General features: G+C 67.4%; 112 protein-coding genes and 2 tRNA genes (1 of these 114 cut by a window edge). 61 read left to right on the top strand and 53 right to left on the bottom strand.

Annotated elements, in window-relative coordinates; genetic code table 11:
• The 5 genes from ACXN5S_RS18435 to ACXN5S_RS18415 all read right to left on the bottom strand — a co-directional run.
• Positions 1–999, bottom strand: partial view of a GSCFA domain-containing protein gene (locus ACXN5S_RS18435; RefSeq protein WP_458606948.1) — the 5' portion only. It extends 9 nt beyond the left edge of the window; only the first 999 of its 1008 coding nucleotides appear in the window; the start codon lies at positions 997–999; its stop codon lies beyond the left edge, outside the window.
• A 15-nt stretch (positions 1000–1014) separates the two neighbouring features.
• Complete coding sequence (locus ACXN5S_RS18430) at positions 1015–1611, bottom strand: lytic transglycosylase domain-containing protein (protein ID WP_458606947.1); 597 nt, start codon at positions 1609–1611, stop codon at positions 1015–1017.
• 70 nt (positions 1612–1681) lie between these two features.
• Complete coding sequence (locus tag ACXN5S_RS18425) at positions 1682–2251, bottom strand: helix-turn-helix transcriptional regulator (protein WP_458606946.1); 570 nt, start codon at positions 2249–2251, stop codon at positions 1682–1684.
• Between the two features lie 2 nt (positions 2252–2253).
• Positions 2254–2793, bottom strand: coding sequence for a cytochrome b/b6 domain-containing protein (locus tag ACXN5S_RS18420; protein WP_458606945.1), 540 nt, complete (start codon positions 2791–2793; stop codon positions 2254–2256).
• A gap of 61 nt (positions 2794–2854) precedes the next feature.
• The gene (locus ACXN5S_RS18415; RefSeq protein ID WP_458606944.1) at positions 2855–3127 is read right to left on the bottom strand and encodes a PepSY domain-containing protein; all 273 of its coding nucleotides are present in this window, start codon (positions 3125–3127) and stop codon (positions 2855–2857) included.
• Positions 3128–3364: 237 nt separating this feature from the next.
• On the opposite strand from ACXN5S_RS18415, the gene ssb reads away from it, so the two are divergent.
• Complete coding sequence (gene ssb / locus ACXN5S_RS18410) at positions 3365–3859, top strand: single-stranded DNA-binding protein (protein ID WP_458606943.1); 495 nt, start codon at positions 3365–3367, stop codon at positions 3857–3859.
• Between the two features lie 269 nt (positions 3860–4128).
• Here ssb and ACXN5S_RS18405 read toward each other — a convergent pair whose 3' ends face one another.
• From ACXN5S_RS18405 to ACXN5S_RS18395, 3 genes are all read right to left on the bottom strand, one after another.
• Positions 4129–5958 (bottom strand): ABC-F family ATP-binding cassette domain-containing protein, encoded by a 1830-nt coding sequence (locus ACXN5S_RS18405; RefSeq protein WP_458606942.1) that lies wholly within the window; start codon positions 5956–5958, stop codon positions 4129–4131.
• Between the two features lie 150 nt (positions 5959–6108).
• Complete coding sequence (locus tag ACXN5S_RS18400; RefSeq protein ID WP_458606941.1) at positions 6109–6867, bottom strand: GNAT family N-acetyltransferase; 759 nt, start codon at positions 6865–6867, stop codon at positions 6109–6111.
• Positions 6868–6931: 64 nt separating this feature from the next.
• A complete protein-coding gene (locus ACXN5S_RS18395) occupies positions 6932–7369 on the bottom strand; it encodes an outer membrane protein assembly factor BamE (protein ID WP_458606940.1) in 438 nt (145 codons plus the stop codon).
• 146 nt (positions 7370–7515) lie between these two features.
• Between ACXN5S_RS18395 and ACXN5S_RS18390 the strand changes: the two genes are divergently transcribed.
• The 8 genes from ACXN5S_RS18390 (at position 7516) to ACXN5S_RS18355 (ending at position 13093) form a co-directional block, all read left to right on the top strand.
• The gene (locus ACXN5S_RS18390) at positions 7516–8091 is read left to right on the top strand and encodes a YceD family protein (protein WP_458606939.1); all 576 of its coding nucleotides are present in this window, start codon (positions 7516–7518) and stop codon (positions 8089–8091) included.
• A 184-nt stretch (positions 8092–8275) separates the two neighbouring features.
• Complete coding sequence (rpmF, locus tag ACXN5S_RS18385) at positions 8276–8482, top strand: 50S ribosomal protein L32 (RefSeq protein ID WP_458606938.1); 207 nt, start codon at positions 8276–8278, stop codon at positions 8480–8482.
• 26 nt (positions 8483–8508) lie between these two features.
• Positions 8509–9636 (top strand): phosphate acyltransferase PlsX, encoded by a 1128-nt coding sequence (gene plsX / locus ACXN5S_RS18380; RefSeq protein WP_458606937.1) that lies wholly within the window; start codon positions 8509–8511, stop codon positions 9634–9636.
• On the top strand, positions 9633–10604 hold the full coding sequence (locus ACXN5S_RS18375) for a beta-ketoacyl-ACP synthase III (RefSeq protein WP_458606936.1): 972 nt from the start codon (positions 9633–9635) through the stop codon (positions 10602–10604). The genes plsX and ACXN5S_RS18375 overlap by 4 nt, the downstream gene beginning before the upstream one ends.
• Before the next feature lie 99 nt (positions 10605–10703).
• Positions 10704–11006, top strand: a complete 303-nt coding sequence (gene ihfA, locus ACXN5S_RS18370) for an integration host factor subunit alpha (protein ID WP_458606935.1) — start codon at positions 10704–10706, stop codon at positions 11004–11006.
• Positions 11007–11024: 18 nt separating this feature from the next.
• Positions 11025–11816, top strand: coding sequence for a MerR family transcriptional regulator (locus ACXN5S_RS18365; protein ID WP_458606934.1), 792 nt, complete (start codon positions 11025–11027; stop codon positions 11814–11816).
• Between the two features lie 55 nt (positions 11817–11871).
• Positions 11872–11948 (top strand) — tRNA-Pro (locus ACXN5S_RS18360).
• Between the two features lie 71 nt (positions 11949–12019).
• Positions 12020–13093: a 2'-deoxycytidine 5'-triphosphate deaminase gene (locus ACXN5S_RS18355; protein WP_458606933.1), complete on the top strand. Its 1074-nt coding sequence runs from the start codon at positions 12020–12022 to the stop codon at positions 13091–13093.
• A gap of 52 nt (positions 13094–13145) precedes the next feature.
• Here the strand turns inward: ACXN5S_RS18355 and scpB are convergent, their stop codons facing one another.
• The 7 genes from scpB to ACXN5S_RS18320 form a co-directional block, all read right to left on the bottom strand.
• The gene (gene scpB / locus ACXN5S_RS18350; RefSeq protein WP_458606932.1) at positions 13146–13778 is read right to left on the bottom strand and encodes an SMC-Scp complex subunit ScpB; all 633 of its coding nucleotides are present in this window, start codon (positions 13776–13778) and stop codon (positions 13146–13148) included.
• A complete protein-coding gene (locus ACXN5S_RS18345) occupies positions 13775–14587 on the bottom strand; it encodes a segregation and condensation protein A (protein WP_458606931.1) in 813 nt (270 codons plus the stop codon). The genes scpB and ACXN5S_RS18345 overlap by 4 nt, the downstream gene beginning before the upstream one ends.
• Positions 14588–14618: 31 nt before the next feature.
• Complete coding sequence (locus ACXN5S_RS18340; RefSeq protein ID WP_458606930.1) at positions 14619–15605, bottom strand: glycoside hydrolase family 3 N-terminal domain-containing protein; 987 nt, start codon at positions 15603–15605, stop codon at positions 14619–14621.
• Positions 15605–16645, bottom strand: a complete 1041-nt coding sequence (locus tag ACXN5S_RS18335) for an SPOR domain-containing protein (RefSeq protein ID WP_458606929.1) — start codon at positions 16643–16645, stop codon at positions 15605–15607. The genes ACXN5S_RS18340 and ACXN5S_RS18335 overlap by 1 nt, the downstream gene beginning before the upstream one ends.
• A 100-nt stretch (positions 16646–16745) precedes the next feature.
• Positions 16746–18485, bottom strand: coding sequence for an arginine--tRNA ligase (argS, locus tag ACXN5S_RS18330; RefSeq protein WP_458606928.1), 1740 nt, complete (start codon positions 18483–18485; stop codon positions 16746–16748).
• A 108-nt stretch (positions 18486–18593) separates the two neighbouring features.
• On the bottom strand, positions 18594–20552 hold the full coding sequence (locus tag ACXN5S_RS18325) for a cation:proton antiporter (protein WP_458606927.1): 1959 nt from the start codon (positions 20550–20552) through the stop codon (positions 18594–18596).
• A gap of 22 nt (positions 20553–20574) precedes the next feature.
• Complete coding sequence (locus tag ACXN5S_RS18320) at positions 20575–21777, bottom strand: deoxyguanosinetriphosphate triphosphohydrolase (RefSeq protein ID WP_458606926.1); 1203 nt, start codon at positions 21775–21777, stop codon at positions 20575–20577.
• A 156-nt stretch (positions 21778–21933) separates the two neighbouring features.
• Between ACXN5S_RS18320 and ACXN5S_RS18315 the strand changes: the two genes are divergently transcribed.
• Both ACXN5S_RS18315 and xth read left to right on the top strand, forming a co-directional pair.
• Entirely contained in the window at positions 21934–22260 is a 327-nt protein-coding gene (locus ACXN5S_RS18315) for a HesB/IscA family protein (RefSeq protein ID WP_458607015.1), read from the top strand.
• Between the two features lie 85 nt (positions 22261–22345).
• Entirely contained in the window at positions 22346–23128 is a 783-nt protein-coding gene (gene xth, locus ACXN5S_RS18310) for an exodeoxyribonuclease III (protein ID WP_458606925.1), read from the top strand.
• 40 nt (positions 23129–23168) lie between these two features.
• Here xth and ACXN5S_RS18305 read toward each other — a convergent pair whose 3' ends face one another.
• Entirely contained in the window at positions 23169–24299 is a 1131-nt protein-coding gene (locus ACXN5S_RS18305) for an FAD-dependent monooxygenase (RefSeq protein ID WP_458607014.1), read from the bottom strand.
• 59 nt (positions 24300–24358) lie between these two features.
• Complete coding sequence (gene dksA / locus ACXN5S_RS18300; RefSeq protein ID WP_458606924.1) at positions 24359–24781, bottom strand: RNA polymerase-binding protein DksA; 423 nt, start codon at positions 24779–24781, stop codon at positions 24359–24361.
• A gap of 196 nt (positions 24782–24977) precedes the next feature.
• Between dksA and ACXN5S_RS18295 the strand changes: the two genes are divergently transcribed.
• Positions 24978–25817, top strand: coding sequence for an AAA family ATPase (locus ACXN5S_RS18295; protein ID WP_458606923.1), 840 nt, complete (start codon positions 24978–24980; stop codon positions 25815–25817).
• Here the strand turns inward: ACXN5S_RS18295 and ACXN5S_RS18290 are convergent.
• Positions 25795–26406: an SRPBCC family protein gene (locus tag ACXN5S_RS18290; protein ID WP_458606922.1), complete on the bottom strand. Its 612-nt coding sequence runs from the start codon at positions 26404–26406 to the stop codon at positions 25795–25797. The genes ACXN5S_RS18295 and ACXN5S_RS18290 overlap by 23 nt on opposite strands.
• Positions 26407–26668: 262 nt before the next feature.
• On the opposite strand from ACXN5S_RS18290, the gene ACXN5S_RS18285 reads away from it, so the two are divergent.
• From ACXN5S_RS18285 to ACXN5S_RS18265, 5 genes are read left to right on the top strand one after another with little or no spacing between them, the layout of a single operon-like run.
• Positions 26669–27121 (top strand): N-acetyltransferase family protein, encoded by a 453-nt coding sequence (locus ACXN5S_RS18285; RefSeq protein WP_458606921.1) that lies wholly within the window; start codon positions 26669–26671, stop codon positions 27119–27121.
• Positions 27121–28482 carry a DUF2927 domain-containing protein gene (locus ACXN5S_RS18280; RefSeq protein WP_458606920.1) on the top strand — a complete coding sequence of 454 codons (1362 nt, stop codon included), beginning with the start codon at positions 27121–27123 and terminating at the stop codon, positions 28480–28482. The genes ACXN5S_RS18285 and ACXN5S_RS18280 overlap by 1 nt, the downstream gene beginning before the upstream one ends.
• 4 nt (positions 28483–28486) lie before the next feature.
• Complete coding sequence (locus tag ACXN5S_RS18275) at positions 28487–28657, top strand: hypothetical protein (RefSeq protein ID WP_458606919.1); 171 nt, start codon at positions 28487–28489, stop codon at positions 28655–28657.
• A 5-nt stretch (positions 28658–28662) separates the two neighbouring features.
• Positions 28663–29859 carry a vWA domain-containing protein gene (locus ACXN5S_RS18270; RefSeq protein ID WP_458606918.1) on the top strand — a complete coding sequence of 399 codons (1197 nt, stop codon included), beginning with the start codon at positions 28663–28665 and terminating at the stop codon, positions 29857–29859.
• Between the two features lie 27 nt (positions 29860–29886).
• Positions 29887–30582, top strand: coding sequence for a M48 family metallopeptidase (locus tag ACXN5S_RS18265; RefSeq protein WP_458607013.1), 696 nt, complete (start codon positions 29887–29889; stop codon positions 30580–30582).
• Between the two features lie 263 nt (positions 30583–30845).
• On the opposite strand, the gene lipA is transcribed toward ACXN5S_RS18265, so the two are convergent.
• A complete protein-coding gene (lipA, locus tag ACXN5S_RS18260; protein ID WP_458606917.1) occupies positions 30846–31802 on the bottom strand; it encodes a lipoyl synthase in 957 nt (318 codons plus the stop codon).
• 275 nt (positions 31803–32077) lie between these two features.
• Here lipA and ACXN5S_RS18255 point away from each other — a divergent pair, with 275 nt between their 5' ends.
• Complete coding sequence (locus ACXN5S_RS18255) at positions 32078–32626, top strand: redoxin family protein (protein WP_458606916.1); 549 nt, start codon at positions 32078–32080, stop codon at positions 32624–32626.
• A gap of 43 nt (positions 32627–32669) precedes the next feature.
• On the opposite strand, the gene ACXN5S_RS18250 is transcribed toward ACXN5S_RS18255, so the two are convergent.
• From ACXN5S_RS18250 to ACXN5S_RS18240, 3 genes are all read right to left on the bottom strand, one after another.
• On the bottom strand, positions 32670–33596 hold the full coding sequence (locus tag ACXN5S_RS18250) for a cation diffusion facilitator family transporter (RefSeq protein ID WP_458606915.1): 927 nt from the start codon (positions 33594–33596) through the stop codon (positions 32670–32672).
• Between the two features lie 148 nt (positions 33597–33744).
• Positions 33745–34710: a serine hydrolase domain-containing protein gene (locus ACXN5S_RS18245; RefSeq protein WP_458606914.1), complete on the bottom strand. Its 966-nt coding sequence runs from the start codon at positions 34708–34710 to the stop codon at positions 33745–33747.
• A 21-nt stretch (positions 34711–34731) separates the two neighbouring features.
• Entirely contained in the window at positions 34732–35670 is a 939-nt protein-coding gene (locus tag ACXN5S_RS18240) for a LysR substrate-binding domain-containing protein (protein WP_458606913.1), read from the bottom strand.
• Between the two features lie 107 nt (positions 35671–35777).
• Here ACXN5S_RS18240 and ACXN5S_RS18235 point away from each other — a divergent pair, with 107 nt between their 5' ends.
• Positions 35778–37286, top strand: coding sequence for a catalase (locus tag ACXN5S_RS18235; RefSeq protein ID WP_458606912.1), 1509 nt, complete (start codon positions 35778–35780; stop codon positions 37284–37286).
• Positions 37287–37342: 56 nt separating this feature from the next.
• Here the strand turns inward: ACXN5S_RS18235 and ACXN5S_RS18230 are convergent, their stop codons facing one another.
• A complete protein-coding gene (locus ACXN5S_RS18230; RefSeq protein WP_458606911.1) occupies positions 37343–38383 on the bottom strand; it encodes a DUF6456 domain-containing protein in 1041 nt (346 codons plus the stop codon).
• 240 nt (positions 38384–38623) lie between these two features.
• On the opposite strand from ACXN5S_RS18230, the gene ACXN5S_RS18225 reads away from it, so the two are divergent.
• The gene (locus ACXN5S_RS18225; RefSeq protein WP_458606910.1) at positions 38624–38941 is read left to right on the top strand and encodes a DUF6477 family protein; all 318 of its coding nucleotides are present in this window, start codon (positions 38624–38626) and stop codon (positions 38939–38941) included.
• 21 nt (positions 38942–38962) lie between these two features.
• Here ACXN5S_RS18225 and ACXN5S_RS18220 read toward each other — a convergent pair whose 3' ends face one another.
• Together ACXN5S_RS18220 and ACXN5S_RS18215 are read right to left on the bottom strand one after the other, a co-directional pair.
• Positions 38963–40510, bottom strand: coding sequence for a trimethylamine methyltransferase family protein (locus ACXN5S_RS18220; protein WP_458606909.1), 1548 nt, complete (start codon positions 40508–40510; stop codon positions 38963–38965).
• 157 nt (positions 40511–40667) lie between these two features.
• Entirely contained in the window at positions 40668–41150 is a 483-nt protein-coding gene (locus ACXN5S_RS18215; RefSeq protein ID WP_458606908.1) for a YciE/YciF ferroxidase family protein, read from the bottom strand.
• Between the two features lie 204 nt (positions 41151–41354).
• Here ACXN5S_RS18215 and guaA point away from each other — a divergent pair, with 204 nt between their 5' ends.
• The 13 genes from guaA (at position 41355) to ACXN5S_RS18150 (ending at position 55644) form a co-directional block, all read left to right on the top strand.
• Positions 41355–42923 carry a glutamine-hydrolyzing GMP synthase gene (guaA, locus tag ACXN5S_RS18210; protein ID WP_458606907.1) on the top strand — a complete coding sequence of 523 codons (1569 nt, stop codon included), beginning with the start codon at positions 41355–41357 and terminating at the stop codon, positions 42921–42923.
• 484 nt (positions 42924–43407) lie between these two features.
• Positions 43408–44331 (top strand): DMT family transporter, encoded by a 924-nt coding sequence (locus ACXN5S_RS18205; protein ID WP_458606906.1) that lies wholly within the window; start codon positions 43408–43410, stop codon positions 44329–44331.
• A 93-nt stretch (positions 44332–44424) separates the two neighbouring features.
• On the top strand, positions 44425–45474 hold the full coding sequence (locus ACXN5S_RS18200) for an OmpP1/FadL family transporter (RefSeq protein ID WP_458606905.1): 1050 nt from the start codon (positions 44425–44427) through the stop codon (positions 45472–45474).
• A 94-nt stretch (positions 45475–45568) separates the two neighbouring features.
• Positions 45569–46483, top strand: a complete 915-nt coding sequence (locus ACXN5S_RS18195) for a DMT family transporter (protein WP_458606904.1) — start codon at positions 45569–45571, stop codon at positions 46481–46483.
• 9 nt (positions 46484–46492) lie between these two features.
• The gene (locus ACXN5S_RS18190; protein ID WP_458606903.1) at positions 46493–47362 is read left to right on the top strand and encodes an ATPase; all 870 of its coding nucleotides are present in this window, start codon (positions 46493–46495) and stop codon (positions 47360–47362) included.
• Positions 47363–47391: 29 nt separating this feature from the next.
• Complete coding sequence (metA, locus tag ACXN5S_RS18185; protein ID WP_458606902.1) at positions 47392–48315, top strand: homoserine O-acetyltransferase MetA; 924 nt, start codon at positions 47392–47394, stop codon at positions 48313–48315.
• Between the two features lie 20 nt (positions 48316–48335).
• Complete coding sequence (locus ACXN5S_RS18180; protein WP_458606901.1) at positions 48336–49271, top strand: alpha/beta fold hydrolase; 936 nt, start codon at positions 48336–48338, stop codon at positions 49269–49271.
• A 61-nt stretch (positions 49272–49332) separates the two neighbouring features.
• Positions 49333–50205 (top strand): polyphosphate kinase 2, encoded by an 873-nt coding sequence (gene ppk2, locus ACXN5S_RS18175; protein WP_458606900.1) that lies wholly within the window; start codon positions 49333–49335, stop codon positions 50203–50205.
• 24 nt (positions 50206–50229) lie between these two features.
• Positions 50230–50847: a TetR/AcrR family transcriptional regulator gene (locus ACXN5S_RS18170; RefSeq protein ID WP_458606899.1), complete on the top strand. Its 618-nt coding sequence runs from the start codon at positions 50230–50232 to the stop codon at positions 50845–50847.
• Between the two features lie 268 nt (positions 50848–51115).
• A complete protein-coding gene (locus ACXN5S_RS18165) occupies positions 51116–51982 on the top strand; it encodes an ABC transporter permease (protein WP_458606898.1) in 867 nt (288 codons plus the stop codon).
• A 3-nt stretch (positions 51983–51985) separates the two neighbouring features.
• Positions 51986–52786 carry an ABC transporter permease gene (locus ACXN5S_RS18160; protein WP_458606897.1) on the top strand — a complete coding sequence of 267 codons (801 nt, stop codon included), beginning with the start codon at positions 51986–51988 and terminating at the stop codon, positions 52784–52786.
• Complete coding sequence (locus tag ACXN5S_RS18155) at positions 52783–53889, top strand: ABC transporter ATP-binding protein (RefSeq protein WP_458606896.1); 1107 nt, start codon at positions 52783–52785, stop codon at positions 53887–53889. Before ACXN5S_RS18160 ends, ACXN5S_RS18155 begins: the two co-directional genes overlap by 4 nt.
• 465 nt (positions 53890–54354) lie before the next feature.
• Positions 54355–55644 (top strand): hypothetical protein, encoded by a 1290-nt coding sequence (locus ACXN5S_RS18150; protein ID WP_458606895.1) that lies wholly within the window; start codon positions 54355–54357, stop codon positions 55642–55644.
• Between the two features lie 145 nt (positions 55645–55789).
• Here the strand turns inward: ACXN5S_RS18150 and rpsI are convergent, their stop codons facing one another.
• From rpsI to ACXN5S_RS18135, 3 genes are all read right to left on the bottom strand, one after another.
• On the bottom strand, positions 55790–56281 hold the full coding sequence (gene rpsI / locus ACXN5S_RS18145; protein WP_458606894.1) for a 30S ribosomal protein S9: 492 nt from the start codon (positions 56279–56281) through the stop codon (positions 55790–55792).
• The gene (gene rplM / locus ACXN5S_RS18140) at positions 56281–56742 is read right to left on the bottom strand and encodes a 50S ribosomal protein L13 (protein WP_458606893.1); all 462 of its coding nucleotides are present in this window, start codon (positions 56740–56742) and stop codon (positions 56281–56283) included. Before rplM ends, rpsI begins: the two co-directional genes overlap by 1 nt.
• 154 nt (positions 56743–56896) lie before the next feature.
• Positions 56897–58291, bottom strand: coding sequence for an aminotransferase-like domain-containing protein (locus ACXN5S_RS18135; protein WP_458606892.1), 1395 nt, complete (start codon positions 58289–58291; stop codon positions 56897–56899).
• 91 nt (positions 58292–58382) lie between these two features.
• Here ACXN5S_RS18135 and ACXN5S_RS18130 point away from each other — a divergent pair, with 91 nt between their 5' ends.
• Positions 58383–58595, top strand: coding sequence for a DUF1127 domain-containing protein (locus ACXN5S_RS18130; protein ID WP_458606891.1), 213 nt, complete (start codon positions 58383–58385; stop codon positions 58593–58595).
• Positions 58596–58675: 80 nt separating this feature from the next.
• Here the strand turns inward: ACXN5S_RS18130 and ACXN5S_RS18125 are convergent, their stop codons facing one another.
• The 3 genes from ACXN5S_RS18125 to ACXN5S_RS18115 are packed head-to-tail and all read right to left on the bottom strand — an operon-like array spanning position 58676 to position 62074.
• Positions 58676–60148 (bottom strand): carboxypeptidase M32, encoded by a 1473-nt coding sequence (locus ACXN5S_RS18125; protein ID WP_458606890.1) that lies wholly within the window; start codon positions 60146–60148, stop codon positions 58676–58678.
• Between the two features lie 4 nt (positions 60149–60152).
• The gene (ctaA, locus tag ACXN5S_RS18120) at positions 60153–61292 is read right to left on the bottom strand and encodes a heme A synthase (RefSeq protein WP_458606889.1); all 1140 of its coding nucleotides are present in this window, start codon (positions 61290–61292) and stop codon (positions 60153–60155) included.
• Positions 61292–62074 carry an RNA methyltransferase gene (locus tag ACXN5S_RS18115; protein ID WP_458606888.1) on the bottom strand — a complete coding sequence of 261 codons (783 nt, stop codon included), beginning with the start codon at positions 62072–62074 and terminating at the stop codon, positions 61292–61294. Before ACXN5S_RS18115 ends, ctaA begins: the two co-directional genes overlap by 1 nt.
• 52 nt (positions 62075–62126) lie before the next feature.
• Here ACXN5S_RS18115 and ACXN5S_RS18110 point away from each other — a divergent pair, with 52 nt between their 5' ends.
• Positions 62127–62456 (top strand): TfoX/Sxy family protein, encoded by a 330-nt coding sequence (locus tag ACXN5S_RS18110; RefSeq protein ID WP_458606887.1) that lies wholly within the window; start codon positions 62127–62129, stop codon positions 62454–62456.
• A 129-nt stretch (positions 62457–62585) separates the two neighbouring features.
• Complete coding sequence (locus ACXN5S_RS18105; RefSeq protein WP_458606886.1) at positions 62586–63209, top strand: thiamine phosphate synthase; 624 nt, start codon at positions 62586–62588, stop codon at positions 63207–63209.
• Here the strand turns inward: ACXN5S_RS18105 and olsA are convergent.
• The 3 genes from olsA to ACXN5S_RS18090 all read right to left on the bottom strand — a co-directional run bounded on the left by olsA (position 63206) and on the right by ACXN5S_RS18090 (position 65213).
• Positions 63206–64024, bottom strand: coding sequence for a lyso-ornithine lipid O-acyltransferase (gene olsA / locus ACXN5S_RS18100; RefSeq protein ID WP_458606885.1), 819 nt, complete (start codon positions 64022–64024; stop codon positions 63206–63208). The genes ACXN5S_RS18105 and olsA overlap by 4 nt on opposite strands.
• Positions 64021–64776, bottom strand: a complete 756-nt coding sequence (olsB, locus tag ACXN5S_RS18095) for a l-ornithine N(alpha)-acyltransferase (protein ID WP_458606884.1) — start codon at positions 64774–64776, stop codon at positions 64021–64023. The genes olsA and olsB overlap by 4 nt, the downstream gene beginning before the upstream one ends.
• Before the next feature lie 254 nt (positions 64777–65030).
• Positions 65031–65213, bottom strand: a complete 183-nt coding sequence (locus ACXN5S_RS18090; RefSeq protein ID WP_458606883.1) for a DUF3553 domain-containing protein — start codon at positions 65211–65213, stop codon at positions 65031–65033.
• Between the two features lie 50 nt (positions 65214–65263).
• Between ACXN5S_RS18090 and ACXN5S_RS18085 the strand changes: the two genes are divergently transcribed.
• The gene (locus ACXN5S_RS18085) at positions 65264–65863 is read left to right on the top strand and encodes a histidine phosphotransferase family protein (RefSeq protein ID WP_458606882.1); all 600 of its coding nucleotides are present in this window, start codon (positions 65264–65266) and stop codon (positions 65861–65863) included.
• Here the strand turns inward: ACXN5S_RS18085 and ACXN5S_RS18080 are convergent.
• On the bottom strand, positions 65847–66791 hold the full coding sequence (locus tag ACXN5S_RS18080; protein ID WP_458606881.1) for a LysR family transcriptional regulator: 945 nt from the start codon (positions 66789–66791) through the stop codon (positions 65847–65849). The two genes, ACXN5S_RS18085 and ACXN5S_RS18080, sit on opposite strands and share 17 nt — an antisense overlap.
• 96 nt (positions 66792–66887) lie before the next feature.
• Here ACXN5S_RS18080 and ACXN5S_RS18075 point away from each other — a divergent pair, with 96 nt between their 5' ends.
• Positions 66888–67358, top strand: a complete 471-nt coding sequence (locus ACXN5S_RS18075) for a c-type cytochrome (RefSeq protein WP_458606880.1) — start codon at positions 66888–66890, stop codon at positions 67356–67358.
• A gap of 5 nt (positions 67359–67363) precedes the next feature.
• Positions 67364–68254: a c-type cytochrome gene (locus ACXN5S_RS18070; protein WP_458606879.1), complete on the top strand. Its 891-nt coding sequence runs from the start codon at positions 67364–67366 to the stop codon at positions 68252–68254.
• Here ACXN5S_RS18070 and lpxB read toward each other — a convergent pair.
• From lpxB to frr, 12 genes are all read right to left on the bottom strand, one after another.
• On the bottom strand, positions 68244–69395 hold the full coding sequence (gene lpxB / locus ACXN5S_RS18065; protein ID WP_458606878.1) for a lipid-A-disaccharide synthase: 1152 nt from the start codon (positions 69393–69395) through the stop codon (positions 68244–68246). The genes ACXN5S_RS18070 and lpxB overlap by 11 nt on opposite strands.
• Positions 69392–70153: an LpxI family protein gene (locus ACXN5S_RS18060; RefSeq protein WP_458606877.1), complete on the bottom strand. Its 762-nt coding sequence runs from the start codon at positions 70151–70153 to the stop codon at positions 69392–69394. Before ACXN5S_RS18060 ends, lpxB begins: the two co-directional genes overlap by 4 nt.
• The gene (lpxA, locus tag ACXN5S_RS18055) at positions 70153–70938 is read right to left on the bottom strand and encodes an acyl-ACP--UDP-N-acetylglucosamine O-acyltransferase (protein WP_458606876.1); all 786 of its coding nucleotides are present in this window, start codon (positions 70936–70938) and stop codon (positions 70153–70155) included. The genes ACXN5S_RS18060 and lpxA overlap by 1 nt, the downstream gene beginning before the upstream one ends.
• Positions 70935–71441, bottom strand: coding sequence for a 3-hydroxyacyl-ACP dehydratase FabZ (gene fabZ, locus ACXN5S_RS18050; protein WP_458606875.1), 507 nt, complete (start codon positions 71439–71441; stop codon positions 70935–70937). The genes lpxA and fabZ overlap by 4 nt, the downstream gene beginning before the upstream one ends.
• A 78-nt stretch (positions 71442–71519) precedes the next feature.
• Positions 71520–72179: an OmpH/Skp family outer membrane protein gene (locus ACXN5S_RS18045; protein WP_458606874.1), complete on the bottom strand. Its 660-nt coding sequence runs from the start codon at positions 72177–72179 to the stop codon at positions 71520–71522.
• 2 nt (positions 72180–72181) lie between these two features.
• Entirely contained in the window at positions 72182–74506 is a 2325-nt protein-coding gene (gene bamA, locus ACXN5S_RS18040; RefSeq protein WP_458606873.1) for an outer membrane protein assembly factor BamA, read from the bottom strand.
• A 107-nt stretch (positions 74507–74613) separates the two neighbouring features.
• Positions 74614–74772 (bottom strand): hypothetical protein, encoded by a 159-nt coding sequence (locus ACXN5S_RS18035; RefSeq protein ID WP_458606872.1) that lies wholly within the window; start codon positions 74770–74772, stop codon positions 74614–74616.
• A gap of 91 nt (positions 74773–74863) precedes the next feature.
• On the bottom strand, positions 74864–76192 hold the full coding sequence (rseP, locus tag ACXN5S_RS18030) for an RIP metalloprotease RseP (protein ID WP_458606871.1): 1329 nt from the start codon (positions 76190–76192) through the stop codon (positions 74864–74866).
• 1 nt (position 76193) lies between these two features.
• Positions 76194–77378 (bottom strand): 1-deoxy-D-xylulose-5-phosphate reductoisomerase, encoded by a 1185-nt coding sequence (dxr, locus tag ACXN5S_RS18025; RefSeq protein ID WP_458606870.1) that lies wholly within the window; start codon positions 77376–77378, stop codon positions 76194–76196.
• Positions 77378–78142 (bottom strand): phosphatidate cytidylyltransferase, encoded by a 765-nt coding sequence (locus tag ACXN5S_RS18020; protein ID WP_458606869.1) that lies wholly within the window; start codon positions 78140–78142, stop codon positions 77378–77380. Before ACXN5S_RS18020 ends, dxr begins: the two co-directional genes overlap by 1 nt.
• A 3-nt stretch (positions 78143–78145) precedes the next feature.
• On the bottom strand, positions 78146–78892 hold the full coding sequence (gene uppS, locus ACXN5S_RS18015) for a polyprenyl diphosphate synthase (RefSeq protein ID WP_458606868.1): 747 nt from the start codon (positions 78890–78892) through the stop codon (positions 78146–78148).
• Between the two features lie 10 nt (positions 78893–78902).
• On the bottom strand, positions 78903–79463 hold the full coding sequence (gene frr / locus ACXN5S_RS18010; RefSeq protein WP_458606867.1) for a ribosome recycling factor: 561 nt from the start codon (positions 79461–79463) through the stop codon (positions 78903–78905).
• A gap of 210 nt (positions 79464–79673) precedes the next feature.
• Between frr and ACXN5S_RS18005 the strand changes: the two genes are divergently transcribed.
• The gene (locus ACXN5S_RS18005; protein ID WP_458606866.1) at positions 79674–80306 is read left to right on the top strand and encodes a hypothetical protein; all 633 of its coding nucleotides are present in this window, start codon (positions 79674–79676) and stop codon (positions 80304–80306) included.
• Here the strand turns inward: ACXN5S_RS18005 and pyrH are convergent.
• Entirely contained in the window at positions 80303–81025 is a 723-nt protein-coding gene (pyrH, locus tag ACXN5S_RS18000; protein WP_458606865.1) for a UMP kinase, read from the bottom strand. The genes ACXN5S_RS18005 and pyrH overlap by 4 nt on opposite strands.
• 103 nt (positions 81026–81128) lie before the next feature.
• On the opposite strand from pyrH, the gene miaA reads away from it, so the two are divergent.
• From miaA to ACXN5S_RS17960, 8 genes are all read left to right on the top strand, one after another.
• Positions 81129–82007, top strand: a complete 879-nt coding sequence (gene miaA / locus ACXN5S_RS17995; protein ID WP_458606864.1) for a tRNA (adenosine(37)-N6)-dimethylallyltransferase MiaA — start codon at positions 81129–81131, stop codon at positions 82005–82007.
• Between the two features lie 148 nt (positions 82008–82155).
• Entirely contained in the window at positions 82156–83037 is an 882-nt protein-coding gene (locus tag ACXN5S_RS17990) for a helix-turn-helix domain-containing protein (RefSeq protein WP_458606863.1), read from the top strand.
• Positions 83038–83234: 197 nt separating this feature from the next.
• Complete coding sequence (locus ACXN5S_RS17985) at positions 83235–84896, top strand: ABC transporter substrate-binding protein (RefSeq protein WP_458606862.1); 1662 nt, start codon at positions 83235–83237, stop codon at positions 84894–84896.
• Between the two features lie 95 nt (positions 84897–84991).
• Entirely contained in the window at positions 84992–86038 is a 1047-nt protein-coding gene (locus ACXN5S_RS17980; protein ID WP_458606861.1) for an ABC transporter permease, read from the top strand.
• A gap of 10 nt (positions 86039–86048) precedes the next feature.
• The gene (locus tag ACXN5S_RS17975; protein ID WP_458606860.1) at positions 86049–87500 is read left to right on the top strand and encodes an ABC transporter permease; all 1452 of its coding nucleotides are present in this window, start codon (positions 86049–86051) and stop codon (positions 87498–87500) included.
• 2 nt (positions 87501–87502) lie between these two features.
• Complete coding sequence (locus ACXN5S_RS17970) at positions 87503–87673, top strand: hypothetical protein (protein ID WP_458606859.1); 171 nt, start codon at positions 87503–87505, stop codon at positions 87671–87673.
• A gap of 4 nt (positions 87674–87677) precedes the next feature.
• On the top strand, positions 87678–89786 hold the full coding sequence (locus ACXN5S_RS17965) for a dipeptide ABC transporter ATP-binding protein (protein ID WP_458606858.1): 2109 nt from the start codon (positions 87678–87680) through the stop codon (positions 89784–89786).
• Positions 89787–89855: 69 nt separating this feature from the next.
• Positions 89856–90488, top strand: coding sequence for a glutathione S-transferase family protein (locus ACXN5S_RS17960; protein WP_458606857.1), 633 nt, complete (start codon positions 89856–89858; stop codon positions 90486–90488).
• A 347-nt stretch (positions 90489–90835) separates the two neighbouring features.
• On the opposite strand, the gene ACXN5S_RS17955 is transcribed toward ACXN5S_RS17960, so the two are convergent.
• Entirely contained in the window at positions 90836–92158 is a 1323-nt protein-coding gene (locus ACXN5S_RS17955; RefSeq protein ID WP_458606856.1) for an ATP-binding protein, read from the bottom strand.
• Positions 92159–92197: 39 nt separating this feature from the next.
• On the opposite strand from ACXN5S_RS17955, the gene ACXN5S_RS17950 reads away from it, so the two are divergent.
• The 3 genes from ACXN5S_RS17950 to ACXN5S_RS17940 all read left to right on the top strand — a co-directional run bounded on the left by ACXN5S_RS17950 (position 92198) and on the right by ACXN5S_RS17940 (position 94609).
• Positions 92198–93094, top strand: coding sequence for an MBL fold metallo-hydrolase (locus tag ACXN5S_RS17950; RefSeq protein ID WP_458606855.1), 897 nt, complete (start codon positions 92198–92200; stop codon positions 93092–93094).
• Between the two features lie 59 nt (positions 93095–93153).
• Positions 93154–93228: transfer RNA gene (locus ACXN5S_RS17945), tRNA-Asn, on the top strand.
• 301 nt (positions 93229–93529) lie between these two features.
• Positions 93530–94609, top strand: a complete 1080-nt coding sequence (locus ACXN5S_RS17940) for a hypothetical protein (protein ID WP_458606854.1) — start codon at positions 93530–93532, stop codon at positions 94607–94609.
• A 487-nt stretch (positions 94610–95096) separates the two neighbouring features.
• Here the strand turns inward: ACXN5S_RS17940 and ACXN5S_RS17935 are convergent, their stop codons facing one another.
• Together ACXN5S_RS17935 and ACXN5S_RS17930 are read right to left on the bottom strand one after the other, a co-directional pair.
• Positions 95097–96455 carry a competence protein CoiA family protein gene (locus ACXN5S_RS17935; RefSeq protein WP_458606853.1) on the bottom strand — a complete coding sequence of 453 codons (1359 nt, stop codon included), beginning with the start codon at positions 96453–96455 and terminating at the stop codon, positions 95097–95099.
• Between the two features lie 186 nt (positions 96456–96641).
• On the bottom strand, positions 96642–97169 hold the full coding sequence (locus tag ACXN5S_RS17930) for a hypothetical protein (protein ID WP_458606852.1): 528 nt from the start codon (positions 97167–97169) through the stop codon (positions 96642–96644).
• Between the two features lie 109 nt (positions 97170–97278).
• Here ACXN5S_RS17930 and ACXN5S_RS17925 point away from each other — a divergent pair, with 109 nt between their 5' ends.
• The 5 genes from ACXN5S_RS17925 to ACXN5S_RS17905 all read left to right on the top strand — a co-directional run bounded on the left by ACXN5S_RS17925 (position 97279) and on the right by ACXN5S_RS17905 (position 102322).
• Positions 97279–97458 carry a ribbon-helix-helix protein, CopG family gene (locus ACXN5S_RS17925; RefSeq protein WP_458606851.1) on the top strand — a complete coding sequence of 60 codons (180 nt, stop codon included), beginning with the start codon at positions 97279–97281 and terminating at the stop codon, positions 97456–97458.
• Between the two features lie 737 nt (positions 97459–98195).
• Positions 98196–98777 (top strand): ANTAR domain-containing response regulator, encoded by a 582-nt coding sequence (locus tag ACXN5S_RS17920; RefSeq protein ID WP_458606850.1) that lies wholly within the window; start codon positions 98196–98198, stop codon positions 98775–98777.
• The gene (locus ACXN5S_RS17915) at positions 98774–99943 is read left to right on the top strand and encodes an ABC transporter substrate-binding protein (protein ID WP_458606849.1); all 1170 of its coding nucleotides are present in this window, start codon (positions 98774–98776) and stop codon (positions 99941–99943) included. Before ACXN5S_RS17920 ends, ACXN5S_RS17915 begins: the two co-directional genes overlap by 4 nt.
• Positions 99944–100182: 239 nt before the next feature.
• Entirely contained in the window at positions 100183–101553 is a 1371-nt protein-coding gene (gene cysG / locus ACXN5S_RS17910; RefSeq protein WP_458606848.1) for a siroheme synthase CysG, read from the top strand.
• A gap of 181 nt (positions 101554–101734) precedes the next feature.
• On the top strand, positions 101735–102322 hold the full coding sequence (locus ACXN5S_RS17905; protein WP_458606847.1) for a glutathione S-transferase family protein: 588 nt from the start codon (positions 101735–101737) through the stop codon (positions 102320–102322).
• Between the two features lie 56 nt (positions 102323–102378).
• On the opposite strand, the gene ACXN5S_RS17900 is transcribed toward ACXN5S_RS17905, so the two are convergent.
• Positions 102379–102519, bottom strand: coding sequence for a hypothetical protein (locus tag ACXN5S_RS17900; protein WP_458606846.1), 141 nt, complete (start codon positions 102517–102519; stop codon positions 102379–102381).
• Positions 102520–102843: 324 nt separating this feature from the next.
• Between ACXN5S_RS17900 and nirB the strand changes: the two genes are divergently transcribed.
• The 5 genes from nirB to cynS are packed head-to-tail and all read left to right on the top strand — an operon-like array spanning position 102844 to position 108798.
• The gene (gene nirB / locus ACXN5S_RS17895) at positions 102844–105315 is read left to right on the top strand and encodes a nitrite reductase large subunit NirB (protein WP_458606845.1); all 2472 of its coding nucleotides are present in this window, start codon (positions 102844–102846) and stop codon (positions 105313–105315) included.
• Positions 105312–105656 (top strand): nitrite reductase small subunit NirD, encoded by a 345-nt coding sequence (gene nirD / locus ACXN5S_RS17890; protein WP_458606844.1) that lies wholly within the window; start codon positions 105312–105314, stop codon positions 105654–105656. The genes nirB and nirD overlap by 4 nt, the downstream gene beginning before the upstream one ends.
• A gap of 29 nt (positions 105657–105685) precedes the next feature.
• Positions 105686–106537: a formate/nitrite transporter family protein gene (locus ACXN5S_RS17885; RefSeq protein WP_458606843.1), complete on the top strand. Its 852-nt coding sequence runs from the start codon at positions 105686–105688 to the stop codon at positions 106535–106537.
• Between the two features lie 60 nt (positions 106538–106597).
• A complete protein-coding gene (locus tag ACXN5S_RS17880) occupies positions 106598–108307 on the top strand; it encodes a bifunctional protein-serine/threonine kinase/phosphatase (protein ID WP_458606842.1) in 1710 nt (569 codons plus the stop codon).
• 23 nt (positions 108308–108330) lie between these two features.
• A complete protein-coding gene (gene cynS, locus ACXN5S_RS17875) occupies positions 108331–108798 on the top strand; it encodes a cyanase (RefSeq protein WP_458606841.1) in 468 nt (155 codons plus the stop codon).
• A gap of 145 nt (positions 108799–108943) precedes the next feature.
• Here cynS and ACXN5S_RS17870 read toward each other — a convergent pair.
• Positions 108944–109273: LysR substrate-binding domain-containing protein (locus ACXN5S_RS17870; protein WP_458606840.1), on the bottom strand; the 330-nt coding region annotated here is incomplete at its 5' end.

Genomic DNA, 109273 nt, shown 5'->3' with positions numbered 1-109273 from the left:
AGCCGTCGTCTGTGCCTGATCGGCAGGGGCGACATAATCACGCACCAGCCGCTCGATGTTCTCGCGCACGATTGCCGAGCTCGGGTGGATCAGATCGTCGCTCCATGCGAAGCCGCGATCCGAGGTCGTGACGCTCTCGTAAGAGCCGAAATAATCGACGTGGTCATGGAGCACGCGCATCTGCTCGGCCGCTACCCGCAGCAGCGCCTTCGAATAGCCGTTGGCGACGATGACATCGTCTTCGGTGAAGGTGCGCCGCAGCGGCACTGGCGAGACGGTCAGCACGACTTTCTGGTCCTCGCGCCCATTCTCCTTCAGCGCGCGGATCACACCGTCGACCGCGTCGACGCAGGCCTGCATCGGAAGCACCTGGAACATGAACCGGTCCGGGTGCGGCCGGACCATCTGCAAAGACGGCATCTCGTTGAGATGCAGCCCGGTCTCGGTATCGATCCATGTCTCGATCAGGCCGAGCGTCAGAACATGGATCCGCGCTTTCGAAATCGAGTCGGCGAAGAGACGGCGCAGGCTGGCGCGGCGCTCCAGCCCACGTTCGAACGACACGGGCACGTTGGTGTGCAGCTGCGTGTCGATCCAGCCCTTCTCACTCTCGATTAGGAATTCGCTGCCATCGGTCTGACCGAAGGCAAAGTCGATCTCCTGCCGCATCGACACCGGCGTGTACTTGTTGACCAGAGAATTGGGCCGGCCGTCGGACTTGAGCAGCTCTTCGGGCGGCACCTCGATCGAGCGCATCGGCACGTCGAACCCGCTCTCGGCGAGCCGCGCTTCGACATTGCGCGCAAAGCAAGACCCCATGGTGAACACCGTCTCGCCGGCTTCGAGCGTAAAGCCGGGCCGGCTGACGGGCTGGCACACCGGCGTCAGCCGGGCGTGGTTCGGCGGCTTGGGCCAGCGGCTATCGGCTGCCTGACGGGTGCGCTTGAACACGATCTTCGCGGGGACAGGCGCGCCGCTGTTTCTGGGGGTATCGTTCATGCGATCAGCGCTTTCTCAGGAACCGAGGATAGCCACGACGTAGCCCTGCGTCTCGGCATAGGGGGGGATGTCGCCGTAGCGTTGCACGGCTTCGGGCCCCGCGTTGTAGGCGGCGAGCGCGAGGCGCCAGCTGCCGAAGCGATTGTATTGCAGGCGCAGGTAGCGGGCGCCGCCCTCGAGGTTCTGCGCCGGGTCGGTGGCGTCGACGCCAAGGACGCGCGCGGTGTCGGGCATCAGCTGGGCCAGGCCCATGGCGCCCTTCACCGAGACGGCGCCAGCGTTCCAGCCGCTTTCCTGCTGCACGAGGCGCAGGAACAGATCCGCCGGCACGCCGTGGCGCTGGGCGGCGGCACGGGCCACCGCAAGGTAGGGGCCGCTGTAGGCGCCGATATAGCCCGGCACGCTCTCGCTGATCGCGATCTCGGGCCGTTCGGGCTGAAGGCGGTTGGAATTGCGGTACTGATCCGCCGCGCGGCCATCGAGGACGGATAGCTGGCTCGACAGCAGATCGGCCCGGGACATGGTGGAGAGGGTATCGGCCCCAGCCGAGCCCCCGGTGATGAGCGCTGCTGCCAAAAGGCCGCCGCGCAGAATGCCTGTCAGTCTCTCCATGCATCTCCTCTAGCAGGCGGGCTGCGCTCCGCCAATCGCCTTCGCGTGATCGGCGGTGCGGGGAGGCAGATCATTGCCGGGGGCTGCCTGGGGCGAGGCCGCCCTCGCCCATCAGCTCTTCCACCACCAGCGCCAGCAGCGCCGCCCGCCCCTGACGGCCGGATTTTCGGTAGATGGCGTTGAGCTGCGCCTTCACGGTGCCCTCGGCGGTGCCGCGCAGGCGGGCGATTTCGGCAAGCTCGAAGCCCTTCAGGGTGAAGCCCGCAACATCCTGTTCCGCCGGGGTCAGGCCCCATTCGGTGTACCAGCGCTCCAGAATGTCGTTGAGCGCGCCCGAGGCGAGGTCGAGCGCGCGGGAGAGATGTTGCTGGCGCAGGATCAGCCGGCGCAGCTGGCGGGCCTCCACGCCGATGGCCACGATCATCGCCAGCGCCGTCAGCGCCTCGATCGAGAAGAAGGCGCCGGCCTCGCCCGGTGTAGGGTTGCGCAGGTCGCCGACGACATCGAGCAGAAACCACAGGGCGCAGAAGGCCTGAATGGCGATCAGCAGGGCAAGGCCGGCCGTCTCGCGACGGGCCGCCCGGCTGCCGGGCCGGGCGACGGCGCCGGCGCCGGCGGCGCTCTCGTCGGCTTCATGCATGCTCACTCTCCCGGGCCGGCCCCCTCCGGCAGCGACTTGTAGCCTGTCACCATCGAGAGCGGAAGGTTGAGGCGCAGCCGCACGCTTTCGAACAGCACAGCGGCGATATGGGCCAGTGCCGAGATCTCAGCCCAGGTGACGGCGATCTCATGCACCTCTTTCACCCAGCGGATGCCGAAGAAGGTGAGCGTCGTCATGGCGTAGCCCGAGGCGACGATGACGATGAAGGTCAGGAGCAGGTTGTAGATCATCAGCGCGCCCAGCGGCGAATGACCGGCATGGGCATGCCGCCGCCCCGTCGCCATCTCCTCAACCTGGCCCCAGGCGCCGCGGGCGCTGGGCGGAAAGTCGGAAAAGCGGGCGTGGATCGGGCCGATCAGGCCCCAGATCACGCGCACGAGGATCAGCCCGCCCACGGCATAGCCGATCAGGTGGTGCGCCTCATGCTCGGGGTTGGTGACGAAGGCATTGAGCGCGAAGAGGGTGACGAGCGACCAGTGAAAGATGCGGACCAGCGGGTCCCAGATCTTGCGGCGGGTCATGGGGACCTCCGGTGTGAATGAGGGAAGGGTCGGCGCCGGGTCTCCCCGGCGCCAGGCGACGTCAGTTGGAGGCGTCTTCGTCATCGGGCGTGTCGCCGCGAGCCACGGGGTTCAGATCGGCGTCGAAATAGAGTTCGAACATCTCGCCGTCTTTCACGGCATAGGCCTCGATCATGCCGTCCTCCATCCCGATGGAGCGCACCTCGTAGCCCTGATCGGTGAGCTGGGTGGTGAGCGCCGTCACGGTTTCGGGCGCGGGCTGATCGGCGGCGAAGGCGGCGGCGCCGGTGAGCAGAAGACCGCTGGACAGGGCGAGAGCAAGAATGCGGGTCATGATGTCATCTCCGTTGATGTGCCGGCTGCGGGATGCGCCGGTCTGGGGAGGGAGATGACGCGGGCCCTGCCGCCGAGCCATTGGCCGAAAGGCAGAAGGCGGGGCGATCCGCCGCTTGGCAGAGGCTCTATACCTGCGGTTTAGGCCGGCAGGTGGCCGCCCTCCCCAGATTTGGGCCTTTCCGCCAACGGCGGTTTTTGCTGTAAGGTGGCGGTCAAACCTCGAAAGGATTGAGACATGGCCGGAAGCGTCAACAAGGTGATCCTCATTGGCAATCTCGGGCGCGATCCCGAGACCCGCTCGTTCCAGAATGGCGGCAAGGTCTGCAACCTGCGCATCGCCACCTCGGAGAACTGGAAAGACCGCAACACCGGCGAGCGCCGCGAGCGCACCGAATGGCACTCCGTCGCCATCTTCTCGGAGCCGCTGGTGCGGATCGCCGAGCAGTATCTGAAGAAGGGCTCAAAGGTGTATATCGAGGGCCAGCTGGAAACGCGCAAATGGCAGGACCAGTCGGGGGCGGATCGCTACTCGACCGAGGTCGTTCTGCGCCCGTACACGAGCACGCTGACCATGCTCGACGGTCGCGGAGATGGCGGCGGCAGCGGTGGCGGCGGTTATGACGACCGCGGCGGCGCGGGCGGCTATGGCGGTGGCTCGGGCGACAGTGGTGGCAGCGCGCGCGAGAGCGGCGGCTACGGCAATGACATGGACGACGAGATCCCGTTCTGAGGGAACTTGCGGTGGCGGCGGGCCCGTAGACCCCCGCCGCTCCTGCGCCCGCCCGATCCGCGCCGAAGGCGCCGGGCGAGCGCCTGCCCGTCCCTACGGACTGGCGCTCTTTTGAGGGCAGCACCCCGCTCGGGGCTATGCTGTACTTGGCGCGATAAAGCGCGCAGCGGCGGCGTAGTGGCGCCATCCCACGGGCAGGCGCTCGCCCGGCTCAGGTGGTGCGACATCGTAGGGCGGGCTTCAGCCCGCCACGCCTCCTACGCCTCGCCCTACCCTTCCGCCTTCTCTTCCAGCGTCAGCCATTCTTCTTCGGCCTTGGCCAGCGCCTCCTGGCGCTGGGTCAGCGCCTCCATCGCCTTCTGGAACTTCACCGGTTCGCGGGTGAAGAGCTCCGGGTCGGCCATCAGCGCTTCCAGCTTGGCAATCTCGGCGCCGAGCCGGTCGATCTCGGCCGGCAGGGCCTCCAGCCGGTGCTTTTCTGTAAACGAGAGCCCGGATTTCTTAGGGGCTGCCGTCGCAACCTGCGGCTTCTGCGCCGCCTTGGCCCGCGCGGCCGGCGCGCCCGCCTCGACCGCAGTGCCCTGCAGCGGCGCTTCGCCGCCGGCCTGCGCCGCGACATCGCTCCAGCCGCCAGCATAGAGATTGGCCTGCCCGCCTTCCAGCACCAGCGTCATGCTGGCGACGCGGTCGATGAAATCACGGTCGTGGCTGACGAGGATGACGGTGCCGGGGTAGTCGCCCAGCACCTCCTGCAGCAGATCGAGCGTTTCTATGTCGAGATCGTTGGTCGGCTCGTCGAGCACCAGCACGTTGGATTCGCGCGCCATGATCCGCGCCAGCAGCAGCCGCGCCTTCTCGCCGCCCGAGAGGGATTTGACCGGGGCGCGCGCCTGGCTGTCGTCGAAGAGGAAATCCTTGAGGTAGCTCACCACATGCCGGGGCTGGCCGCGCACCATCACCTGGTCGGAGCGGCCGGAGACATTGCCCTCGGCGGTGGTCAGGCTCTCCCACAGGCTGTCTTCGGGGTTCAGCGCCGCGCGGCCTTGATCGAAATGCGCCATTTCCAGATTGGTGCCGTAGCGCACGGTGCCGGCATCCGGGGCCTCTTCGCCCAGCAGCACGCGCAGCAGCGTCGTCTTGCCGGCGCCGTTCGGCCCTACGATAGCAAGGCAATCGCCGCGCTGAAGCGTCAGATCGAGGCCGGAGAAAAGTTGCCGGTCGCCGTAGCCCTTGGCGAGGCCCTTGGCCTCGATCACCTTCTTGCCAGAGGTCTTGCCCTCGCTCAGCTCGAAGGCGGCGGTACCCTGCCGGCGGATCATGTTGGCCCGCTCAGAGCGCAGATCGCCGAGCGCCCGCACCCGGCCCATGTTGCGCTTGCGGCGGGCCGAGATGCCCTCGACCGCCCAGCGGGCCTCTTCCTTGATCTTGCGGTCGAGCTTGTGGCGGGCGAGGTCTTCTTCCTCCCACGCCTTCTCACGCCAGGCCTCGAATTTGGCGAAGCCACTCTCCTGCCGGCGCAGCACGCCGCGGTCGAGCCAGAGCGTGGCGCGGGTCAGCGCGGTGAGGAAGGCACGGTCGTGGCTGATGAGCACGAAGGCGGCGCGGGTGCGCGACAGCTCTTCCTCCAGCCAGCGGATGGCGTTGATGTCGAGATGGTTGGTCGGCTCGTCGAGCAGCATCAGCTCGGGCTCTTCGGCCAGCAGCTTGGCCAGCGCCGCGCGCCGGCGCTCGCCGCCCGAGGCCGCCGAAACGGGGCGGGAGAGGTCGAAGGCCAGCCCTTCGGCCACCTGTTCGATGCGGTACATCTCCGCCTCGTCCAGCTCGCTGGCGGCGAACTCGCCGAGGGTGGCGAAGCCCTCCATCTGCGGGTCTTGCTCGAGATAGGCCACCGAGGTGCCGGGGCCGAGCGCGCGAGAGCCACGGTCTGGCTCGATCTTGCCGGCCATCAGCTTCATCAAAGTGGATTTGCCCGAGCCGTTGCGCCCGACCAGGGCGACACGATCGCCCTCCTGCACGACGGCAGAGAGGCCATCGAAGATCGGATCGCCGCCGAAGGTGAGAGAGATGTCAGTGAGCTGAAGAAGGGGTGCACGGGCCATGTCCGCCAGCTAGCTCGCCGGTGGGGGCGTCGCAAGGGGTGGCGGAGGGAAGCGCCTGTCGCCCCGCTCCGCCCCACGCGCGGAATCAAGGCCGTCAGCCCGCCGCGCGAGCGCCGGGCCGGCGTGCGAGGTGGTCTCGGGGTGCTTCCCCTACCCCGCCACCGCCCGCAGCGCCTTCACCCGCGCCGCGGGGATGGCGCCGATCTCCAGCCCTGTGAAGACATGCAGCGTGTTCATATCGTGATCCACCACCGCATGGTCGCTGACCCAGCCACCCATGGCGAGGTAAGTCTTCAGGAGCGGCGGCAGGCCGAGCCGGCCGCGCCGGCGGTCGGGCACGCGGCGGCGCAGGATCTCGGCGAAAGGATAGACGCTCGGCGCCTTGATGCGGGGCAGAAAGCGGCGCGGCGCCAGATGGCGCTCGCCCAGCATGGTGAAGGCATCGAGATAGGCCTCCGAATCGGTGCCGGCGAAGGAGGAGCAGCCAAAGAGCATTTCGGCGCCCTCCGTCTCGACGATGCAGGTCATGGCGCCCCAGGCGATGCGCAGAACGTCCGCCGCCTCGGCCGCGTTCAGCTCCGGGGTCAGGCAGAAGCGCCCCAGCTCCATCATCGGCCCCTCGAAGGCGGCCAAGGCGGAAAGATCATAGAACTGGGCGGAATAGCTCAGCCCGATCTCGGCGCCGCTCTGCAGCGGCAACAGCCGGAAACAGGCGACCAGCCGGCCGCCGCGCTGCTCTTCGATCATCACGTGGCGGCAGGCGGCGTCGAAATCATCGCTGTCCAGCCCGCCCGGCCGCGGCGCCCCGCCTGCCCGCTCGACGAAGCAGAGGTGCCGCAGGCGCTGGCAGGCGGCCAGATCGCCGGCGTTCGTTGCCTCGCGCGCCTGGTAGCGGCCCTTCACCCACATGACGTGATTCTCCCGCCGGTCTCGGCTGAGGATACGCCCGGCGTGCGACGGTCTGATGAGATTTCTACTCAGACCCGATGAAGTCGCTGGCCTGAATGCGCCCGATCCCGCCGACCAGCTGGGTCAGGAAGGAGACGTCGCTCAGATTGTCATCGGTGACGCGGCGGTCGAGCTCGATGACGCGGCCATCTTCCAGCGCCAGCCGCTCGATATTGCGCAGCACACCGGCGCTGTCGAAATCGAGCGCCAGCACCTCGCGATGCACCTCCTGCGGCTCCAGCAGGCCGTAATGGCGGAAGCGGGAGGAGACGTAATAATAGCTGCCGCCCCGGATCACGCCGCCGGTGGTGGGCGTGCCGATGCGCTCGGCGATGCTCTCGCGCGTGTCCTGCCCGATGGTGACGGTCGAGAAGGCCTCGGCGCTGGGGACGAAGCCGTGATCGCGGTATTGCGCCACACAGGCCGACAGAAGCATCACCGCCGCCAGCGCCGCTGCGCTCATCCAACCCCGTGCCTGCCGCATGCCCTGCCCCTGCTCTGCTTTGGCCCCTGGCCGACCCGGCCGGCGCCTTGCCGCCCCGGGGCCGATGGCCTAGGGCTTTGGGGGAGGGCCATACAACAGACGGCCCGCGTTGTACAAGAAAGCCCGTGCAGCGGCGCGGGCCCCGAAAGGAGCGCGCTCTGGCCTTTCTCGCCAAACATATCGAGCAACTCACCGGCCCCGCTGCGGGGCGCAAGCCGCGCGACATCGTGCTGGCCCCCGAGGCAGACGAGCTGAAAGCCCTGGCCGATGGCCTGGGCATTCTCGGCGTGCGCAAGCTGCGCTTCGAGGGGGTGCTGTCGCCCACCGGCGCGCAGGATTGGCAGCTCACCGGCAAGCTCGGCGCGACCGTCGTGCAGGAATGCGTCGCCACGCTGAAGCCGGTCACCACGCGGCTTGACGAAGACGTCGCCCGCCGTTTCATGGCCGATCTGCCGCCGCCCCCGCCCGGCGAAGTAGAGATGCCGCAGGACGAAACCATCGAGCCGCTCGACAACCGCATCGACGTGGCCGAGATCGTCGAGGAGGCGCTGGCGCTCGCCCTGCCCCCCTGGCCCCGCGCCGACGACGCCCCGCCCGTTGAGGTGCATTCCGGCGACGGCGAAGACCCGGGCGAGGAAAAGCGCGAGAATCCGTTTGCCGCTCTGAAAGGCTTGCGTGACCAGATGGACGGCGACAGCTAGGCCGCAATCGGGCCGGATCGCGAAATCGGGCCACCCTCCCTTGCGTCCTTGGCCCACATGCGTATGTTGCGCGCTCTTTCGGACAAGCGGCTCGACAAGGCGCCATACGGCGGTTATGAGGCGCCGTCCCGATTGAGGACACGGAATTTCACGGGCCACGGCCCGCACGCTACGAGGTTGAGACATGGCCGTCCCACAGAATAAAGTCTCCAAATCGCGCCGGAACATGCGCCGCGCGCACGATTCCCTTTCCGCCGCGAACCCCAACGAATGCCCGAGCTGCGGTGAGCTGAAGCGCCCGCATCACGTGTGCCCCTCCTGCGGTCACTATGCGGACCGCGAAGTCGTGGCCGTCGGCTCCGAGATCGACATCGACGACGACGCGGCCTGAGCCGCGCGTCCCGCGGAAGAGTCAGCATGACCTCCCAGAGCCCGGATAGCTCCAAGTCGGCGCAGCCGGGCTCTGTTGTTCTTTCGGTCGATGCCATGGGTTCGGATGCCGGACCCTCGATGGTGGTCGCCGGGCTGGCGAAGTTCCTCAAGACCGATCCCAACGTTCGCGTGCTGCTGCACGGCCCCCGCGCCGAGCTGCAGTCGCTGGTTGCCAGGCGCAAGCTGGAAGACCGCGTCTCTATCGTAGAGGCGGACGGTGTCGTTTCGATGACAGACAAGCCCAGCCAGGTCATGCGCCGTGGCAAGGGCACGTCGATGTGGTCGGCGCTCGAATCCGTGCGCGATGGCGAGGCGGCGGTCTGCGTTTCCTGCGGAAATACCGGCGCGCTGATGGCGCTGTCGATGCTGCGCCTGCGAAAGGTCGAGGGCGTGAACCGCCCTGCCATCGCCGGGCTCTGGCCCAGCCACAACCCCGCCGGTTACAACGTGCTGCTCGACGCCGGCGCCGATATCCGCGCCGATCAGGACGATCTGCTCGCCTATGCCCTCATGGGCAGTTCCTACGCCCGCAACGGCCTTGGCATCGAGCGCCCGCGCGTGGGCCTGCTCAATGTGGGCGTCGAAGAGCACAAGGGCCGGGCCGAGCTGAAGGTGGCGCAAGAGCTGATCGCCCGCGCCGCGCCGAGCGCCGATTTCGAGTTCGTCGGCTTCGTCGAAGGCTCAGAAATGGCGTCTGACCGGGTGGATGTGATCGTCACCGACGGCTTCACCGGCAACGTCGCGCTCAAGACCGGCGAAGGCACCGCGCAGCTCATGGGCGGCTTCATGCGCGAAGCCTTCATGAAGACACCGCTCAGCCGCGTCGCCTCGCTCCTCGCTTACACATCCATCAAGCGCCTGCGCAATCGGATGGACCCGCGCCGCTCGAACGGCGGCGTGTTCCTTGGACTCAATGGCACCGTGGTTAAGAGCCATGGCTCGGCCGATGCCACTGCGATGGCCGCGGCGCTCAAGCTTTCGGCCCAGCTCGCCCGCAGCGGCTTCGCCGACCGGCTGGCGGCACGGGTTGCAAGTGCGACCTCGCTGACACAGGATAACGGCGAGGCAGACACGGCCCCGGAAGAGGCCGAAACGGGCAAGGCAGACAAATGACCGTCAGGGCAGTGGTGAAGGGTGTCGGGCATTATCTGCCCGAACGGATTGTGCCCAATGCGGAATTCGAAGAGTCGCTCGACACCAGCGACGAATGGATTCGCACCCGCTCTGGTATCGAGCGCCGGCATTTCGCCGCGGAGGGCGAGACGACCTCCAGCATGGCCACGACGGCGGCTGAGCGCGCGCTCGAAAGCGCCGGGCTGGCCGCCGAGGATATCGACGCGCTGATCGTCGCGACCTCCACCGCCGATTTCACCTTCCCTTCCGCCGCCAGCATGGTGCAGTCGAACCTGGGCATGAAGGCCGGCTATGCCTTTGACGTGCAAGCGGTTTGCGCGGGCTTTGTCTATGCGCTTTCGCAGGCGAACGCGCTGATCGTATCCGGCCAGGCGCGCCGGGTGATGGTGATCGGCGCCGAGACCTTCTCGAAACTGATGGACTGGACAGACCGGTCCACCTGCGTGCTCTTCGGCGATGGCGCCGGCGCGCTGATCCTGGAATCCGAGATCGGCTATGGCCAGCCCACCGACCGGGGCATCCTCGCCACCGATCTGCACAGCGACGGCACTTACCGCGAGCTGCTCTATGTCGATGGCGGCGTCTCCACCGGCACCACCGGGCATCTGCGCATGCAGGGCCGCGAAGTCTTCCGCCATGCGGTGGAAAAGCTTGCCGCCACGGCGCATGAGGCGCTGGGCAAGGCCGGGCTGACAGCCGAGGACGTCGACTGGATCGTGCCGCACCAGGCCAACCTGCGCATTATCACCGCCACGGCGCAGAAGATGGGCCTGCCGATGAGCAAGGTCGTTGTGACGGTGCAGGATCACGGCAATACCTCCGCCGCCTCTATCCCGCTGGCCCTGTCGGTGGGTGTCGAGCGCGGACAGATCGCTGAGGGCGATGTGCTGGTGACCGAGGCGATCGGCGGCGGTCTGGCCTGGGGCTCGGTCGTGCTGCGCTGGTAGCGCGCCCCCAAATCGCCGCACGTCAGCAGCGCGCGCCAAGCCGTTGATATTGACTTTTTTTCGTGAGGCACCCACTCTCCCGTCAAAACGGGGGATGTTATGGCTAGTAAGACGTTGACGCGGATGGACCTTGCAGAGGCTGTCCATAACGAAGTTGGTCTGTCGCGCAACGACAGCGCCCAGATGGTTGAATCGGTGCTGAACCACCTGTCCGACGCTCTGGTGCGCGGCGAAAGCGTGAAAATCTCCTCGTTCGGCACCTTCTCGGTTCGGGAAAAGGCGGCTCGCGTGGGCCGCAACCCGAAGACCGGCGAAGAAGTGCCGATTCACCCGCGCCGCGTGCTCACCTTTCGCGCCTCGCATCTGATGAAGGATCGCGTGGCCGAGGGGAACCGCGAGTAACCGCGAAAAGGGAGCGGCATGGCCAAGTCGAAGGACGCCTTCCGCACCATCAGCGAAGTGGCAGACTGGCTTGAAACGCCGGCCCACGTGCTGCGGTTCTGGGAAAGCAAGTTCAACCAGGTGCGCCCGGTCAAGCGCGCCGGCGGGCGGCGCTATTACCGGCCCGACGACATGGCGCTGCTCGGCGGCATCAAGGCGCTGCTGCACAACGAAGGCATGACGATCAAGGGCGTGCAGAAGCTGCTGCGCGAGCAGGGCGTGGCCCATGTCGCCGCCCTCGCCCCGCCGCGCATAGGCGAAGAAGACGAGGGCCTGGTCGAGGCCGAGGCCCTTCCCGCGCCGAATCTTCGGCTGGTCTCGGACGAGGTGGCGGAAGAGCTGCCGGAGGTTGAGGAGGCTGAGGTCGAGGAAGCGGAGATCGTTGAGGCCGAGCTCTCGGAGGATTCTCAGGAGCCTGATGTTGAGCCGGAGCCGGTCGCGGAGCCCGAGCTCGATGCTGAAGCCGAGCACGTTGCGAAGCCAGAGGCCGTCACAGAGCCTGAAGAAACCGCCGAGCCGGAGCCCGAAACCGAACTCGTCGCCGTCAGCGAACTCGCCGAGCCGCCGCGCGCGGAAGAGGCCGAGCCGGCCGCTGCCCCCGCATCGCCGCCCCCGGCGCGCCCCGCGCCCAAGGTGGCGCGACGTCAGGTCTGGCTGCTCGGTCGCGTGGCCGCTGCCAAACCTTCGGAACTCAAGGCAAAAACTGGCGCACTCGCGCCGCTGATCCCGTTTTTGACGGCTCATCGCGATGCCCTGCGCGATGCGCGATAAACCCGCCGGTTTCGGCTTGCACGGGGCGGCAGAATTGCCCATAAGCCCTCGCAGTCGGGCTATAGCGCAGCTTGGTAGCGCGTCCGTCTGGGGGACGGAAGGTCGCAGGTTCAAGTCCTGCTAGCCCGACCAATCACACCGCATCCGCCCAGTCGGCTCCCCCAGAACCGCCGGGCAAAGCCTTTGAACGAGGGGGCTTTCGTATGAGTGGTGTCCTTCCCTGCCAGGAAATCGAGGCGATGATCGCCCGCGGCGAGATCGCCGCCGGTGCCGACTTCGTCGACGGCCAGGTGCAGCCCGCCAGCCTCGACCTGCGGCTCGGCCATAAGGCCTGGCGCCTGCGCGCCTCGTTCCTGCCCGGCGAAGGCAAGCGGGTGGAAGAGCGGCTGGATGGCCTCGCCATGCACGAGATCGATCTTGGTCCCGGCGCCGTGCTGGAGAAGGGCTGCGTTTACCTCGTGCCGCTGATGGAACGGCTCGCCCTGCCCCCGGGCCTCTCCGCCGTCGCCAATGCCAAAAGCTCCACGGGCCGGCTCGACCTGCTCACCCGCTGCATCATCGACGGCGGCGCGGAGTTCGACCGGGTGCCCGCCGGCTACGAAGGCCCGCTCTATGCCGAGATCTGCCCGCGCAGCTTCTCGGTGCTGGTGCGGCCGGGCATGCGCCTCAACCAGATTCGCTTTCGCGACGGTGAAGCGCGGCTGAGCGACGACGCGCTTCGGGCGCTCCACGAGGAGGCGCCGCTGGTCTCCGGCAGCCCCCATATCGACGAGGGGCTCGGCTTCTCCGTCGATCTCGGCGGCAAGCTGGCGGGATGGCGGGCCAAACCGCATTCCGGCGTGATCGACCTCGACCGCATCGGCCATTACACGCCCGAGGAATTCTGGGAGCCGGTGCGCGCCGAGCGCGGCGCCATGATCCTCGATCCCGGCGCCTTCTACATCCTCGTCAGCCGCGAGGCGGTTACGATCCCGCCCGATTATGCCGCCGAGATGGCGCCCTACCTCGCCATGGTCGGCGAGTTCCGGGTGCATTACGCCGGCTTCTTCGATCCGGGATTCGGCCATTCCAGCGCTGGGGGCAACGGCAGCCGTGGCGTGCTGGAGGTGCGCTGCCACGAGGCGCCCTTCGTGCTGGAGCACGGGCAGATCGTGGGGCGGCTGGTCTATGAGCGGATGGCGGCCCCGCCAGAGCGGCTCTACGGGCGCGAGATCGCGTCGAACTACCAGGGCCAGGGGCTGCGGCTGGCGAAACATTTCGCGGAACCGGCCAGCTAAGCGCCGGAAACCATATGGTTTCCGCCTGCGATTTCCATATGGAAATCGCTGCTCAACCTTCGAACATATCGCTCTGCCCGTCGTCCGCCGAGGACTCGTCCTCGGTGTCCGTCCCCGGTGGCGGTCGATTTTCCAGCAGGCCGGCAGCGCGCAATTCGCGCAGGCCCGGCAGGTCACGCGGGGTCTCCAGCCCGAAGTGATCGAGAAACTCCGGCGTCACCACGAAGGTCACCGGGCGGCCCGGCGTCATCTTGCGGCGGCCAAAGCGGATCCAGTCCAGCTCGATGAGCTGGTCGATGGTGCCCCGACTGACGGAGACGCCGCGAATCTCCTCGATCTCGGCCCGGGTGACCGGTTGGTGATAGGCGATGATGGCCAGTGTCTCGATGGCGGCGCGCGAGAGCTTGCGCGTCTCCACGACCTCTTCATGCATCAAGAAGCCCAGGTCGGGCGCCGTGCGAATGGCCCAGGCGTCGCCCACGCGCACCACCTGCACGCCGCGACCTTCGTAGCGTTTGCGCAGGTGCTGCACCGCCTCGGCGGGTTCAGAGCCATGCGGCATCCGCCCGATCATCTGCTGGATGGTCAAGGGCTCGGCCGAAGCGAAGAGCATGGCCTCGACCATACGCTCCTGCTCGCCCATGGGCGGCGCCTCGAAGAGCGACTTTTCCGGCTCGTCAGTCATTGGCGGCCTCCGGCGGGCCCTCGCCACCCCCCCCCGCCGCCGCGCTTGCCGCGCACCTCGATTGGCGCGAAGGTCTCGCCCTGGCGCAGCTCGGCCCGGCCTTCCTTCACCAGCTCCAGCATGGCGGCGAATGTGGCGGCTGTGGCAGAGCGGCGCTTCTTCGGCTCACTCTCCCAGCCCGAGGGCAGGAAGCGCGAGATATCAGACCATTGCGCCTCATAGCCGATGATGCCGCGCAGGCGCCCCAAAGCCTCTTCCATCGTGTAGATCGACTCGCGGTCGAGCACGAAGGGGCGGAACTCGCCCTTTGTCTGCAGCCGCGCATAGGCCTGCATCAGGTCGAGCAGGCTGGCTGTCCAGGCGGTGCGGCGCACCCGGGTGACATCGGCGGTGATGCCGCGAACAAAGAACTCGCGGCCCTTCTGGTCGCGCGCCATCAGATCGGCAGAGCGCTCGCGCATCGCCGCCAGCCGCTCCAGCTGAAAGGCCAGATGCGCTGCCAGTTCCTCACCCGAGGGCCCCTCCTCCGCCGGGTCGGGCGGCAGCAGCAGGCGTGATTTGAGGAAGGCCAGCCAGGCGGCCATGACCAGGTAATCTGCCGCCAGCTCGATGCGCAGGGCCTTCGCCTCTTCGACGAAGGCGAGGTATTGCTCGGCAAGCGCGAGGATGGAGATCTGCCGCAGATCGACCTTCTGGGTGCGAGACAGCATCAGCAGCACATCGAGCGGGCCCTCGTAGCCCTCGACATCGACGATCAGCGCCTCGGCGGCGCGCCGCGCCTCGATGGATGTGACGTTGCTCTCTTCCATCCCGCTCCCGCCCTGCCCTTTTCCGGGCCGGCTATCCCAGCAGCGCGGCCAGCTCGGCGCGCAGCTCATCGGCCTCCGCCGGTTCGGGCGATTGCCGCTCCATCAGGGCCACCTCGGCCCGGTCGAGCGCCATGGGGCTCATCGGCCCCGCGGCCTCCACCACCGCCTGCATCTCGCTGAGGCGACCGTTGCAGTGGAGCACGAGGTCGCAGCCCGCCGCAATGGCATTGGCGCTGCGCTCGGCCAGCGAGCCGGAGAGCGCCTCCATCGAGACGTCATCGGTCATCAGCAGGCCGGAGAAGCCGATGTCGCGGCGGATGAGGGCGATCACCTCGGGCGAGAGCGTGCCGGGGCGCACAGGGTCGATCGCCTCGTAGATGGCATGCGAGGTCATGCCCATGCGCATGTCGCGGAGCGCGTGGAACGGGGCGAAGTCGCGCGCGGCCAGAGCTTCGGCCGAGGCGGTGACGCGGGCGGGCTCGAGGTGGCTGTCCACCTGCGCGCGGCCATAGCCGGGGATGTGTTTCAGCACCGGCAGCACGCCGCCAGCGCGCAGCCCCTCTGCCGCGGCGCGGGCGGCATCGACGACCACCGGGATCTCGCTGCCATAAAGGCGGTTGCGCAGGACAGGATGCGTTTCGTCCTCGACCAGATCGGCGAGCGGGGCGCAATTCACGTCGATGCCGACGCTGCGCAGATCCTCGGCGATCAGCCGGTAGCGCAGCCATTGGGCGCGGATCGGGTCGCTCGCGCGGGCCATCTGGTCGAGCGCGGGCAGGTAATGCGGCCAGAGCGGCGGGCCGAGGCGTTCGACGCGGCCGCCCTCCTGGTCGATCAGAACGGGCGCGTTGCGGCCGACAGACTGGCGCAGCTCGCCGGTCAGCACGTTAAGCTGCTCCGGGTCTTCGACGTTGCGGGCGAAGAGGATGAAGCCCCAGGGCTGCGCGCCCGCGAAGAAGGCGCGCTCGTCCTCGCTCAGGCTCGTTCCCTCGATGCCGAGGATTGTGGCGTTCAGCACTATTCCACCAGATAGGGGATGCAGCCGGCGTCTTCCGCGGCCAGGGCCGAGCAGAAGCGCCGGGCGTCGCCGAGAGCTTCGAAGCCCTTCATGCGCAGCCGGTAAAAGGTCGACCCGCCAGCCTGGGCGGTCTGCACCACGGGTTCGCGGTCACCGATAAGCTCGCCGAAATCGCCCTGGATCATGGCCCAGGCGTCGTTGGCGAGCTCGGCGCTGGCGAAGGCGCCCAGCTGAACGAGCACGGTGCCGGCGGGCAGCGGGGCCTCTGCGACCGTCAGATTGTCGCTCGGCGCATCAGCCGCGGGCTCGCTGCTGCTGTCGGTCATCACCAGCGAGGACGGGCGCGCCGGCGGGCGCGGCGCTTGGGCGACGCCGGGAATGGACGTGTCGATGCGGGCGGTAGCCACGTCTGTTTCGGCCGGGGCCTCTTCGGCCGGCGCGGCGGCGTCCTCTTCGATGCCGGCGGTGATGTCTTCATCCTCCAGCGCCTCGAAGGCGGCGGCCGTCACCTGGGGTGTCTCGACGGGCGCAAAGGTGCCGCCATCCTCCTCGGCCATCTCGGCAATGGCATCGGCGAGGGCGATGACGCCTTCGGCATCGAGCGGGGCGCCGTCCTCTTCCCGCAGTGCGGCGGCAATCAGCGGGGTCTCTTCTTCCTCATCCATGAAATCTCCGCGTAGCTCATCGGCTTCGGCGGTCATAACATGGGCCAGATCTTCTTCGGCGAGCGACAGGGGCTGGGGTGCGAGCACCAGCGCGTCGGATTCGGCCACGGCAGACCCGACGGCGGCAACCTCGTTGACGGACAGGCCCATATGCGGGGCGACTTCGCCGCCGGGGCTGGCCGGCGCCTCGCGCATTGGGCCCGACATGGCGCGCACCACGGGCACGCCCGTCGCATCGCGCAGCATCAGCTGGTAGCCCCAGACGCCAATGCCTGCCACGAGTGCCAGCGAGAGCCCGGCCCCCGCGAGTTGCACCAGCGCGCCCGGGGCCAAGCCCCGGCGCCCCGGCAATGTGCCTTCAGGGATCGCCGCCATGTCTGCCTCACTGCCCGGCGCGCTTTGGGCGCCGCTTGCCTCGTCTCGCTCTCAAACCCGGCGATTGGCCCTTTGCGGGCTCTGAAGAGGAGGTGCACCCCTAGCGCATCTCCTCCACCGGAGTGACACCAAGGATACCCAATCCGCTCGCAATGACAATCGCAGCGGCTCGGGCAAGGCCGATCTTCGCCGCCGCTGTTGCCATATCGTCCTGCAGGAAGCGCAGCGAGGGGTCGTCATTGCCGCGATTCCACAAAGCGTGGAAGTCGCTGGCGAGGTCGTAAAGGAAGAAGGCGATGCGGTGCGGCTCATGCGTGCGGGCGGCAATCTCCACCAGACGCGGCCATTCGGCGATGGAACGGGCGAGCTTCAGCTCGGCCTCGTCGCCGAGGGCGGAGAAATCGGCCTTCGCCAGCGCGGCGGGGCTGACATCCACCCCCTGCTCCACCGCCTTGCGCAGCACCGAATGCACGCGGGCATGGGCATATTGCACGTAGAAAACAGGGTTTTCCTTGCTCTGCTCCAGCACCTTGTCGAAGTCGAAATCGAGCGGCGCGTCGTTCTTGCGGGTGAGCATGTGGAAGCGCACGGCGTCCTTCCCGACCTGATCGACGAGATCGGTGAGCAGGATGAAGTTGTTGGCCCGCTTCGACATCTTGAACGGCTCGCCGTTCTTGAAGAGCCGCACGATCTGGCAGAGCTTCACGTCGAGCGGCACAGCGCCGCCACTCAGCGCCGCGACAACCGCTTTCAGGCGTTTGACATAGCCGCCATGGTCAGCGCCCAGAACGTCGATGAGCTGGTCGTAGCCACGCTCGATCTTGTCGAAATGGTAGGCGATGTCAGGGGCGAAATACGTCCAGCTGCCATCCGATTTCGCGACAGGCCGGTCGACATCGTCGCCATGGGCAGTCGAGCGGAACAGCTTCTGCTCGCGCGGCTCCCAATCCTCGGGCACCTTGCCCTTCGGCGGCTCAAGCGTGCCGTTGTAGATCAGGCCCTTGGCGTCGAGCGCCTCCAGCGCCGCCTCGATGCGGCCGGTGCCATAGAGCGACTTCTCGGAGAAGAAGACATCCATCTCGATGCCCACGGCATCCAGATCGGAGCGGATCAGGTCCATCATCCGGTCGGTGGCGAAGGGGCGCACGAGCGGCAGCCATTCCTCTTCGGGCTGGCCGAGCAGGCTGTCGCCATATTGCTCCTTCAGCTGCTCGCCGATGGGGATGAGGTAGTCGCCGGGGTAATAGCCCTCGGCGATCTCGGGGCTCTCGCCCAGAGCCTCGCGATAGCGCTCGAAGACAGAGCGGGCGAGCACATCGACCTGCGCGCCGCCGTCGTTGATGTAGTACTCGCGGGTGACGTCATAGCCGGCGAAGCCCAAGAGCTCGGCCAGCGCATCGCCGTAGATGGCGCCGCGGGTATGGCCCACGTGGATGGGGCCGGTCGGGTTGGCCGAGACGAACTCGACGTTCACCTTCTGGCCGGCCCCCAGCGGCGAGCGGCCATAACCCTCGCCCGCCAGCGCGGCGCGGATCACATCGTGCCAGGCACCGGGCGCCAGGCGCAGGTTGAGAAAGCCGGGGCCGGCGACGTCGGCGGCGGTAATGCGGCTATCCTCGGCCAGCCGGGCGGCCAGCGCCTCGGCAATGGCGCGGGGCTTGGCACCGGCGGGCTTGGCGAGGACCATCGCGGCATTGGTGGCCATGTCGCCGTGGCCGGGGTCTCGCGGCGGCTCGACGGTGACATTCGACAGGTCGAGACCGGCGGGCAGATCGCCCGCCGCCATCATCGCCTCAAGCGCGTCCACGACGGCGAGGCGGATATCGGCGAAGAGATTCATCGGGTGCTCCTTATCGGCCAATGCCTGTGGCAGATGCGCCCTGTGGCGTCAACGCGCGGCACTGCCGCGGCGGGCGAAACCCGCAGCCTTCGCCGGCCCGCCGCGCGCTCAGGCGCGGCGGTCAGCGTCACTGGGCGTGTCGGAGAGCTCTTCCTCTTCCGCCTGGGCCAGTTCCTCATCGGCATCGGCAGCCTCTTCGGCCGCCTCTTCCTCGGCGGCCGAGCCCTCGGGCAGCGGCTCACGCTCCTCCACTTCGGATTCATCGTCATCCTCGGGCGGGGCGGCATCGGGCGGCACCAGAGCCACCAGGCGGGTCCCATCCTCCGTCTTTACCTCCTCATCCGGGCCGAGGATCTTCAGGCCGGCGGTGCCGATCACGGCGAAGACGAGCGCCTCGGGCTGGCGGGCACGCCAGTCGTCGAAGGTGAACTCCTCGGTCAGCTTGGTCACGCGCACGCGCCAGCCTTCGGCCATCATGGCCTCCAGCTCGCCGAGGCTCTTCTCGCCCAGCGGCGTGCGGCCGCCGAGGCTGGCGGGCAGCGCATGGCGCGGGCTATCTTCGCGCGCCCGGCGGAGCTGCCAGACATTCTCGCGCCCGAATTCTGGGGCAAGGTCAGTGGCGACCAGCGTGTTGTGCGCCTCGTTATCAGAGGCGGCGAGCAGCGTGTTGTAGCGGATCAGCTCGACCCGGTGGTCGGCGGCCTCGGAGAGGATGTCGCCGGACCATGTCTCAACCCCCGCCTGCCGCGCCGGGCTGAGGCGGTAATGGTTGGTGTCGGTCAGGATCACCGGCACCTCCGCCTTCGTCAGCGCCTCCGACAGCGCCAGCGTGAAGCGGTTGGCGCCAAGGATCATCAGGCCCGGCACGGCGCGCGACAGGCCAAGGGCCCGGGCCAGCGGCTTCAGCGAGAAACCGTGGATCACCACGGTCGCCGCCACCAGGATGAAGGCCAGCGGCAGGATCTCGGCCCCGTCGGCCACGCCCGCATCGGCCAGCCGCTGCCCGAAGAGGCCGGCGACCGCCATCAGCACCACGCCGCGCGGCGCCGTCAGCGCCACGAGGATGCGCTCGCGCTGCGGTATGTCAGTGCCCAGCAGCGAGAGCATCACGCTGGCGGGCCGCACCACTAGGATGACCACGACGATGAAGAGCGGCGCCCGCCAGTCGAGCATCCCCAGCGCCGAGACATCGAAGCTGGCTGCAAGCAGGATGAACACGCCCGAGACGAGCAGGACCGAGGCATGCTCCTTGAAGCGGCGCACCTCCTGCAGCGAGGCGAGGCGCGAATTGGCGAGGACGAGGCCCATGATCGTCACCGCCAGCAGGCCCGATTCATGCAGCAGCGAGTCCGACAGCGCGAAGGCGGCGAGCACGGCGACGAAGATCACCGGAACCTTCATGTATTCCGGCACCCGCGCATTGCGGAACGACCAGGCCACGCCGCGCCCGAAGGCAAAGCCCACGGCCACGGCAAGCGCGATGCCGAGCGCGAGGTCGCGGATGGCGTCGCCCGCCGTTTCCGCCGTGCGGATGACGAGCACGATCTCGAAAGCCAGCACGGCGGCGAGCGCGCCGAGCGGGTCGTTGACGATCGCCTCCCATTGCAGCAGCGCCGCCGGGCGGCGCGCCAGCCGCGCCTGTCGCAGCAGGGGCGCGATCACGGTCGGGCCCGTCACGATCATGATGCCGCCGAACACCCAGGAGCTTTCCCAGGTGAGGCCGGCCACGAAATGCAGCGCCAGCACCGACAGTAACCAGCCCAGCACGGCGCCCGGCACGATCAGCCGTCTCACCCCGTCTGCCGTATCTCGCACGGCGCGAATGTTGAGCGTGAGCCCCCCCTCGAAGAGGATGATGGCGACGGCCAGCGAGATCAGCGGCGTCAGGATCGGGCCGATCTCCTCCTCGGGGCGCAGCACCCCGAAGGCGGGGCCGAGCAGCAGGCCGGCGGCCAGCATCAGCACGATGGCCGGCAGCTGCAGCCGCCAGGCCAGCCATTGCGCGCCCACGCCGGCCACGCCGACCAGCGACAGGGCGCCAACGGCGCTGAGGGTCTCATGCTCCATGTCTATGATCCTTTTGCGCCGCTCACCGGGCGGTCATCACGCCGGGGGCGACAACGGTGGCACGGCCCGTCAGACGCTCGTGCTCTTGAATGGCGAAACGGTCTGTCATGCCGGCGATATAGTCACATACGATCCTGGCCAGCGCCGTCTCTCCCTCTGCCTCCGCCACATCCTTGCGCCATTGCTTGGGCAGGTTGTCGGGCGCCGCCATGTAGAGCGGAAAGAGCTCGTTGACCACCTGCGTGACCTGCTCGCGCATCTCGACCACGGCGGGCGCACGGTACATGCGGTGAAAGAGGAAGGTGCGGATCTGCTTGAGATCGGCCCAGAGGCTGTCGGTGAAGCGCACGACCATTTGCCCGGCATGGCGCACCTCGGCCACATCCCGCGGCTCCATCTCGCGCAGGGTGACCAGCGCGAGGTCGATGACATCCTCGACCAGGATGCCGAAGAAACGCCGCAGCGCCTCGTGCCGGCGGCGGTAATAGTTGAGATCGGGGTACTTCCGGTCGACCTCGGCGAAGCAATCGTGCAGCACCGGCAGCTCGGCCAGCTCGTCGGTCGAGAAGAGCTCGGCCCTGAGCCCGTCGTGCAGATCGTGGTGCGAATAGGCGATGTCGTCCGACAGGGCGGCGGCCTGCGCCTCGGCGCTGGCATGGGTATGCAGCTCCAGGCTCTGCTTTTTCTCGTATTCCGCCAGCGCCCACGGCAGCGGCGGCAACACCGGGCCGTTGTGCTTGGCGATGCCTTCCAGCGTCTCCCAGGTCAGGTTCAGCCCGTCCCAATCGGCGTAATGCCGTTCCAGATGCGTCACAATCCGCAGCGCCTGCGCATTGTGATCGAACCCGCCATAGGGTTGCATCAGGGCATCCAGCGCCTCTTCGCCGGTATGGCCGAAGGGCGGATGGCCGAGATCATGCGCCAGAGCCACCGCCTCTGCCAGGTCGGTGTTCAGCCCCAGCGCCGCGGCTATGGTGCGGGCGACCTGCGCGACCTCGATAGAATGGGTGAGCCTTGTGCGAAAGTAATCGCCCTCATGCTCGATGAAGACCTGCGTCTTGTGCTTGAGCCGGCGAAAGGCACTGGCGTGGATGATGCGGTCACGGTCGCGCTGGAAGGGCGAGCGATAGCGGCTCTCCTCCTCCGGATACAGCCGCCCACGGCTGGCATCGGGGTTGGTTGCATAGGGCGCGTCCCCTCGGGCTGCCGCCCGGTCGCTTGTCATCGTGGCGCTGCCTCGCCGATCTTGCTGTTATAGCCTAAGCTCTTATATGAATGGGCAGAGGCCGGCGACAAGCCGCGCCTGCGCTGGCGCCTCTCGCCAGCTCACCGGCCAAGAGCCGATGACCGCAACCGACGTATGACACGGCAGGCACACGATATGCTCACGCTACCGCCCCAAGTGACCCCCCGCGCCTATGAGCGCCTCTCCGAGATCGGCGCCGCCGCCTCTGGCAAGGCGCTGCGCGTGGCCGTCGAAGGCGGCGGCTGTTCGGGCTTTCAATACGAGATCAAGCTCGATGACCCGGCCGAGGATGACCTCGTGCTTGAAGATGCGGGCGAGAAGGTCGTGGTCGATTCGGTCTCCCTGCCCTTCCTGGCTGGCGCGAAGATCGACTTCTCCGACGAGCTGATCGGCGCGCGCTTCGTGATCGACAATCCGAACGCCAGCTCCTCCTGCGGCTGCGGAACCTCCTTCTCGATGTAAGGGCTGCGGGCCGGGCTGCACGCTTTCCGCGTGACCTCACCGGCCCCGCCGCTATCATGGGCGCAGACCAGCACGAGGACCGCCCATGCGACTTGCCAGCTACAACATCAACGGCATCCGTGCGCGGTTCGAGACGGTGAAAGCCTGGCTCGAAGAGCAGAAGCCCGACATCGCCATGCTGCAGGAGATCAAGTCGGTCGACGAGAACTTCCCCACAGAACTATTTGAAGACATGGGGTATTCCGTCGCCACGCATGGGCAGAAAAGCTTCAACGGCGTGGCGCTGCTTTCTCGCTTTCCGCTCGAAGACGTCGTCCGCGGCCTGCCCGATGGCGAGGGCGACGACCATGCCCGCTGGATCGAGGCCACGGTGGTGGGCGACGAGGCGGCGGTGCGGGTGTGTTGCCTGTACCTGCCCAATGGCAACCCCGTCCCCGGGCCGAAGTACGATTACAAGCTCGCCTGGATGGAGCGGATGCGCCGCCGCGTGGCTAACCTGATGACGCTGGAAGCGCCGCTGATCTTTGCGGGCGATTACAACGTGATACCGCAGATGGAAGACGCCGCCCGCCCCGATGCCTGGCGGGAGGATGCGCTATTCCGCCCCGAAACCCGCGCCGCCTTCCGCCGCCTGCAGAACCTCGGCCTGACAGAGGCCTTCCGCACGCTGGAGCCGCGGCCCGGCTTCTATTCCTTCTGGGATTTCCAGCGCGGCTCCTGGCAGCGCGATGATGGCATCCGCATCGACCATTTCCTGCTCTCGCCCGAGGCGGCCGATCTGATGACCGGTGCCTGGATCGAGAAAGAGGCGCGCGGCAAGGAAAAGCCGTCGGACCATGTACCGGTCTGGCTGGAGCTCGCCGCTTAAGGCAACATCTTAAGTTCGGCCCGTAACACTCTGAAATGCATCAGATTCGCGGCGCCGTTTCGTCGTGATCGTAGATCCAGCTCATGCGCGACGCCATGATGCGCGGCGCCAGACTGCCCGATAGGCGCAGGGCGCTATGGCCGATCAGCCGCTGCACGCCCTTCAGGTGATACGGCGCAGCTTGGCCCGTCGAGGCCTCCACCACCCGGGTCGCCCGCCCCTTGCGCCGGTCTTGATAGCGGCCCAACGCGGCGCTCATGTCATCATCGGCGCGGCAAACCTCATCGGCCAGCGCCCAGCCATCCTCGATCGCCATATTGGCGCCCTGCGCCAGGAACGGCACCGTCGGATGCACGGCATCGCCCACCAGCGCGGCGCGGCCCTGCTGCCAGACCGGCGCCACCACATGGCGGAACAGCCCCCATAGATGCACCTCTTCGACCTTTGAGAAGATCTCCAGCAGCTCGTCGCAGGCATCGCTGAAGGCTGCCTGCAGCACCTCGGGCGCATCGCGATGGTGCCAGCCTTCGCTCGCCCAGGCGTCCTGTTCGCGCACGGCAACAAGGTTGGTCTCGCCAGGGCCGAGTGGGTAGCACACGACATGGCGATGCGGCAGCAGCCACAGATGCGACGCGGCCGGCAGGTCCATCGGCACGATGGCGCGCCAGGCGACATTGCCAGTAAAGAACGGCGTGCCCGGGCTGTTGAGCCGCTCGCGGCTTTTCGAATGCAGCCCCTCGGCACCGACGACCAGATCGGCCTGCAGCGTCGAGCCATCCAGCATCTCGGCGCAGCCCTCGGGCGTGACCGCCCGCACGCCGGCATCGAAGCGGATCTCTGCCCCGGCAGCCAGCGCGGCATCGGCCAGCACGCGGGCAAGGCGGGCGCGCGAGATGAAGCGGTAAGGTATGTCGCCCCGGATCGGCATGTGGAAGAGCTGGCGGCCGCCGCGCCCGTCGAAGGCCCGCACGCCCTGCGAGGTGACGGAGACGTCGCGCAGGGCGGGTTCCAGCCCCAGCGCATGCAGCACCCGGGCGCCATTCGGCGTGATCTGGAAGCCGCCGCCGCCATCGCGCAGCTCAGGAGCGCGTTCGAGAACGAGCAACTCATGGCCGCGCTGCGCGAAGGCCGTGGCTGCGACCAGCCCGCCCACGCCTGCACCGGCAATCATTATCTTCACTGGTAAGCTCCGGTCGGCCGGGGCCCGCAAAGGCCCCGGCCTAACAAAGATCAATCGTCGCGATGGACCTTTTCGCGGCGCTCATGGCGCTCTTGCGCCTCAAGGCTCATCGTGGCGATGGGCCGCGCATCGAGCCGCTTCAGAGAGATCGGCTCGCCGGTGATCTCGCAATATCCGTATTCGCCCTCGTCGATCCGGCGCAGAGCGGCGTCGATCTTCGATACCAGCTTGCGCTGGCGGTCGCGGGTGCGCAGCTCCAGAGAGCGGTCGGTCTCTTCGCTGGCGCGGTCGGCGATATCCGGAATGTTGCGGGTGGAATCCTTCATGCCAGTGATGGTGTCACGGCTGTCTGAAAGGATTTCGGTCCGCCATGTCACGAGTTTCCGGCGGAAGTATTCGAGCTGGCGCTCGTTCATGAACGGTTCATCTTCGGCGGGACGATAATCGTCCGGCAGAAATGCCTCGGCCTTCATCGCAGCTCCCTTAGCAAGACCGTCGCCGGGTTCCTTGAGTTCCCCAAACATCCGGTACCCCCTTGTGATCTGGCGTTCCTTTACCCCGGCCATTGAAATAAGTCACCCCTCTTAACCCACCATAAACCTGTCGCCGGATGGACGCGCCCGCCTTGAGCCGTCACAACGCCGGCATCACCGCAGCAAGGAGGCCGGCATGCGATTCGACGGCACAGAGGCCTATGTGGCCACCCCCGACCTGATGATCGCGGTGAATGCCGCCATCACTCTGGAGCGGCCGCTGCTGGTGAAGGGCGAGCCCGGCACCGGCAAGACAGAGCTGGCCCGCCAGGTGGCCGAGGGGCTTGGGCTGAAGCTGATCGAATGGCATGTCAAAAGCACCACGCGCGCCCAGCAGGGCCTTTACGAATACGATGCCGTTAGCCGCCTGCGCGACAGCCAGCTCGGCGACGAACGCGTGCATGACGTGCGCAACTACATCCGCCCCGGCAAGCTTTGGGAGGCCTTCACGGCGCCCGAGCGCTGCGTGCTGCTGATCGACGAGATCGACAAGGCGGATATCGAGTTCCCGAACGACCTGCTGCAAGAGCTCGATCGCATGGAGTTCCATGTCTACGAGACGGGCGAGACGGTGCAGGCCGAACAGCGGCCCATCGTTATCATCACTTCTAACAACGAGAAGGATCTGCCCGACGCCTTCCTGCGGCGCTGCTTCTTCCACTTCATCCGCTTCCCCGACATCGAGACGCTGCGGCGCATCGTTGCGGTGCATCATCCAGGCGTGAAGGAAGAGCTGCTGACGGTCGCGCTCACCCGTTTCTTCGAGCTGCGCGAGACGCCGGGGCTGCGCAAGAAGCCCTCAACCTCCGAGGTGCTCGACTGGCTGAAGCTGCTGCTCGCCGAAGATCTGACCGCTGCCGATCTGCGCGCGGATGCCAAAGACACCCTGCCCCGGCTGCATGGCGCGCTTCTGAAAAACGAGCAGGACGTGGCGCTGTTCGAACGCCTCGCCTTCATGAGCCGGCGGCAGAGCTGACCGCCGCCTCAAGCAGCTTCGGGGGCGGCGCGATGTGCAAGGGCCGGTTCACCGCGGTGATCTCATCCTCCAGCCGCTGGCGGGTGGAGCGCAGCTCGGCCGCCAGAGCCATCAGCGGCATGTCGGGCGGCCCCTCCCAGTTCGGGCCGCGCCCGCCGGTATGGGCTGTCACCTCCTCCATCGTGCGAAAGGCATGAACCCAGGCGAAGGCCTGCGCGTCGATCGATGGCAAATCTGGAAAGCCCGTCTGCAGCAGGCGCAATTCGCAGGTCTCGTCGGTTTCGTGCAGCTCGACAGTAACGACAGAGCCCGCCTGCGGCTTGTCGATACTGAACGTCACCCGCTGGCGCGGCAGTATCTCGTGATACACGCCCGACACCAGCTCGCGCCCGTCCGGGCCATCGACCAGCAATTGCCAACGACCACCGCAGCGCAGATCGATCCTACAATCGGCAGCCGCGCGGCCGAAGCCGGCGCCGAACCATTCGCGCAGCAGCTCCGCGCGGGTGAACAGGGCATAGACTGAAGCGGCCGGCGCCTCGAACAGGCGGGTCATCCGAAGGGCGTTTGAGGGATTGTCCTTGCGCATCGCAAACTCCTTCACAGACCCCTGGTATTCGGGGATGCCCCGGCTCTATCGCGCGGCCCTTCACAAAGCTTTAATGCGCGGGAGCTTGCGCCTGGCGCGCCGCGCCTGCCGGCCCATCTGGCGCGCCTTTCGTGCCACGGGGCCCGCAAACCTTCGTGTGGGCGCCGTTTTTCCCCGTGCAGGCGGGCATCTGCTGCCGCATGGTTGCCAAAAGGCCCAGCCCGGCACAGAACAGGGCGGGAGAAGAGAGGCGCCTATCCCGATGAGCAGTGATCTGGTCATTCGCCCGCTAGAGGCCGACGATGCCTCGTCATGGCGCCGCCTTTGGGCGGCCTATCTCGATTTCTACGAGTCGAGCGTCACCGAAGAGGTCTATGCAAGCACCTTCACCCGGCTGGCCGACCCTGCGGTGACCGAGATGCAGGCACTGCTTGCCGTGCAGAACGGCACCCCCGTCGGGCTGGTACATTACGTCTTTCACCGCTCGACATGGGTTGTAGAGCCGGTGTGCTACCTGCAGGATCTCTTTGCCGATCCCGCGGTGCGCGGCCAGGGCGTCGGCCGGGCGCTGATCGAGGCGGTTTATGCCGCCAGCGACGCCGCCGGGGCGGGGAAGGTCTACTGGATGACACAGAATTTCAACGCCACTGCCCGGCAGCTCTATGACCGGATCGGCACGCTCAGCCCCTTCATCGTCTACGAGCGGAAGGTCTGATGCGCGCGGTCTTCGTCAGCCTCGCGATCCTGCTCGCCTCCTGCGCCCCGGTGCCGGAAACAGGCGGTGCTGCGAGCAACATGGTCATCTCGTCCTCGTCGCTGCCGCCGATGCGCAGCTTCTCGGCCCGCGCTGCCGCGCCGCCGACGCGCAGCAATGCCGAGATGGCCCGCGACTTCCTCGATCTCAGCTTCCAGCTCGAAAGCGGGCGCGATCTGCCGATCATGACCCGCTTCGAAGAGCCGATCACGCTGCAGCTCACCGGCGCGGTGCCGGCGACCCTCGCCAACGACCTGACAGTGCTGCTCAGCCGCCTGCGCAGCGAGGCCGGCATCAACATCTCCCTCACCGATCAGCCCGGAGCCTCGATCATCGTCGAGGCGGTGCCGCAATCGGAGCTCAACGCCGCCGTGCCGCGCGCCGCCTGCTTCGTGGTGCCGCGCATTCAGGGCTGGCAGGATTTCCTCGCCAACCGCCGCTCGGCCGCGCTCGACTGGGCCACGCTGACGAAGCGAGAGCATGCTTCTGTCTTCATCCCCTCCGATGCCGCGCCGCAGGAGATTCGCAACTGCCTGCATGAAGAGCTGGCGCAGGCGCTGGGGCCGCTGAACGACCTCTACCGACTGACGGATTCGATCTTCAACGATGACGACATCCACACCGTGCTGACCGGCTTCGACATGCTGATGCTGAAGGCCTATTACGCGCCGGAGCTGCCCTCTGGCACCACACGGGCGCAGGCCGCGGCCCGGCTGCCGGGGCTGCTGGCGCGCTACAATCCTGCCGGCCAATCGCGCCCCTCCAGCGGATACAGTTCGACGCCGCGCGCCTGGCAGGACCTGCTGGAAACGGCGCTCGCCTCTTCCGGTTCGCCCGGTGCCCGCCGCCGCGCCGCCGCGGATGCGGTGAACCAGGCTCAGACGCTGGGGCTGAGCGCCCCGCAGCAGGGCATCGCCTGGTACGTGCTCGGCCGGCTGGAGCTGGGGCGCGACCGCGGCCGTGCCCGCTCTGCCTTCCAGAACTCCGCCCTGCTCTTCGCGCAGGCGCCTGACACAAGCCTGCACGGCGCCCATGTGGCCCTGCAGCTCGCCGCCTTTGCCCTGGAAGACGGTGACGCCGAAGAGGTGCTGCGCCTGACGGAGCCCGCCATCGCGGTCGCGCGTCGGGCCGAGAATGCGGCCCTCCTCTCGACCTTGATGATGGTTGGTGCCCAGGGCCTGACCCTGCTCGGACGCAACGACGAGGCGCAGGCGCTGACGATGGACTCGCTCGGCTGGGCGCGATACGGCTATGGCGCCGACAGCGTCGTCCGGGCGCGGCAAAGAGAGATCGAGGGGCTCAGCCCCGGCGAAAGCGGATAACAGCATGCTCTTCTCCCTGGTGGGATTAATCATCGGCGCCGTCATCGGTGCCTGGCGGGCCTACGCCAAGTCCGGCAACGGCAAGGACATGGCGCAATGGGGCGCCGTCTGCGGCGTGATCGGCGCGATCATCGGCGTCATCGTGACGATCGTCGTGCTGCGCACCGCCGGCTAGGCGAGATGTTTCTGCCCTTCTTCGCGGCTCTGCGCGAAGCCGGGGTGCCTGTTTCCCTTCGCGAATTCCTCACCTGGCTGGCCGCCCTGCGCGCCGGGCTGGCGCTTTACGACATCGACGCCTTCTACCACCTCGCCCGCGCCGCGCTGGTGAAGAACGAGCGCCATATCGACCGGTTCGACCGCGCCTTCGCGCAGAGCTTCGGCGGGCTGGAGGCTCTTTCGGCGGAGGATGTGCTGGCCGCGCTCGATCTGCCGCCCGACTGGCTGGAGAAGCAGGCCAAGCTGCACCTCTCCCCCGAAGAGCGCGCCGAGATCGAGCGCCTCGGCGGCTTCGATGCGCTGATGGAGACGCTGCGCCAGCGCCTCGCCGAGCAGGAGGGACGCCACCAGGGTGGCAGCAAATGGGTCGGCACCGCCGGCACCTCGCCCTTCGGCGCCTATGGCGACAACCCCGAGGGCGTGCGCATCGGCCAGCACGAAAGCCGCAAGCAGAGCGCCGCCAAGGTGTGGGACCGGCGCGAGTTCCGCGATCTCGACGGCGATGTCGAGATCGGCACGCGGTCGATCCAGGTGGCCCTGCGCCGCCTGCGCCGCCTGCGCCGCTGGGCCCGCGACGGCGCGGCGGAGGAGCTGGACCTGCCGGGCACCATCGGCGCCACCGCCAAGCAGGGCTGGCTCGACGTGAAAACCCGGCCGGAGCGGCGCAATGCCGTGAAGGTGCTGCTGTTCCTCGACGTGGGCGGCTCGATGGATGCGCATGTGGCGCGGGTCTCGGAGCTATTCTCGGCCGCCCGCACCTCGTTCTCGTCGCTGGAACAGGTGTACTTCCACAATTGCCTCTATCAGGGCGTCTGGCGCGACAACCGCCGGCGCTGGCAGGAACAGACCCCAACGATAGAGCTGCTGCGCCGCTACGGGCCGGAGTGGCGGGCGATCTTCGTCGGCGATGCCTCGATGTCACCCTACGAGCTGGCCGTGCCCGGCGGGGCGAACGAGCATTGGAACGAGGAGGCCGGCGAGGTCTGGCTCCGCCGCGCCTTCGATCACTGGCCCGAGAGCCTGTGGATCAACCCGATCCGCGAGCATGTCTGGGGCTATACCCAGAGCATCGGCATGGTGCGCGCCCTGATCGGCGAGGAGCGCATGGTGCCGCTCACGCTCGACGGCCTCACGAAAGGGATGGGGGTGCTGGCGCGCTAGGCGCGAAGGCCCCATATTCCTTCCATGCTGTTGCGCTTCATGCCCCTCATCATCGCCCTCGCCTGGGGAATCGTCGTCTGGCGCTTCTCCGTCTGGCGGACGGCGAAGGATCTGAACGAGCGCTCCGTCGAGCTGGCGGACCCGGCGCTGCGGCCGGTGCTGACGCGCATGGCCAAGGCGCTCGACCTCCCGCGTGTGCGGGTGTTCCTCTACGACGTGCCGCAGGTGAACGGCCTCGCCGCGCCCGACGGCCGCATTTTCATCACCCGTGGTTTTCACGACCGCTTCCGCCAGGGCCATGTCAGCGCCGAAGAGCTGGCGAGCGTGGTGGCGCATGAGCTGGGCCATATCGCACTCGGCCACGGGCGGCGGCGGCAGATCACCTTCGCGGTGGAGAACGCGCTGCGCGCCGGTCTGGCGATGACGCTGGGGCGGTTCATCCCCCGCTTCGGCACGATGATCGCGGGGTTCCTGACGAGCCTCGTCACCTCGCGCCTCTCCCGCGGGGCGGAATTCGAGGCAGATGCCTATGCGACGGCGCTCCTGGCCAAGGCCGGCATCGGCGCCGGACCGCAGAAGAGCCTGTTCCGCAAGCTCGACCGGTTGGCGGGAGGCGGCGGGCCGCAGGGCGCCATGCCGGCCTGGATGATGAGCCATCCGAAGACGGCGGAGCGCATCAAGGCAATCGAGGCGAACGAGGCGAAATGGGGGATCGAGGGGTAGCAAAGAGCGACCAATTCTCTCGCTCCTAGGCCCCGATCTATCCGCGCCGGGAGAGCGCCTGCCCGTGGGGTGGCGCCACTACGGCGCCGCTTCTTGATCTATGCCAGAAAAGCCCCTCTTCGCGGCGGGCTATGCGCTGCCGTCACCAGAGCGCCAGCCCGCCGGGACGGGCAGGCGCTCGCCCGGCGCCTTCGGCTTGATTCCGGGCGGGGCGAGAAGTGGAACCGATAGCGTGGTGGCTTTCAGCCCGGCGCTCGTGCCCCTCAGGCAATCCCCAGCTTCGCCAGCCGGTTCTCCCGCAGCCGCGCGAAATCGTCGCCCGCGTGGTAGCTAGAGCGCGTCAGCGGCGTCGCTGAGACCATCAGAAAGCCCTTGCCGTAGGCCGCCTTCTCGTAGCTGGCGAATTCCTCCGGCGTCACGAAGCGGTCCACCCGGTGGTGCTTCGGGCTCGGCTGCAGGTACTGGCCGATGGTGAGGAAATCGATGTCGGCGGCGCGCATGTCCTCCATCACCTGAATCACGGCCTGCCGGTCTTCGCCCAGCCCCACCATGATGCCCGACTTGGTGAACATCGTCGGGTCGAGCTCCTTCACCCGCTGGAGCAGCCGCAGCGAATGGAAGTAGCGCGCGCCCGGGCGCACCTCGGGGTAGAGCCCCGGCACCGTCTCCAGGTTGTGGTTGAAGACATCGGGCTTGGCCGCCACGACCACCTCAAGCGAGCCGGGGGCCGAGCGGATGAAATCGGGCGTGAGGATCTCGATGGTCGTGCCCGGCGATTGCCGGCGAATGGCGCGGATCGTCTGGGCGAAATGCTCCGCCCCGCCGTCGTCGACGTCGTCGCGGTCGACCGAGGTGATCACCACGTGGTTCAGCCCCAGCTTCTTCACCGCGTCGGCGACGCGGCCCGGCTCAAAGACGTCGAGCGCCTCGGGCGGCTTGCCGGTGGCGATGTTGCAGAACGAGCAGGCGCGGGTGCAGACCTCGCCCATGATCATCATGGTGGCGTGGCCCTGGCTCCAGCATTCGCCCACATTGGGGCAGCCGGCCTCTTCGCAGACGGTGGAGAGGCGGTGCTCGCGCATGATCTCGCGGGTCTGCCGGTAGCCTTCGGATGTCGGCGCCTTCACGCGAATCCAGTCGGGCTTTTTTGGCTGGGGCGCCTGATCGGGGCGATGTGCCTTTTCGGGGTGACGCTGCTGAGGGATCTTGAGATCGCGCAAGGGTCGGCTCCTCCTGACCTTTGCGTCTGATCTAGACCCTCGGGCGCCAATTGTCCAAGCCGTCGCCCGCAAGCCCGCCATGCACCGCGCGACACCCTAGCGTTATCAATAGATTGCCCAAAGCGCGCGCAACCGGCGCCGGGTTGACCCTTCCTTCGCACCTGCGGCAAAAGGCCCCCGCCTTTTCGCCCGCCACCGCTTGGACAGAGCCGCGCTTTGAGACATGTCCCGGGGCAGGAGGAGACGAGATTCAACTGCAAGAGAGGACGAACCCGATGCAATCCGGCGTCAAACTTCCCGAAGTGACCTTCCGCACCCGCGTCCGCGACGAGACGATCGAGGGGCCCAACCCCTTCCGGTGGGAGGACAAGACCACTGCCGATTACTTCGCCGGCAAGCGCGTCATCCTGTTCTCGCTGCCCGGTGCCTTCACCCCCACCTGTTCCACCTACCAGCTGCCCGGCTTCGAAAAGATGGCCGGCGAATTCGCTGAAGAGGGCATCGACGCGATCTACTGCATGTCGGTCAACGATGCCTTCGTGATGAACCAATGGGCCAAGGCCCAGGGGCTGGAGAATGTCTCGGTCATCCCCGACGGCTCTGGCGCCTTCACCCGGCGCATCGGCATGTTGGTCAACAAGGACAACCTCGGCTTCGGCATGCGGTCGTGGCGCTACGCGGCTGTCGTGAATGACGGCAAGGTCGAAGCCTGGTTCGAAGAGCCCGGCCTCGTCGACAATTGCGCCGACGACCCCTACGGCGAAACCTCGCCCGAGAACGTCATGGATTGGCTGAAGGCCAACCGCCAGACCGAAGCCGCCTGAGGCTTTCCGGGGGAGGCCACCGGGCCTCTCCCACCCCCGCGCGTCACGCGCCCTGCCGCATCTCCACCGTGACGTGGCCGATGCCGAATTCCTCCTCCATCACCCGCTTGATCGCCGCCCGTGCGGCGTCTGCCTCGGCGCCCGCCGCGAGGTCGGCTTCCAGCGTCGCCATCAGCCGCTCTTCGCTGATGCACCAGGCGTGCAGGTGATCGACAGAGGTCACGCCCGGCACCGCCTCGGCCAGCCGCGCCCGCGCTGCCGCCGGGTCGAAGCCGCGCGGCGTGCCTTCCAGCAGGATATGCCCCGCCTCGCCCAGTACCCGCCAGGCGGAGCGTAGAATGAGCAGCGAGACGACGACCGAGAGGATCGGGTCGATCGGCGTCCAGCCCGTCCAGAGGATGATCAGCGCCGCCGCGATGGCGCCGACGGATCCGAGCAGATCGCCCATCACATGCAGCGCCGCCGCCCGCGTGTTCAGCCCGCCCTCGGCGCCATGCAGGATGCGAAAGGCGAGGATGTTCACCAGCAGTCCCGCGATGGCGACCCAGAGCATCAGCCCGCCAAGCACGGGCGCCGGGTCTAGGAAACGACCGATGGCCTCGAAGCTGATCCAGATGGCGATGGCGAAAAGGGCGAGGCCGTTCACGAAGGCCGCCAGCACCGACACCCGGTCGAAGCCGTAGCTGCGCCGCGCATCCGCCGGCCGCCGCGCCATGCGCACCGCGAAGAAGGCGAGCAGCAGCGAGGCGAGGTCGGTGGCCATGTGCCCGGCATCCGCCAGCAGCGCCAGCGAGCCAGAGACGAGGCCGCCGACAATCTCGGCCACCATGAAGACGCCTGTCAGCCCTGCGGCCAGCCCCAGCGCCCGCGCGCCCCCGTGCGCGTGCCCAGCGTGGCTGTGGCCATGATCGTGCCCGCCGCCATGGCTACGCCCATGCGCGTGATCGTGCCCGTGATCGTCGCCCGCCATACCTTGTCCCTTCGAACCTTCGGCACCCTACCGCCGCGCCCGCCCCCCTCAGCCCGGCCCCCCTGTCTTTGCTCCTGGAAATCCTCGGGGGGAGCCGCCACAGGCGGCGGGGGGCAGACAGCCCCCTGCCCGGCCAGACGCCGCGCTGCTACTGAAACACAGCGCCGAACAGCACCGCATCCAGCGCCTGCAACCTGGCATCGTCCATGATGCAATCGCCATGCATGACCACCACGACCCACTCGCCGCCGTAGCTGGCGAAATAGCTGCCGTCCCCCGCCCCGTTCCAGCAGAGCTGCCCGAACGACCAGTAGAACCGCCGCCCCTCCACATCGGCAGAGAGGACGCCCGCCAGCGTGCCCAGCCCACCGCCCAGCTCGGCGATATCCCAGGCGGCGGGGTCTGCGCCCACGCGGCCCTCCGGCCCGAATTCCGCCCGAACGAAGCGCGCGAAATCGGCGGCGGACATCGACCAGCCGCCCCAGGAGCCATGCGCGGCCCAGGGGCCGTCCAACACCGGCGTCTCAAGGCCAAGCGGCTGGAAGAGCGCGGCGTCGCAGGCCTCGGCATAGCTCTCGCCGGTCGCCTCCTCGATCATCGCGCCGATCAGGGCGTAGTTTTCGTTGTTGTAGGCATAGGTGCCGGGCGTTCCCTGCTGCGGGTCGCGGCCAAGGGCGACGGCGGCGACCTCCTGGATCATCGGGGTATCCGAGAAGTTCACCGCGGCATTGCCCTGCGTGCTATCGGGCCAGATGCCGGCCGTATGAGTCATCAGATCGCCAAGGCGCGCCTCGGCCGCCGGGCCGCCCGCGCCGAGCAGGTCGCCCACTTTGGTGTCTGCCGTCAGCCCCGGCACCGCGTCGGCGCAGCCGGCGGTGATGGCCTTGGTGAGGCTGGCCAGCGGCATTGCCGCATCGGGCTCGGTGCCCATCGCGTATTCGCCGACCAGCTCGCCGTTCTGCATCACTGCGAGGGTGGAGACCTCGGTGCCGCCCTCCTCTGCCCAGCCGCGCCAGGCGGCCTCCACACGCTCGGGGATGCTCTCCTGCGCGTGGGCAGGAAAGGCGGTGAGGCAGGTCGCCAGGCTGGCGGCGATGAGGGGGAGTGAGCGCATGGGCTGTCCTTCCGGTTTGGATCAGGCGGGCGGGCGCTGCTCGCGCGCGGCGCCGATAAGCTCTTGGGCTGCTTCGGAAAGTAGCACACCCAGCTCCTCCATCCACCCGGAATCGCTGGAGCTGGCGCGCCGCACCAGGGCCAGCTCGCGCGCCGGTTCCGGTGCCGCGAAGCGCATCAGCGCCAGCCCCGGCGCCGCGGCGCATTCGGTGCGCAGCGCCAGCTCCGGCAGCAGCGTCAGCCCGTAGCCCTCGGCCACCAGCCCGGCCAGGGTTGAGAGCGACGAGGCGCCCAGATCGGTCTGCCGGCGTGACGAGAGACCGCAAACCTCCAGCGCCTGATCGGCCAGGCAATGGCCCTCGTCGAGAAGCAACAGCTGGTCGGCCGTCAGCTCGCGGGGCCGCAGCGATTCTGCCCGCGGTGCCATGGCGGCCAGGCGGGCGCGGCTGCCGGCGAGCAGAAAGCGGTCGGTGGCGATGGGCCGGGCGACGAGTCCCGGCTCCGTCAGCGGCAGGGCCACGATGGCGGCGTCGAGCCGGCCACGGCGCAGCTCTTCGAGCAGGCGGTCGGTCTGCGCTTCGCGGATGCGCAGCTCCATCGTCAGGTCGCGGCTGCGGATGCGCGTGAGCGCCGTCGGCAGCAGATAGGGCGCGACCGTGGGGATGACGCCCAGGTTGAGCCGCCCCGACAGCCCGTCGCGCCAGCGCACCGCCTGGCTGAGGTCGTCGACCTCCGCCAGGATTCGCCGCGCCCGGGCCAGCACCTCCTGCCCCGCCGCCGTCAGCCGCACGTCGCGCGGCAACCGCTCCACCAGCCGGGCGCCCAGCGCCTCTTCCAGCGCGCGCACCTGCTGCGAGAGCGCCGGCTGGGTGACATGCACCAGCTCTGCGGCCCGGCTGAAGCTGCCCGCCTCGGCCAGCGCCGCGAAATATCCAAGCTGCTTGAGAGAGAACCTATCCATTAGGCGAGCTTATGCCTGAGAGCAGGAAATGCAATTTCCAATTATGGCGGCGAGGGAGCATGATGCGCCCAAACTCGGGATTCCGAGACTAGCAAGGAGGCTTCCCCATGGCTGACAAACCCCGCCTGACAACCACCGCCGGCGCGCCCGTCCCCACCAACGAAACATCGAAAACCGCGGGTGAGCGCGGCCCGATCCTGATGCAGGATTACCAGCTCATCGAGAAGCTGGCTCACCAGAACCGCGAACGCATCCCCGAGCGCGTGGTGCATGCCAAAGGCTGGGGCGCCCTCGGCACCTTCACGGTCGAGCATGACATCACCAAATACACCCGCGCCAAGCTCTTCAGCGAGGTCGGCAAGCAGACGCAGGTGCTGTCGCGCTGGTCCACCGTGGCCGGCGAACAGGGTGCCGCCGATGCCGAGCGCGACGTGCGCGGCTTCTCCCTGAAGTTCTACACCGAAGAGGGCAACTGGGACATGGTGGGCAACAACACCCCCATCTTCTTCGTGCGCGACCCCTACAAGTTCCCCGATTTCATCCGCACCCAGAAGCGCCACCCCAAGACCAACATGCGCTCACCCGAGGCCATGTTCGATTTCTGGGCCGGCCAGCCGGAATCGGTGCACCAGGTGACGATCCTGATGTCGGATCGCGGCATCCCGGTGAACCCGATGCATATGCACGGCTACGGCAGCCACACCTACAGCTTCTGGAACGATGCCGGCGAGCGCTACTGGGTGAAGTTCCATTTCCGCTGCCAGCAGGAGATCAAGAACTACACCAACGAAGAGGCGCAGGAGCTGATCGGCAAGACCCGCGAGAGCTACCAGGAGGATCTCTTCAACAGCATCGAAGAGGGCCATTTCCCGAAGTGGGAGTTCTGCATCCAGGTGATGGAAGAAGAGCAGGCGCATCAGGTGTCGTTCAACCCGTTCGACCTCACCAAGGTCTGGCCGCATGACGACTTCCCGCTCATCCCGGTCGGCACGCTGGAGATGAACCAGAACGTCGAGAACTACTTCCAGTGGGTCGAGAACGCGGCCTATTCGCCGTCGAACATCGTGCCGGGCATCAGCTTCAGCCCCGACAAGATGCTGCAGGGCCGGATCTTCGCCTATGCCGATGCGCATCGCTACCGGCTTGGCACCCATTACGAGGCCCTGCCCGCCAATGCCCCGGCGGCGGTGGCGCAGCGGGTGCATTACCACAAGGACGGCGCGATGCGCTTCTTCCAGAACGATGTGGGCAATGCCGATGCCTATTACGAGCCGAACCAGTACAGCGACGCGCCGGTGGCCGACCCCTCGGTCACCGAACCGCCGCTGAAGATCGACCCCGAGGCCTTCCGCTACACCCAGGACGTGACGGAAATCGACTTCGTGCAACCCCGCGCACTCTATGCCGAGGTGATGGACCAGGCCGAGCGTGACCGGCTGCACAGCAACATGGCCGCCGCCATGGCGCCGACGTCGGACCCGGTGCGCGAGCGCTGGCTCGCCGTGCTCGGCCGGGTGCACCCCGATTACGAGGCCGGCGTGCGCAAGGAGCTGAAGCATCCCAAGCCCGAGGTCGCCATTCCGGTGACTGATGACACGCCGGTGCACGCCAAGTAAGGCGGCACGACAGAGATCGGAAAGGGGCGCCCCGGCGGCGCCCCTTTTCATTGGCCCTAGCCGATCATCGGGGCGTATGGCCCCTCGGCGCTGTCGTAATGCCGCTGGAGCCGCTCCAGAGCGATGCGCAGCACCACCTTGCCCGACCGGGCCGACCAGCCCATGCGTCGCTCCAGCGGTTCCATGCCTTCCAGAAAGCAGCAGCACCGCAGCGCCACATCGGCGAGACCGGGGCCGAGCTCTTCCAGCGCTGTGAGCAGCCGGGCGCGCGCCGCCTCTGCCCCCGCATCGCCCGGGGCGGCGGAGGGCGGATCGAAGGGTGCCGGGCCTCCAGCCTCGACATGCGCCTCCCACGCCGGTTTCAGCGCCGCGCCGAGGCGCGACAGCTCGTAATCCTCGCGCATCCGCTCACCGGCAGCGACAAGCGGGCGCGGCAGGAAGGGGCGGCCCTCGCGGTCGCGCCGCCGCGACAGGCCGGCCAGCGGGCTTTCGGCGAGGGTCGAGCGCATGTGGCGCAGGCGGCTGTCGCTTTCCTCTTCGCCGATCTGGCGGAAGGGCGCCTGCGCCTCGGCGAAGCCCGTGGGCGCCATGGCCTTTAGCGCGGCCCGACCGGCGGCGGTGAGCACGTAGCGCATGACGCGGGCGCCCGGGTCTTGCGGCTCGATCCATTCGCGCAGGGCCAGCGTTTCGGCAAAGCCGCGCTCCACCGTCGCTTCACGGTGGAGCGCGCCGTCTTCATCCTCGACGACGACGACGCCCATCTCCATGTCGCGGGCCACCGCCAGCACGGTGCGGGGCCGCGCCAGCCGTGTGAGCAGCCGGGCGGCCTGCCGCTCGAAGCCGGGCTCTGTGGCCATCGCGGCCCTGTCCTCGGCCAAACGGCGCAGGGCACCGTCGACGAGCGGGTCGTCGCGGCGCGCCTCCATCCGCCGCACCTGGCGCAGGATGGTAGAGGCATGCACATCCGCCGCCCGCGCCAGCGCACGGATCGGGCGGCCCCCTTCGGTATGCTTGAGGTAGTGGTGCACCGCTTCGGGCACCCAATCCGGCAGGCCTGCGCCCTTGTGATCGGCAGCTCCGGCTCGTGTCATTTCCATATCAGGCACCCCCAGATGGCCAGCTCTCACCCCCCGGGGCGGACCCCGGATCATGGTTTCCGTTCCCACAACCTGAGGTTGTATTGTTACCGTTCGGTAAACAGTAAGGACCTTGGTAACGGAGGTTACCTGTCTGCGAACGCATGGGCCCGCCCGGCCGCCCTCTTCCGCCCGTTCCGGCAACGCCCCCTGCTCCCGTGCCAGAGTGCCGCCGTCACGAGTGCCGAGAGGAGACAGGCCATGCAGGATGTGTTGGGACGGATCGGGCAGCTACAGCGACCGCGCCTGCTGGTGCGGGCGGCGCGTGCGGGGGTCGAGGAGTACCGGCGCGACCACATGCTGCCCCGGCTGCTGCATTGCATCGCGCCACCCCGCTCTGGCGAGGCGGTAATGGCGCTGCTCGACATCGAGGCAGAGGAGAATGCCCGGCGGCTCGCCGGCACGGCGGATTACGCCATCCCCCACCATATCGAGCTGCTGATCGCGCTGATGGGCGAGGCCCGGCATCTGCGGGCCGCGGCACGGGGCGAGGAGGCTGAAGAACCGGCCCGCGCGTGATGGCGCAGGCCGGCAAGGGGGTCAGGAGAAGGCGTCGGGCATCGAGGCCTTCTTCTCATCGACATAAGCGCGCAGCCCGTCGGCGATGCCCTGATCCATCGGCGGGGCAACATACTGGCCCAGCAGCTTTTCAACGCGCACCGCGGCGAGCGTTTCGGTGCTGCGGGCGCCATCTTCTTCCCACGTTTCGAAGGGCTTGTAGTCCAGCACTTCAGAGCGCCAGAACGCCGTCTTGAAGTTGGCCTGGGTATGGGCGCAGCCAAGGTAGTGGCCGCCCGGGCCGACCTCGCGAATGGCATCCATCGCCTGCGCGCCTTCCGAGCTGTCGACGCCCTTGGCAAGGCTGTGGAGCACGCCGAGCTGGTCGGCATCCATCACGAATTTCTCGAAACTGGCGACAAGCCCGCCCTCAAGCCAGCCAGCCGAGTGGAGCATGAAGTTCACCCCGGCGAGGAAGCCCATGTTCAGCGAATTGGCACTCTCGTAGCCGGCCTGCGCATCGGGCAGTTTAGAGCCGCAGAAGGCCCCCGCCGAACGATACGGCAGCCCCAGCCGGCGCACGAGCTGGCCCGCGCCATAGGTGATCATCGAGGCCTCGGGCGTGCCGAAGGTGGGGGCGCCGGAGTTCATGTCGATCGAGGTGACGAAGGCGCCGGCGATGGCCGGCGCGCCGGGGCGCACGAGTTGGCTGTAAGACACACCGGCCAGGATCTCGGCCAGCACCTGCGTGAGCGTACCGGCTACGGAGACGGGCGCCATGGCGCCGCCGACGATGAAAGGCGAGATGATGGCCGCCTGGTTGTTGGCGGCATAGACCTCCAGCGCGCCCATCATGGTGGCATCGAAGGTGAGCGGCGAGTTGATGTTGACCAGCGAGGTCATCACCGTGTTCTGGTCGACGAAATCGGCGCCGAACAGGATCTTCGCCATGTCGACGCTGTCCTGCGCGCGGGAGGGCTCTGTGACCGAGCCCATGAAGGGCTTGTCGGAGAGCGTCATGTGCGCCAGCAGCATGTCGAGGTGGCGCTTGTTCACCGGAATATCGGTCGGCTCGCAGACGGTGCCGCCGGAGTGGTGCAGCCACTTCGACATGTAGGCGAGCTTCACGAACTTCTCGAAGTCGGCCATCGTCGCGTAGCGGCGACCGCCGTTCACGTCGCGCACGAAGGGCGGGCCGTAGACGGGGGCGAGGACGAGGTTGCGCCCGCCGATCTCGACATTGCGGGCCGGGTTGCGGGCATGCTGGGTGAAGGTCGAGGGCGCCGTTTTTACCAGCTCGCGGGCAAGGCCCTTGGGCAGGCGCACCCGGTCGCCCTGCACATCAGCGCCGGCCTGACGCCAGCGCTCGAGCGCGCCGGGATTGTCGGGGAAAGCGACGCCGATCTCTTCGAGCACCTGCTCGGCATTGGCCTCGATGATCTCGATGGCCTCGGCGTTCAGCACTTCCAGATTCGGAACGTTGCGCTCGATGTAGCGGGCCGTCTCGAAGCTGATGGCGGTTCGCTCGGCGCGCCGTGCCGCCCCGCCGCCGCCCGCCCTGCCGCGCCTGCGCTCTGCCACGTCGTTCATGTCTCGCCCTCCGAGATCCGGCCAGTTTCGAGCCTGATACGCGCAGAAGGTTAAGGCCGAAGCCGATTTTGCGCCCTCTGTGGGGCGAAAACGACATCAACATGCAAACGGCCCGGGCGCTTCCGCCCGGGCCGGCTGTCGAAGAAAGCGCGCGGGGTCAGGCGGCTTCCTTGTTCAGACCTTTCTCGGCAAAGCCGGAGAGCTTCTTGTCCGCCGCGTATTCCTGGTCGAGGTTGGCTTGCAGCGGTTCCAGCGCGCCATTGTGGCCCAGAGTCTTGGCCCAGGCGATCAGCGTGCCGTAGCGGGTGATCTCGTAATGCTCGACAGCCTGCGCGGCGGCGATCATGCCGGCGTCGCGGGCATCGGGCGTTTCGGTCTCCGACATGATCTCGGCGCCCTCGTCGAGGATGCCGTTGATCGCATCGCAGGTGACGCCGCGGGCCTTGAGCCCGAGGTATTCGAACACCTTCTCGAGGTTGGCGATATGGCCCTCGGTCTCTTCGAGATGCGATTCGAAGGCTTCCTTCAGCTCGGCGGCCTCGGCCTTGCGGGCCATTTTCGGCAGCGTCTTCGCGATCTTCTTCTCTGCGTAATAGATGTCGCGCAGGAAGTGGACGAACAGGTCTTGCAGATCCTTCATGGGTGCCTCCTTCGGGCTGCAGCGAAAATCGCTGCATTTGATCGCTCAACGTCCGCTCTGGCAGCGCCGTTCCGCCCCGTGCTGCGCAACAAATGTTAAACGATGGGCATGGGCGGCCCTTCGCCTGCGGCCGTATTGCGCGCCGGCCCGCTTGAGGGGTGCTGGCTCTTGCGCCGCTTCGTCCGCGCCCCTAATCGGTGGGCCATGACCAGCCCCATTGCCAAGGCGCACGACCGCCTGCTCATCATCGATTTCGGCTCTCAGGTGACGCAGCTCATCGCGCGGCGCCTGCGCGAGCTGAACGTCTATTGCGAGATCCACCCCTTCAACATGGTGACGGCGGAGTTCCTCGCCGAATTCGCCCCGAAGGCGGTGATCCTCTCCGGTGGCCCCGCCTCGGTGATCGACGAGGGCTCGCCCCGTCCGCCCGCGGAGGTCTTCGAGCTCGGCGTGCCGATCCTTGGCATCTGTTACGGCCAGCAGGTGATGATGGAGATGCTGGGCGGCAAGGTCGAACGCGGCGACGGCACGGCGGAGTTCGGCCGCGCCTACGTGACGCCCTCCCAACCGCTCGATCTGCTGAACGGCTGGTTCGACACCGGGCGCGAGCAGGTTTGGATGAGCCATGGCGACCACGTCGCGAAGATCGCCCCCGGCTTCGAGGTCTATGCCACCTCCCCCGGCGCGCCTTACGCGGTGATCGCCGATGCGGCCCGCCATTTCTACGCCGTGCAGTTCCACCCCGAGGTGCACCACACGCCCAACGGGCGGACGCTCTACAAGGCCTTCGTCGAGCTCGCCGGCTTCAAGGGCGACTGGACGATGGAGGCCTACCGCGCCGAGGCGGTGAAGAAGATCCAGGAGCAGGTGGGCGACCGCAAGGTGATCTGCGCGCTCTCGGGCGGTGTCGACAGCTCCGTCGCCGCCGTGCTGCTGCACGAGGCCATCGGCGAGAACCTCACCTGCGTCTTCGTCGACCACGGGCTCTTGCGCCTGAACGAGGCCGAAGAGGTCGTGGCCATGTTCCGCGACCACATGAACCTGCGGGTGATCCACGCGCAGGAGCAGGATCTCTTCCTCGGTGCGCTCGAGGGCGTCTCCGACCCCGAGGTGAAGCGCAAGACCATCGGCAAGCTCTTCATCGACGTCTTCCAGCGCTATGCCGGCGAGATCGAGGGCGCGGAGTTCCTCGCGCAAGGCACGCTCTATCCCGACGTGATCGAGAGCGTCAGCTTCTCCGGCGGGCCTTCGGTGACGATCAAGAGTCACCACAATGTCGGCGGCCTGCCCGAGAAGATGGGCCTGAAGCTGGTGGAGCCGCTCCGCGAGCTCTTCAAGGACGAGGTGCGCGAGCTTGGCCGCGAGCTTGGCCTGCCGCCGCATTTCATCGGCCGCCACCCCTTCCCCGGCCCGGGCCTCGCCATCCGCTGCCCCGGCGAGATCACGCGCGAGAAGCTAGACATCCTGCGCAAGGCGGATGCCGTCTATATCGACCAGATCCGCAAGCACGGGCTTTACGATGAGATCTGGCAGGCCTTCGTGGCGATCCTGCCGGTGCGCACGGTGGGCGTGATGGGCGACGGGCGGACCTACGATTTCGCCTGCGCCCTGCGCGCGGTCACCTCGGTGGATGGCATGACGGCCGATTACTACCCGTTCACCCACGAGTTTCTGGGCGAGACGGCGACCCGCATCATCAACGAAGTTCGGGGCATCAACCGTGTCACTTACGACATCACGTCGAAGCCGCCGGGCACCATCGAATGGGAGTGAGCGCGGCCTCGCGTTTTCGCTCAGCGGAATTTTTATGCGCTGCCCCTCGCGGCGTGTAGCACAGACTGGCAGCATCCGTTTTTCGGGCCAGACTGCGTTGAAAATTCACTAAAATTCTATTCTCCGTGATATTACTTTCGAGGACAAAAGTTATTACTGAGCCGTCTGCGGGGATTGCCGCGATTGTTCATTAAATTGTCCGGCTTGTTTCATTTGGAAACGGGGCGCAGGGGCCCGGGAAGCCTCAGCAACGCTCCCCATTTGGGGACTATAAAATGGCGACGAGATTGGTGAAGTGCCGCGAATGCGGCCATCGAATGCGCTTGGGCGGAAGGCACTGCGGTTATTGCGGCGCAGACAAGCCGGCCTGGGCCTGGCCCGGCACATGGGCAATCAGTGTTTCGGCGATCTGCCTGGTCGCCGCCTTCGCCCTCGCCTGACGAGGCTTTCCTTTGCCGTGGCGGCGCCCTAGCGTCGCCGCGGCATGAGCACACAGGCATCTCAGGATCAGACATCGCAGGATCAGCCGGGCAGCGTCGGGACAGCGGCGCTCTGGATGATCGGCGCTGTGGTGGCCTTTTCCACCATGGCCATTGCGGCGCGCAGCCTGGCCGGCGCCTTCGATACGTTCGAAATCATGTTCTACCGCTCGCTGGTGGGCATCGTGCTCGTCGTCAGCGTCGGCGCGGCGACGGGGCATCTGCGCGACGTGCGCACCAGCCGGCTGCCGCTGCATGCCTTGCGCAACCTGGCGCATTTTACCGGGCAGAACCTGTGGTTCTTCGCCATCCCGCTGATCCCGCTGGCGCAGGTCTTCGCGCTGGAGTTCACCTCGCCGATCTGGGTGATCCTGCTCTCGCCGCTGCTGCTGGGCGAGCGCATCACCCGCATCGGCGTTTTCGCGGCGCTGCTGGGCTTCATCGGCATCCTCGTCGTCACCCGCCCCACGCCCGAGGCGATCTCGCCGGGGCTGATCGCGGCGGCGCTGGCAGCCGTGGGCTTTGCGCTGACAGCCATCGCCACACGGCGCCTGACGCGGCACGAGAAGATCACGTCGATCCTCTTCTGGCTGGTGACGATGCAGGCCTTCTTCGGGCTGGTCTGCGCCGGCTACGATGGTGAGATCGCCCTGCCCTCGATGCACAATCTCGGCTGGCTCATCGTCGTCGGCTGCGGCGGCGTGGTCGCCCATTTCTGCCTGACGACAGCTCTGTCGCTGGCGCCCGCGCCAATTGTCATGCCGATCGACTTTGCCCGCCTGCCGCTGATCGCCATCGTGGGCGCGATCTTCTACGGCGAGCCCCTCGACATCTATGTCTTCCTCGGCGCGGCGCTGATCTTCGGCGGCAATTATCTCAACATCACGCGTGGCCAGGCCCCGCGGCGCCAAAGCAACGCCGTCAACTAGCCGATTTTGTTACGCGGGGTCTCGTCTTGACCCGCGTCAAACCGCCGCGCTTATGGATTCACAACCTGGTGATGCGTTTCTGGGAGGAGACCCATGAAGACCCTACTCTGCGGCAGCGCCGCTCTCGCCCTCTGTGCCGGTGCCGTTCAGGCCGGCGGTCTCGACCGTTCTGGACAGAGCGTTGATTTCATTTTCGAACCCGGCGGCTACGCCGAGCTGAGCTATGGCATGGTCATGCCCGATGTCAGCGGACAGATCGGCGGCGTGCTGAGCTCGGGCAACATGAACCCCGATTATGCGCAGTACAGCTTCTCGATCAAAACCGATCTGACCCCGAACCTGTCTTTCGGCGTCAGCATCGACACGCCCTTCGGCGCCAGCATCGACTATTCGAATGCCGACCCGGGCTATCCCGTCGATTCCGTCGGGCGGATCGAATCCGTGGGCCTGACCGCCCTCGCCCGCTACCGCTTCAACGAAAACATCTCCGTCCATGGCGGCGCCCGGATGATCCAGGCCGACGGCACGCTCACCTCGGGCGGCGTAACGACGGAATTCGCCAGCGATTCCGGCACCGGCTACGTCGTCGGCATGGCCTATGAGATCCCCGACATCGCGCTGCGCGCTGCGCTCACCTATTCCTCGGCCATCGAGATGAGCCATGAGACGAGCGCTCTTGGCGGCACGCTGCCGCTGGGCGACACGAACTACGAATGGCCGCAATCGGTGAACATCGATTTCCAGACCGGCATCATGGAAGACACGCTGCTGCTCGCCGGCGTGCGCTGGGCCGAATGGACGGCGACCGACATCAACGTGGGCCAGACGGGCACCGACCTGATCGACTACAACCACGATGTCTTCACCTACCGCCTCGGCATCGGCCGGCGCTTCACGCCGAACTTCGCCGCCTCGGCCACCGTCAGCTACGAGGCAGACGATGGCGAGCTGGCCTCGAACCTGTCGCCGACCGACGGGCGCATCGGCCTCTCCGTGGGCGGCACCTACACGATGGGCAATGCCGAGATCACCGCGGGCGTGAACTACACCAAGCTCGGCGATGCGACGGCGGAACTCACCGGCGCCGAATTCACCGAGAACCACGCCTTCGGCTACGGCATCTCGCTCGGCTTCCGCTTCTAAGCCTCTGCTCCCCGCCCGGGCGCCGGGCGGGGAGCCATCCTCAAAGCGCAGAAAGCGGATTGCCCCCGCCCCGGCCCATGAGCCAGATGCGCGCATGTCCCAGACTCAGAAAACACTCTCGCCCCTCGCCTGGACGCTGCTGCTGGCGCTCGCCTTCATCTGGGGCGCGACCTTCGTGGCCAACCGCTTCGCCCTGCAGATCGCGGCTCCCGCCTGGATCACCGCGACGCGGGTGACGCTGGCGGTGCCGGTGCTCTGGGCCGCGGTGTGGATCACCCGCCAGCCGGTGCCGAAGGGCTGGCGCATCTGGGGCGCGCTGCTGGTGATGGGCGCGCTCAACAACGTGCTGCCGTTCACGCTGATCGCCTGGGGCCAGGGCCATGTGCCCTCCGGCCTTGCCGCCATCCTCAACGCCACCACGGCGCTCTGGGGCATGGCGCTGGCGGCCATCGTCTTTGCCGATGAGCGGATGACGGCGCCGAAGGCGTTTGGCCTCGCGCTCGGCTTTGCCGGCGTGGTGCTGGTCATCGGGCCGACGGTGCTGAGCGAGCTGGACCTCACCGCGCTGGCGCAGCTCGCGGTGATCGGCGCGACGCTCAGCTATGCCATCGCCGGCATCTGGGCGCGCAAGATGCTCTCCGGCCTGCCGCCGCTCACCTCCGCCGCCGGGATGCTCAGCGGCTCCGCCCTGCTGGCCGTGCCGCTGGCCTTATGGATGGCGGGCCCGCCCGGCGCGCCCTCGCTGAAGGGCGGGCTGGCGCTGCTCTATCTGGCGCTCTTCGCCACGGCGCTGGCCTTCATCCTGTACTACCGCCTCATGGCGACCGCGGGCACCGGCTACACGATGCTCGCCACGCTGCTCGTCGCCCCGGTCGGCGTGGCCCTCGGCGCCATCGTCTTCGGTGAGACGCTGCCGCCCCGCGCCCTGGCCGGCTTCGGGCTGATCGCGCTGGCGCTCATCACGCTCAACAGCAAAATCCGTCTGGCGCGGTGGCGCCGCGCGGGTTAACCAGCCGCCATGCTGTATCCCGACGCAAACGCCTGGCGCGCGGCCGATGAGAAGCGCGTGCTGCTCTTCGGCATGTCCGGCCTTGGCAAGACGCATATCAGTCAGCGCCTGCGCGCTACTGGCCGCTGGTTTCACTACTCGGTCGATTACCGCATCGGCAGCCGCTACCTTGACGAGGCCATCGCCGACAACGCCAAGCGCGAGGCGATGAAGGTGCCGTTCCTGCGTGAGCTGCTGCTGACCGACAGCATCCACGTCACCGCCAACCTTACCTTCGGCAACCTCGCCGCCGTCTCCTCCTGGCTCGGCAAGCCGGGTGACCCGGCCAAAGGCGGCCTGCCGATCGCGGAGTACCAGAAGCGGCAGGCCCGCTTCCGCGCCGCCGAGATCGCCGCCCTGCGCGACACCGGCCATTTCGCCCGCCGCTCGGAAGAGCTCTACGGCTACCCCAATTTCGTCTGCGACAGCGGCGGCTCGATCTGCGAATGGGTCGAGCCGGAGAACCCAGACGACCCGCTCCTGCAGGAGCTGTCGAGCCAATGCCTGCTCGTCTGGATCGAGGGCAGCAGCGCGCATGAGGCCGAGCTGATCCGCCGCTTCGACGCAACCCCCAAGCCCATGGCCTACCAGCCGGAGTTCCTGGCCGAGACTTGGGCCGCCTATCTCGCCGAGACCGGCAAGGCCGAGGATGCCGTCGACCCCGACAGCTTCATCCGCTTCGCCTATGCCCGCGCCCTCGCCCACCGGCAGCCGCGCTATGCGGCCATGGCGAAACGGGGCGTGACGATCACGGCCGAAGAGGCGGCCGGCGTCGCGGATGAAGAGGGCTTTATCCAAGTGATCGCCGCCGCACTTGAGCGCCGGGCCGCAGGGGCATAGATAGGCGCCCTTCGCGAAGGAGTGGCGACATGCCCATCAAGCTGCACGAGAACCTGCCTGCCTATGCCGTCCTCGAGACCGAGGGTGTCATGGTCATGGGCGATCTTCGTGCCGCCCGGCAGGACATCCGCCCCCTGCGCTTCGGCCTGCTCAACCTCATGCCGAAGAAGATCCAGACCGAGACGCAATTCGCTCGGCTGATCGGCGCCACGCCCCTGCAGATCGAGCTCAGCCTGATCCGCATGACGAGTCACGAGGCCAAGAACACCGCCGCGGGCCATATGGAGGAATTCTACCGCCCCTTCGCCGAGGTCGAGGCCTCGGGCGAAAAGTTCGACGGCTTCATCATCACTGGCGCCCCCATCGAGCATCTGCCTTTCGAGGAGGTGACCTATTGGGACGAGCTGCGCCGCGTGATGGACTGGACGCAGACCCACGTGCATTCGACCTTCGGCGTCTGCTGGGGCGGCATGGCGATGGCCTGGCACTTCCACCGGGTGCCCAAGGTCGTCCTGCCCGAAAAGGCCTTCGGCTGCTTCCGGCATCGCAACCTGCAGCCGACCTCGCCCTTCCTGCGCGGCTTCTCCGACGATTGCACCATGCCCGTCAGCCGCTGGACAGAGATGCGCCAGGACGACATCGACAAGGCGGAAAACCTCACCACGCTGATGACCTCTGACGAGACGGGCCCCTGTCTGGTGCACGACCCCGACCACCGGGCGCTCTACATCATCAACCACCTCGAATACGACAGCACGACGCTCAAGGAAGAATACGACCGCGACGTCGCCGCCGGCGCCGCCATCGAGGTGCCGCGCAACTATTACCCGAACGACGATCCGACCCGCCAGCCGATCAACCGCTGGCGCAGCCACGCGCATCTGCTCTACGGCAATTGGATCAACGAGATCTATCAGACGACGCCCTTCGATCTGGCCGAAATCGGCGCGTGACGCGAAAGGGGCGCAAAGGCATGGCTATCAGTCTGATCGTCCTTCTGGCCCTGGCACTGGCGGTGACCTTCGCCGTCCGCCAGCAGCGCATCCGGGCCGAGGCCGCCTTCCCGCCGCTCGGGCAGGTCCTGCAAGTAAATGGCCGCGCCGTGCATGTGGCCGAGGCCGGCGCCGGGCCAGTGGTGATCCTGATCCACGGCGCCGGCGGCAACCTGCGCGATTTCTCCTTCGATCTGATGGGCCGTCTCGCGCCCGACTTCCACGTCGTCGCCTTCGACCGGCCCGGCCTTGGCTATTCCGAAGCCCTGCCCGGCACCGCGGGCCCCACCGAGCAGGCCCGCCAGCTCGAAGCGGCGGTCGCGCAGATGGGCCTCGGCCCCGCCGTCGTCGTTGGCCACAGCTATGGCGGCGCTGTCGCCATGGCATGGGCCGAGATCGCGCCGGAGCGGGCGGCGGCGGTCGTCACGCTCTCGGGCGCCGTCATGCCCTGGGAAGGGCCCTACGAGGCATTCTACCACGTCACCGGCAGCTGGTGGGCGCGCTGGACGACGGCGCCCTTGATGAGCGCCTTCGCCCCCAAGTCGCAGGTCGAGAAAGCGCTGGCCGGCATCTTCGCCCCGCAATCACCGCCGCCCGGATACTTGGGCGAGGTCGGCGCCCCCCTGACGCTGCGCCGCGCCTCTCTAGCCACCAATGGCCGGCAGGTGCTGGCGCTGCGCGAGGATCTGGCGGAGCAGTCGCAAGGCTACGGCGCGCTGCAAATGCCGGTGGAGATCATCCACGGCACCGCCGACCGGACCGTCGATCTCGATATCCACGCCCGCGGGATGGACGCGCTGCTGCCGCATTCGAACGTCACCGTGCTGGAGGGCGTCGGCCACATGCCGCACCATGCCGACCCGGAGGCCACGGTTGCCGCCATCCGGCGCGCCGCTTCCCGCGCCGGATTGATCTAGGCGCCCCGCCCGCCCATATTCCCCTGGCCCCATAAGGGGCAAATGTTTGGAAAGCTTGGACATGGCCCAGCCCTTCGTCGGCGCGATCAGCGAGTATCTCGAGAATGACGCCCCGCAGGAGGTGCGCGACATCATCGCGGATGCCGGCAAGGGCGATGTCACCAATCCCGACTGGCCCTATGACGAGCGGCTGTCCAAGAAGAAGTACAAGAAGAAGATGGCCCGCCTGCAACGCCAGCTCGTTCGCCTGCAGGCCTCGGTCAAGGAGCGGGGCGACCGCATCGCCATCATCTTCGAAGGGCGCGACGCCGCCGGCAAGGGCGGCTCGATCAAGGCCTTCAGCGAGAACCTCAACCCGCGCGGCGCCCGCACCGTCGCCCTGCCGAAACCGACAGAAACGGAAGCCACGCAATGGTACTTCCAGCGCTACATCGCGCATCTGCCGGCGGCGGGCGAAATCGTGCTGTTCGACCGCTCGTGGTACAACCGCGGCGTGGTGGAGAAGGTGTTCGACTTCTGCACCGATGAAGAGCGCGCCAAATGGTTCAACCAGGTCGGCCCCTTCGAGCAGCTGCTCGTGGACGAAGGCATCCAGCTTTACAAGTTCTGGCTCAACATCGGCCGGTCGACACAGCTCGACCGCTTTCTCGACCGCGAGCAAGAGCCCCTGAAGCAATGGAAGCTCTCTTGGATCGACGTCGAGGGCCTCAAACGCTGGGATGCCTATTCAGAAGCTATCGAAGAGACGCTCTTCGTCACCCACACCACCCAGGCGCCCTGGACGATCGTGCGTGCCGATGACAAGCGCCGCGCCCGCATCAATCTGATCCGCACCGTGCTGCACGGCGTGGATTACGACGGCAAGGACATGGGCGAGATCGGCCCGGTGGACGAATCCATCGCCGGCGGCCCCGAGCTGTGGACGCGTGGCTGACATGGGCGGGGAAGACGGGCGCTGATGGCCAAGCGCGGCTACCATCACGGCAACCTCCGCGAGGCTCTCGTCGAAGCGGCGCTGAAGCTGATCGAGGAGAAGGGCCCGACCGGCTTCACCCTGTCGGAAGCCGCGCGCGAGGCAGGCGTGACGCCCGCCGCCGTCTACCGCCATTTCGAGGGCCGCGAAGACCTGATCGCCGAGGCGGCCCGCCAGGGCTATGAGATCTTCGGCGACCTGCTGGACTATGCCTATAACGGCGGCAAGCCGACGGCTCTGGCCGCCTTCGAGAAGGTCGGCCGAGCCTATCTGGCCTTCGCGCGGAAGTATCCGGGCCATTACGTCGCCATGTTCGAAAGCGGCGTGTCGATCCAGCGCAACCCCGATCTCGCTGCGGCCTCCGAGCGGGCGCTCGGCGTGATGCAGGAGGCCGCGGTGGCGCTGTCGGAACACATCCCCGAAAGTCGACGCCCGCCGCCGCAGATGTTCTCGGCCCATATCTGGGCGCTGAGCCACGGCGTGGTGGAGCTCTTCGCGCGCGGCTCGCCCGGCACCAAGTCGCCCTTCCCGCCCGAGGATCTGCTGGAGAGCGGCATCGGCGTGTACCTGCGCGGCCTGGGGCTGATCCCGCCCGACAAGTAACGGCGATTTCCATATGGAAATCGCGGGCGGAAACCATATGGTTTCCGCACCGTGCCGGCGGTCGCGCCCCACGATTTTCGCGCGAAAATCGTAACGGAAATCGCGCGATTTCCGTGCGTGGGCCACCGGCAAGCCCCCTTGAAGATGCCACCTTTTCCATCACCTGCCCGTCCGCCAAGCAGTTTCCGCCACATTCCCCATTGATCTTTGTCGCCGCTTCGCAAAGCTTCGACATCAAGAAGGCACCAAAGGGGGCAGCGAGGGGCAGATGGCGGGGGGATTTCTTTCCACCGAGCGCGGGCGCAGCGCCGCGCTTGTCACTCCGCCCTTCCTCTATGCCCTGCTCCTGCTGGCCGTGCCGCTCGGCGCCATCATCCTGTTCTCGTTCTGGCGCAAGGATGGCTACGACGTCGTCCCCGACTTCACGCTCGACAATTACCGCGAGTTTCTCGACGGCAAGGTCTACCAAGTGCTGCTGGGCCGGTCGCTGAAGGTCTCGGCCATCGTCACCTTCATCACGGTGCTGCTGGCCTATCCGATCGCCTATTTCATCTCGTTCAAGGTGCCGAACAACAAGAAGTCGCTCTGGCTGTTCCTTATCACCATCCCGTTCTGGACGAGCTATCTGGTGCGCGTGTTCCTGTGGAAGGTGATCCTTGGCTACAACGGCGTCATCAACTCGGGGCTGATGGAGATCGGGCTGATCGACGAGCCGCTGACCTTCATCCTCTACTCGGTCAATTCCGTCATCATCACGCTGGCCCATGCCTTCGCGCCCTTCGCCATCCTGCCTATCTTCGTGGTGCTGGAGAAGATCGACCGCTCTCTGCTTGAAGCAGCGCAAGACCTCGGCGAGAACCGCGTCACCACTTTCCTGCGGGTGACGCTGCCGCTCTCGATGCCCGGGCTGATGGCGGCGATCCTCATCGTCTTCATCCCCACCATCGGCGATTACGTGACGCCCGAGCTCATGGGCGGCTCCGGCGGCAAGCTCATCGCCAACATGATCCAGACGCAGTTTCTGCAGCTCAACAACGCCCCGCTCGGCGCAGCGCTGGCGATCATCGCCATGCTCTGCGTCACCGCGATTTCGCTGCTGCTGATCTTCCTCAACCGCCGCTGGCTGAGGGTCTGATCCATGGCGCTGCGCACCTACGCCATCCTCTACCTGATCTTCCTCTACGCGCCGATCGTGCTGCTGCCGATCTTCGCCTTCAACGACGGCACGATCATCGCCTTCCCGCTGCAGGGCTTCACCACCCAATGGTTCGGAGAGCTGTGGACGACGACGGCCCTGCACGATTCCGTCCGCAACTCGCTGTTCATAGCGGTGCTGACGGCGGTGTTCTCCACCCTGCTCGGCATGCTCACCGCCCGTGCCGGCTCGATGGCGAACTTCCCCGGCAAGGGCGGCATCATCGGCTTCATCATGCTGCCACTGGTGCTGCCTGAGATCATCGTCGCCGTCTCGCTGCTGGTCATGCTGCGCCAGGTGCTCGACATGGACCTCAGCAACTGGACGGTGATCGCCGCGCATACGCTGATGTGTACACCCTTCTCGGTCGCCATTCTCAACGGCGCTTTCGCCAGCCTCGACCCGGCGATGGAAGAGGCGGCGATGGATCTGGGCGAAAACCGGTGGAGCGCCTTCCGGCTGGTGATCCTGCCCTTGGTGATGCCCGGCATTATCTCCTCGATGCTGATCGCCTTCACCATCAGCCTCGACGAGTTCATCATCGCCTTCTTCCTCACCGGCGCGAACCCGACCATGCCGGTCTACATCTGGGGCCTGCTGCGCTTCCCCGCCAAGCTGCCGGTGGTGATGGCGCTCGGCACCATCCTCATCACGCTGTCCATCGTTCTGCTGTCGATGGCCGAATTCTTCCGCCGCCGCGGCCTACGCCGTGCCGGTATCGACGATCCCGGAGGCTTCATTTGACCGTCCAAGACACCCGGGCCCTGATCGAGCTGCGCGCCCTGCACAAATGGTATGGCGATTATCACGCCCTGCGCGGCATCGACCTGAAGATCCGCTCTGGCGAGTTCTTCTCGCTGCTGGGGCCCTCCGGCTGCGGCAAGACCACACTTCTGCGCACCATCGCCGGCTTCGAGGGCTTCAACGACGGCGCGATGTATATCGACGGCAAAGACATGAAGGGCGTGGCGGCCAACCACCGGCCCACCAACATGGTCTTCCAGAGCTACGCCATCTTCCCGCATCTGAGCGTGGCCGAGAACGTGGGGTTTGGCCTGCGCCGCGACAAGCGCAGCAAGGAAGAGAAGGCCAAGGCCGTGGGTGAGGCGCTGGAGATGGTGGGCCTCGGCGGCTACGGCGCCCGGCCGAGCCACGCGCTCTCCGGCGGGCAGCGGCAGCGCGTGGCGCTGGCCCGGGCGCTGATCCTGAAACCCAAGGTGCTGCTGCTCGACGAGCCGCTCTCGGCGCTCGACAAGAAGATGCGCGAGCAGATGCAGGTCGAGCTGATGAAGCTGCAGCGCGAGGTGGGGATCACCTTCATCCTGGTCACGCATGATCAGGAAGAGGCGCTGGTCATGTCCGACCGCATCGCGGTGATGTTTGAGGGCGAGATCGGCCAGCTCGGCGACCCGGAGTCGCTCTACCGCCGGCCCAACTCGGCACGCGTCGCGGCCTTCATCGGCATGATGAACTTCCTGCCCGGCGAGGTGACGGGCGAGACCCCCGGCGGCTACGAGGTGGACATGCCCGGGCTGGGACGCGCCGAAGTGGCGGCGGAGCAGCTCACCGCCGGCGGCTTTACTGGCGCCGCGCGCATTGGCATCCGGCCGGAGACGCTGTCGATCCTATTCGACAACGAGCCCGAGCGCGGCCGCGTGGCACAGGCGATGGTCGACGAGGTCGTCTATTATGGCGACATGACCTATTACGACGTGCGCATCGAGGGCGTGCCCGAGCCGCTGCGCATCTCGATGAAGAACCTCATCGGGCGCCCGGTGCTGGACGTCGGCACGGCGACACGCGTGGTGTGGGACGAGAAGGCGTTGGTGGTGCTGCCGGCGGAGTGAGGCGGGTTCGGAGCACAGATCATTCCGCCATCCAGCTCAAACAAGACGCTGTAGGGTCAAACCTGCTCTCAACCAATGCGAGACACCCCCGCTCCATCCCTCGCGCGGAATCAAGGCCTTCAGGCCGCCGCGCGAGCGCCTGCCCGTCCCCACGATCAGGCGCTTTGGTGAAGGCCGCGCTTAGCCCGCGTCCAGGAGGGACGTGGCAGACATAAATCACGTTCGCGGGAAAGGTGGAGCGCCACCCCACGGGCAGGCGTGCGAGGGAGTCGCCAGCGGCCAGGGCACATGCGACCAGCGTTCCAAAGGCGTACCCCGGTCTCTGGCTCCGCCCCACCGGGCGCACAAAGCGACAGCCCGGATCCCAGCCCCCCGCCCTCACCACGGCGCCCGCCGCTTGACCCGCGCCGCCCCATCGGCTTTGCCTTGAGCCACCCCGCCCCCGGGCGCCTGAAGGCCAAGCTCATGATCCGCACCCTCCTCCTCACCGCCGCCATCGCCCTCGCCCCCCTCGCCGCCAGCGCCCAGACCACCGCGCTCGGCGCGCTAAAGTTCACGCTCGACGCCATCGATACGCTCGACACGCTGGTCTACGGCGACGACAGCACGCGGCGGCAGGAGGAGCTTTCGGCCGCGATCACCTCACTCGATCAGCGGCTGACGGAGTATCTGGAGCTCGCACCGGGCCAGACGATCTCGCAGACCATGCGCGCCCAGCTCGATGCCTCCGATATCCGCGCCTATCAGCGCCAGCTCATCGGGGTTAGCTTCCAGCTCGATCTCTGCCGGCCCGATTGCCCGGCGGACGTGATCGCAAACCTCGATGGCACGCTCACCTCCGTCACCGGCGAAATCTCGGCCTACCAGCCCGCTGCCGATACGCTGGCGCTCGTAAGCCTCGCCGCCGCCACCTCCTCTGCCCTGCAGATGCAGGCAGAGGGCGCCACCCTGCGCGGCCCGGCAGCGGTGCAGGCGCTGGTGCGCAGCTGGTCCGGCAGCCGCACCTATGCCGATTGGGTTGAGGATTTCGACCGCGCAGGCGAGACGCTCGCCCGCGACTACCTGCTCGCACCCGGCAGCCCGCTGCCCGAGGCGGCGACGCTGGCCGACTTCCGCAATGCCCTCGTTGCCCAGCATGGCTACGAGATCGGCATGGCCGCCGCCCGCCAGGTGCTCGGTCAGCCCGGCCTTCTGCCGATGCGCCCCGGCGCCACCAGCGTGCTCTCCAGCGAAGGCGCGCCCTTCATCCTGGCGGGATGTATCCGTTTCTACGGTAACGCCTTCGCGCCCCGCGTGCAGGACATGGCCGATCTCGCCGCGATCCTCCGCGGGCCCGATGCCGTGGCGAACCCCGAGGCGCCGCATCGCTACCTCACCTTCGGCTATGGCGTCGCGTCGGGCTACGATGGAATTGTCATCCGCCGGCGGCTCATCTCTTCGGGGCGGATGCAGGGCGCCGGCGAGATGCTGGCCGACACCCGCGTGGTCACCCCGCCGATCACCACCGCCAGCGGCGAGTCCTTCGGGCCGTTCGCACTGCTCTACCGGACGACGGCCAGCAGCTGCGCCACGACCAACGCCCGCCTGCCCGACGGCGGCGACCTGATCGACCGCATCGCGGGGGATGCCGACTACGCCATCCCGGTCAGCCCCGAGCTCACGGCTTTCACAAACGGGCTGAACACGCTCAGCACCGAGTATTTCGAGCTGCGCTCGGCCATCTCAGCGCTGCAGGGGCTTCAGCGGCTCGTCTGACTCAGGCGGGCGGCAAGCCGGGCGAGCGCCTGCGGCTTGAGTCCGGGCGGGGAAACAGCCGCAACCGCTGTCGACGGCCCAAGGCCCCCCAAACGCAAAAAGGGCGGCCACGACGGGCCGCCCTCCTGCAATTCTGCGTCGAAGCTTAGCGCTTGGAGAACTGGAAGCTCCGGCGGGCCTTCGCCTTGCCGTACTTCTTGCGCTCGACCACGCGGCTGTCGCGGGTGAGGAAGCCGGCGGCCTTCAGCGCACCGCGCAGCGACGGATCGTAGAGCTGCAGCGCTTTGGAGATGCCGTGCTTCACCGCACCGGCCTGGCCCGAGAGGCCGCCGCCGGCGACGGTGGCGTACACATCGAATTCACCCGAAACGCCGGCAACCTGGAAGGGCTGGCGCAGGATCATCTGCAGCACAGGGCGGGCGAAGTAGACGGCCATTTCCTTGCCGTTCACGGTGACCTTGCCGGAGCCCGGCTTGATCCACACGCGGGCAACGGCGTCTTTGCGCTTGCCGGTGGCGTAGGAGCGGCCGAGCGAATCGCGCTGCGGCTCGCGGGGGGTCATCGTCTCGGCAGCGGTATCGACAGTGCCGGTGGCGACGTCGCCCAGCTCTTCGAGCGAGTTGACTTGATCGGCCATTACACGCTCCTCGTGTTTTTGCTGTTCATGGCTTTGACATCGAGCACTTCGGGCTTTTGAGCCTCCATGTTGTGCTCGGGGCCGGCGAAGACGCGCAGATGGGTCATCTGCTGACGGCTCAGCTTGCCGCCCGGCAGCATGCGCTTCACGGCCTGCATGACGACGCGCTCGGGGTGCTCGCCTTCAAGGATCTGGCCGGTGGTGCGGGATTTGATGCCGCCCGGATAGCCGGTGTGCCAGTAGTTGGGCTTGTCGCGCTTGCGGCCGGTCAGCTGCACCTTGTCCGCATTCACGACGATCACGTTGTCGCCCATGTCCATATGCGGGGTGAAGGTGGCCTTGTGCTTGCCGCGCAGGCGCATGGCGATGATCGAGGCGAGGCGGCCGAGAACGACGCCTTCAGCGTCGATCACGATCCACTTCTTGTCGATCTCCGCCGGAGTTGCGGAATAGGTTTTCATGTCAGTGCCTTCGCATCGGGGGCAAGGAAGCCAGTTCCAAGCCCGGAAACTTTCGGATGGGCGGGTTATAGAGATAGCCGACATCGCGTCAAGTGGCGCGCGCCTCTAAAAAATACGCGTTTTCAATGACTTGAAATATAGGTATTCAGATACCTCACGCCTCCATCGAACTCGGCGGGCTTTCCAGCAGCCGGCTCACCCGGCGCAGCGCCTCGGCGAAATCGGCATCCGCCCCCACCGCCGTCAGCGCCAGCCGCACCGCATTGGGCGCGCGCCCGTCGATCAGGGCGAATTCGTCCGCCGCCTTGAGCTGAACAGCCTGAGCCTCTGCCGCCCGCAGGAAGGACGAAGCCCGCCAGCCGCGCGGCATCGGCAGCCAGGCGAAGGGCACGTAATCGCGCGTGACCAGCTCGAAGCGGCCAAGCGCGGCGCGCGTCATCTCGACCCGCCGCTGGTTCGCCGCCTTCACCTCGGCCTCGATCTCACCGGCGGCGCCGCTTTGCATGGCGTGGGTCATCAGGTCCCGAAGCGGGCGCGGCAGGCCGAAGAACTGCTGATGGGCCGCCACGCGCGCGGCCCCCGCCGCACCGGGCGGGCCGATGAGCGCGCCGAGCCGCAGATCGGGCGAGATGGATTTCGACAGCGACGAGACGACCCATGTCCGCTCGGGCACGAGCAGCCGGTAGCCCGGCAGGCCGATCTCGGCATAGCCGAAGCAATCGTCCTCGATGATCTGCAGGCCGCGGGCCCGCGCTATGCCGGCGATCTCGCGGCGCCGGGCAAGGCTGGTACAATTGGTGGTGGGATTGTGCGCATTGGCGGAGCTGACGAAGACCTGCGCCCCGGTCTCTGCCGCCGCCCTGTCAAGCGCCTCGGGCAGCGGGCCCTCTTCATCAAAGCCGATGCCGCGCACCTCGGCCCGCAGCAGAGCCGCCGCATGGCGGATGCCGGGATAGGCGAGCTCCTCTGTCAGCACCACGGGGCGCGGCCCGTGCAGCAGCGCCATGAAGCCGGTGACCAGCGCGTGCTGGGCGCCGAGCGTCAGCACCAGATCGTCGGCGTCGATCTCGCCATGATCCGGGCCGCCGGTGCGGCGGGCCATGGCGGCGCGCAGCTCGCGATCCATCCCGTCCTGAGGATAGAAGCGGTAAGCATCCTCTTCGGGCGCCGGCAGCTCGCGCATCAGCCTGTGCAGCACGGCGCCCTGCCCCACATGCGCCACCTGGGCGGAGCGCAGGTTGAACACGTCGGGCGGCACCTGCGCCATCATGTAGGGCACATCTTCCTTCGGCTCCGCCCGGCCGCCGGCGACGAAGGTGCCGCGGCCGACGCCAGCCTCCAGCACACCCTGATCGACGAGGTCCTTGTAGGCCCGCGCCACGGTGCCCGGCGTCACCCCGATCCGCCAGGCGACATCCCGCACCGCCGGCAGCCGCGCGCCGGGCGGGAGCGTGCCCTGTGCAATCGCCTCGCGGACCGACAGGCCGATGGCCTGATGCTTGGCGCCGCCGGGCGCCGCCGAAAGATCAGGGAGCCAATTTGTAACCATCACAATTTATCCATGGACACTTCGGATCGGATCAATGTACCAATGTATCGAGCCAAACGCAATATTGTATCGGTACAAAAGGAGCCAGACCATGCCTTCGCTCAACGCCTCTTCCGCGCCCCGGATTCACACCGGCCTCGGCGAGACCGGGCGTAAGGGCTGGGTGCATGCGCTCGCTCGCTGGAGCCATCGCTATTCCTCCCGCCGCAGCCTGGCCCGTCTCGACGACGACATGCTGCGCGATATCGGCCTGTCCCGCGCCCAGGCCGAGGACGAGGCATTGCTTCCCTTCTGGAAGCCCTGAATCCCCGGCGCTTCCTGAGCCTGGGGGCCGGTTCGCCGGCCCCCTTTTTTGTTTTATCAACCGTATGCTCGCGCGGGCACCTACAGCCCGTAGATGCCGCCGAATTTCTCCTCGAGATAGCTCAGCAGCGGCTCCTCGCTCGGCGCGCCGCCGATGGCGCGGGCGATCAGATCCTTCGCCTCATAAAGCCCGCCATGCTGCTGCACCTTCTCGCGCAGCCAGCCCGTGGCGCGCGAAGTGTCGCCCTGCGCCAGGTCTTCATCCAGATCGGGCAGGTCATTCCGCATCGCTTCGTTCAGGCAGCCGGCATAGACATTGCCCAGCGAATAGGTGGGGAAGTAGCCGAAGAGCCCTTCGGACCAATGCACATCCTGCAGCAGGCCGTTCGAGGGCTTGTCGACGCTGAAGCCGAAATCCTTGAGGAAGCGCTCGTTCCACGCCCCCTCCAGATCGGCGACGTGCAGATCGCCCCCAATCAGCGCCCGCTCGATGTCGAAGCGCAGCATGACGTGCAGATTGTACTGCACCTCATCGGCCTCGGTGCGGATGAAGCCGTCGTGCACGGCGTTGACCGCGGCGTAGAAGGCATCCTCGCTCTCGATCCCGAAATCGCCGAAGCTGTCGCGCATCTGCCCGTAGAGCCAGCCGGTGAAGGCACGGCTGCGGCCGAGCTGGTTCTCGTAGATGCGGCTCTGGCTTTCGTGCACGCCCATCGAGACGCCCTGCCCCAGCGGGGTCAGCAGATAGGCATCGTCGATATTCTGCTCGTAGGTGGCGTGGCCGACCTCGTGGATGGTCGAATAGAAGCAGTTGAACGGATCGGTCGGGTTGGTGCGCGTGGTGATGCGCACATCCAGCCCCGAGCCGGAGGAGAAGGGGTGGACAGCCTTGTCGATGCGCCCCCGCTCGAAATCGTAGCCGAAGGCCTCCGCCAGCTTGGTGGAAAGGGCCATCTGCGCCCCCTCCTCGAAGATGCCGGAGACATGGGGCGCACGCTCCTGCCCGCGGATAGCCTCGCGCAGGCTGACGAGCCCGGGGCGGAGCGCGTCGAACATCGCGGCGATCTCGGCGGATTTGGCGCCCGGCTCGTAATCTTCCAGCAGCGCGTCGTAGAGCGAGGTCTCGTTGCCGGCGAGGCAGGCGGCCTCTTCGCGGCGCAGCTCCAGCACCTCGGACAGCGCCGGCAGAAAGGCGGCGACATCCTCGGCCTCCCGCGCCTTCGCCCAGATCTTGTGGGCGCGCGAGGTGGCCCGGGCGAGGTCGGCGGCGAGGCGTGAGGGCACCTTCATGGTGCGCTCGTAGTCGCGACGGATCAGGCGCAGGTTGGCGCGCTCGACATCGTTCGCAGGCTCCGCCGCCGCCAGCCACTCGCCGATCTGGGGCGCCGTGCGGCGGGCGTGCAGCAGGCTGGCCATCGCCGCATGCTCCTCGGCCCGCTGCTGGATGGCGCCGGGGGGCATGAAGGTCTCCATGTCCCAGCCGAGCCGGCCGGCGACCTGGGAGAGCGCCTCTGTCTCGCGCTGGAAGGTCATCAGATCATCATAGGCGCTCATGGGCTTACCCCCGGATGGATGTGACAAGCGGATAGCGCGCATAGAAGCGCGCCCGCAGGATCAGGCAGAAGGCGGCGACGGCGCCGATCTGGTGCAGCGAGGCCATGTAGAGCGGCGCCGAATAGAGCGCGGTGACGATGCCCAGCACCACCTGCACGAGGATCATCGCCAGCGCGGCATAGACAGCGCCGCGCGTGTGGCGGTGCGGACTCTTGCGGGCGCGGAAGAAGATGCCGATGGCGAAGGCCAGCACCAGATAGGCGACGATGCGGTGGATGAACTGCACCAACCCGGCATCTTCGAAGAAGTTGCGCCAGATGGGCTCGATCGCGAAGGGATCGGGGGGCAGGAAGCTCGTGCCATCCATCGTCGGCCAATGGGGGAACGCCCGGCCCGCGTCGATGCCGGCGACCAGCGCGCCGATGAGGATCTGCACAAAGGTCAGATGCATCAGCCCGGTGGCCATGCCGAAGAGCGAGCGCTCCCCGGCGCGGCGGGCCTGCAGCAGATCGGATTCGCGCCGCCTCAGCCGCAGCCAGAACCAGTAGATCGCCCCGAGGATGCCGAACGCCAGCCCCAAATGGGTGGCGAGCCGGTAGGAGGCGACGGAATACATCCCCGCCTCCAGCCCCGAGGCCACCATCCACCAGCCGATGGCGCCCTGGATGCCGATGAGCACGCCGATCGTGAAGAGCCGCCCCGTCCAGCCGGTCGGGATGCGCTTGGTCAGCAGGAAGAACAGGAAACCGACGATCCAGACCAGGCCGACGAAGCGGCCGAGCTGGCGATGGCCCCATTCCCACCAATAGATGCTCTTGAACTCGCTCAGCTCCATGCCGCGGTTCAGGATCTCGTATTGCGGGCTGGCCTGGTACTTGGCGAATTCCTCCGCCCAGGCGGTCTCGCTCGTCGGCGGCACGGCGCCGGAGACGGGGTTCCATTCGGTGATCGAGAGGCCACTCTCCGTCAGCCGGGTCAGCCCGCCGATCAGCACCATGGCGGCGACGAGGATGAATAGCATGACCAGCCAGATGCGAATGGTGCCGCGGCTGTCGCGCCGGCCCCTGTCGATGCCGCCGGGGGCGGCGGCGGCCTTTTGGGTGGTGCCCACCTCTTCGAAGATCGTGCGACGTTTCTCGGCCATCAGCCCCGCTCCCTTCCCCGTTCTGCCCAGCGCACCATGGCGCGCATCACGCCGTGGAGCATCTGCACATCACTGCGCGTCATGCCCGCCCGGCTGAGATAATTGCGCAGCACGATCTTCATGCCGGGCGCCTTCTCGGGCGGAAAGAAATATCGGGCGGCCTCGAGCCGCTCCTCCCAGTGATCGGCGAGCCTCTCCAGCTCGATCACAGGCGCCGGCTCGGCCCCTGCCAACTCCAGCCGCTCCGCCGGCGGCGCATCGCTGGCGCGGCGCCACTCGTAGGAGAGCAGGTTGACGGCCTGGGCGAGGTTGAGCGAGGCGAAATCGGGATTGACCGGGATCGAGACGATGGCCTCGGCCCGGGCGATATCGTCATTCTCCAGCCCCGCCCGCTCTGGCCCGAAGATCACAGCCGTCCGCTCGCCCTTGAGCGCGGCGGCATGGCATTCGCGCATGGCCTGTTCGGGTGTAACGACCCGCTTGGTCAGGCCCCGCGGCCGCGCCGTTGTGGCATAGACTCTGGTGCAATCGGCCAGAGCCTCGGCAGTGGTGGCAAAGACCCCCGCATGGTCGAGCACGCGGCCCGCGCCGGAGGCCATGGCGCCCGCCGCCGGGTTCGGCCAGCCGTCGCGCGGGGCGACGAGGCGCATGTGATCGAGCCCGAAGTTCAGCATGCCGCGCGCCGCGGCGCCGATGTTCTCGCCCATCTGCGGGCGCACGAGCACGATGGCGGGCGGCGTGAAGGGCGCCGGATCGGCGGCGATGGGGGCTTCTTCGGTCATGCGCCGGCGTGATACGCTTGAGCCATGGGGCGCACAAGCGGGGGCTTGGCCAATGGCATATGACAAGGGCGTGGCCGAGCTGCTGCGCGAACGGCTGGCAGATCATTATCCGCGCGAGCAACGCATGTTCGGCGGGCTGGCCTTCATGGTGGACGGGCACATGGTGGCCTGCGCCACCGGCGACGGCGCCCTCCTCCGCCCCGGCAAGGCGGGCATGGACGAGGCGCTGGCGCTTCCTGGCGTCGTGCCAATGCAGATGGGCGCCCGCACCATGGGTGGCTTCGTGCTCGCCGAGGGTGAGGCGATTGCCGACGAGGAGGTGCTGGAGCAGCTTCTGGCGATGTCGCTGGCGACGGTGCGCGAGCTGCCGGCGAAAGAATAGCGGCGTGGCGGGCTGAAGCCCTACCGCGCCGCCGGACTGTAGGCCGGGCTTCAGCCCGCCATTCGCCTCCCCCCTCGCCATGCCCGCCAAAGCCCGCTAGAACGCCGCGCGCAATCAAGGAATGCTCCGATGGCTGAAGACGACGACACGCCGCAGATCTACCTCGTCACCCCCGCCGATTTTGAGCTCTCCGCCTTTCTGCCCCGGCTCGAGGCCTGCCTCGACGCGGTAGAGGTGGCCTGCCTGCGCATCGCGCTCGGTGGCGGCGATGAAGACCGGATCGGCCGCGCCGCAGACGGGCTGCGCGAAGCCGCCCATGCCCGCGACATCCCCATCGTGCTGGAAACGCATGGGTTGATCGCCAAGGCGCATGGGCTCGACGGCGTTCACCTGATGGACGGCGCCCGCCAGGTGCGTCTCTGGCGCAAGGAATTCGGCGAGGACGGCATCGTCGGTGCATATTGCTCGGGCTCGCGGCACGAAGGGCTGAATGCCGGCGAGCTGGGGGCGGATTACGTCTCCTTCGGGCCGGTCGGCGCAACGTCGCTTGGGCGCGGCGAACCGGTGGACCTGGATGTCTTCGACTGGTGGAGCCAGGTCGTCGAGGTGCCCGTGGTCGCCGAAGGCGCCCTGACGGAAGAGCTGATCCGTCAGCTGACGCCCATGGCCGATTTCTTCGCCATCGGCGAGGAGATCTGGCGCGAGGACGATGCCGCCGCCGCCCTCGCCCGCCTCGCCGCCGCGCGCGGCTAACCTTCCCCGAACATCTCGCGCACCGCCGCCTCGGCCGCGGCGGCCAGGGCCTTGCGGCTCGGCTGGCCCGCGGCGGGCAGCGGCGTGGCGTAATGCACATCGACGCGCCCCTGCCGCCAGCGGCCTAGCACGGCGAGGAAATGCGGCGCAAAGCCCAGGCTGCCGAACCAGCCGTAAAAGCGCGGCTCTGCCCCCGGCGGCGCCGTATAGCGGATGGCGATGGACTGGATGGCGAGCCCCGGCGCCATGCCCGGCGCCAGGAAGGCGGCGAAGAGCGTGGGCTTGAAGGGCAGGATGCGCCGCCCGTCGGTGGAGGTGCCCTCGGGGAAGAACAGCAGCAGCTCGCCCTGCCCCACGCGCTCGGCGATCTGGCCGACCTGCGCGCCGGCCTCGCGCCGCTCGCCCCGGCGGATGAAGAGCGTGCCAGTCGCCCGCGCCAGCCAGCCGATCACCGCCCAGTCTGCCACCTCGGACTTGGCGACGAAGGTCAGCCGCTGCCCCGCCACCAGCACGAAGATGTCGAGCCAGGAGGCATGGTTGGCCACCAACGCCCCGCCCCGGTGCATGGGTGTTCCATGCCGTCGCAGCCGCAGCCCCATGATGGCAAGCGCCGCGATGCAGACGCACTGCTGCAGCCGCGAGCTCCAGGGGCGGCGGCCCCCGGCAGCCAGCCGCTCGATCAGGTGGATCAGCAGGTACAGGCCCAGCCCGCCCAGCAGCAGCACCGCCAGCACCGCGAGGCGGGGAATTGCGATGAGCCAGCCGTGCCAGGCGAGACGCGGCGGCTCCGGCGGAAGGTCCGGCACCCAGGTCATCGCCGCTCGCGCCCGTAAAGGCTCAGCGCACGGCCGGTCAGCCTGTCGGTCTGCAGCAGCAGGCAGATGTCGATGGTCTTGAAGGCATGGTCGATGAACGCGCCCTCGCCGACATGGCCGCCGAGGCGCAGATAGCCCTTGATCAGCGCCGGCATGGAGATCATCTCGGCGCGGCGATCGACCTCCATCTGCCGGTCCATCTCGACAAAGGCGCGGGAGCGCACGCGGATCTCCTCTGGCGCCAGATAGCTTTGATGCAGCAGCGACAATGGCCCGGCGATGGCATCGGGGTCGGTGCCGTGAAACGAGGCCGTGCCGAAAAGCAGCTCGATCTCGCGCTCGGCGACATAGGCGCCAAGGCCCTGCCAGAGGCGGAACATGGCGGCGCCGCCGCGGTAGTCGGGATGCAGGCACGAGCGCCCAAGCTCCAGCAGGCGCCGGCCGCTGCGCAGGAGCGGCGCGAGGGCGAATTCGCTGTCGGTATAGAAACCGCCGGCCCGCTCGGCTGCCTCTTCGCCCAGCAGGCGGTAAAGGCCGATGACATGCTCGCCCTCGGGCCGGGCCGGATCGACAACGATCATGTGGTCGCAATGCGCATCGAAGGCGTCGCGTTCTTCGCCGGCGACATGGTCGACCAGCGGCCCGTCGCCGCCCAGCTCTTCCACGAAAACCGCATAGCGCAGCCGCGCCGCTGCCCGCAGATCGCTGGCGCTCGTCGCGAGGCGAAGCTGCAGGCTTTCGGGCGAGGTCATCGGCGGGCGTCTCCGGGCGTCTATGGGGCGGCTGTTGGCTGGCGCAGCGGCCTTCTAGTCGGCACGGCGCCGCAGGGGAAGACGGGCCGCGGTGGCGCCGGCGCGGCCCTGGGCGGCTGGACCGGTGCGAAAGCGGTCGTTAACCATATTTAAAGGCTGCCGGCGCCATGCTGCGGCATCAGCCGCGCGGCAGGAGGATGAGACAGATGGCAACACCCTCGGGCGGCCCCGACCGGCCCATGGCGCCGGTGCGCTCAGCCAGCGGAAACCAGCGTCAGCCCTACCCTGTCGCCATCAATCACCTGCTTGCCGGCTTCGCGGAAGTTCACCGTGATCCGGCCGCCGATGTTCGACTGCACCTGCCCCTCGCCCCAATCCGGCCTGTCCGGATGGGCGACGATCATGCCGGGCGTCAGGATGTCGTTCACGCCGATCATGCGGTCTCCTTTCAGCCCCCTGGCCCCCTGGGCCTTGGCGAGGGCCTGTCATGACGCGGGCGCTGGACCTTGCAGCCCTCGTCGGCTCGCGCATCTGCCATGACCTTATCTCTCCCCTCGGCGCCATCGGCAACGGGGTGGAGCTGATGGGCATGTCGGGCCGGATGGACGGCCCGGAGATGGAGCTGATCGGCGAAAGCGTCGAGGCGGCGAATGCGCGGCTGCGGTTCTTCCGCATCGCCTTTGGCAGTGCCAGCGCCGGCGCCGTGATCAGCCGCAGCGAGATCGTCTCAACCCTCGCCGCCGTCTCGCGCAGCGGACGGATCGGCTATGAATGGGGCGTTGAGGGCGAGGTGCAGCGCCGCGAGGTGAAGGTGATCTTCCTGCTGCTACAATGCCTTGAGACGGCCATGCCTTTTGGCGGCGACATCGGCATCACCCGCAACGAGGTGGGCCGCTGGCGCCTGTCGGCCGAGGGGCGCGACATGCGCATCGCCGACGATCTGTGGGAAAGCCTGCAGGGCCGGCCCGCCAGGGTCGATCCCAGCCCCGGGACGGTGCAGTTTCTGCTGGTGCCCGAGGTGATGGAGGCGTTCGATCTGTCGCTGGCCCTCAAACTTGGCGAAGGTCGCATCATCGCCCAGTTCTGAGCGCCTGCACCTCTGCCGCCGGCGCGGCCCAGCCGGAGAGCTCGGCCCCGCGCGATTTCAGCGCGCGCACCAGCCGCGATTTCACCGTCTCAAGCCGCGGCGCCTCGGCGAGGTCGGCGTGGCTGGCAACCCAGATCGGCACCGAGACTTGCGACAGATCGTGCGGCAGGCGCCGCAGCTCGGGCGCCGCATCGCCCACGATGCAGGGCAGGATGGCGCTGCCCATGCCCGCCGCCGCCATGCGCGCCAGCACCAGAAAGCTGTCGGCCCCGCCGCGCACCGGCGCGCCGCCGGTCTGCTCCTCCAGCCAGGCTGCCGGCACGGCGCGGGCGAGCGCGCCGCGCAGGCCCAGCCAGCAATCGGCTCCGCCGGGCGCGGCATAGGCGGCGAAGCCGAGCGTGCCGGCCTGAACCCCGAAGAGGTCATCGGGCAGCCGCATGGCGGGCCGCACGGTGAGATCGGCGGCAAGACGGCCGAGATCGACGTGGTGATTGGCGGCGAAAAGGTCGATGGCCATGCCCTCGCGCGAGAGCTCCGCGAGGATTTCGGGCAGGACGCCCTGGCAGAAGCTGTCAGTCGAGGTCACGCGCAGGGGCACCACCCCTTCCCCGCCCTCGCCGCCCCGCGCCGCCCGCGCCACGGCATCGAAGGCCTGCGCCGCCTCGCGCGCCCGTTCGATGACATGCAGCTGCTCGGGGAGCACGGCGTAGCCCGCCGCCTCGCGCCGGAAGATCAGCGTGCCGAGCGCTGCCTCGAAGGCGTTGACGCGGCGCAGAACCGTGGCGTGGTTCACGCCCATGCGCCGCGCCGCCGCCGTGACGCTGCCCGTCTCGGCCACGGCGAGCACGTAGCGCAGGTCGTTCCAGTTGCCCTGGCCCTCTTTGCCGTTCGCCCCGGTCATGCCGCCCTCGCCCCTGATCTCGTGCATCGAATGATAGACGATCCGCAGAAATCGTCAGTGGTCATACCGAACCAGCGGCGTACCATCTGAATCAATTCACGATTCCTTTTATCGGAGGCCTCCATGCCCATCCGCCGCATTCTCCCCGCCGTTGCTGTCGCCGCCGCCGGCCTTGCCGCCCCCGCCTTCGCGCAGGGGATGGACCCGGCCGAAGCCGCCATCCACGCCCGCCAGAGCCACATGGTTCTGCAGCAGACGTTCCTGATGCCGCTCGGCGGCATGGCGCAGGGCAACATCCCCTATGATGCCGAAACGGCTGGCCTCGCCGCTGCCAACCTCGCCGCCGTCTCGTCGGTCGACCCGTTCCTCTACTTCCCTGAAGGCACCTCCAGCGCCGATATGGAAGGCACGCGCGCCCTGCCCGCGATCTGGGAAGACCCCGAAGGCTTCGCCGCCGCCTGGGACGCGCTCGATGTGGCCACGGCTGAGCTCGCCAGCGTCGCCGGCAACAGCCTTGAAGAGCTGCAGGGCGCATTCGGCCCGGTCGGCATGTCGTGCGGCGGCTGCCACCGCAATTATCGCATGTCCGAATAAGGGCGATGCGCCGGTTCGCCCAGATCTTCTGGGCGCTCGTCCTGATCGGGGCGGGCGCCTTCTGGCTTTTGACCCTGCCCAACCGGCTGCCGGCCGAGGCGGTGGAGGGCGTGACGGGCGATGCCGAGGCGGGCGCCTATGCCTTCGCCGCCGCAGGCTGCGCAAATTGCCATGTGGCGCCCGATATGGTGCCGGGCGACGCGCCTGTGCTCTCGGGCGGGCAGGCCTTCCCCTCGCCCTTCGGCACGTTCCACGCGCCGAACATCTCGCCCGAACCAGAGGCTGGCATCGGCAGCTGGAGCGAGGCCGACATCGTCCAGGCGATCCTGCGAGGGGTGACGCCCGAAGGCGCGCATCTCTACCCGGCCTTCCCCTATACGACCTACATCCGCAGCGACGTGCAGACGGCCTTCGACATTGCCGCCTATGTGCAGACGCTCCCACCGTCCGACACGGCGAGCCTGCCGCATGATGTGAGCTTTCCCTTCAACATCCGGCGCGGGCTTGGCCTGTGGAAGCGGCTTTTCCTAAACGATGACTGGGTATTGGCCGGCGATCTTGATGCAAAAGTTGAACGGGGACGCCTGCTGGTGGAATCGCTCGCCCATTGCGCCGAGTGCCACACGCCCCGCAACGCGTTCGGCGCGACTGACAGCTCGCGCTGGATGGCGGGCGGCCCGGTGCCGGGCGGCGACGGCAGCTTCCCCAACATCACGCCCGCCGAGCTGAACTGGAGCGAGGCGCAGATCGCGGAGTATCTCAAATCGGGCTTCACGCCTGATTTCGACACGGCGGGCGGCGAGATGGCCGAGGTCATCCAGTCGACCTCGCGGCTGAGCGATGACGACCGGCTCGCCATCGCCGCCTATCTCAAGGCGATCCCGCCTATCCCCTGATCCGCGCCAGCAGCGCCTCTGCCGCCCGCCTTCCGGGCGGCGGGCCGCTGCGGCCGAGCAGCTCCATGCACTCGGCCATGGCGGCGCGCTGGGGGCCGGGGTCTTCCAGCACATCCATCAGTGCATCGGCCATCAGGTCGGGGTCGCAGCGGGAGCCGATGAACTCCGGCACGGTGCGGCTGTCGGTCACCAGATTGACCAGCGTCACGGTGTCGGTTGTCAGCAAGCGCGAGATGATCTGCCGGCTCGTCCAGGCCATGTCGTAGCCGATCACCATGGGCGTCGCATTCGCCGCCAGCTCCAGCGAGACGGTGCCGGAGGCGGCAAGCGCGAAATCGGCAGCGCGGAAGGCGGCGGCCTTCTCGCTGCCGGTGCGGTCGAAGGACGGCTCGATCAGGATGGGCTGGATCGACCAATCGGCCACCGCCTCTCTCACCATCTCCGCTACCGGCGCCGCCACGGGCAACACCACCTTGGTCTCGGGCCGCACCCTCAGCACCCGCTCGATGGTGGCGCCGAAGCGCTCCATCAGGCGGGAGATCTCGGTGCGGCGAGAGCCCGGCAGCGCCAGAAGCAGGGGCGCCGCGCCGATATTGTGGCGCTCGCGGAAGCCCGTGGCATCTTCCTCGGCGGCGACGGGCAGCGTCACCACCGGGTGGCCGACGAAATCGCAGGCCATGCCGGCCTCGCGCATATAGGGCGGCTCGAAGGGCAGCAGCGCCAGCACATGGTCGACATGCCGCGCCATGGTGCGCGCCCGCCCGGGCCGCCAGGCCCAGACGGAGGGTGCCACGTAATGGGAGATCGGGATGGACGGGTCACCGGCGCGGACCAGCTTGTCGACGCGCAGGCAAAATTCCGGCGAATCGATGGTGAGCAGCAGGTCGGGCTTCGCCGCCAGCACGGCATCGGCGGTCTGCCTTATGCGGCGCTTGAGGTGAAAGTAGTTCGGCAGAATCTCCGCCAGCCCCATGAGAGAGAGCTCGCTCATGTCGAACAGGCTGGTCAGCCCCTGCGCCTCCATCCGCGGGCCGCCGACGCCCTCGAAGGTGATATCCGGAACCAGCGTGCGCAGGCCGGACATGACCGATTGGCCGAGCGCGTCGCCCGAGGGCTCGCCGGCGATGACGAATATCTTCACGGGCGTATCCACAGCCAGAGGCCCGCAGCATCGAGCCGGGCGATGGTGTCTTCGGGGTCGAGCAGCATCACGCCGCCGGCCTGAATGATGATGCCGGCCAGACGGGCCTCTGCCGCCTGGGCCGCGGTCCATGCCCCGATGGCGGGCAGATCGGCGCGCCGCTCCTGCCCCGGCTTCGGGCCTTTGTAGAGCACGGCGCCTGGGGGCGAGAGCCGGATCAGCGCCTCGGTGCCCGCCTCGCCCTCGCGGGCGACCACCTTGCCGCCTTGCATCAGCACCGCCTGGCCGAGATCGGCCTGGCCCATATGCTCCAGCGCCGCGATGCCCGCGCGGGCGTCCGCCTCGGCCTCCGGCGGAGGCTGAAGGCGGGTGGGAACGCCGGGCTCCGGCAGCAGCTCGGGCATCAGATCGGTAGCGCCGACGACTGTGATGCCCGCCTCCTCGAAGATGGCGATGAGTTCGCGCAAAGCCCCGTCGTCGCCAAGCTCCAGCGCGTGCAGCAGGCGGGGCACGAGCGGCTGGGTGGCAGCGTCGATGAGCTGCGGGTCGATGGCCGGCCGGCGCACGGCCCCGGCCATGCAAAGCTCTGTCACGCCACGCTCCTGCAGCTTGGCAACGAAGCTGCCGAGCTGCTCAAGGCGGAAGCGAAGGTCGACCGGCAGCTCGGGCTCTGCTCCATCCAGCGCGCAGACAAGGCCACCCAGGCGCGAGCGCAAAATGGGCGGCAAGCGCCCCTCGCCTGCAATCAGTGCGCGCATCAATGCGGCGTCAGGAAGGACCGGTCGGTCGCGCCCAGGATGAAGGCGACAAGCTCCTTCACCAGCGGCGAGCTCGCCTCGGCCTGCAGCCGCTCGGCGCGGTCGTGGAAGGTGCCCTCGCCGTCTTTCAGCGCGTCAAAGGCGGCGCGCAGGGCGGTTATGTCGCCGCGCGGCACCCCCGCCCGCTTGAGGCCGACCAGGTTCAGCCCGTCGAGCGTGCCGCGCGGGGCCTGAACGAGGCCGTAGGGCACGACATCCTTCGTCACCATGGTGACGGCGCCGATGATGGCGCCGCGCCCGATGCGCACCCATTGGTGCACGCCCGAGAGGCCGCCGATGATGACATCGTCGCCGATCTCGCAATGCCCGGCGATGGCGACGGAATTGGCGAGGACGACGTTGTCGCCCACTTGCGCATCATGCGCGACATGCGCGCCAGCCATGTAGAGCCCGCCGCTGCCAACGCGCGTCACCCCGCCGCCGCCTTCGGTGCCCAGATGCATGGTGACATGCTCGCGGATGCGGTTGCGGGCGCCGATGACCAGCCGGGTCTTCTCGCCGGCATATTTCAGATCCTGCGGCACCTCGCCGATGACGGCGAAGGAGAAGATCACGCAGCCCTCGCCGATTTCGGTATCGCCGGTGACCACGACATGGCTCTTCAGCTCGACATCGCGCCCGAGCTTCACCTCTGGCCCGACATGGCAGAAGGGGCCGATCCTGCACCCTTCGCCGATCTCGGCGCCGGCCTCGATAATGGCCGATGGGTGAATGTCGGCGGTCATGCGCGGGCGCCCAGATCCATCATCGCCGTGAAGTCGGCCTCTGCCGCCAGCTCGCCCTCGACGGTGGCGCGTCCGCGGAACTTCCACACCTTGCCGCCGGCCTTGCCGCGCGTGGTCTCAAGCTCCATGCGAAGCTGGTCGCCGGGCACGACCATGCGGCGGAATTTGCAATTGTCGATGGCCATGAAATAGACGAGCAGGTTGCCCTCGGTCAGCCCCAGCGTCGTGCCCACCATCACCGCAGCCGTCTGCGCCATCGCCTCGACGATGGTGACGCCGGGCATGATGGGGTTGCCGGGGAAGTGGCCCTGGAAGTGGGGCTCGTTCATCGAGACATTTTTGAGGCCCACCGCGCGCGCCGTGCCCTCGATATCGACAACGCGGTCGACGAGGAGAAAGGGGTAGCGGTGCGGCAGGATCTTCTGGATCAGATGGATATCGGCCGTCACCGGCGCATCGGCGGCACTGTCTTGCGTGGCCGCGCCCGGCTGCTGATCGGTCATGTCATCGTCTCCTTCTGGCGATGACTGCCTACCAACGGGGGCCACAGGCGGCAAGCGCCGGGGTTATCGGATGCTTGGCTATTCGCTTGTGGCGGGTGGCGTGTCGGCCCCATCCTGCAGGGGCAGCGCATCCTCCTGCGGAATCGCGGGGGCCTCTTCCGGGGCTGCGCCCTCCTCCGACCCATCCCCCAGAGCCGCGTCGATCGCGTCGATCGCATCTTCGGTGATGTCGAGCGCGTTGACGGCGAGGAAGACGTTGCGCCGGTCGAGGATGACGCTCGCGCCCCGCTCCAGCATCATGCGCCCCAGCACCGGCGAGGCATCGCGCACGAAGGCGTCGCGACCCTGCGCCACGATCTGCTGCAGCGCGCGCTCCTTGGCATCCTGCTCGGCGCGGATCTGTTGGACGCGCTGGTCGAAGGCCTGCGCCTCGGCGCGGAAGGCGTCGGGCTCCATCGTCGGGCGGCGGCGGGTGAGGCTTTGCTCTTCCTCCGTCAGCTGCGCCTCGATGGCGCGGTTCTCGGTGGCCAGATCCTCGGTCGCCTGGACCAGCTCATCGTTGATACGCTGACCGTAAAGCGTGCCGGCGAAGAGCGTGTCGGGGTCGATGGTCAACAGCGGGCTGACCACCTGGCCGGTGTTGAAGCCGGCGCCCCCCGGCTGCCCCTGCGCCAGCACGGTGCCGACGGGCAAGCCAAGGGCCAGCGCCAGGCTGAGAAGGGCGGCCCCTGCCCGCATCGTCAGAACGACGTGGCGATGGTCAGCTCGAAGCTGCGCGTCTCGTCGAATTCCTCCGCCAGCAGCGGCTCGGAGAAGTTGAAGCGGAGCGGGCCGAGCGGCGTGTCCCAGAAGAGCGACAGGCCGATGGTCGCCCGGGGAGCGTATTCATCGTAGAGCACGTCGGCGCCATAGGTTTCGCCGACTTCCCAGAGCGAGCCGTAATCGACGAAGGCGCCGCCAGAGAGGCCGAATTCCTCGGGGATGACCACGAGCGGGAATTCCGCTTCGAGCCGCGCCACCGCGAAGGCATTGCCGCCGAGCGCATCCATCGTATCCGCGTCGCGCGGGCCGATGCCGCGATAGGCGAAACCGCGAATGTAGCGGCTGCCGAGGAAGTAACGGTCAGTCACGCGGGAATTGCCCTCGGTATAGGCCAGATAGCCGCCCTCGAGCGTCGCGCGCAGCGTCACCTCTTCGCTCAGCACCTTGGTCTCGGCCGAGGCGAGAGCGGTGGTGCGGATGAACTGCGTGTCGCCCACGCCGAATTCCTGCCCGAAGCGCAGCAGCAGGCCGGCATTCGGGTCAAGCCCGGTGCGGCGCGTGTCGAACGTGTAGGTATAGCCCAGCGAGGTGGCCCAGAGACCGCCCTGCGCGGCTTCGCGCTGGATGACGATTGAGGGGTCGTCGCTGGTGTCGCCGGGCGTATCGGCGCCGGCGACGTTGTAGATATCGGTATATTCGAGCGCGCCGTAGACGGAGAGACGCCCGTTCTCCGACACCGGGAAGCCGAGCGACGGGCTGAAGCGGAACGTCTCGGTATCGTAGAGGGCGGCATCGTTGTTCGTCTGCCGGTAGCTCGTATCGAGGCCGAAGCGCAGATCACGGCCAAGGAACTGCGGTTCGCTGAAATCGAGGCTGAAGATCCGGTTGCGCGGGCTGGTGGAGATCTGGAAGTCGATGCCCTGGCCGCGGCCGAGGAAGTTCTGCTCCGAATAGCTGGCGACGAGCGCGAAGCCGGTATCGGAATTGTAGTTGCCGCCGAACGTCAGCCGCCCCGTGGGCTGCTCGGTCACGTCGACATCGACGATCACCTGGTCGGGCGACGAGCCATCGCGGGTGTTGATGTCGACCGCGGCGAAATAGCCGAGCGCGCGGATGCGGCGGGCGCTTTCGCGGATTTCGCGGGCGTTGAAGGGGTCGCCCTCGACGGTGGTGAACTGGTTGCGGATCACCCGGTCGAGCGTGGTGTTGTTGCCCTCGATATCGATGCGTTCGACAAACTGGCGCGGCGCGCGCACGAGCGTATACTGGATATCCAGCGTCAGATCGCGCGGGTTGCGCGTGATGCGCGGCTCGGCGGCGACGAAGGGAATGCCAAGGCGGATGGCCTGACGTTCCAGCCGGGCGATGTCTTCATCGATGTTCACCGGCGAGTAGACGCTGCCGGGCCGCGAGCGGGTGATGCCCTGGAACTGCTCGACGGGCGCCTCGGGCATGGCACTGGCCACGGTTACGTTGCCCAGCCGGTACTGCTGGCCCTCTTCGATGTTGAAGGTGATGAGATAGCCGTCGCGGGCGCGGGTGAGCGCGACATCCACGTTGTCGACCGAGAAATCGACATAGCCGCGCGAGCGGTAGAAATCGGCCAGCGCCTCGCGGTCGGACGCGACACGCTCGGCAATGAAAGTGTCGCGCTGGATGATGAAATCGAGGAGGCCGGCCTGTTTGGTGTTGAGCACGCCGCGCAGGCGCCGCTCGGAATAGGCATCGTTGCCGACGAAAGAGATGCGCTCGACCTCGGAGACGCCACCTTCGGCAATCTCGAACACCAGATCGACGCGGTTGTCGCTGCGCTCGATCAGGCGCGGCGTGATGGCGGCGTTGATGCGGCCCGAATCGGCATAGGCCTCGGTCAGCGCGGCCACATCGGCCTCGGCGACGTTCGGGTTGAATACCTGCCGGGGAGTGGAGCGGACGAGCGCGCTGAGCCGCTCGTCGTTCAGCCGCGAGTTCCCCTCGAAGCTGATCTGGTTGATCGTGGGATATTCCACCACGCGGATGATGAGCGTGCCGCCCGAGGGCACGATCTCGACAGAGTCGAACAGCCCCGTGGCCCGCAGGTTCTGGCCTGCAGCGTTCAGCTCACCTGCCGACACGCTCTCGCCGCGGGCGATGCCCGCGTAAGAGAGGATGGTGCCAGGCTCGATGCGCTGGTTGCCCTCGATCTGAACGTTCGAAAATGCGTAATTCTGCGCCGCTGCCGGCAACACCGCCAGGCCACTCAGAAACACCCCTGTCACAAGCGTAGCAAGCCCTCGGCCCGCACGCCCCCCCGCGTTTTTCATTCTTCTGTCCGTAGCAGCTTAGCTGGTCTGACGTAGCCCGGATGCGGGCCGGATGTCAAAACACAGTCTGCCCCGATTTCCCGCTCCGGCGGGGAGCCGCGGATGGCTCAGACGGGGTTGCCGATATGGCGCAGGGCCAGCGTCAAGGAAGAGACCCAGGCCGAGGCGCTGAGCAGCGCGACGATGACCAACGCATAGAACAGCCTGTCGGAATTCACCCGAACAAGCAGAGCCAGACCACTGGTTCCCGCAATAAGCGACTGCATCGAACACCCCAACACGCTCAACATCCACAAGCGTCTCAGATGCCAAGAAATTATGGCGCCAATAAGGAATCGCGTGCCCTGGCCGCCCGGCTCAGGGGCAGAGGAAGATGTCGTTGGCCAGCGCGAAGATCATCAGCCCCATCACCAGCGTCAGGCCGATGGCCGTGAGCACCCGCACGGAGTTTTCCGAAGGCTGCCGCCGCGCCACCGCCTCATAGGCGATAAACACCAGATGCCCGCCGTCGAGCACCGGCACGGGCAGCAGGTTGAGCAGCCCGATCCCGGCAGAGATGACGGCGAGGAACCAGATGAAGTTACTGGCCCCCTGGCTGGCCACCTGCCCCGAGGTTTCGGCGATGGTGACAGGGCCCGAGAGGTTGCACGACGAGATCGCGCCGGTGAATACGTTCCACAGGCCCGACAGCGAGGTTTGCAGCACATACTTCAGCTGCAGCACCGCTTGGCCGACAGCCGCCAGCGGCCCGGGGCTTTCGGTCATCGGCTCGAGGTATTCGCCGGCGATCACCCCGATCAGCCAGCGGTTCTCAAAGCCGCCGCGGGCGCCCGGCACATCCATCTGCCGCGGGCTGAGCGTGACCTCACGCTCGCCCTCGCCCTGCCGCCAGACGCCCAGCACGACGGGTGCGCCCTGTGTTTCGGCCACAATGTCGACGAGTTGCGAAAAGCGGTAGACCGGCGAGCCATTGGCCGAGACGATCACATCGCCCTTCTCCAGCCCGGCTGCGAAGGCGGCGGAATTGGGATTCACGGCCCCCACAATGGGCGGCATCAGCGCAGGGCCGGTGACGGTGATCTCCTGCCCGTCGCGCAGCACGCGGTATTCGAGCGTGTCGTCCTGCGGCATGGCCTGCCAATCGACAAGGCCTGTCTCCTCCGGCACCTCGATACCGCCGATGGCGAGGATGCGGTCGCCCGGCTCAAGCTGCGAGGGGAAGCTGTCTGGCAGCGGGGCCACGCGCTCGACCGTCAGCGGCGTGACGGGGCGGCCCTCGGTGTGGAAGACGCCGGCAAAGATGACGATGGCGAGGATGAAGTTGAAGAACGGCCCGCCCGCGATGGTCAGGGCCCGCGCCCAGAGTGGCGCGCCCAGCATCGTCTCGCGCCCGCGCTTGCTGCCCTTCGCCTCGCCCATCGAGGCCGCATTGGCATCGCCCGCAAACTTGACGTAGCCGCCCAGCGGCACGGCGGCGATCTGCCAGATGGTGCCGCGCTTGTCGCGCCACGAGGCGAGCTGCGGGCCGAAGCCGACCGAGAAGACATCGGCCTTGATGCCGCACCAGCGGCCAACGAGGTAATGCCCCAGCTCGTGGATCGTCACGATGACGACGATCGCGACCAGGAAGAAAAACAGCGTGAAGATGACCGAGCCCGTCTGCGGCAAGAACGTCGTGAAATCCAAGCTATCCTCCGGTCTTCACGGCAAGATCGCTCGCCGCCTCCTTTGCCCAGGCTCGGGCCGCCCTGTCGTGCTCGACGATGGTATCGATGTCTAGAATGGCAGATTGTCGCCCTTGGCCTGTCAAGAATCTATCGAGGACACTAGCCACCACCGCTGACATATCCGTGAACCGCAGCTCTCCCGCGAGGAAGGCGTCGAGCGCGGCCTCCTTGGCGGCGTTGAAGACGGCCCCCGCACCGCTGCCGGCCTCCATCACCTGCATCGCCAGATCAAGCGCGGGGTAGCGCGCCGGGTCGGGCGCGGCGAAGGAGAGCTGGCCGATGGCGGCAAGATCGAGCCGCTCAACGGGCAACGGCTGGCGCTGCGGCCAGTTCAGGGCATGGCCGATGGCATGGCGCATGTCGGGCGGGCCGATATGGGCGATGATTCCGCCATCGTTGTGGCCGACCAGAGCGTGCACGAGGCTTTCGCGGTGGATCAGCACCTCGATCTGCCGGGGGGCGAGGCCAAAGAACTCTTTGGCTTCAATCATTTCCAGCGCCTTGTTGAACATCGAGGCGCTGTCGATGGTGATGCGCTGGCCCATGGCCCAGTTGGGGTGGGTCGAGGCTTCATCCGGCGTCGCGCGCGCGAGCTTCTCCAGCGGCCAGTCGCGGAAGGCGCCGCCCGAGGCGGTGATGATCACGCGCTCTACGCTGGCCATATCGTCGCTGCCCAGGGCCTGGAAGATGGCGGAATGCTCGCTGTCGACGGGCAGCAGCGTGGCGCCGTGACGGCGGGCCATGTCCATCACCAGGGGCCCAGCGGCGACGAGGGTTTCCTTGTTGGCCAGCGCCAGCGTGCCGCCCCGGCGCAACACCTCCAGCCCAGGCGCGAGACCGGCGAAGCCGATGATGGCGCTCATCGTCCAGTCCACCGGGCGGGCCGCGGCCTCGCAGATGGCGGTGGTGCCGGCAGCAACCTCAACGCCGCTGCCTGCCAGCCGCTCTTCCAGCTCGGCGCGGCAGTCCTCATAGGCGGTGACCGCGAGCGAAGCGCCAAGGCGGCGCGCGTCGCTGGCGAGCTGCGCCACGTTCCGCCCGCCGGTCAGCGCTTCCACCCGGTAGGTGCCCGGGTTTCTGGCAATAAGGTCGATGGTGGATTGGCCGATAGAGCCTGTGGCCCCGAGGATCGTGACCGACCGCATCAAAGCGGCCCCGGCATCCAGCCCGCCCAGGTGAGGATGGCGACCAGCAGCGCCGCGAAGGTGAGCGCGTCGAACCGGTCGAGCACGCCGCCATGGCCGGGAATGAGGTTCGAGCTGTCCTTCAGGCCGAAGCGCCGTTTCAGCCAGCTCTCGGAGATGTCGCCCATCTGTCCGGCAAAGCTGGCGAGGATCGAGATGAGGATCAGCCCCATCTGCGCCTCGAGCAGGATGGCAGAGATCAGCCCCACAACGCCGGCGGCGACCCAGCCGGCAACGGTGCCCGACCATGTCTTGCTCGGCGAGATCGAAGGCCAGAACTTCGGGCCGCCGAAGAAGCGCCCGGCAAAATATCCAGCAACATCAGTGGCTATGACGACGAGGATGATCCAAAGCAGCCAGCCGATCCCCTCGCCCCGCAGCTCGACCAGCGCAGAGGCGCCGATCAGGATCGCAGCCCCATAAAGCCCGATGGCAACCCGGTGCCGGTTGGCCGAGGCGCCGAGCCCCGCACCGATCAGCAGAACGACGGGCCAGGGCAAGGCGATGGCGGCGGCACCGGCGACCGAGAGCACCTGCCCCGGGCGCCCGCGGTTGGGCGCACTCATGGCTGAGACTTCCCACACCATCAGGCCGGCGGCGATGGCGCAGAACGCCTGCCACCATTCCAGCCCCGCGAACATGGCCACGAGTGCGACGATGCCCAGAACGGTGCCCGAGATCACGCGAACCTGAAGGTCCGCCCAACGGCTTGCCGGCTCAGCCACGCGTCAGGCCCGGACCGCCCCGAAGCGGCGGTCACGCTTGGCGTAGCTCTTCAGGACGGCGGCGAATTCGTTCGCGGTGAAATCCGGCCAGAGCGTGTCGACGAAGTCGTACTCCGCATAGGCCGATTGCCAGAGCAGGAAGTTCGAGATGCGCGCCTCGCCCGAGGTGCGGATGACGAGATCCGGGTCGGGCAGCACGCGGGTGTCGAGGAAGCGGGCCAGCGTCTCGGCATCGACCTCGTCATGCTTGATGCGGCCCTGCTCCACCTCGTAGGCGAGCCGCTTGGCGGCGCGGGTCACCTCGTCGCGACCGCCGTAATTGATGGCGATGGTCAGGTTCATCTTGGTGTTGCCCGCGGTGAGCATCTCAAGATTGTCCATCATGTCGACAAGCTTGGGCTCCAGCTTCACCCGGTCGCCGATGAAACGCACGCAAACGCCATCGCGCACCAGCGCCCGCGCCTCGCGCTCGATATAGCGGCGGAAGAGGCCCATGAGGCCGGCGACCTCTGTCTGGGTGCGCTTCCAGTTCTCGGTCGAGAAGGCGAAGATGGTCAGGTATTCCACCCCGAGATCGGGACAGGCGGCAACGATATCTCGCACCCGCTTGGCACCGACATGGTGGCCGTAAAGCCGGGGGCGGCCACGCTGCTGCGCCCAGCGCCCATTGCCATCCATGATGACGGCCACGTGCCTGGGGCCGGGGCGCGACGCTTCGGTCTGTTCGTCTCGGGCCAAGGTGCCCTCCATCCTATGCAGGTCAGACCTGCATGATTTCCGCCTGCTTGGTCTCCAGCAACTTGTCGACGGCGCCGATGTACTCGTCGGTGAGGTCTTGCACCTCGCCTTCCCAGATTTTCTGGTCGTCTTCGGCCATGCCGTCCTTGTTCTTCTTGATCTGGTCCATCCCGTCGCGGCGCAGGTTGCGGATGGCCACGCGCGCCCGCTCGGCATAATCGCCGGCCACCTTGGTCAACTCGCGGCGGCGCTCTTCGTTCAGTTCGGGGATCGGCAGCATGATGATGGTGCCGTTGAGCTGCGGGTTGATGCCGAGCCCGCTTTCGCGGATCGCCTTCTCGACCTTCTGGACGAGGCCCTTGTCCCAGACGTTCACCGTCACCATCCGCGGCTCGGGCACGTTGACCGTCCCGACCTGGTTGATGGGCGTGGGGCTGCCATAGGCATCGACCATCACCGGCTCGAGCATCGAGGCCGAGGCACGGCCGGTGCGGAGCGATGCGAATTCCGTGCGCAGCGACTGGATGGCCCCATCCATCCGGCGCTTCAGATCGTCGGTGTCGAGTTCAAATTCTTCTGCCATCTTCGGGTCTTTTCCGTTCGTCGCTGCTCTGTCCCGGCGCTTCATATAACCGCGCCTCGCTCATCTGGCCAGCGCGAGCCGTGCAGGAAGTGTGCAAGTGGCGCGTCGCCGCCGCACAAGTCGGCACAGGCCTCGCGCCCCGGCAGGCCGGAACGATAGGCCCCCGCATCGGTTCACCCCCTGCATGACGCCGATGCAGGGAGACCCGCCATGGACTGGCTGACGGATCACAGCGCCGCACTCAACCTCATCGCCAATCTTGGCATGCTGGTGATCTGGGTCGTCTATCTGCAGGTGTTCCTCTTCACCTACCTGCGCGCCCGGCGACCGCGGGTGAACATCACGCGGGGTCGCGGCTCAGACATGGATGCGCTCTGCCTCGTCTCGAACATGAGCCAGGAGCCGGTCTATCCGCAGAGCATCTATTGCACGATCAACGGCCCCGACGGTGATTGCTCCGCCACTATCACCGACCGTGATCTGCTACGGGCCGGCGAGAGCGAGGACACGCCCGGCGTCACCAGCCAGGGCCCGCTGGGCCAGGGCCAGTTCATGAGCCTCGGCCCCTTTCGCCGCATGCTGGAGATCACGCTGGAGCAATCGGGCGAGGGCCCCTGCGAGCTCAGCGAGGTGTCAGACCAGATCGAAGGTTTCGAGATCATGGTCATCAGCGCCTTCGGCGGCGACGATCTGGAGATCGCGGCCACCCGCGCCTTCCGCGTCGATCAGCGGGGAGACCCGTGGGCCGTGATCCCCGTGCATCCGCAGACACGGCAAATCTCCAGCCGGCGCGAGCGCAAGCAGATCCGCCGGCAGATCATCGAAGAGCTGAGGCCGGACTAGCCGCGCACGATGGTGTATGTACCCTCACCCGCGAGGATGCCGCGGAAGCCGCCCGGCTCATCCAGCGAGAAGACGATGATGGGCAGCGAGTTGTCGCGCGCCAGGGCAATGGCGCTGGCGTCCATCACGCCCAGATGCTGCTGCAGCACGTCGTCGTAGGTGATCTTCTCGTAGCGCTTGGCATCGGGAAATTTCTTCGGGTCCTTGTCGTAGACGCCGTCGACCTTGGTGCCCTTGAAGATGGCCTCGCAATTCATCTCGTTGGCGCGCAGCGTGGCGGCCGTATCGGTGGTGAAATACGGGTTGCCGGTGCCGGCGGCGAAGATGACCACGCGGGCCTTCTCCAGATGGCGCACGGCGCGGCGGCGGATGTAGGGCTCACAGACCTGATCCATGGGGATCGCCGTCTGCACACGCGAATGCACGCCCAGCTCTTCGAGGGCGCTCTGCATGGCGAGCGCGTTCATCACCGTGGCCAGCATGCCCATGTAATCGGCCGTCGAGCGTTCCATCCCCTGAGCGGCGCCCGAGAGGCCGCGGAAGATGTTGCCGCCGCCGATGACCATGCAGATCTCGACGCCCATGTTGTGCACGCTTTGCACTTCCTTGGCGATTCGCTGCACTGTCGGCGGGTGAAGCCCGTAGCCGAGGTCGCCCATCAGCGCCTCGCCTGAAATCTTGAGAAGGACGCGCTTGTAGGTGGTTCTCGCTTCGCTCATTCCGAAGGCCCCATCATGTCCCCTGCCATGGCTCTGCCCCCACCTTATTGCATCCGGGCAGACCATACGGAAAAGCAGGTGAGGTTCAATGGCAGGAGGGCCGATGCCGCGGCTTGAAGACATATTGGCAGCGCCACCGCCGCCCGCGCGCCACATCCTGCTCGCCGGGCCGACCGGAAGCGGCAAGTCCGGGCTGGCGCTGGAGCTGGCCGAGCGGCTGGGCGGAACGGTGGTGAATGCCGATGCGCTGCAGGTGTTCGGCGGCTGGCGCATCCTCACTGCGCGGCCGGGCGAGGCGGATCTCGCCCGCGCCCCCCACCGGCTATATGGCCATGTGCCGCCGGCGGACGCCTATTCGGTGGGCGCCTGGCTGCGGGAGGTGGCGGAGCTGCTGGCGGGCAACGAGCGGCTCATCATCACCGGCGGCACCGGCCTCTACTTCACCGCGTTGTCGGAGGGGCTTGCGGAGATCCCGCCGACGCCCGCCAGCGTGCGGGCCGAGGCGGATGCGATGCCCCTGCCCGCCCTGATCGACGGCCTCGATGCGGAGAGCCGCGCGGGCCTGGACCTCGCCAACCGCGCCCGGGTGCAGCGGGCATGGGAAGTGCTCACCGCCACCGGCACCGGCATTGCAACCTGGCAAGCGCGCACGCCCGCCCCTTTGCTGCCGCTGGAGGATGCCGCGCCCTACGTGATGGAAGCGCCGCCCGACTGGCTGAACCCGCGCCTCGCCCAGCGCTTCGACGCGATGCTGGCCGAGGGCCTGCTGGCCGAGGGCAAGGCGATGCGCCCCGGCTTCTCGCCCGCCCACTCCGCCAGCAAGGCCATCGGCGCCGCCCAACTTATCGCGCATCTGCAAGGCGAGCTTTCCCTGCCCGCCCTGCGCGAGGCGATCCTCACGCTGTCGCGGCAATACGCCAAGCGGCAGCGCAGCTGGTTCCGCGCCCGGATGAAGAGCTGGAGCTGGCTCCCGCCGGAGTAAGCCCCCAGACCAACCTGGCGGGCACGCTGGCACTCTCCCCACAGGCCGGCATCTTTCTTCGGGTTTTCGCGACGTGGGCGGTTGCCAGACCGGCCAAGCTTGGGTCACCTTGCTGTGAGCGATGCTGCGTAAGGAACCTGGGGGCCAAATGGCGGGCGACGAACGACATCTGCTCGACCTCACCTCTATCGGGCAGACAGCCATCGCCAACCGCTGGCGCACCGAGGCGATGCGCGCCCATGCCTCGCCCCGGCTCATCTTCTTCACCAAGGGCCAGGGGCGCATCACCATCGCCGGGCTCACCTCGGGCTACAACGCCAACAACCTGATCTTCCTGCCTGCCGACACGATGTACGGCTTCGAGGTCGGCCCCACCGCCTTCGGCCATATGCTGGCGATCCCGGCCGCCATGGCCGGCGAATGGCCGGATGTGCCGGTGCACATGCGCCTTCGCGACGTAGTGGTGCAAAAGGAGATCACCGGCGTCTTCGACAATCTCGAACGCGAGCTCAGCTCCAGCCGCGCCGGCCATGCCCGCGCCGCGCATTACCACCTCGGCCTGCTGGCGGTGCTCTTCGAGCGGGCGCTGGAGCAGCACGAGGCGGCGCAGGGCCAGGCGCGGGCGGAAAGCGCGGCCGCCCGGCTCGTTGCGGCCTATACCGGCCTGCTGGAGCGTGACTACGCAAAGGGCCTGACCATCGCCCAATACGCGGGCAAGCTCGGCGTGACGCCCACACATCTCACCCGCTCCTGCCGGCGGACCTGTGGCAAGTCGGCCCATGATCTGCTGACGGACAGGGTGCTGTTCGAGGCGCGGCGCCGGCTGATCGAGACGCACACGCCGGTGGCGGAGATCGGCGCGGCGCTGGGTTTTTCATCGCCCGCCTACTTTTCCCGCGCCTTTAATGCGGGCGTTGGCATGAGCCCTTCGCAGTTCCGCCGGCAATCTGCCGAAAAATCCGCCACTGGGCCGCGTGGCCGGGCGCAGACCAATCAAGAAGTGACCCGCGCGACCGGCAAGCTCGGTTGATGTCGCTCAGAGACAATGCAAAGGTCGCAAATAGAACGAGAAATGACGGAAGTCCGCAAGCCGCGCCCAGTGAAGGCGGGCCGAATGCGGCGAAGCGGACATAACCTCTCATTAGAAGAGGATGTCGTTCTCTAACGACGAGGCCTTCCCTCAAGGGCCGGCCGCCAACAGACGACTTGTGTCACAGGGAGTTTCGCATGACGCACCACCAGAAAATCGAGGGCCCGGTTCACGCCGCCGCCCTGATGTATGCCGAGGAAGAAAAGGCCGGCAAGCTCAGCCGCCGCGAGTTCCTCACCCGCACCACCGCACTCGGGGTTTCCGCCTCTGCCGCTTACGGCCTGATCGGCCTTACCGCCCCTGCCCCAGCCTACGCGCAGGACATGGACAAGCCCATGGGCGGCACGCTGCGGATGCAGATGGAAACGCTGGCCCTGAAGGACCCGCGCCTTTTCGACTGGTCGGAGATGGGCAACTTCTCCCGCGGCTGGCTGGAATACCTCGTCGAGTACGAGATCGACGGCTCGCTGCGCGGCATGCTGCTGGAAGGCTGGGAAGCCAACGAGAATGCCAGCCAGTTCACGCTGAACGTCCGCCAGGGCGTCACCTGGAACAACGGCGACCCCTTCACCGCCGATGACGTGATCTTCAACATCACCCGCTGGTGCGACGGCACCGTCGAGGGCAATTCGATGGCCACCCGCATGTCGACGCTGGTCGACCCGGAGACCTCGCAGCTGCGCGAGGGCGCCATCGAGAAGGTCGACGATCACACCGTCGTCCTGAACCTCTCGGCCCCCGACATCGCCATCATCGTCTCGATGGCCGACTACCCGGCCTCGATCGTGCACCCGAGCTACGACGGCGGCGATCCCTCCGACAACCCGATCGGCACCGGCCCCTACCTGCCGGAAGAGAACCAGGTCGGCGTGCGCCAGACCCTCGTGAAAAACGAGGATCACGCCTGGTGGGGCACCGACGTGTACGGCGGCCCGTATCTCGACCGTATCGAGTATATCGACTACGGCACCGACCCCTCGGCGATCGTGGCGGCCGTCGAATCCGAAGAGATCGACGCGACCTACCAAAGCCAGGGCGACTTCATCGACATCTTCGACAGCCTCGGCTGGGAGAAGTCGGAAGCCATCACGGCCTCGACGCTCACGATCCGCTTCAACCAGGACAGCGAGCCCTACAACGTCAAGGAAGTGCGCAACGCCCTTGAGATGGCCGTCAACAACGCGGTGATCCTCGAGCTTGGCTACAACGATCTCGGCACCGTTGCCGAGAACCACCATGTCTGCCCGATCCACCCCGAATACGCCCAGATCGACCCGCCGGTCTACGACCCGGAGGCCGCCAAGGCGATGCTCGAAGAAGCGGGCTACGGCGACTACGAGTTCGAGCTGATCTCGATCGACGACGACTGGCAGGCCGCCTCTTGCGATGCCACCGCCGCGCAGCTGCGCGACGCCGGCATCAACGTGGCGCGCACCGTGCTGCCGGGCTCGACCTTCTGGAACGACTGGCTGAAGTACCCCTTCTCGGCGACGGAATGGAACATGCGCCCCCTCGGCGTGCAGATCCTCAACCTCGCCTACCGAACGGGCGCCTCGTGGAACGAGACCGCCTTCTCCAGCGAAGAGTTCGACAGCCTGCTCGACGAGGCCAACGGCATCGCCGATGCCGAAGCGCGCTCGGAGGTGATGGCCAAGCTCGAGACGATCATGCAGGACGAAGGCGTCACCATTCAGCCCTACTGGCGCTCGCTCTACCGGCACTATCGCCCGGGCGTGCTGGGGGCCGAGATGCACCCGACGTTCGAGCATCATCACTACAAGTGGGCGATCGAAAGCTGATCGCATGTTGCGGGGGCCAGCAAAACTGGCCCCCGTTTTTCTCCGAACCGCGCTGAAGATGCGGGACACAAGAAAAATTCAAGCCGGGGGGCCTGATGCTGCGATTTTTGTTCGCACGCGTGGTGACGATGCTGATCACCGCGCTCTGCCTGACCTTCATCGTCTTTGCGCTCACCAACCTTGCGCCAAACCTGGAAAAGGTCGCCAAATCCGAGGCCGGCTCCCGGATCTCTGACGAGGAGGTCATCAGCTGGCTCGACCGCAACGGCTATGGCGAGCCGACACTGGTGCGCTACGGCGAATGGCTGGGCGTGCTGCCCGGATGGCAGATCGAACAACCCGACGGCACGATCCGCGGCCGCTGCTTCCCCATCGGGGCAGACCCTGCCGAAGCCCCCACCTATTGCGGCGTGCTGCAGGGCTATTGGGGCGAAAGCACTGTTTTCAAGGAACCTGTGGGCGACATCATCGGCCGCGCCCTGGCGCTGACCGGCAAGCTGATGTTCTGGGTGATGATGGTCATGGTGCCCGGCGCGCTGATCATCGGCGTGCTCGCCGGCATGCGCGAGGGCAGCCGCACTGACCGCTCCCTCTCGGCCGTCTCCATCGTCACGACGGCGACGCCCGAATACGTCTCCGGCGTGCTGCTCATCACCATCTTCGCCTCCTCCGCCGTCGGGCTGAAGTGGTTCAACGGGTCCGCCACCTCGGCGATGCAGGATGCGAACTTCACCAACTTCACCCTGCCCGTCATCACCATCGCGCTCTACGGCATGGGTTACATCGCCCGGATGACCCGCGCCTCGATGACAGAGGTCATGACAGCGCAATATATCCGCACCGCGCGCCTCAAGGGCGTGCGCTTTCGCAACATCGTGCTCCGCCATGCGCTGAGGAACGCGCTGATCGCCCCGTTCACGGTGATCATGCTGCAGTTCCCCTGGCTCCTGAACGGCGTGGTGATCGTGGAGACCCTGTTCAACTACAAGGGCTTCGGCTGGACGCTGGTGCAGGCCGCCAGCAACAACGACATTGAGCTGCTGCTCGGCGTCTCGGTCGTCTCCGTTTTCGTGGTGCTCGTCACCCAGCTCATATCCGACATCGGATATGTCTACCTGAACCCCCGCATCCGGATCAGCTGAGGAGCCCCCCATGGAACCGCTCACCTGGGCCGGCGCGGCCGGTACGATCCTTCTTCCCCTCGGGCTGATCCTCGTCATCGCCTTCGTCGTCAGCGTCATCGCGATGCTCGTTCTCTCGGCCGTGGCCGCCCCCGAGGTGGCCCGCACCGGGCGTGACCTCGCGGCCCGCCCCGGCGGCGCCTACGGGCTGAGCGAGCGCGCCGTACATTGGACGATGATGGCGCTGATCGCCTATGTCGCCGTCTGGCTGCTGGCCGGCATCTTCATGCCCTACGGCCAGGCCGGCATCATCGGGGCGATCATCAAGCGCTTCCTGCCCGTCTGGATCGCGCTCGCGGTGGTGTTCACCCTGTCGATCGTCTTCAAGCGGCGGCTGGGCCTTTACGGCAAGCTCTTCGACAGCACGATCGGCATGATCGGCTTCGGGCTGGTCATGTTCTGGGTGTTCACCGCATTCTTCGTCGGCGTGTTCGACCTGGTCGCAACGCACCAGCCCCTCACCGCCGTCTCGGGCCTGAAGAACGAGGTGCCCGGCGTGGCCATGCCGCAGGCCGAGGCGATGACGGCCGGCTCGCATTACCTGCTGGGCGGCGACAACCTCGCCCGCGACGTCTTCAGCCGCATGGTCTATGGCTCGGTGATCGTTATCGTCATCGCGCCCTTCGCCACGATCTTCGCCTTCATGGTGGGCATCACGCTCGGCCTGCCGGCGGGCTACTACGGCGGGCGGCTGGACACGTTCCTGAGCTTCCTCGCCAACCTGATCCTCGCCTTCCCGGTAATCCTGCTCTTCTACCTGCTGGTGACGCCCGAAATGGTGCAAACCGGCCTGCCCAGCTACATGGCAATGGCGCTGTTCATCTTCCCGCTGATCTTCGCCGCGGTCTTCATCAACTCGCGCTGGCACACCCAGCCGAAGCTGCGCACGCCGCTACTGATCGGCGTGCTGCTGGTGCTGGGGATCATCTACCTCTCGGCCATATCGCAGCGCGGCACGCCGCTGAACTTCCTGCCCGGCTGGTTGGATCTGTTCAACATCCCCGGCGGCATCCTGGTGGTGTTCGTCTCGGTGGTCTTCGTGAACTCGCCCACCGTCTTCCGCATCGTTCGCGGCCTCGCGATGGACATCAAGACGAGGGACTACGTGGCCGCCGCGCAGACCCGCGGCGAAGGCCCGTGGTACATCATGCTCTGGGAGATCCTGCCGAACGCACGCGGGCCGCTGATCGTCGATTTCTGCCTGCGGGTCGGCTACACGACGATCCTGCTCGGCACGCTCGGCTTCTTCGGCCTCGGCCTGCCGCCGGAAAGCCCCGACTGGGGCTCGACGATCAACCTCGGCCGCCGCCTGCTCTCGATCTATCCGCACCCTGCCCTGGTGCCGGCCGTGGCGCTTCTCAGCCTCGTGCTCGGCCTCAACCTGCTGGCCGACGGCCTGCGGGAAGAAAGCCTGAAGGACTGACGATGGACCAGTTCAACCCCGCCGGCTTCGCTGTCGGAATCGCGGTTGGTGTCGCCATCGGGGTGGCAATGGACAATATCGGCGCCGGCATCGCCATCGGAGCGGGGCTGGGTGCCGCCTTCGCGCTGGCGATGGGCCAGGGCAAGAACAAGAACGACGACGACAAGGAGTGACGCCATGACGGACACCGCCTTCGCCCCCGAGACCCCAGTGGCTGAGCAGCAGCCGCTTCTCGAGATCGAGCGCCTCTCCATCTCGTTCTTCACGCGGCTGCGCGAGATCCCGGCGGTGATGGATTTCTCCGCCAAGGTCATGCCGGGCGAGGCGCTTGGCCTTGTCGGCGAGTCAGGCTGCGGCAAATCCACCGTGGCGCTCGGCGTCATGCAGGATCTCGGCGTCAACGGGCGCATCGTCGGCGGCTCCATCAAGTTCTGCGGCGATGATCTCTGCACCGCGTCGATGGACGATCTGCGCCGCATCCGTGGCAAGGACATTGCCATGATCTATCAGGAGCCGATGGCCTCGCTGAACCCGGCGATGCGCATCAGCCAGCAGCTCATGGAAGTGCCGATGATCCACGAGGGGATCAGCGAGAAAGAGGCCTATCAGCGCGCGCTGGAGGTCGTCAGCGACGTCCGCCTGCCCGACCCCGAGCGGATGCTCCGCAGCTTTCCCCACCAGCTCTCCGGCGGGCAGCAGCAGCGCATCGTCATCGCCATGGCGCTGATGAGCAAACCCAAGCTGCTGATCCTCGATGAGCCCACCACCGCGCTCGATGTCACCGTCGAGGCCGCCGTGGTGAACCTCGTGAAGGATCTCGGCAAGAAATACGGCACCTCGATGCTGTTCATCAGCCACAACCTCGGACTGGTGCTGGAGACGTGTGACCGCATCTGCGTGATGTATTCCGGCGAGGCGGTGGAGCGCGGCGATATCGGCGATGTCTTCGACAAGATGCGCCACCCCTATACGCAGGCCCTCTTCCGCTCGATCCCCCTGCCGGGGGCTGACAAGAACGCCCGCCCGCTCATCGCCATCCCCGGTAACTTCCCCCTGCCGCACGAGCGCCCGCCGGGCTGCAACTTCGGCCCGCGCTGCGATTACTTCGTTGAAGGCCGCTGCGACGCGCAGGACATCCCGATGTATCCTGTCGCGGATCAGGAGCGGCACGAGACTCGCTGCCTGCGCTATGAGGAGATCGACTGGAAGGCCCCGCCGCCTGACGTGATCAAGAAGGAACGCGGCCAGATCGGCGATGTCGTCCTGCGTATGGAGAACCTCAAGAAATACTACGAGGTGGCAGCGCAGAAGTTCTTCGGCGGTGGTGGCACCAAGGTGGTGAAGGCCAACGAAGACATCACCTTCGATGCCCATGAAAGCGAGACGCTGGCCATCGTCGGCGAAAGCGGCTGCGGCAAATCCACCTTCGCCAAGGTGCTGATGGGGCTGGAGGTGGCGACCGACGGGCATATCGTCTTCGACAATCGCGAGATCGGCGACATCCCCATCGAGAAGCGCGACACCAGCACCATCGCCGATGTGCAGATGATCTTTCAGAACCCCTTCGACACGCTCAACCCCTCGATGAGCGTCGGGCGGCAGATCATCCGCGCGCTGGAGATCTTCAAATACGGCAACAGCACCGCCGAGCGGCGCGAGCGCATGCTCACCCTCCTCGATCTGGTCAAGCTGCCCCGCGCCTTTGCCGAGCGCATGCCCCGCCAGCTTTCGGGCGGTCAGAAGCAGCGCGTCGGTATCGCCCGGGCCTTTGCCGGCGGCGCCCGCATCGTGGTGGCCGATGAGCCGGTCTCGGCGCTGGATGTGAGCGTGCAAGCGGCCGTGACCGATCTGCTGATGGATATCCAGCGCGAGCAGAAGACGACGCTACTCTTCATCAGCCACGACCTGTCGATCGTGCGCTACCTCGCCGACCGGGTGGTGGTGATGTACCTCGGCTATATCGTCGAGACCGGGACGACCGAGCAGATCTTCGCGCCGCCTTATCACCCCTATACCGAGGCGCTGCTCTCTGCCGTGCCCATCGCCGATACGCGGGTGACGAAGAAGGAGATCGTGCTGGAAGGCGAGATCCCCTCGGCCATGAACCCGCCGCCCGGCTGCCCCTTCCAGACGCGCTGCCGCTGGAAGAGCCAGGTGCCCGGCAACAAGTGCGAGACAGAGCTGCCGCCCTACCGCGACCTCGGCGACGGTCACCGCTCGTTCTGCTGGCTGGACGAGGCGCAGATGGAAAGCATGGAGCCCGTCATCGAGATTGCCGCCGAGTGACCGGCGCCGGGGCCTTGACGTAGGCGCAGGCGTGCCCACCTCGAAGGTTAAAGCCAAGGAGGCCCCGTGATGAAACTTTACAACATGCCCATCTCGCCGAACGCCATTCGAGTGCGCGCCCTGATCGACGAGCTCGGTCTGCAGGTCGAGGTGATCGACAAGGATATGCAGAGCGGCGAGCTGAAAGAGCCCGGTTTTCTTTCCATGAACCCCAACGGCAAGGTGCCGACGCTGGAGCTGGATGACGGCTCCACGCTTTGGGAAAGCCGCGCCATCATGTCGTACCTCGCCTCGGTGGAGGGCAGCCCGCTTTACCCCGCCGATCCGCGAGCGCGGGCAGAGGTGGATCAGTGGCAATACTGGCATGCCGTTCACTTCGCTCCGACAGCGCAGGCGGTGTTCTTCGAGCGCCGGCTGAAGCCGAAATTCGGCATGGGCGAGCCGGACGAGAGCAAGATCGAGAAGCAGGTGAAAGACACCGAGCATCTGCTCGACGTGCTGGAAGAGGGCCTGGCGGGCAAGGATTATATCGCCGGCGAGCTCTCCGTCGCCGATCTCTCGCTGATTTGCACCGTCGCCACCCTGGCCCCCGCCGGCATCCTCATCGCCGGCCGCCCGGCGCTGGAAGCCTGGCACCTGCGCATGATGGAGCGCCCCTCGGTGCAAAAGGAAATGGCGCCGGTGCTGGAGATGTTCGCCTGAGGAGGACGGCTTCGGTCGCAATGACGGCTCTCCCTCCGGCTGCGCCGTTTACGGGGGCTCGAGTTAGCGCGTAACGATCCCTCCCCTATGCAGCGACCCATCCCCGCTCCTTCCCCAGCCCGGTGCGCGCCGAAGGCGCAGGGCGAGCGCCGGCCCGTCCCGCGGGCTGGCGCTCTGGTGAAGGCAGCGCGCAGCTCGATGCTCGGAGGGGTTTGGCAAGCATAAAACGCATCAGCGGCACCGGAAGAGCGCCACCCCACGTGCCAGCGCTCGCCCTGCGCTTGCAACCGAGGCGCTTGTGGCAGACCGGCTGGGCCATCGTAGCTACCGGCTCACCTTTGCATGCCTTACCGCGCGATCCGCATCTCCGCCCGCAATCCACCCAGCCGCATCGACTCGCCCAGCACCAGCCTCCCCCCGTGGCTCTGCGCAATGTCATCCACGATCGCCAGACCCAGCCCCACGCCGGCGCCGCCGCTGCCCCCACCGCGCGCCGGGTCGAGCCGGGCGAAGGGGCGCATGGCGGCGGCGCGCTGATCAGCCGGGATGCCCGGCCCGTCATCCTCCACCACGAAACTCCAGGCGCCCTCGCCCGCCTCCAGCGCCACCTCCACGCGGGTGCCGTAGCGCAGCGCATTGCCGATGAGGTTGTCGAGCGCCCGGCGCACCGCCATTGCCCGCAGCCGCGCCACCGGCGGCGCCTCCTCCGGGAGGCGCAGCACCACATCCTGCCCGCCCCGCGCGGCATCCGCCACGGCGCGGCGCAGCAGCTCGGCGGGGTCGACCTCCTCCTCCTCGTCGCCGCTGTCGCCGCGGGCGAAATCGAGGAAGGCCGCGACCATCCGCTCCATGTCACGCACGTCCTGCCGCATCGGGGCGGCCTCCTCCTCCGGCAGCAACTCCAGCCCCAGCTTCAGGCGCGTCAACGGCGTGCGCAGATCGTGGCTGATGCCCGACAGCATGAGCACCCGCGCGTCCTTCTGCTGCTCGATCCGCTCGCGCATGTCGAGAAAGGCCTGCCCCGCCGCCCGCACCTCCACCGCGCCGCCGGGCCGGTAGGGGAGCACCCTGCCCTTGCCATAGGCCGCCGCCGCCGCCGCCAGCCGCTTGATGGGGCGCAGCTGGTTGCGCAGGAAGGAGAAGGCGATAAGCACGAAGATCGCCCCGAAGAACACCGTCCAGATCAGCAACTGATGCGGGTTCGTGGCAGAAACGCGCGTGCGCCGGAAGGTCACCCGCATCTCGCCCCAGTCCGTCTCCAGCCACACCAGCACACGGCGCGGGTCTTCAAAGCTCACGGCCTGGAGCCCCGGCAGATCGGCCGCGAGCATGTCGATAACGATGCGCCCCGACAGATCCCAGGGGCTGCGCCAATCCTCCGCTGGCGCGCCCTCCACCGGCACGGCGATGGCCAGACGCAACGCCTGTCCAAGCTCGGCGGCGCGCAGCTGGGCGTCCGGCAGGCTCGGCGCCGCCTCGATCTGGGCGGTCACAAGCCGCAGATCGTAGAGGATCGAGCGGGTCATCTGCTCCGTCACCCCCTCGTAATGGCGCTGGACAAAACTGACCGAGACGAACAGTTGAAGAAGCACGACCGGCAGGATGAGGATAAGCGCCGCCCGCCCGTAAAGGCCGCGCGGCAGAAGGGGCTTGAGCCAAGTGTATGCCATGCCGAACGCTACCCCCCGCGCGGGCGGAGCAAAAGCCGCATGAGCGCGGGGCCCGAGCCGGGCGTGGCCGAGCGCGTGGGCCCGGGCGTGCTGCGGGTGCTGGCGCCCAACGCCTCGCCGATGACCTTCTGGGGCACCAACAGCTACATCGTGGGCGAGACGCGGCTGGCCGTGATCGACCCGGGGCCAGACACTCCCGCCCATCTCGCCGTCCTTGAGCGCGCCATCGGCGGGCGGCCCGTCGAGGCGATCCTCGTCACCCACGCCCATCTCGACCATTCCGCGCTGGCCCCCGCGCTGGCGGCCCGCACCGGCGCGCCCGTTCTGGCCTATGGCGACGCCCTCGCCGGCCGCTCCGCCGCCATGACCCGTCTCGCCCAATCTGGCCGTGCCGGCGCCGGCGGCGGGGTGGACGAGCGCTTCTCCCCTACGTTCACGCTGGCCGACGGAGAGCGCCTCACCGGCCCCGACTGGGAGCTGGAGGCGCTCTGGACGCCCGGCCATTTCGGCAACCACCTGAGCTTCCGCCTGGGCGAGGTCATTTTCACGGGTGACGTCGCGATGGGCTGGGCCTCCTCCGTCGTCTCGCCGCCGGACGGCGACGTCTCCCATTTTCTCGCCTCCTGCCGCCGCCTCGCCTCCCTCTCGCCCGCCCGCCTGCTGCCCGGTCACGGCGCCCCTGTCGAGCGCCCGGCGGAACGCCTCGCCTGGCTGATCCGTCACCGCGAGGAGCGCACCGCCCAGATCCTCGCGGCACTCGCTGACGGCCCGATGAGACCCGCCGAGATAACCTCACGGCTCTACGGCGACATCGCCTGGTCGCTGCGCGGCGCGGCAGAGCGCAACGTCTTCGCCCATCTGGTTGATCTCGAAGAGAAATCCCTGGTGCAGGCCGCGCCCTCTCTGGCGCCGGACGCAACCTTCATCCTGACGTGATTTTTCTCGCCGCGCCCCGTTTACACCCCCCGCCACCATTGCTATATCGCCGCCGGTGGTCCGGCGTAGCTCAGCGGTAGAGCAGTTGACTGTTAATCAATTGGTCGTAGGTTCGATCCCTACCGCCGGAGCCAATTTCTCCCTCAAGTCGTTGATCTGACACAGGAACTGCGTTTGCAGCTCCGGTCGTGTAACACAGGTGTGTCACACATGGGTGTCGCACATCGGGAGTTCGACATAGGTCCGGACCGCCTCTCGATTGAGGCGCGAAATGACTATCCAGACCCACCTGTTCCGACGCGGCGCCGTCTGGACCTGGCGTCGCCGGCAGCCGGCTCAATCCACAGGTAATCGCTGCATCCAGCTGTCTCTGCGGACGACAGACACCATCTTGCGCGTGAACTGGCCCGAAAGCTGAGCAGCGAGTTCGACAAAATGCTGGACGATATTCATCCCGATACCCCTTCGCGCGCCGCGCTCGACAGGTTCGCCGCCATGGTGCGTGATGATCTGCTCGCAAAGACAGAGAGGCTCCGTGTCCTCGCCCGGAGCGATGGCGACGATCCCGAGGACTGGGCGAACTGGGACAAGGCGTCGATGGTCGCCGCGCAAATGATCGCCCGTGACGGTTTGGGCGCGAGGGCCACGCCGGCGAACTTGGCCAGCTTGGGCATGCCCGGGGACGACCGCGAATTCGGGGCGCAGGTCGATCAGTTGCTCGATTCCTTCGTCGGACAGGCAAGGTCAGAAGGTTGGCAGAACCGGACCGTCTCGCAGTTCACCGGTCTGACAGGCGAAGCCGTGACCACAGCGCTGGCTAGGATGGCGGTCTTTGAGGCCTACCACCACGGCCGCTCGATTGCCTGGCAGGCGGCCAACCGGCTGCCCGAGGCCCGCACGACAGCCCATGCGGAAGCGGCCGATGCCGCGGTCGTCCGCCACCTGAATTCCCTACCCTCCCGGATTGATCATCCGGTCGCGAGCCCGGCCCCGCAGTCCGCGCCCACCATAGTGCCGGTGGTGGCCGATCAGGAGGTCGAGGAGCAGCCCTACGATCCGTCCATCATGGCGGTCGCGGAAAGACTGGCGACGATGGGCGAGAGGGCCGGGCATCGGCAGGATACCCTCACGGGCTATCTGAGAAGTGCCAGCCTCTTCACCAGATTGACCGGCGTCGCGGATATCCGTCGTGTTGGCCAAAAGGATTTGGCGCGGTTCGGCGACCTACTCCATCGGGTTCCGAAGTCCTTGGGCAAACGCTCCAGTGACGCGGACCTCGACCTTCGGGACGTTCTCGAGCTGGCCGGCACGATGCCGAAGTCCAGGGTCGGACTCGCCACTGGAACCATCAAGCGACACTTCGGAGTGATCAGCCAGCTGCTCGACCGGGCCAGGCTCGATGGCATTCCTGTCGACCGGGACCTGAACGTGACTGGCCTGAAGCCGAAGCCCACGAGACAGGAGAAGCGCCGGCGTGAGAAGCGGTCCACCTTCACGTCGGATGAGGTATATTAGTATTTCGCGCACTCGATCTGGGCCGGTTGTAAGAGCCCTGACAGGAGGCACGTGGAGGGATCCCGCATCATCATGGACGCTCACTACTGGGTGCCGCTCATCATTGCGGTGACCGGAGCTCGCCGCGAGGAGATTGCAGGTCTGGCAGTGGCCGACATAAGGAACCAAGACGACGTCTGGTATTTCGACGTCGAGGAAACCGATGACAACGGAGACCGCCACATCAAGACAAGGGCGTCCCGCCGGCAGATCCCGATTCACAGCGCCCTCATCGGGCACGGTTTCCTCGATTACGTCTCAAGCATGCGTAAGCGCAAGAACCGGGATCTCTTCCCTGAGCTCAAGCCAAAACCCCCAGAAGTGAAGTATGGTGAGAAGCTCTATTACACCTTTTCCACCGCCATGAAGAAGCAGTTCGACGGCAACCCGCGGGAACTCTGCCTGCATTCGCTCCGCCATTACGTAAAACAGGAACTCGACGGGCACATCAGTGTCTCTGACAAGGTGCGCCGCGACCTCCTTGGTCACGAGGCCGCGGATGTGCATGATGGCGTCTACGGGACGCGGGCCCCGCTCGCTGACCTGAAGCAGGCAGTCGAACTGCTGCCGTTTCCCTTGGAGAAGGATAAGGGGTGTCGAGTGGCGCGGCGGAAGTGAGGTCTGACCCGTTCTGCGCGAAGAGCGGCGCCCAAGGGCGGTGGCGTTCGGTGTGCAGGAAGTTGTTTAGGATCGCCGTCGCCTCGTCCTCGCCGAAGTTGCTGGCGTCGCACTTCGCTCCCGTGAGCGATGTGCCGACGGCGGCGACCGCCGCCGGGACACCGTCGGCCTGAGCGGCCTCGGCCCCGACCTCGAGGTCGAGGAGGTCGCACAGCGCCCCGAGCTCAGCCCCGATCCGCGCCCCGTCCCCGTCTCGCAGCGCCGCGAAGAGCGCCTGGCTGAGGCGGTCCCGCGCGAGCGGCGACCGGGCAGCGGGATCGACAGGCGTGACGAGATCGACCGCCCGGCGCAGGGGCATCGAGCGGCGATCGAGGTCAAAGCCACCCTCCCGCTCCCGGACGGTCACCAGCCGGACGATTGCGGAGGGGTCCCGCGGCGGCATGGTGATCGCGTCGAGTCCGGCCACCGCGAAAGCCATCTCGGCGACCTCAACGTCGCCGATCGCGATCAGCCGCCCGCCCTGCCCGGCGAGCAGGTCCTGGTGCGACTGCCGCCAGACCTCCTCCGTCAGCCGGTCGGCATCGACAACCCAGACAAGGCGGATGCCGGCCTGCGCGTAGGCCCTCTCCCGCGCGATGATCCGTGGCAGCTGGATCGGGGCGAGCTGGACCTCGAACACCACCCGGGTGCCATCCAGCACCGCCTGCACGTCCGGCCGGCGCCAGCCGCCTTCCAGGACGATGGGCGTCTCGATGGCGACCTCCGAGAAGGCGGGGTCGGTCGCGAGCAACCCGGCGAGGGTCAGCTTCAGCGTCTCGTGGCGCGCGCCTTCCTGCTTATCGTCGAAACGAATGGCGTCGACGTCGTCGGGATGGCGGGTCTCGTCGCCCCGGAGGGGGCAGGCAATGGCAGCGCCGGCATGCTTGAAGAAGGTCCGCCCGCCGCCCGTCAGGCCGGGGCCGAGCGGGAGGGTCGAGAGGACGAGGCCGCTGCCGCAGGCCGGGCAGCGGAAGAGCTCCTTCCCCTCTGCCCGAGCAGTGGTGATCTCGCGGCGAAGGAGGGCGACCTCTTCGGCGGTGAGGGCGTCGAGGAGAGCGGCGGTCTCCACCTCGTTCGGAGGATCGGAGCGCAGGTCGAGGACGGAGGTGAGGAGGCGGTCGATGGCGGGGGTGGAGGCATCGTCGAACATGGGACGAAATCCTTCTGGCATGAGGGAAGGAAGCCGGCCGCCGCGGTTGGCGGGCGGGGAGGAGGTGGCGGGAGGCGGAGCGCCCGAGGAGCGGCCTCGCTTGCAGCAGACAGGCCCCGGCCGGCCCCGCGAGAAGCGCGGGAGGAACGCGATGCGCTGCCGGTCAGGCTCTGCGGACGCGGGGGATCAGGCCGGTTCAGGGACGGAGGGCACTGCCCGGGCGAGCTGCAGCACCGGCTCCACCAGCGTCGCCTCCAGCACAGGCAGCTGCGCCGCGAGGATCCCGAGCGCGTGCTCGGTGAGCATCCGCGCCCTCCGGCTGGCGGCATCGGTGCCGGACATCGGCCGGACGAGGTCGCGGGAGGCGTCGCCGCCGGCCACGGCCCGGATCGCCCCGTCCTCCTGCTCCACCATCGCGTCCCGCATCAGCCAGGCGACCTCCTGCAGCGCGCAGCAGAGCGGCGTCACAGGCTCGAGGGCGATGACGAGGTCGAGGAGCGCGAAGGCCCGCGCCCAGGCGGCATCCGCGAAGGCGAAGGAGATGCGGTGCGAGGTGTCGCCGAAGTGGCGGTGGTCGAGCGCTTTCTCCAGCTCGACAGCCCGGTTAGACCAGTCGAGCGTGTCGGTGAAGGCATCCTCCACCGGAAGGATGGCAATGGTGGAAAGCAGGGAGTGGCCCGCGGACACGGACGTGATAGGAAAATGGGTAGCCATGGTGATCTCCATAGGATCGTCTGGTCAGTGTGGGCGCGAGAGGTGCAACTCTTGCGTCCACATGCTTAACATGGAATTTATAGCGCTGTAAAGCAGCGGAGCTAAGAAAATGAAGCGAGGCCGTCCGGAAGTTGATTCGATAGCCGTCAACACGCGGATGCAGATGGAACTCGTTCGTCGCCTCGACGAGGCGAGGAAGCGGGAAGATGACCTCCCAAACAGGCCGGAGATGATACGGCGCATACTGGAAGACTGGCTGGACGAACGTGAGAAGGTCGGGGGCGAATGATCGCCGGCTCTAGTTCGGCTAAAGGGGTCGACGCTCCGTAGGACGCTCCTCCGCCAGGGCGGCCAGATAGAACAGTGCGGGCCCCGCAAGGGCCTCCCGTTCCCTTGAACGACCACCGTCGATAGCGAGATATTGAGCTGACGTCATGTCCGTTTGGGGCGGAGGCTGACGTTCGTTGCGCCAAAACGCGAGGTCCGAAAAGGGCGGGGAGCAGCCGTTCGCCGCAGTCGCCACCAAGGTCAAGGAAGGGCGGGAAGCTGACATTCGCCGCAGGGACGAGATCACCCCCGACCGACGGAGTAAACGGACATTCGGCCGGAAGGTCAGGCAAGAACTCGCCTCGTCGATGCGGAGGGCGGGACGTGGTCGTTCGCAGCAATGTAGACGAACGGTAAATGCAGACCGCAAAGCGGACATTCATTGCGGCGATCATCGACTGAGCAATGCGGCCGACATCCGGTCGCCCTCAACCAAGCCGCGTTGAATGAAGCGGACAGGGGGGCGGGGTCGCCTGGCACCGGCAATGAGTGGGGCGAGGACATGAACCGGGCGGCACCGGGTCGGACCCCAAGCGCCCACTGGTGCTGGAGTCTCCCGGCACAGGCGCTAAACTACCTAAGCGTAATTTCTGTCCTTTCAGGGCCCGGCGCGCCCATCTGCCGTGCGACCGAGGTGTCCAGACGCAGCACGCTTGGGCGGAGCGTTCCCACCCCGGCGCGTCCGCGTATCCTGCAGGGATGAAGAAACTCTCCGTCGTCGTCGTAGAACAGGACCCCGAGCGTGCGCGGCTGATTGTCGACAGCCTGCGCGACGCGGGTGACTACGACATCGCCGTGATCGCCGAGTCGATCGGTCTGGCGCGGCGGGTCGCGATCCTTGCGCCGGACGTGATCCTCATCGACATCGCCAACCCGTCGCGCGACACGCTAGAGGAACTGGCGCTGGCCTCGGGCCCGCTGGACCGGCCGGTGGCGATGTTCGTCGATCAGTCCGGCGACAAGTTGACCCAAGCGGCGATCGAGGCCGGGGTGTCGGCCTATGTCGTCGACGGGCTCAGGCCGAACCGGATCAAGCCGATCCTCGACGCGGCAATCGCGCGGTTCAACATGTTCCATCGGATGCGGGTCGAGCTGGAGACAGCCAAGCAGGCGCTGGAAGAGCGCAAGGTGATCGACCGCGCCAAGGGTATCCTGATGAAGATGAAGGGCCTCAGCGAGGATGAGGCCTATTCGCTGCTGCGCAAGACCGCGATGGACCAGGGCCGCAAGGTGCCCGACGTCGCGCAGGCGCTCGTTACCACGGCGGGGCTGCTTTCGTGAGTGTCGAAGCGATCGAGGCGGGCGTGATCCCGCTGGTCGATGCCGCGCCGCTAATCGTCGCGCGGGAGCTCGGCTTTGCCGAGGAAGAGGGGCTGGACCTGCGCCTGACCCGCGCGCCCAGCTGGTCGGCGATGCGCGACATGCTGGTGACGCGGCGGATCGAGGCGGCGCACATGCTGTCGCCCCTGCCTGTGGCCATGGCCATGGGCCTCGGCGGGATGCCGGATCAGATCGACGTGCTGATGGTGCTGTCGGTGAACGGCAACAACGTGACCGTCAGCCGCGCCCTCGGCGATGCGCTGCGCGCCGCCGGATACCGGCACGATCCGATGGATGCGGCCTCCGCCGGCCGCGCGCTGGCGCAGCTTGGCCAGCCTCTGACGCTCGGCGTGCCGTTTCCCTTCTCGATGCATGCCGAACTGCTGTTCTACTGGCTGACCGCCTCGGGCCTGCCCGCCCCCAGCCATGTGACGGTGCGGACGATCCCGCCCCCGCTGCTGCATCAGGCGCTGGCGTCCGGAGAGATCGACGCCTTCTGCGTGGCGGAGCCGTGGGGCTCCATGGCGGTCGAGACCGGGGTCGGTGAGATCCTGCTGCCCGGCCTCGCGATCCGGAAATTCGCCCCGGAAAAGGTGCTGGCGATGCGCCGTGACACCGCCGAGGGCGACCCCGAGCGCACCGCCCGCCTGATGCGCGCGGTCTGGCGCGCCTCGCGCTGGCTGAGCCGGCCCGAGGCGCATACGACCACGGCCGAGCTGTTGGGGCGGCCGGAATACCTCGACGTTCCTGCCGAGATCGTCGACCGCGCCCTGACCGGCCGCTTCGTCCTCTCTCCGCGGGGCGAACTGCGAAGCTTCCCGGGCTTCGTCGAATTCTTCGACGCCGCCGCGACCTTCCCCTGGCGGTCCGAGGCGGCCTGGATCGCCACGCAGATCGCCGGGCGGCTGGGGCTCGACCGGCGCGAGGCGGCCGAGATCGCCAAGGGCGCGTTCCGAACGGATCTCTACCGCCGTCACTTGGCCGATGTCGGGGCCGTGATGCCGGGCGCGTCGGAGAAGATGGAGGGCGCACTGGCGCATGACACCGCCGTTCCTTCGGAATCGGGCCGCCTGATCCTCAAATCCGACACGTTCTTCGACGGCACGATCTTCGATCCCTCCGCCTGAAAAAGCGGCAAGGCCAACAGCGCAGTATAGAAACCTGCGCCCCGCCGCCCCGAAGGGGCTTGTCGCAGCGGCAAGCGTCACGCTATCCAGAGGTCGGGCGCGGCAACGGCGTCGCCCCGCTTCCTGAATCCGTCGCCCGATTCTGGGCACCCCGAGCGCGGCCGCTCGACCCATTCGCGAGATGATCGCGGACGTGTCGGCGGCCTTTTGACGTTTAATCGATGGTCTGGAGCGAGACGATGCAGAACTTTCCGATGTTCCTGAAGATGGCCGGCCGCCGTGTCGTGATCTGCGGCGGCGGGGAAGAGGCGGCGCGCAAGGCGCGGCTGGTGCTGAAGACAGAGGCCGAGATCGTCGTCCTCGCCGCAAAGCTGGACGACGAACTGGCCGGGCTGGTCGCCTCGGGCCGCGCCCTCCACCATGCGGTTCTGCGCCCGAACACCTTCGACCGCGCCGCGCTGGTCTTTGTCGCCACCGGCTGCGTCGGGCTGGACGCCAGCCTTGCCGCGCTGGCCCGCGCCGCTGGGGCCGTGGTCAATGTCGTTGACCGGCCCGAGATGTGCGATGCCTTCACCCCGTCGATCGTCGACCGCGACCCGGTCGTCGTCGCCATCGGGACCGAAGGTGCCGCGCCCGTTCTGGGCCGTCAGATCAAGACCGAGATCGAGACCATGCTCGCCCCGCGTCTCGGCGCCTACGTCGCCCTTGCCGGCAGGATGCGCGATGCCGTCGCCGCGGCGGTGCCCCACCGGGCGCGGCGCGCCTTCTGGGAATGGGCCTTTTCCGGCCCGGCCTTTCGCGCCCACCTGTCGGGAGATGAAGATGGCGCCGCCCGCCTCCTCAAGCGGGCCATCACCGGTGGCGCCGCGTCAGACCCTGCCGGACATATCGCGCTGGTGGGCGCCGGGCCGGGCGCGCGGGACCTGCTGACGCTGCGCGCGGTGCGCCGCCTGCAGGAAGCCGATGTCATCTTCTACGACCGTCTCGTCGACCCCGACGTGCTGGAGCTGGCCCGCCGCGATGCCGACCGCGTCTATGTCGGCAAGGCCGTGGGCGCGAATGCCTGGCCGCAGGAGCATATCGACCGCCTGATCGTCGCCGCCGCGCGGGAGGGCAAGCGCGTGGTGCGGCTCAAGTCGGGCGATCCATCGATCTTCGGACGCGCCGCCGAAGAGGTCGCGGCCGCGCGCGCGGCGGGGATCGAGGTCGAGATCGTGCCGGGCATCACCGCCGCCTCGGCCGCCGCCGCCAGCCTGACGCGCACCCTGACCGAGCGGGGAGAGACCGACATGCTGGTGCTGACCACCGGCACCTGCCGCCCCGGCGATGCCGCGCCCGACCTCGCACTGGCCGCGCGCCCCGGTACGGCGACGGCGTTCTACATGGCGGTCGACCGGGCCGATTGCATCACCGCCGATCTTCTGGCGGCCGGCGCTCCGGCCGGGGCCGAGGTCGACATCATCGCCTCGGCAAGCACACCGAAGGAGCGGCACGTCTCGACCACGCTGGCAGAGTTGCCCGACGCGATCCGGGCGCATGGCCTGCAGAGCCCCGCGATCCTGCTTCTGCGTGTGCCGAAACGCCGCGCCGCCGCTCGCGCCGTCGCCTGATCCCAGAACGCGGTGACCGCATTGCAATAGGTGCCGCGCACTCTGCGATTGGCATGGATTACCGTTTTCGGCGACACTCGATCCAATCGAAGGACCGAGGTTCAGGAAACGGATCAGCGCCATGCCAACAATCACGGCTTTCAAGTCATCCCCTGACAAGGGCAGAGGCCTTGCGCGCGACATGCGCATTCGCTGGGCGCTGGAAGAAGTCGGCCAGCCCTACGACGTGCGCCTTGTCACCTTCGCGGAAATGAAAGAGCCCGCCCATCTGCGGCTTCAGCCATTCGGCCAGATCCCGACCTACGAAGAGGGCGCCCTGTCCCTGTTCGAATCCGGTGCCATCGTCTTTTACATTGCCGAACACCATGAGGGGCTGCTGCCCGCGGACGACATTACCCGCGCGAAAGTCATCAGCTGGATGTTCGCGGCACTGGCCACTGTCGAACCGCCGATCGTGGAGCGCGACAACGTAAGGTTCTTCGAAGGCGGCAAAAGCTGGCAGGCAGAACGATTTGAGATCGTGGATGACCGGATCAGCACCCGGCTCGACCAGCTTGTCGCCGCCTTCGGTGACGCGGACTGGCTGGCCGGCCCCTTCAGCGCCGCCGACATCCTGATGGTCCACGCGCTGCGAAGGCTCGATGGCTCGGGACTACTCGAGGACTACCCGCGTCTCACCGATTACATCGCGCGGGCGGCAGAACGCCCGGCCTACAAGCGCGCGTTCGACGCGCAATATGAGGTCTTTCAGAGAGGCGCGCCGGCGTAGCTGCCGCGATCCCTGACGGAATTCCGAACGGAAATTCCGTCCCTCCGCCCTACGATTCAGATGACCATGCCGATGCCCTTCTGCACGGGCACCGGCATTGAGCGCACCAGTTCGCAATCAGACCACAGCTCTGCGCGCCTGTGATTCGCCTGGGCCGAATCGCCCGACTCACCTGCCGGTTTCCAAAATGCTTTCATCGTCACCTCCTATCGGGCCATTTGCTGAATAAATCGACAGCTGCGTCAGGTCGCCCCGCCGCGCCCCTGTCCACGGCACACTTTTCGTTGTCTGGGCCGTCTCCGTCCGGTTAAAACCAATTCACCCGGGAGGAAACAGCTCCTCCCTTGGCCGCAACGGCGCGGCAATTTCCGTCAAGATGCCCTTCGGGGCGGGCAGCAAGGTCGCTGCCTTTCAGATCCGGATCAAATCTGGATCGCCGATGCCTCACCGCATCCCCTGACAGAAATCGCCGCGGCCCCGGACGCTCCGGTTCCGCTTTCCAGCAGATACCGGAGATCCTGATGACCCTTCCCAAGCAGCGTCTCGTCGTCATCGGCAACGGCATGGCCCCCGGCCGGATGCTCGACCGCCTCTTCGAAACCGCGCCCGGCATGTTCGACGTGACCGTCTTCAACGCCGAACCCCGCGTGAACTACGACCGTATCCTCCTGTCGCCGGTGCTGTCGGGCGAAAAGACCTTCGACGACATCGTCATCCACACCGACGCCTGGTACGCCGAGAACGACGTGACCCTGCACCGGGGGGAGCGCGTCACCGCGATCGACCGCGCGGCCCGCACCGTGACCGGGGCAAGCGGGATCACCGCGTCTTACGACCGTCTGGTGATCGCCACCGGCTCCTCCCCCTTCATCATCCCGCTTCCCGGCCACGACCTGCCCGGCGTGCTCGCCTATCGCGACCTCGATGACGTCACCGCGATGCAGGCGGCCGCGCGTGCGGGGGGCCGGGCCGTGGTGATCGGCGGCGGGCTTTTGGGGCTGGAGGCCGCGGCAGGGCTCAGGTCGCAGGGGATGGACGTTACCGTTCTGCACCTGATGCCGACGCTTCTGGACCGCCAACTCGACCCGGCGGCGGGGTACCTGCTGCAAAAGGAGATGGAGCGGCGCGGGATCGACGTTCGCTGCGGCGCCGATACCGCCGCCATCCTCGGCACCGACCGGGTCGAGGCGGTGGAACTGAAAGACGGCAGCCGCATCGACGCATCGCTGGTGGTGATGGCCGTCGGCATCCGCCCCGCCAAGCAACTGGCGCAGGACGCCGGGCTCGAGGTCGGGCGCGGCATCGTCACCGACACCGCCATGCGCACCTCGGACCCCGCGATCCTCGCGCTCGGCGAATGTGCCGAGGTCGAGGGCCGCGTCTACGGCCTCGTCGCGCCGCTCTACCGCATGGCCGAAGTCGCTGCGGCGACCCTCACGGGCGGCGATGCGGCCTTTGCCCATGCCGAGACGCCGACGAAGCTCAAGGTCACGGGCATCAACCTCTACTCGGTCGGCGATTTCTCCGACGGGCCGGGGGTGGAGGACGTGGTGCTGCGCGATGCCGCCCGCGGCAGCTATCGCCGCGTTGTCATGAAGGACAATCGCGTCGTCGGCGCGGTGCTCTACGGCGATGTCGCCGACGGCACCTGGTACAACGAGCTGCTGAAATCGGGGGAAGACGTCACCCCCCTCCGCGAGACGCTGATCTTCGGACAGGCGCATCAGGGGGGCGGTGCGCCCGATCCGCTCGCCGCCGTCGCGAACCTCGCCGATGACGCCGAGATCTGCGGCTGCAACGGCATCTGCAAGGGCCGCATCACCGACGCGATCACGCAAAAAGGCCTCACCAGCCTCTCCGAGGTCCGCGCCCATACCAAGGCCAGCGCCTCCTGCGGCACCTGCACCGGGCTCGTCGAAGGGCTGATGGCGCTGACCTTGGGCGACGCGGTGACGAAATCCGCCGACGGCATGTGCGGCTGCACGACGCTGGGGCACGGAGAGGTCCGCCGCCTGATCCGCGCCAAGGGCCTCAAGACCATCCCGGCGGTGATGCAGGAACTGGAATGGTCCACCTCGGGCGGCTGCGCCAAGTGCCGCCCGGCGCTGAACTACTACCTGCTCGCCGACTGGCCGGGCGAGTATCGCGACGACCAGCAGAGCCGCTTTATCAACGAGCGCGTGCACGCCAACATCCAGAAGGACGGCACCTATTCGGTGGTCCCGCGGATGTGGGGCGGCATGACCTCGGCCGGAGAGCTGCGCGCCATCGCCGACGTGGTGGACAAGTTCGCGATCCCCGACGTCAAGGTGACGGGCGGCCAGCGGATCGACCTCCTCGGCGTCCGCAAGGAAGACCTGCCCGCCGTCTGGGCCGATCTCAATGCCGCCGGGCTCGTCTCGGGCCACGCCTATGCCAAGGGCCTGCGCACGGTGAAGACCTGCGTCGGCAACACCTGGTGCCGCTTCGGCACGCAGGATTCCACCGGCCTCGGCGTCCGGCTGGAGCGCTTCCTCTGGGGCTCGTGGACGCCCGCCAAGGTCAAGCTCGCCGTCTCGGGCTGCCCCCGCAACTGCGCCGAGGCGACCTGCAAGGATATCGGCATCGTCTGCGTCGATAGCGGGTTCGAAATCCACTACGCCGGCGCCGCTGGCCTGCACATCCAGGGCACGACCAAGCTCGGCCTCGTCTCGACCGAGGACGAGGCGGTCGAGATCACCGCCGCCATGGTCCAGATGTACCGCGAACAGGGCTACTACCTCGAGCGGATCTACAAATGGGCGGCGCGCGTGGGGCACGACACCATCCGCGCCGCGATCCTCGACGACCGCGACGGGCGCCGCGCCTATTTCGACCGCTTCGTCTTCTCCCAACAATTCGCCCAGACCGACCCGTGGTCGGAGCGCGTCTCGGGCATGGACAAGCACGAATTCAGCCCGATGGCGGTGATCGACGCACCCGGCGCCGCCCCTGTCATGGAGCCCGCCGAATGAACGTCGCCCTCCACCCCACCGACATCGACTGGCGCCATGTCGGCACCATCGACGACATCCCCGCCGAAGGCGCCCGCCGCGTCGAAGCGGGGCCGATCCGGATCGCCGTCTTCCGCACAACGGGCGACCGCATCTTCGCACTGGAAGACAAGTGCCCGCACAAGAACGGGCCGCTGAGCCAGGGGATCGTGCATGACGGCTGCGTCACATGCCCCCTGCACAACTGGGTCATCTCTCTCGCCTCGGGCAATGCCACCGGCGCCGACGAGGGGCACACCCGCACCTTTCCCGTCCGGCTCGACGGCCGCGACATCTACCTGAACCTGCAACCCGGCGCCTGACGCCACCACCATCCTCCAGAGGGAACAGAATGTCATACATCCAGCCCAAGGAATTCGCCGCCAAGATGGTCGATGCCGGCGAATCCAAGATCTTCATGTCGACCAAGGACACCCTGATCCGCGCCTACATGGCCGGCGCGATCCTCGCGCTCGCCGCGGCCTTCGCCATCACCATCACGGTCAACACCGGCAACCCGCTGATCGGCGCGCTCCTGTTCCCGGTGGGTTTCTGCATGCTCTACCTGCTGGGCTTCGACCTGCTGACCGGCGTGTTCACCCTTGCGCCGCTGGCGCTGCTGGCCAAGCGGCCCGGCTGTGACATGAAGGGGCTGCTCAGGAACTGGGGCCTCGTCTTCCTCGGCAACTTCGCCGGGGCGCTGACGGTGGCGCTGTTCATGGCGATCATCTTCACAATGGGCTTCACCACCGAACCCAACGACGTCGGCGTCAAGATCGGCCATATCGGCGAAGGCCGGACGCTGGGCTATGCCGCCGCCGGGGCTGGCGGGATGCTGACGCTCTTCGTCCGCGCCGTGATGTGCAACTGGATGGTGTCGACCGGCGTCGTCGCCGCGATGATGTCGACCAGCGTGTCGGGCAAGATCATGGCGATGTGGATGCCGATCCTCGTCTTCTTCTACCTCGGCTTCGAGCATTCCATCGTGAACATGTTCCTGTTCCCGTCGGGCATCTTCATGGGCGGTGAGTTCACGTGGATGGACTACTTCCTGTTCAACGAGATCCCCACCGTGGTCGGCAACCTCGTCGGCGGGCTGACCTTTGTGGGCGGCATGATCTACGCCACGCACTTCCGCGAAACGCCCAAGCGCGGCGTGGCGCTGGACCGCAACGACGACGTCGCCGGCATCGCGGCCGAGTAACGCGCCTTAGGGGGTCCGCACACCGCGGGCCCCCGTCTTTCTTTTCCGGAGACCGCCACCGTGCCCAGGGACATCGCCGCCACCGCCACCTTGCGTGTGAGCCTCGGCGCCTGCTCTGCCGCCGGGGGCAAGCCGGACAACCAGGATTTTCACGGCGCGCTCGTCCCCACCGGACTGCAGCTTGCGCTCAAGGGCGTCACGCTCGCCCTCGCCGACGGGATCAGCACCAGCCCCGTGGGGGGAGAGGCCGCGCAGATCGCGGTCAAGACCTTCCTCTCGGATTACCCCGCCACCCCCGATAGCTGGAGCGCGCGCACCGCCGGGGGGCAGGTCATCGACGCGCTGAACCGCTGGCTCCATGCCCGCAACAGGTCGGTCGCCGATATCAACGCCGGCCATGTCTGCACCTTCGCCGCGCTGGTGCTCAAAGGGTCCGAGGCGCATCTCTTTCATCTCGGCGACAGCCGCATCTGGCGCCGCGCGGGCGACACGCTGGAGCCTCTGACACAGGACCACCGCCTTGCGCTGGGGGCGGGCGACAGCCACCTGTCGCGGGCGCTGGGCGCCGAACCCCGCGCCGACATCGCCTATCGCCGCGTCGGCGTGGCGGCGGGCGACGTGTTCGTCCTGACCACCGACGGGGTGCACGAGCATCTCTCGCCGCAGGAGATGTGCGCCGCGCTGCGCGGGCAGGAACCGCAGGACGGGGCGGAGGAGCTGGTCGCACGCGCGAAGAAGGCAGGCAGCACCGACGACATGACCGCGCAGGTCGTCCGCATCGACGCGGTGGCGGACGGCCCCTGCGGCGACGAGCCCGACCTGCCGCTGCCCGCCACCCTCGCCCCCGGCGCGGCGATCGATGGCCTGACGCTGGTGCGAGAGATCCACGCCTCGGCCCGCAGCCGCCTGTTCCTCGCCCGCGATGCCGCCGGGCGCCATGTCGCGCTCAAGGTTCCCTCGGCCGAGATCGCGGCAGATCCCATTGCACGCCGCCGCTTCGGGGCAGAGCAATGGATCGCCCGCCGCGTCGCCTCGCCCCATGTCGTCGCCGCCGCAGAGACCCGGGCGCCAACGGCCCTCTATGTTGCGACCGAATGGGTGCCGGGTGTCACGCTGCGCCAATGGATGACCGATCACCCGGAGCCGACGCTGGTGCAGGTCCGCGACATCGCGCGCCAGCTTGCCGCCGGGCTGCAGGCGCTGCACCGGCGGGAGATCCTGCATCAGGACATCCGCCCCGAAAACGCGATGATCGATGACGACGGCACCGTCCGCATCATCGATCTGGGCTCGGCCAGTGTCGCCGGGGTGGAAGAGGCTGCGCCCGGTCTGCTCGGCGCGCTGCCCGGCACTTTCCAATACACCGCGCCCGAATACCTCTCGGGCGATACCGTCAGCTGGCGGTCCGACCAATACGCGCTGGCGGCGGTCGTCTACGAGCTGCTCACCGACCGTCTGCCCTATGGTGCCGATGTCGCCCGCATCCGCTCGCGCGCCGACCAGCGCCGGCTGACCTATCGCCCGGCGCGGGGCGATGACTCTGGCGTTCCCGACTGGATGGATGCGGCGCTCGCCCGCGCGCTGCACCCCGATCCGCTGCGCCGCTACGACGCGCTCAGCGAATTCGTGGCCGACCTGACGCGCCCGGCGCCCGGTTGGACCGCCGCCCGGCATGTGCCGCTGGCACAGCGCAATCCCGTTCGGTTCTGGCAGGCGATCTCGGCGCTTTTGGCGCTCGTCTGCCTGATCCTCGCCGCCCATTCGACCTGACTCAATCTGACAAGGAGACTGTCATGAAGGACGTGATCACCCCCGAAGAACTGGCCCGCGACGACGTCACCGCGCTGGTCCTCGCCGCCAAGAAGCGGCAGGGCCTGACATGGGAAGGCATCGCCGAATCCATCGGCATGTCCCCGGTCTGGACCCATTCCGCCTGCGTCGGCATGAACGCCATGCCCGAATCCAAGGCCAGGGCGCTGGCGGACCTCTTAGAGCTGCCCGAAGGCGCGGCCGAGGTGATGGCCGAAAGCCCGACCAAGGTCTGGGCCCAGACCGTGCCGACCGATCCCTGCATCTACCGCCTGTACGAAGTCGTCGGCGTCTACGGCCCAACGATCAAGGCGCTGATTCAGGAAAAATTCGGCGACGGCATCATGTCGGCGATCGACTTCGACATGACCGTGACCCGGGTCGAGAACCCCAAGGGCGACCGGGTCAAGATCGAGATGTCCGGGAAGTATCTGGGCTACAACAGCTGGTAATGGCCGCCAGTCACAAGGGGGCCGAATGGCGTGCCCCCTTGTGAGAACCAGCCGTCCGACGTCTGTCTGTCGAGCCTGCGTAACGCCCGGCAGGTCCGCGCCTCGAACGAAGGTCATGGGTCAGGGGTGGATTCAGGCCGGGCGGCTACAGCCCCGCGTGGGGCGAACGGATAGCGCGAGATCCAGACGGCGGATCTCCGGCCGACAAGCCCTGCAACATGGCAAGAAACGCGCGCACGGCCGGGTTGGCTCGCCGGCTCTCGGGCCAGAGAGCCGTGATTTTGCCGCGCTCAACGGCAAACTCGGAGAGAACCGGCGCCAACTCCCCTCGTTTCACGAACGGCGCAGCGACGAACGTCGAGAGCATCCCTATGCCGCCTCCGGCCACGACCGACGCCACCAGCGCCTCGCTCGCATCGACCGTGATGCCAGCGGACAGCATCAGCTCGCTCTCGCGATCTCCGATCCGGAATGG

The sequence above is a fragment of the Pseudoroseicyclus sp. H15 genome (assembly GCF_054353345.1).
The sequence above is the reverse complement of the archived record's forward strand: the minus strand, read 5'-3'. Positions and strand labels throughout refer to the sequence as shown.

Coding starts and splice junctions, on each gene's coding strand:
- ACXN5S_RS18430 (WP_458606947.1), bottom strand. CDS start 1,611: ATGGAGAGACTGACAGGCATTCTGCGCGGCGGCCTTTTGGCAGCAGCG.
- ACXN5S_RS18425 (WP_458606946.1), bottom strand. CDS start 2,251: ATGCATGAAGCCGACGAGAGCGCCGCCGGCGCCGGCGCCGTCGCCCGG.
- ACXN5S_RS18420 (WP_458606945.1), bottom strand. CDS start 2,793: ATGACCCGCCGCAAGATCTGGGACCCGCTGGTCCGCATCTTTCACTGG.
- ACXN5S_RS18415 (WP_458606944.1), bottom strand. CDS start 3,127: ATGACCCGCATTCTTGCTCTCGCCCTGTCCAGCGGTCTTCTGCTCACC.
- ssb (WP_458606943.1), top strand. CDS start 3,365: ATGGCCGGAAGCGTCAACAAGGTGATCCTCATTGGCAATCTCGGGCGC.
- ACXN5S_RS18405 (WP_458606942.1), bottom strand. CDS start 5,958: ATGGCCCGTGCACCCCTTCTTCAGCTCACTGACATCTCTCTCACCTTC.
- ACXN5S_RS18400 (WP_458606941.1), bottom strand. CDS start 6,867: ATGTGGGTGAAGGGCCGCTACCAGGCGCGCGAGGCAACGAACGCCGGC.
- ACXN5S_RS18395 (WP_458606940.1), bottom strand. CDS start 7,369: ATGAGCGCAGCGGCGCTGGCGGCGGTGATGCTTCTGTCGGCCTGTGTG.
- rpmF (WP_458606938.1), top strand. CDS start 8,276: ATGGCCGTCCCACAGAATAAAGTCTCCAAATCGCGCCGGAACATGCGC.
- plsX (WP_458606937.1), top strand. CDS start 8,509: ATGACCTCCCAGAGCCCGGATAGCTCCAAGTCGGCGCAGCCGGGCTCT.
- ACXN5S_RS18375 (WP_458606936.1), top strand. CDS start 9,633: ATGACCGTCAGGGCAGTGGTGAAGGGTGTCGGGCATTATCTGCCCGAA.
- ihfA (WP_458606935.1), top strand. CDS start 10,704: ATGGCTAGTAAGACGTTGACGCGGATGGACCTTGCAGAGGCTGTCCAT.
- ACXN5S_RS18365 (WP_458606934.1), top strand. CDS start 11,025: ATGGCCAAGTCGAAGGACGCCTTCCGCACCATCAGCGAAGTGGCAGAC.
- ACXN5S_RS18355 (WP_458606933.1), top strand. CDS start 12,020: ATGAGTGGTGTCCTTCCCTGCCAGGAAATCGAGGCGATGATCGCCCGC.
- scpB (WP_458606932.1), bottom strand. CDS start 13,778: ATGACTGACGAGCCGGAAAAGTCGCTCTTCGAGGCGCCGCCCATGGGC.
- ACXN5S_RS18345 (WP_458606931.1), bottom strand. CDS start 14,587: ATGGAAGAGAGCAACGTCACATCCATCGAGGCGCGGCGCGCCGCCGAG.
- ACXN5S_RS18335 (WP_458606929.1), bottom strand. CDS start 16,645: ATGGCGGCGATCCCTGAAGGCACATTGCCGGGGCGCCGGGGCTTGGCC.
- argS (WP_458606928.1), bottom strand. CDS start 18,485: ATGAATCTCTTCGCCGATATCCGCCTCGCCGTCGTGGACGCGCTTGAG.
- ACXN5S_RS18325 (WP_458606927.1), bottom strand. CDS start 20,552: ATGGAGCATGAGACCCTCAGCGCCGTTGGCGCCCTGTCGCTGGTCGGC.
- ACXN5S_RS18320 (WP_458606926.1), bottom strand. CDS start 21,777: ATGACAAGCGACCGGGCGGCAGCCCGAGGGGACGCGCCCTATGCAACC.
- ACXN5S_RS18315 (WP_458607015.1), top strand. CDS start 21,934: ATGCTCACGCTACCGCCCCAAGTGACCCCCCGCGCCTATGAGCGCCTC.
- xth (WP_458606925.1), top strand. CDS start 22,346: ATGCGACTTGCCAGCTACAACATCAACGGCATCCGTGCGCGGTTCGAG.
- ACXN5S_RS18305 (WP_458607014.1), bottom strand. CDS start 24,299: ATGATTGCCGGTGCAGGCGTGGGCGGGCTGGTCGCAGCCACGGCCTTC.
- dksA (WP_458606924.1), bottom strand. CDS start 24,781: ATGAAGGCCGAGGCATTTCTGCCGGACGATTATCGTCCCGCCGAAGAT.
- ACXN5S_RS18295 (WP_458606923.1), top strand. CDS start 24,978: ATGCGATTCGACGGCACAGAGGCCTATGTGGCCACCCCCGACCTGATG.
- ACXN5S_RS18290 (WP_458606922.1), bottom strand. CDS start 26,406: ATGCGCAAGGACAATCCCTCAAACGCCCTTCGGATGACCCGCCTGTTC.
- ACXN5S_RS18285 (WP_458606921.1), top strand. CDS start 26,669: ATGAGCAGTGATCTGGTCATTCGCCCGCTAGAGGCCGACGATGCCTCG.
- ACXN5S_RS18280 (WP_458606920.1), top strand. CDS start 27,121: ATGCGCGCGGTCTTCGTCAGCCTCGCGATCCTGCTCGCCTCCTGCGCC.
- ACXN5S_RS18275 (WP_458606919.1), top strand. CDS start 28,487: ATGCTCTTCTCCCTGGTGGGATTAATCATCGGCGCCGTCATCGGTGCC.
- ACXN5S_RS18270 (WP_458606918.1), top strand. CDS start 28,663: ATGTTTCTGCCCTTCTTCGCGGCTCTGCGCGAAGCCGGGGTGCCTGTT.
- ACXN5S_RS18255 (WP_458606916.1), top strand. CDS start 32,078: ATGCAATCCGGCGTCAAACTTCCCGAAGTGACCTTCCGCACCCGCGTC.
- ACXN5S_RS18250 (WP_458606915.1), bottom strand. CDS start 33,596: ATGGCGGGCGACGATCACGGGCACGATCACGCGCATGGGCGTAGCCAT.
- ACXN5S_RS18245 (WP_458606914.1), bottom strand. CDS start 34,710: ATGCGCTCACTCCCCCTCATCGCCGCCAGCCTGGCGACCTGCCTCACC.
- ACXN5S_RS18240 (WP_458606913.1), bottom strand. CDS start 35,670: ATGGATAGGTTCTCTCTCAAGCAGCTTGGATATTTCGCGGCGCTGGCC.
- ACXN5S_RS18235 (WP_458606912.1), top strand. CDS start 35,778: ATGGCTGACAAACCCCGCCTGACAACCACCGCCGGCGCGCCCGTCCCC.
- ACXN5S_RS18230 (WP_458606911.1), bottom strand. CDS start 38,383: ATGGAAATGACACGAGCCGGAGCTGCCGATCACAAGGGCGCAGGCCTG.
- ACXN5S_RS18225 (WP_458606910.1), top strand. CDS start 38,624: ATGCAGGATGTGTTGGGACGGATCGGGCAGCTACAGCGACCGCGCCTG.
- ACXN5S_RS18220 (WP_458606909.1), bottom strand. CDS start 40,510: ATGAACGACGTGGCAGAGCGCAGGCGCGGCAGGGCGGGCGGCGGCGGG.
- ACXN5S_RS18215 (WP_458606908.1), bottom strand. CDS start 41,150: ATGAAGGATCTGCAAGACCTGTTCGTCCACTTCCTGCGCGACATCTAT.
- guaA (WP_458606907.1), top strand. CDS start 41,355: ATGACCAGCCCCATTGCCAAGGCGCACGACCGCCTGCTCATCATCGAT.
- ACXN5S_RS18205 (WP_458606906.1), top strand. CDS start 43,408: ATGAGCACACAGGCATCTCAGGATCAGACATCGCAGGATCAGCCGGGC.
- ACXN5S_RS18200 (WP_458606905.1), top strand. CDS start 44,425: ATGAAGACCCTACTCTGCGGCAGCGCCGCTCTCGCCCTCTGTGCCGGT.
- ACXN5S_RS18195 (WP_458606904.1), top strand. CDS start 45,569: ATGTCCCAGACTCAGAAAACACTCTCGCCCCTCGCCTGGACGCTGCTG.
- ACXN5S_RS18190 (WP_458606903.1), top strand. CDS start 46,493: ATGCTGTATCCCGACGCAAACGCCTGGCGCGCGGCCGATGAGAAGCGC.
- metA (WP_458606902.1), top strand. CDS start 47,392: ATGCCCATCAAGCTGCACGAGAACCTGCCTGCCTATGCCGTCCTCGAG.
- ACXN5S_RS18180 (WP_458606901.1), top strand. CDS start 48,336: ATGGCTATCAGTCTGATCGTCCTTCTGGCCCTGGCACTGGCGGTGACC.
- ppk2 (WP_458606900.1), top strand. CDS start 49,333: ATGGCCCAGCCCTTCGTCGGCGCGATCAGCGAGTATCTCGAGAATGAC.
- ACXN5S_RS18170 (WP_458606899.1), top strand. CDS start 50,230: ATGGCCAAGCGCGGCTACCATCACGGCAACCTCCGCGAGGCTCTCGTC.
- ACXN5S_RS18165 (WP_458606898.1), top strand. CDS start 51,116: ATGGCGGGGGGATTTCTTTCCACCGAGCGCGGGCGCAGCGCCGCGCTT.
- ACXN5S_RS18160 (WP_458606897.1), top strand. CDS start 51,986: ATGGCGCTGCGCACCTACGCCATCCTCTACCTGATCTTCCTCTACGCG.
- ACXN5S_RS18150 (WP_458606895.1), top strand. CDS start 54,355: ATGATCCGCACCCTCCTCCTCACCGCCGCCATCGCCCTCGCCCCCCTC.
- rpsI (WP_458606894.1), bottom strand. CDS start 56,281: ATGGCCGATCAAGTCAACTCGCTCGAAGAGCTGGGCGACGTCGCCACC.
- rplM (WP_458606893.1), bottom strand. CDS start 56,742: ATGAAAACCTATTCCGCAACTCCGGCGGAGATCGACAAGAAGTGGATC.
- ACXN5S_RS18135 (WP_458606892.1), bottom strand. CDS start 58,291: ATGGTTACAAATTGGCTCCCTGATCTTTCGGCGGCGCCCGGCGGCGCC.
- ACXN5S_RS18130 (WP_458606891.1), top strand. CDS start 58,383: ATGCCTTCGCTCAACGCCTCTTCCGCGCCCCGGATTCACACCGGCCTC.
- ACXN5S_RS18125 (WP_458606890.1), bottom strand. CDS start 60,148: ATGAGCGCCTATGATGATCTGATGACCTTCCAGCGCGAGACAGAGGCG.
- ctaA (WP_458606889.1), bottom strand. CDS start 61,292: ATGGCCGAGAAACGTCGCACGATCTTCGAAGAGGTGGGCACCACCCAA.
- ACXN5S_RS18115 (WP_458606888.1), bottom strand. CDS start 62,074: ATGACCGAAGAAGCCCCCATCGCCGCCGATCCGGCGCCCTTCACGCCG.
- ACXN5S_RS18110 (WP_458606887.1), top strand. CDS start 62,127: ATGGCATATGACAAGGGCGTGGCCGAGCTGCTGCGCGAACGGCTGGCA.
- ACXN5S_RS18105 (WP_458606886.1), top strand. CDS start 62,586: ATGGCTGAAGACGACGACACGCCGCAGATCTACCTCGTCACCCCCGCC.
- olsA (WP_458606885.1), bottom strand. CDS start 64,024: ATGACCTGGGTGCCGGACCTTCCGCCGGAGCCGCCGCGTCTCGCCTGG.
- olsB (WP_458606884.1), bottom strand. CDS start 64,776: ATGACCTCGCCCGAAAGCCTGCAGCTTCGCCTCGCGACGAGCGCCAGC.
- ACXN5S_RS18090 (WP_458606883.1), bottom strand. CDS start 65,213: ATGATCGGCGTGAACGACATCCTGACGCCCGGCATGATCGTCGCCCAT.
- ACXN5S_RS18085 (WP_458606882.1), top strand. CDS start 65,264: ATGACGCGGGCGCTGGACCTTGCAGCCCTCGTCGGCTCGCGCATCTGC.
- ACXN5S_RS18080 (WP_458606881.1), bottom strand. CDS start 66,791: ATGCACGAGATCAGGGGCGAGGGCGGCATGACCGGGGCGAACGGCAAA.
- ACXN5S_RS18075 (WP_458606880.1), top strand. CDS start 66,888: ATGCCCATCCGCCGCATTCTCCCCGCCGTTGCTGTCGCCGCCGCCGGC.
- ACXN5S_RS18070 (WP_458606879.1), top strand. CDS start 67,364: ATGCGCCGGTTCGCCCAGATCTTCTGGGCGCTCGTCCTGATCGGGGCG.
- ACXN5S_RS18060 (WP_458606877.1), bottom strand. CDS start 70,153: ATGCGCGCACTGATTGCAGGCGAGGGGCGCTTGCCGCCCATTTTGCGC.
- lpxA (WP_458606876.1), bottom strand. CDS start 70,938: ATGACCGCCGACATTCACCCATCGGCCATTATCGAGGCCGGCGCCGAG.
- fabZ (WP_458606875.1), bottom strand. CDS start 71,441: ATGACCGATCAGCAGCCGGGCGCGGCCACGCAAGACAGTGCCGCCGAT.
- ACXN5S_RS18045 (WP_458606874.1), bottom strand. CDS start 72,179: ATGCGGGCAGGGGCCGCCCTTCTCAGCCTGGCGCTGGCCCTTGGCTTG.
- bamA (WP_458606873.1), bottom strand. CDS start 74,506: ATGAAAAACGCGGGGGGGCGTGCGGGCCGAGGGCTTGCTACGCTTGTG.
- ACXN5S_RS18035 (WP_458606872.1), bottom strand. CDS start 74,772: ATGCAGTCGCTTATTGCGGGAACCAGTGGTCTGGCTCTGCTTGTTCGG.
- dxr (WP_458606870.1), bottom strand. CDS start 77,378: ATGCGGTCGGTCACGATCCTCGGGGCCACAGGCTCTATCGGCCAATCC.
- uppS (WP_458606868.1), bottom strand. CDS start 78,892: ATGGAGGGCACCTTGGCCCGAGACGAACAGACCGAAGCGTCGCGCCCC.
- frr (WP_458606867.1), bottom strand. CDS start 79,463: ATGGCAGAAGAATTTGAACTCGACACCGACGATCTGAAGCGCCGGATG.
- ACXN5S_RS18005 (WP_458606866.1), top strand. CDS start 79,674: ATGGACTGGCTGACGGATCACAGCGCCGCACTCAACCTCATCGCCAAT.
- pyrH (WP_458606865.1), bottom strand. CDS start 81,025: ATGAGCGAAGCGAGAACCACCTACAAGCGCGTCCTTCTCAAGATTTCA.
- miaA (WP_458606864.1), top strand. CDS start 81,129: ATGCCGCGGCTTGAAGACATATTGGCAGCGCCACCGCCGCCCGCGCGC.
- ACXN5S_RS17990 (WP_458606863.1), top strand. CDS start 82,156: ATGGCGGGCGACGAACGACATCTGCTCGACCTCACCTCTATCGGGCAG.
- ACXN5S_RS17985 (WP_458606862.1), top strand. CDS start 83,235: ATGACGCACCACCAGAAAATCGAGGGCCCGGTTCACGCCGCCGCCCTG.
- ACXN5S_RS17980 (WP_458606861.1), top strand. CDS start 84,992: ATGCTGCGATTTTTGTTCGCACGCGTGGTGACGATGCTGATCACCGCG.
- ACXN5S_RS17975 (WP_458606860.1), top strand. CDS start 86,049: ATGGAACCGCTCACCTGGGCCGGCGCGGCCGGTACGATCCTTCTTCCC.
- ACXN5S_RS17970 (WP_458606859.1), top strand. CDS start 87,503: ATGGACCAGTTCAACCCCGCCGGCTTCGCTGTCGGAATCGCGGTTGGT.
- ACXN5S_RS17965 (WP_458606858.1), top strand. CDS start 87,678: ATGACGGACACCGCCTTCGCCCCCGAGACCCCAGTGGCTGAGCAGCAG.
- ACXN5S_RS17960 (WP_458606857.1), top strand. CDS start 89,856: ATGAAACTTTACAACATGCCCATCTCGCCGAACGCCATTCGAGTGCGC.
- ACXN5S_RS17955 (WP_458606856.1), bottom strand. CDS start 92,158: ATGGCATACACTTGGCTCAAGCCCCTTCTGCCGCGCGGCCTTTACGGG.
- ACXN5S_RS17950 (WP_458606855.1), top strand. CDS start 92,198: ATGAGCGCGGGGCCCGAGCCGGGCGTGGCCGAGCGCGTGGGCCCGGGC.
- ACXN5S_RS17940 (WP_458606854.1), top strand. CDS start 93,530: ATGCTGGACGATATTCATCCCGATACCCCTTCGCGCGCCGCGCTCGAC.
- ACXN5S_RS17935 (WP_458606853.1), bottom strand. CDS start 96,455: ATGTTCGACGATGCCTCCACCCCCGCCATCGACCGCCTCCTCACCTCC.
- ACXN5S_RS17930 (WP_458606852.1), bottom strand. CDS start 97,169: ATGGCTACCCATTTTCCTATCACGTCCGTGTCCGCGGGCCACTCCCTG.
- ACXN5S_RS17925 (WP_458606851.1), top strand. CDS start 97,279: ATGAAGCGAGGCCGTCCGGAAGTTGATTCGATAGCCGTCAACACGCGG.
- ACXN5S_RS17920 (WP_458606850.1), top strand. CDS start 98,196: ATGAAGAAACTCTCCGTCGTCGTCGTAGAACAGGACCCCGAGCGTGCG.
- cysG (WP_458606848.1), top strand. CDS start 100,183: ATGCAGAACTTTCCGATGTTCCTGAAGATGGCCGGCCGCCGTGTCGTG.
- ACXN5S_RS17905 (WP_458606847.1), top strand. CDS start 101,735: ATGCGCATTCGCTGGGCGCTGGAAGAAGTCGGCCAGCCCTACGACGTG.
- ACXN5S_RS17900 (WP_458606846.1), bottom strand. CDS start 102,519: ATGAAAGCATTTTGGAAACCGGCAGGTGAGTCGGGCGATTCGGCCCAG.
- nirB (WP_458606845.1), top strand. CDS start 102,844: ATGACCCTTCCCAAGCAGCGTCTCGTCGTCATCGGCAACGGCATGGCC.
- nirD (WP_458606844.1), top strand. CDS start 105,312: ATGAACGTCGCCCTCCACCCCACCGACATCGACTGGCGCCATGTCGGC.
- ACXN5S_RS17885 (WP_458606843.1), top strand. CDS start 105,686: ATGTCATACATCCAGCCCAAGGAATTCGCCGCCAAGATGGTCGATGCC.
- cynS (WP_458606841.1), top strand. CDS start 108,331: ATGAAGGACGTGATCACCCCCGAAGAACTGGCCCGCGACGACGTCACC.